Source organism: Polynucleobacter sp. JS-Polo-80-F4, assembly GCF_018881965.1.
In the GTDB taxonomy this organism is placed as follows: domain Bacteria; phylum Pseudomonadota; class Gammaproteobacteria; order Burkholderiales; family Burkholderiaceae; genus Polynucleobacter.
The window spans coordinates 1,678,439-1,790,143 of record NZ_JACVPI010000001.1; the positions used below are offsets into that span (position 1 = coordinate 1,678,439).

At 45.6% G+C, this 111,705-nt stretch carries 119 protein-coding genes, 5 tRNA genes and 1 riboswitch (2 of these 125 only partly in view); of the genes, 66 read left to right on the plus strand and 58 right to left on the minus strand.

The features are described 5' to 3' along the window. The 3 genes in view from ICN20_RS08585 to ICN20_RS08595 are tightly spaced (at most 50 nt apart) and all read left to right on the plus strand, a layout consistent with a single transcriptional unit that may run on beyond the window. A protein-coding gene (locus ICN20_RS08585) for a hypothetical protein (RefSeq protein WP_216239581.1) crosses the window boundary here: on the plus strand, positions 1–8 show its 3' portion. It extends 382 nt beyond the left edge of the window; the window shows 8 of its 390 coding nt (coding positions 383–390); the start codon falls outside the window, past its left edge; it ends in the stop codon at positions 6–8. A gap of 50 nt (positions 9–58) precedes the next feature. Next, positions 59–487, plus strand: a complete 429-nt coding sequence (locus ICN20_RS08590; protein ID WP_216239583.1) for a surface-adhesin E family protein — start codon at positions 59–61, stop codon at positions 485–487. 24 nt (positions 488–511) lie between these two features. Next, positions 512–1,420: a tetratricopeptide repeat protein gene (locus ICN20_RS08595; RefSeq protein WP_216239585.1), complete on the plus strand. Its 909-nt coding sequence runs from the start codon at positions 512–514 to the stop codon at positions 1,418–1,420. Positions 1,421–1,440: 20 nt separating this feature from the next. On the opposite strand, the gene ICN20_RS08600 is transcribed toward ICN20_RS08595, so the two are convergent. Beyond that, positions 1,441–2,193 carry a hypothetical protein gene (locus ICN20_RS08600; protein ID WP_216239586.1) on the minus strand — a complete coding sequence of 251 codons (753 nt, stop codon included), beginning with the start codon at positions 2,191–2,193 and terminating at the stop codon, positions 1,441–1,443. A gap of 1 nt (position 2,194) precedes the next feature. Beyond that, on the minus strand, positions 2,195–2,734 hold the full coding sequence (locus ICN20_RS08605) for a DUF350 domain-containing protein (protein WP_216239588.1): 540 nt from the start codon (positions 2,732–2,734) through the stop codon (positions 2,195–2,197). A 133-nt stretch (positions 2,735–2,867) separates the two neighbouring features. On the opposite strand from ICN20_RS08605, the gene ICN20_RS08610 reads away from it, so the two are divergent. From ICN20_RS08610 to ICN20_RS08670, 13 genes are all read left to right on the plus strand, one after another. After that, complete coding sequence (locus ICN20_RS08610; protein ID WP_216239590.1) at positions 2,868–6,506, plus strand: tetratricopeptide repeat protein; 3,639 nt, start codon at positions 2,868–2,870, stop codon at positions 6,504–6,506. Between the two features lie 72 nt (positions 6,507–6,578). Beyond that, positions 6,579–6,655, plus strand: a tRNA-Val gene (locus ICN20_RS08615). 131 nt (positions 6,656–6,786) lie between these two features. After that, positions 6,787–8,709, plus strand: a complete 1,923-nt coding sequence (gene thrS / locus ICN20_RS08620) for a threonine--tRNA ligase (protein ID WP_216239596.1) — start codon at positions 6,787–6,789, stop codon at positions 8,707–8,709. Positions 8,710–8,751: 42 nt separating this feature from the next. Further along, positions 8,752–9,276, plus strand: coding sequence for a translation initiation factor IF-3 (infC, locus tag ICN20_RS08625; protein WP_216153784.1), 525 nt, complete (start codon positions 8,752–8,754; stop codon positions 9,274–9,276). A gap of 127 nt (positions 9,277–9,403) precedes the next feature. Then, entirely contained in the window at positions 9,404–9,601 is a 198-nt protein-coding gene (gene rpmI, locus ICN20_RS08630; RefSeq protein WP_011902674.1) for a 50S ribosomal protein L35, read from the plus strand. Positions 9,602–9,626: 25 nt separating this feature from the next. Next, positions 9,627–9,992: a 50S ribosomal protein L20 gene (rplT, locus tag ICN20_RS08635; RefSeq protein ID WP_011902675.1), complete on the plus strand. Its 366-nt coding sequence runs from the start codon at positions 9,627–9,629 to the stop codon at positions 9,990–9,992. 23 nt (positions 9,993–10,015) lie between these two features. Further along, on the plus strand, positions 10,016–11,062 hold the full coding sequence (pheS, locus tag ICN20_RS08640; RefSeq protein WP_216239597.1) for a phenylalanine--tRNA ligase subunit alpha: 1,047 nt from the start codon (positions 10,016–10,018) through the stop codon (positions 11,060–11,062). Between the two features lie 30 nt (positions 11,063–11,092). Continuing rightward, the gene (pheT, locus tag ICN20_RS08645) at positions 11,093–13,549 is read left to right on the plus strand and encodes a phenylalanine--tRNA ligase subunit beta (protein WP_216239598.1); all 2,457 of its coding nucleotides are present in this window, start codon (positions 11,093–11,095) and stop codon (positions 13,547–13,549) included. A 53-nt stretch (positions 13,550–13,602) separates the two neighbouring features. Further along, positions 13,603–13,926 carry an integration host factor subunit alpha gene (locus ICN20_RS08650; RefSeq protein WP_215392528.1) on the plus strand — a complete coding sequence of 108 codons (324 nt, stop codon included), beginning with the start codon at positions 13,603–13,605 and terminating at the stop codon, positions 13,924–13,926. Further along, positions 13,904–14,254, plus strand: a complete 351-nt coding sequence (locus ICN20_RS08655; RefSeq protein WP_216190180.1) for a MerR family transcriptional regulator — start codon at positions 13,904–13,906, stop codon at positions 14,252–14,254. The genes ICN20_RS08650 and ICN20_RS08655 overlap by 23 nt, the downstream gene beginning before the upstream one ends. Before the next feature lie 25 nt (positions 14,255–14,279). Continuing rightward, positions 14,280–14,356 (plus strand) — tRNA-Pro (locus tag ICN20_RS08660). 37 nt (positions 14,357–14,393) lie between these two features. Next, positions 14,394–14,807: a PaaI family thioesterase gene (locus ICN20_RS08665; protein ID WP_216239599.1), complete on the plus strand. Its 414-nt coding sequence runs from the start codon at positions 14,394–14,396 to the stop codon at positions 14,805–14,807. 182 nt (positions 14,808–14,989) lie between these two features. Continuing rightward, positions 14,990–15,274 carry an H-NS family nucleoid-associated regulatory protein gene (locus ICN20_RS08670; RefSeq protein ID WP_216239600.1) on the plus strand — a complete coding sequence of 95 codons (285 nt, stop codon included), beginning with the start codon at positions 14,990–14,992 and terminating at the stop codon, positions 15,272–15,274. A 71-nt stretch (positions 15,275–15,345) separates the two neighbouring features. Here ICN20_RS08670 and ICN20_RS08675 read toward each other — a convergent pair whose 3' ends face one another. After that, the gene (locus ICN20_RS08675) at positions 15,346–16,044 is read right to left on the minus strand and encodes a helix-turn-helix domain-containing protein (RefSeq protein ID WP_216239601.1); all 699 of its coding nucleotides are present in this window, start codon (positions 16,042–16,044) and stop codon (positions 15,346–15,348) included. A gap of 299 nt (positions 16,045–16,343) precedes the next feature. Between ICN20_RS08675 and ICN20_RS08680 the strand changes: the two genes are divergently transcribed. The 9 genes from ICN20_RS08680 to bamC all read left to right on the plus strand — a co-directional run bounded on the left by ICN20_RS08680 (position 16,344) and on the right by bamC (position 27,791). After that, complete coding sequence (locus tag ICN20_RS08680) at positions 16,344–19,199, plus strand: 2-oxoglutarate dehydrogenase E1 component (protein WP_216239603.1); 2,856 nt, start codon at positions 16,344–16,346, stop codon at positions 19,197–19,199. A 48-nt stretch (positions 19,200–19,247) separates the two neighbouring features. Beyond that, entirely contained in the window at positions 19,248–20,462 is a 1,215-nt protein-coding gene (gene odhB, locus ICN20_RS08685; RefSeq protein ID WP_216239605.1) for a 2-oxoglutarate dehydrogenase complex dihydrolipoyllysine-residue succinyltransferase, read from the plus strand. A gap of 12 nt (positions 20,463–20,474) precedes the next feature. Then, entirely contained in the window at positions 20,475–21,911 is a 1,437-nt protein-coding gene (gene lpdA / locus ICN20_RS08690; RefSeq protein ID WP_216239607.1) for a dihydrolipoyl dehydrogenase, read from the plus strand. Further along, positions 21,912–23,015, plus strand: coding sequence for a cell division protein ZapE (gene zapE, locus ICN20_RS08695; protein ID WP_216239609.1), 1,104 nt, complete (start codon positions 21,912–21,914; stop codon positions 23,013–23,015). A gap of 9 nt (positions 23,016–23,024) precedes the next feature. Continuing rightward, positions 23,025–23,876 (plus strand): 3',5'-nucleoside bisphosphate phosphatase, encoded by an 852-nt coding sequence (locus tag ICN20_RS08700; RefSeq protein ID WP_216239611.1) that lies wholly within the window; start codon positions 23,025–23,027, stop codon positions 23,874–23,876. A 44-nt stretch (positions 23,877–23,920) separates the two neighbouring features. Continuing rightward, the gene (locus ICN20_RS08705) at positions 23,921–25,123 is read left to right on the plus strand and encodes a tryptophan--tRNA ligase (RefSeq protein WP_216239613.1); all 1,203 of its coding nucleotides are present in this window, start codon (positions 23,921–23,923) and stop codon (positions 25,121–25,123) included. A gap of 9 nt (positions 25,124–25,132) precedes the next feature. Beyond that, entirely contained in the window at positions 25,133–25,696 is a 564-nt protein-coding gene (locus ICN20_RS08710; RefSeq protein WP_255534697.1) for a bifunctional 2-polyprenyl-6-hydroxyphenol methylase/3-demethylubiquinol 3-O-methyltransferase UbiG, read from the plus strand. 77 nt (positions 25,697–25,773) lie between these two features. Further along, on the plus strand, positions 25,774–26,646 hold the full coding sequence (gene dapA / locus ICN20_RS08715; protein ID WP_215363856.1) for a 4-hydroxy-tetrahydrodipicolinate synthase: 873 nt from the start codon (positions 25,774–25,776) through the stop codon (positions 26,644–26,646). Continuing rightward, complete coding sequence (gene bamC, locus ICN20_RS08720; protein WP_216240392.1) at positions 26,646–27,791, plus strand: outer membrane protein assembly factor BamC; 1,146 nt, start codon at positions 26,646–26,648, stop codon at positions 27,789–27,791. Before dapA ends, bamC begins: the two co-directional genes overlap by 1 nt. 59 nt (positions 27,792–27,850) lie before the next feature. Here bamC and ICN20_RS08725 read toward each other — a convergent pair whose 3' ends face one another. Together ICN20_RS08725 and ICN20_RS08730 are read right to left on the minus strand one after the other, a co-directional pair. After that, positions 27,851–28,021, minus strand: a complete 171-nt coding sequence (locus tag ICN20_RS08725; protein ID WP_215392539.1) for a hypothetical protein — start codon at positions 28,019–28,021, stop codon at positions 27,851–27,853. A gap of 109 nt (positions 28,022–28,130) precedes the next feature. Beyond that, a complete protein-coding gene (locus tag ICN20_RS08730) occupies positions 28,131–29,363 on the minus strand; it encodes a cupin domain-containing protein (protein ID WP_216239615.1) in 1,233 nt (410 codons plus the stop codon). 61 nt (positions 29,364–29,424) lie between these two features. Between ICN20_RS08730 and ICN20_RS08735 the strand changes: the two genes are divergently transcribed. After that, positions 29,425–30,033 (plus strand): peptidylprolyl isomerase, encoded by a 609-nt coding sequence (locus ICN20_RS08735; protein ID WP_216240394.1) that lies wholly within the window; start codon positions 29,425–29,427, stop codon positions 30,031–30,033. Positions 30,034–30,110: 77 nt separating this feature from the next. On the opposite strand, the gene cysE is transcribed toward ICN20_RS08735, so the two are convergent. Next, positions 30,111–30,875, minus strand: a complete 765-nt coding sequence (gene cysE / locus ICN20_RS08740) for a serine O-acetyltransferase (protein ID WP_216239616.1) — start codon at positions 30,873–30,875, stop codon at positions 30,111–30,113. A gap of 23 nt (positions 30,876–30,898) precedes the next feature. Continuing rightward, positions 30,899–31,651: an RNA methyltransferase gene (locus ICN20_RS08745; RefSeq protein WP_216239618.1), complete on the minus strand. Its 753-nt coding sequence runs from the start codon at positions 31,649–31,651 to the stop codon at positions 30,899–30,901. Between the two features lie 153 nt (positions 31,652–31,804). Here ICN20_RS08745 and ICN20_RS08750 point away from each other — a divergent pair, with 153 nt between their 5' ends. Then, positions 31,805–32,593 (plus strand): inositol monophosphatase family protein, encoded by a 789-nt coding sequence (locus ICN20_RS08750; RefSeq protein WP_216239619.1) that lies wholly within the window; start codon positions 31,805–31,807, stop codon positions 32,591–32,593. Positions 32,594–32,622: 29 nt separating this feature from the next. On the opposite strand, the gene ICN20_RS08755 is transcribed toward ICN20_RS08750, so the two are convergent. The 3 genes from ICN20_RS08755 to ICN20_RS08765 are packed head-to-tail and all read right to left on the minus strand — an operon-like array spanning position 32,623 to position 34,792. Then, on the minus strand, positions 32,623–33,405 hold the full coding sequence (locus tag ICN20_RS08755; protein ID WP_216239621.1) for a UDP-2,3-diacylglucosamine diphosphatase: 783 nt from the start codon (positions 33,403–33,405) through the stop codon (positions 32,623–32,625). Next, complete coding sequence (locus ICN20_RS08760) at positions 33,402–33,905, minus strand: peptidylprolyl isomerase (RefSeq protein ID WP_216239623.1); 504 nt, start codon at positions 33,903–33,905, stop codon at positions 33,402–33,404. Before ICN20_RS08760 ends, ICN20_RS08755 begins: the two co-directional genes overlap by 4 nt. A gap of 23 nt (positions 33,906–33,928) precedes the next feature. Continuing rightward, the gene (locus tag ICN20_RS08765) at positions 33,929–34,792 is read right to left on the minus strand and encodes a M48 family metallopeptidase (RefSeq protein ID WP_216239625.1); all 864 of its coding nucleotides are present in this window, start codon (positions 34,790–34,792) and stop codon (positions 33,929–33,931) included. Between the two features lie 87 nt (positions 34,793–34,879). Between ICN20_RS08765 and cysS the strand changes: the two genes are divergently transcribed. The 7 genes from cysS (at position 34,880) to ICN20_RS08800 (ending at position 41,313) form a co-directional block, all read left to right on the plus strand. Then, positions 34,880–36,301 (plus strand): cysteine--tRNA ligase, encoded by a 1,422-nt coding sequence (gene cysS / locus ICN20_RS08770; protein ID WP_216239626.1) that lies wholly within the window; start codon positions 34,880–34,882, stop codon positions 36,299–36,301. Beyond that, positions 36,301–36,981, plus strand: coding sequence for a DNA-3-methyladenine glycosylase (locus tag ICN20_RS08775; protein WP_216239627.1), 681 nt, complete (start codon positions 36,301–36,303; stop codon positions 36,979–36,981). Before cysS ends, ICN20_RS08775 begins: the two co-directional genes overlap by 1 nt. A 9-nt stretch (positions 36,982–36,990) precedes the next feature. Then, positions 36,991–37,962: an acetyl-CoA carboxylase carboxyltransferase subunit alpha gene (locus tag ICN20_RS08780; RefSeq protein ID WP_216239635.1), complete on the plus strand. Its 972-nt coding sequence runs from the start codon at positions 36,991–36,993 to the stop codon at positions 37,960–37,962. Next, entirely contained in the window at positions 37,928–39,238 is a 1,311-nt protein-coding gene (gene tilS, locus ICN20_RS08785) for a tRNA lysidine(34) synthetase TilS (protein WP_216239636.1), read from the plus strand. The genes ICN20_RS08780 and tilS overlap by 35 nt, the downstream gene beginning before the upstream one ends. Before the next feature lie 61 nt (positions 39,239–39,299). Further along, positions 39,300–40,550, plus strand: a complete 1,251-nt coding sequence (locus ICN20_RS08790) for an aspartate kinase (RefSeq protein WP_216239638.1) — start codon at positions 39,300–39,302, stop codon at positions 40,548–40,550. Between the two features lie 72 nt (positions 40,551–40,622). Further along, positions 40,623–40,717: transfer RNA gene (locus ICN20_RS08795), tRNA-Ser, on the plus strand. 278 nt (positions 40,718–40,995) lie between these two features. Continuing rightward, positions 40,996–41,313: a hypothetical protein gene (locus tag ICN20_RS08800; protein ID WP_216239640.1), complete on the plus strand. Its 318-nt coding sequence runs from the start codon at positions 40,996–40,998 to the stop codon at positions 41,311–41,313. 4 nt (positions 41,314–41,317) lie between these two features. Here the strand turns inward: ICN20_RS08800 and ICN20_RS08805 are convergent, their stop codons facing one another. Then, on the minus strand, positions 41,318–41,485 hold the full coding sequence (locus ICN20_RS08805; RefSeq protein ID WP_216239642.1) for a hypothetical protein: 168 nt from the start codon (positions 41,483–41,485) through the stop codon (positions 41,318–41,320). A 130-nt stretch (positions 41,486–41,615) separates the two neighbouring features. Between ICN20_RS08805 and ICN20_RS08810 the strand changes: the two genes are divergently transcribed. Next, positions 41,616–42,050, plus strand: a complete 435-nt coding sequence (locus ICN20_RS08810) for a hypothetical protein (protein ID WP_216239644.1) — start codon at positions 41,616–41,618, stop codon at positions 42,048–42,050. 47 nt (positions 42,051–42,097) lie between these two features. Here ICN20_RS08810 and ICN20_RS08815 read toward each other — a convergent pair whose 3' ends face one another. Genes ICN20_RS08815 through ICN20_RS08845 form a run of 7 tightly spaced genes read right to left on the minus strand, consistent with a single transcriptional unit; the run spans position 42,098 to position 44,724 of the window. Beyond that, positions 42,098–42,598, minus strand: coding sequence for a macro domain-containing protein (locus ICN20_RS08815; protein WP_216239649.1), 501 nt, complete (start codon positions 42,596–42,598; stop codon positions 42,098–42,100). After that, positions 42,599–42,949 carry a hypothetical protein gene (locus ICN20_RS08820; protein ID WP_216239650.1) on the minus strand — a complete coding sequence of 117 codons (351 nt, stop codon included), beginning with the start codon at positions 42,947–42,949 and terminating at the stop codon, positions 42,599–42,601. It abuts the gene before it with no gap. Between the two features lie 31 nt (positions 42,950–42,980). Further along, positions 42,981–43,373 (minus strand): surface-adhesin E family protein, encoded by a 393-nt coding sequence (locus ICN20_RS08825; RefSeq protein WP_216239651.1) that lies wholly within the window; start codon positions 43,371–43,373, stop codon positions 42,981–42,983. Next, positions 43,373–43,675 carry a hypothetical protein gene (locus ICN20_RS08830; RefSeq protein ID WP_216239652.1) on the minus strand — a complete coding sequence of 101 codons (303 nt, stop codon included), beginning with the start codon at positions 43,673–43,675 and terminating at the stop codon, positions 43,373–43,375. The genes ICN20_RS08825 and ICN20_RS08830 overlap by 1 nt, the downstream gene beginning before the upstream one ends. After that, entirely contained in the window at positions 43,675–44,139 is a 465-nt protein-coding gene (locus ICN20_RS08835; RefSeq protein WP_216239653.1) for a hypothetical protein, read from the minus strand. Before ICN20_RS08835 ends, ICN20_RS08830 begins: the two co-directional genes overlap by 1 nt. Continuing rightward, positions 44,129–44,377: a hypothetical protein gene (locus tag ICN20_RS08840; protein WP_216239654.1), complete on the minus strand. Its 249-nt coding sequence runs from the start codon at positions 44,375–44,377 to the stop codon at positions 44,129–44,131. Before ICN20_RS08840 ends, ICN20_RS08835 begins: the two co-directional genes overlap by 11 nt. 14 nt (positions 44,378–44,391) lie before the next feature. Continuing rightward, positions 44,392–44,724, minus strand: coding sequence for a hypothetical protein (locus ICN20_RS08845; RefSeq protein ID WP_216239656.1), 333 nt, complete (start codon positions 44,722–44,724; stop codon positions 44,392–44,394). A gap of 53 nt (positions 44,725–44,777) precedes the next feature. Between ICN20_RS08845 and ICN20_RS08850 the strand changes: the two genes are divergently transcribed. Both ICN20_RS08850 and ICN20_RS08855 read left to right on the plus strand, forming a co-directional pair. Beyond that, positions 44,778–44,978 (plus strand): hypothetical protein, encoded by a 201-nt coding sequence (locus ICN20_RS08850; RefSeq protein ID WP_216239659.1) that lies wholly within the window; start codon positions 44,778–44,780, stop codon positions 44,976–44,978. Further along, positions 44,975–45,298, plus strand: coding sequence for a hypothetical protein (locus tag ICN20_RS08855; RefSeq protein ID WP_216239660.1), 324 nt, complete (start codon positions 44,975–44,977; stop codon positions 45,296–45,298). Before ICN20_RS08850 ends, ICN20_RS08855 begins: the two co-directional genes overlap by 4 nt. Positions 45,299–45,853: 555 nt before the next feature. Here the strand turns inward: ICN20_RS08855 and ICN20_RS08860 are convergent. The 4 genes from ICN20_RS08860 to ICN20_RS08875 form a co-directional block, all read right to left on the minus strand. Further along, entirely contained in the window at positions 45,854–46,219 is a 366-nt protein-coding gene (locus ICN20_RS08860; RefSeq protein ID WP_216239662.1) for a hypothetical protein, read from the minus strand. Between the two features lie 68 nt (positions 46,220–46,287). Further along, positions 46,288–46,506 (minus strand): AlpA family transcriptional regulator, encoded by a 219-nt coding sequence (locus ICN20_RS08865; protein ID WP_216239664.1) that lies wholly within the window; start codon positions 46,504–46,506, stop codon positions 46,288–46,290. A gap of 32 nt (positions 46,507–46,538) precedes the next feature. Further along, positions 46,539–47,030: a hypothetical protein gene (locus ICN20_RS08870; RefSeq protein ID WP_216239666.1), complete on the minus strand. Its 492-nt coding sequence runs from the start codon at positions 47,028–47,030 to the stop codon at positions 46,539–46,541. Continuing rightward, the gene (locus tag ICN20_RS08875) at positions 47,027–48,316 is read right to left on the minus strand and encodes a site-specific integrase (RefSeq protein ID WP_216239668.1); all 1,290 of its coding nucleotides are present in this window, start codon (positions 48,314–48,316) and stop codon (positions 47,027–47,029) included. The genes ICN20_RS08870 and ICN20_RS08875 overlap by 4 nt, the downstream gene beginning before the upstream one ends. A 332-nt stretch (positions 48,317–48,648) precedes the next feature. Between ICN20_RS08875 and ICN20_RS08880 the strand changes: the two genes are divergently transcribed. Continuing rightward, positions 48,649–50,337: an amidohydrolase gene (locus tag ICN20_RS08880; protein WP_216239670.1), complete on the plus strand. Its 1,689-nt coding sequence runs from the start codon at positions 48,649–48,651 to the stop codon at positions 50,335–50,337. Positions 50,338–50,411: 74 nt separating this feature from the next. Here the strand turns inward: ICN20_RS08880 and ICN20_RS08885 are convergent, their stop codons facing one another. From ICN20_RS08885 to ICN20_RS08910, 6 genes are all read right to left on the minus strand, one after another. Next, positions 50,412–50,957, minus strand: coding sequence for a hypothetical protein (locus ICN20_RS08885; protein ID WP_216239671.1), 546 nt, complete (start codon positions 50,955–50,957; stop codon positions 50,412–50,414). A gap of 63 nt (positions 50,958–51,020) precedes the next feature. Then, the gene (locus tag ICN20_RS08890; protein ID WP_216239672.1) at positions 51,021–51,845 is read right to left on the minus strand and encodes an SDR family NAD(P)-dependent oxidoreductase; all 825 of its coding nucleotides are present in this window, start codon (positions 51,843–51,845) and stop codon (positions 51,021–51,023) included. After that, entirely contained in the window at positions 51,846–52,586 is a 741-nt protein-coding gene (locus tag ICN20_RS08895; protein ID WP_216239673.1) for an SDR family NAD(P)-dependent oxidoreductase, read from the minus strand. Between the two features lie 9 nt (positions 52,587–52,595). After that, positions 52,596–53,375 (minus strand): citryl-CoA lyase, encoded by a 780-nt coding sequence (locus ICN20_RS08900; RefSeq protein WP_216239674.1) that lies wholly within the window; start codon positions 53,373–53,375, stop codon positions 52,596–52,598. Between the two features lie 23 nt (positions 53,376–53,398). Next, positions 53,399–54,907 (minus strand): class I adenylate-forming enzyme family protein, encoded by a 1,509-nt coding sequence (locus ICN20_RS08905; protein ID WP_216239675.1) that lies wholly within the window; start codon positions 54,905–54,907, stop codon positions 53,399–53,401. A 6-nt stretch (positions 54,908–54,913) separates the two neighbouring features. Beyond that, positions 54,914–55,906, minus strand: a complete 993-nt coding sequence (locus ICN20_RS08910) for a tripartite tricarboxylate transporter substrate binding protein (RefSeq protein WP_216239676.1) — start codon at positions 55,904–55,906, stop codon at positions 54,914–54,916. A 223-nt stretch (positions 55,907–56,129) separates the two neighbouring features. Here ICN20_RS08910 and ICN20_RS08915 point away from each other — a divergent pair, with 223 nt between their 5' ends. Genes ICN20_RS08915 through ICN20_RS08940 form a run of 6 tightly spaced genes read left to right on the plus strand, consistent with a single transcriptional unit; the run spans position 56,130 to position 58,138 of the window. After that, positions 56,130–56,309, plus strand: coding sequence for a hypothetical protein (locus tag ICN20_RS08915; RefSeq protein ID WP_216239678.1), 180 nt, complete (start codon positions 56,130–56,132; stop codon positions 56,307–56,309). Position 56,310: 1 nt separating this feature from the next. Next, positions 56,311–56,610: a hypothetical protein gene (locus tag ICN20_RS08920; RefSeq protein WP_216239680.1), complete on the plus strand. Its 300-nt coding sequence runs from the start codon at positions 56,311–56,313 to the stop codon at positions 56,608–56,610. A gap of 23 nt (positions 56,611–56,633) precedes the next feature. After that, positions 56,634–57,095 (plus strand): Smr/MutS family protein, encoded by a 462-nt coding sequence (locus ICN20_RS08925; protein ID WP_216239682.1) that lies wholly within the window; start codon positions 56,634–56,636, stop codon positions 57,093–57,095. A gap of 48 nt (positions 57,096–57,143) precedes the next feature. Next, positions 57,144–57,485, plus strand: a complete 342-nt coding sequence (locus ICN20_RS08930) for a YqjD family protein (protein WP_216239684.1) — start codon at positions 57,144–57,146, stop codon at positions 57,483–57,485. A 6-nt stretch (positions 57,486–57,491) separates the two neighbouring features. Beyond that, a complete protein-coding gene (locus ICN20_RS08935) occupies positions 57,492–57,860 on the plus strand; it encodes a phage holin family protein (protein WP_216239687.1) in 369 nt (122 codons plus the stop codon). After that, entirely contained in the window at positions 57,857–58,138 is a 282-nt protein-coding gene (locus ICN20_RS08940; RefSeq protein WP_216239688.1) for a YqjK-like family protein, read from the plus strand. Before ICN20_RS08935 ends, ICN20_RS08940 begins: the two co-directional genes overlap by 4 nt. Here ICN20_RS08940 and ICN20_RS08945 read toward each other — a convergent pair. Continuing rightward, positions 58,135–58,653 (minus strand): adenine phosphoribosyltransferase, encoded by a 519-nt coding sequence (locus ICN20_RS08945; protein WP_216239691.1) that lies wholly within the window; start codon positions 58,651–58,653, stop codon positions 58,135–58,137. The two genes, ICN20_RS08940 and ICN20_RS08945, sit on opposite strands and share 4 nt — an antisense overlap. 11 nt (positions 58,654–58,664) lie before the next feature. Here ICN20_RS08945 and ICN20_RS08950 point away from each other — a divergent pair, with 11 nt between their 5' ends. From ICN20_RS08950 to ICN20_RS08960, 3 genes are all read left to right on the plus strand, one after another. Next, positions 58,665–59,231, plus strand: a complete 567-nt coding sequence (locus ICN20_RS08950; RefSeq protein WP_216239693.1) for a 5'-methylthioadenosine nucleosidase — start codon at positions 58,665–58,667, stop codon at positions 59,229–59,231. 72 nt (positions 59,232–59,303) lie between these two features. Further along, positions 59,304–60,458: an alkane 1-monooxygenase gene (locus tag ICN20_RS08955; protein WP_216239694.1), complete on the plus strand. Its 1,155-nt coding sequence runs from the start codon at positions 59,304–59,306 to the stop codon at positions 60,456–60,458. Next, on the plus strand, positions 60,458–62,056 hold the full coding sequence (locus ICN20_RS08960; protein ID WP_216239695.1) for a GMC family oxidoreductase: 1,599 nt from the start codon (positions 60,458–60,460) through the stop codon (positions 62,054–62,056). Before ICN20_RS08955 ends, ICN20_RS08960 begins: the two co-directional genes overlap by 1 nt. Here ICN20_RS08960 and ICN20_RS08965 read toward each other — a convergent pair. Genes ICN20_RS08965 through ICN20_RS08995 form a run of 7 tightly spaced genes read right to left on the minus strand, consistent with a single transcriptional unit; the run spans position 62,053 to position 70,465 of the window. After that, positions 62,053–62,817, minus strand: coding sequence for an enoyl-CoA hydratase (locus tag ICN20_RS08965; RefSeq protein WP_216239696.1), 765 nt, complete (start codon positions 62,815–62,817; stop codon positions 62,053–62,055). The genes ICN20_RS08960 and ICN20_RS08965 overlap by 4 nt on opposite strands. 22 nt (positions 62,818–62,839) lie before the next feature. Beyond that, positions 62,840–63,817, minus strand: a complete 978-nt coding sequence (locus ICN20_RS08970; protein WP_216239697.1) for a nitronate monooxygenase family protein — start codon at positions 63,815–63,817, stop codon at positions 62,840–62,842. A 26-nt stretch (positions 63,818–63,843) separates the two neighbouring features. Further along, the gene (locus ICN20_RS08975; RefSeq protein WP_216239698.1) at positions 63,844–64,299 is read right to left on the minus strand and encodes a DUF2147 domain-containing protein; all 456 of its coding nucleotides are present in this window, start codon (positions 64,297–64,299) and stop codon (positions 63,844–63,846) included. Positions 64,300–64,330: 31 nt separating this feature from the next. Beyond that, a complete protein-coding gene (locus tag ICN20_RS08980) occupies positions 64,331–65,527 on the minus strand; it encodes an acetyl-CoA C-acyltransferase (RefSeq protein WP_216239700.1) in 1,197 nt (398 codons plus the stop codon). Between the two features lie 17 nt (positions 65,528–65,544). Then, positions 65,545–67,986 carry a 3-hydroxyacyl-CoA dehydrogenase/enoyl-CoA hydratase family protein gene (locus ICN20_RS08985; RefSeq protein ID WP_216239701.1) on the minus strand — a complete coding sequence of 814 codons (2,442 nt, stop codon included), beginning with the start codon at positions 67,984–67,986 and terminating at the stop codon, positions 65,545–65,547. Positions 67,987–67,996: 10 nt separating this feature from the next. Beyond that, a complete protein-coding gene (locus tag ICN20_RS08990; protein WP_216239702.1) occupies positions 67,997–69,784 on the minus strand; it encodes an acyl-CoA dehydrogenase C-terminal domain-containing protein in 1,788 nt (595 codons plus the stop codon). 45 nt (positions 69,785–69,829) lie between these two features. Continuing rightward, the gene (locus tag ICN20_RS08995) at positions 69,830–70,465 is read right to left on the minus strand and encodes a TetR/AcrR family transcriptional regulator (RefSeq protein ID WP_216239703.1); all 636 of its coding nucleotides are present in this window, start codon (positions 70,463–70,465) and stop codon (positions 69,830–69,832) included. A 238-nt stretch (positions 70,466–70,703) separates the two neighbouring features. Between ICN20_RS08995 and ICN20_RS09000 the strand changes: the two genes are divergently transcribed. The 3 genes from ICN20_RS09000 (at position 70,704) to ICN20_RS09010 (ending at position 74,046) form a co-directional block, all read left to right on the plus strand. Next, positions 70,704–71,411: an outer membrane protein gene (locus tag ICN20_RS09000; RefSeq protein WP_216239704.1), complete on the plus strand. Its 708-nt coding sequence runs from the start codon at positions 70,704–70,706 to the stop codon at positions 71,409–71,411. Between the two features lie 141 nt (positions 71,412–71,552). Continuing rightward, complete coding sequence (locus tag ICN20_RS09005) at positions 71,553–73,229, plus strand: long-chain-fatty-acid--CoA ligase (protein ID WP_216239705.1); 1,677 nt, start codon at positions 71,553–71,555, stop codon at positions 73,227–73,229. Between the two features lie 76 nt (positions 73,230–73,305). Further along, positions 73,306–74,046 (plus strand): lysophospholipid acyltransferase family protein, encoded by a 741-nt coding sequence (locus tag ICN20_RS09010; RefSeq protein WP_370624540.1) that lies wholly within the window; start codon positions 73,306–73,308, stop codon positions 74,044–74,046. Between the two features lie 4 nt (positions 74,047–74,050). Here the strand turns inward: ICN20_RS09010 and ICN20_RS09015 are convergent, their stop codons facing one another. From ICN20_RS09015 to ICN20_RS09035, 5 genes are all read right to left on the minus strand, one after another. After that, entirely contained in the window at positions 74,051–74,476 is a 426-nt protein-coding gene (locus ICN20_RS09015; protein ID WP_216239706.1) for a DUF4442 domain-containing protein, read from the minus strand. Positions 74,477–74,528: 52 nt separating this feature from the next. Continuing rightward, positions 74,529–76,271, minus strand: a complete 1,743-nt coding sequence (locus ICN20_RS09020; RefSeq protein ID WP_216239707.1) for an IlvD/Edd family dehydratase — start codon at positions 76,269–76,271, stop codon at positions 74,529–74,531. Between the two features lie 65 nt (positions 76,272–76,336). After that, entirely contained in the window at positions 76,337–77,200 is an 864-nt protein-coding gene (locus ICN20_RS09025) for a transporter (RefSeq protein ID WP_370624541.1), read from the minus strand. 18 nt (positions 77,201–77,218) lie between these two features. After that, positions 77,219–77,746: a hypothetical protein gene (locus ICN20_RS09030; protein ID WP_216239710.1), complete on the minus strand. Its 528-nt coding sequence runs from the start codon at positions 77,744–77,746 to the stop codon at positions 77,219–77,221. Positions 77,747–77,775: 29 nt separating this feature from the next. Beyond that, positions 77,776–79,089 carry a U32 family peptidase gene (locus tag ICN20_RS09035; protein ID WP_216239712.1) on the minus strand — a complete coding sequence of 438 codons (1,314 nt, stop codon included), beginning with the start codon at positions 79,087–79,089 and terminating at the stop codon, positions 77,776–77,778. A gap of 212 nt (positions 79,090–79,301) precedes the next feature. Here ICN20_RS09035 and ICN20_RS09040 point away from each other — a divergent pair, with 212 nt between their 5' ends. Beyond that, positions 79,302–79,886, plus strand: a complete 585-nt coding sequence (locus ICN20_RS09040) for a hypothetical protein (protein ID WP_216239713.1) — start codon at positions 79,302–79,304, stop codon at positions 79,884–79,886. 64 nt (positions 79,887–79,950) lie between these two features. Here the strand turns inward: ICN20_RS09040 and ICN20_RS09045 are convergent. After that, positions 79,951–80,026, minus strand: a tRNA-Asn gene (locus tag ICN20_RS09045). Positions 80,027–80,047: 21 nt separating this feature from the next. Between ICN20_RS09045 and thiD the strand changes: the two genes are divergently transcribed. Continuing rightward, positions 80,048–80,932 carry a bifunctional hydroxymethylpyrimidine kinase/phosphomethylpyrimidine kinase gene (gene thiD, locus ICN20_RS09050; RefSeq protein WP_216239716.1) on the plus strand — a complete coding sequence of 295 codons (885 nt, stop codon included), beginning with the start codon at positions 80,048–80,050 and terminating at the stop codon, positions 80,930–80,932. Between the two features lie 36 nt (positions 80,933–80,968). On the opposite strand, the gene thiE is transcribed toward thiD, so the two are convergent. The 7 genes from thiE to ICN20_RS09085 all read right to left on the minus strand — a co-directional run bounded on the left by thiE (position 80,969) and on the right by ICN20_RS09085 (position 87,949). Next, positions 80,969–81,895, minus strand: coding sequence for a thiamine phosphate synthase (thiE, locus tag ICN20_RS09055; RefSeq protein WP_216239719.1), 927 nt, complete (start codon positions 81,893–81,895; stop codon positions 80,969–80,971). Between the two features lie 35 nt (positions 81,896–81,930). Continuing rightward, entirely contained in the window at positions 81,931–82,749 is an 819-nt protein-coding gene (locus ICN20_RS09060) for a thiazole synthase (protein WP_370624542.1), read from the minus strand. 21 nt (positions 82,750–82,770) lie between these two features. Then, positions 82,771–82,968 (minus strand): sulfur carrier protein ThiS, encoded by a 198-nt coding sequence (gene thiS, locus ICN20_RS09065; RefSeq protein ID WP_216239721.1) that lies wholly within the window; start codon positions 82,966–82,968, stop codon positions 82,771–82,773. After that, the gene (locus tag ICN20_RS09070; RefSeq protein ID WP_216240400.1) at positions 82,959–84,107 is read right to left on the minus strand and encodes an FAD-dependent oxidoreductase; all 1,149 of its coding nucleotides are present in this window, start codon (positions 84,105–84,107) and stop codon (positions 82,959–82,961) included. The genes thiS and ICN20_RS09070 overlap by 10 nt, the downstream gene beginning before the upstream one ends. A 31-nt stretch (positions 84,108–84,138) precedes the next feature. Beyond that, the gene (gene thiC, locus ICN20_RS09075; protein ID WP_255534698.1) at positions 84,139–86,079 is read right to left on the minus strand and encodes a phosphomethylpyrimidine synthase ThiC; all 1,941 of its coding nucleotides are present in this window, start codon (positions 86,077–86,079) and stop codon (positions 84,139–84,141) included. Positions 86,080–86,116: 37 nt separating this feature from the next. Continuing rightward, a riboswitch (TPP riboswitch) is annotated at positions 86,117–86,225 on the minus strand. 85 nt (positions 86,226–86,310) lie between these two features. After that, positions 86,311–87,144, minus strand: coding sequence for an NUDIX hydrolase family protein (locus ICN20_RS09080; RefSeq protein ID WP_216239722.1), 834 nt, complete (start codon positions 87,142–87,144; stop codon positions 86,311–86,313). A 415-nt stretch (positions 87,145–87,559) separates the two neighbouring features. Further along, positions 87,560–87,949 carry a hypothetical protein gene (locus ICN20_RS09085; RefSeq protein WP_216239724.1) on the minus strand — a complete coding sequence of 130 codons (390 nt, stop codon included), beginning with the start codon at positions 87,947–87,949 and terminating at the stop codon, positions 87,560–87,562. A 129-nt stretch (positions 87,950–88,078) separates the two neighbouring features. Here ICN20_RS09085 and ICN20_RS09090 point away from each other — a divergent pair, with 129 nt between their 5' ends. Next, positions 88,079–88,861 carry a hypothetical protein gene (locus tag ICN20_RS09090; protein ID WP_216239726.1) on the plus strand — a complete coding sequence of 261 codons (783 nt, stop codon included), beginning with the start codon at positions 88,079–88,081 and terminating at the stop codon, positions 88,859–88,861. A 176-nt stretch (positions 88,862–89,037) separates the two neighbouring features. Here ICN20_RS09090 and ICN20_RS09095 read toward each other — a convergent pair whose 3' ends face one another. The 4 genes from ICN20_RS09095 to ICN20_RS09110 form a co-directional block, all read right to left on the minus strand. Then, a complete protein-coding gene (locus ICN20_RS09095) occupies positions 89,038–89,385 on the minus strand; it encodes a hypothetical protein (RefSeq protein ID WP_216239728.1) in 348 nt (115 codons plus the stop codon). Positions 89,386–89,600: 215 nt separating this feature from the next. Continuing rightward, a tRNA-Arg gene (locus tag ICN20_RS09100) sits at positions 89,601–89,675 on the minus strand. 192 nt (positions 89,676–89,867) lie between these two features. Further along, complete coding sequence (locus tag ICN20_RS09105) at positions 89,868–91,100, minus strand: MFS transporter (protein ID WP_216239730.1); 1,233 nt, start codon at positions 91,098–91,100, stop codon at positions 89,868–89,870. 4 nt (positions 91,101–91,104) lie between these two features. Next, entirely contained in the window at positions 91,105–92,325 is a 1,221-nt protein-coding gene (locus ICN20_RS09110) for a CaiB/BaiF CoA-transferase family protein (RefSeq protein WP_216239732.1), read from the minus strand. A gap of 79 nt (positions 92,326–92,404) precedes the next feature. Between ICN20_RS09110 and ICN20_RS09115 the strand changes: the two genes are divergently transcribed. Together ICN20_RS09115 and parC are read left to right on the plus strand one after the other, a co-directional pair. After that, positions 92,405–94,393: a DNA topoisomerase IV subunit B gene (locus ICN20_RS09115; protein WP_216239734.1), complete on the plus strand. Its 1,989-nt coding sequence runs from the start codon at positions 92,405–92,407 to the stop codon at positions 94,391–94,393. Positions 94,394–94,467: 74 nt separating this feature from the next. Beyond that, positions 94,468–96,843, plus strand: coding sequence for a DNA topoisomerase IV subunit A (gene parC / locus ICN20_RS09120; RefSeq protein WP_255534751.1), 2,376 nt, complete (start codon positions 94,468–94,470; stop codon positions 96,841–96,843). A 9-nt stretch (positions 96,844–96,852) separates the two neighbouring features. On the opposite strand, the gene ICN20_RS09125 is transcribed toward parC, so the two are convergent. Continuing rightward, positions 96,853–97,812: an XdhC family protein gene (locus ICN20_RS09125; RefSeq protein ID WP_216239736.1), complete on the minus strand. Its 960-nt coding sequence runs from the start codon at positions 97,810–97,812 to the stop codon at positions 96,853–96,855. A gap of 51 nt (positions 97,813–97,863) precedes the next feature. Here ICN20_RS09125 and ICN20_RS09130 point away from each other — a divergent pair, with 51 nt between their 5' ends. Beyond that, a complete protein-coding gene (locus ICN20_RS09130) occupies positions 97,864–98,514 on the plus strand; it encodes an NTP transferase domain-containing protein (RefSeq protein WP_216239738.1) in 651 nt (216 codons plus the stop codon). 10 nt (positions 98,515–98,524) lie between these two features. Here the strand turns inward: ICN20_RS09130 and ICN20_RS09135 are convergent, their stop codons facing one another. Genes ICN20_RS09135 through ICN20_RS09145 form a run of 3 tightly spaced genes read right to left on the minus strand, consistent with a single transcriptional unit; the run spans position 98,525 to position 101,116 of the window. After that, complete coding sequence (locus ICN20_RS09135) at positions 98,525–98,983, minus strand: RidA family protein (RefSeq protein WP_216239739.1); 459 nt, start codon at positions 98,981–98,983, stop codon at positions 98,525–98,527. A 55-nt stretch (positions 98,984–99,038) separates the two neighbouring features. Next, on the minus strand, positions 99,039–100,214 hold the full coding sequence (locus ICN20_RS09140; protein WP_216239741.1) for a VWA domain-containing protein: 1,176 nt from the start codon (positions 100,212–100,214) through the stop codon (positions 99,039–99,041). A 32-nt stretch (positions 100,215–100,246) separates the two neighbouring features. Then, positions 100,247–101,116 (minus strand): MoxR family ATPase, encoded by an 870-nt coding sequence (locus tag ICN20_RS09145; RefSeq protein WP_216239743.1) that lies wholly within the window; start codon positions 101,114–101,116, stop codon positions 100,247–100,249. A 161-nt stretch (positions 101,117–101,277) separates the two neighbouring features. Between ICN20_RS09145 and ICN20_RS09150 the strand changes: the two genes are divergently transcribed. Both ICN20_RS09150 and ICN20_RS09155 read left to right on the plus strand, forming a co-directional pair. Further along, positions 101,278–101,643, plus strand: coding sequence for a cytochrome c (locus tag ICN20_RS09150; protein ID WP_216239751.1), 366 nt, complete (start codon positions 101,278–101,280; stop codon positions 101,641–101,643). 31 nt (positions 101,644–101,674) lie between these two features. Further along, entirely contained in the window at positions 101,675–102,028 is a 354-nt protein-coding gene (locus ICN20_RS09155) for a c-type cytochrome (RefSeq protein ID WP_216239753.1), read from the plus strand. Between the two features lie 75 nt (positions 102,029–102,103). Here ICN20_RS09155 and ICN20_RS09160 read toward each other — a convergent pair whose 3' ends face one another. Further along, complete coding sequence (locus tag ICN20_RS09160; protein ID WP_216239755.1) at positions 102,104–102,742, minus strand: GntR family transcriptional regulator; 639 nt, start codon at positions 102,740–102,742, stop codon at positions 102,104–102,106. A 94-nt stretch (positions 102,743–102,836) separates the two neighbouring features. On the opposite strand from ICN20_RS09160, the gene scpA reads away from it, so the two are divergent. The 8 genes in view from scpA to ICN20_RS09200 are tightly spaced (at most 53 nt apart) and all read left to right on the plus strand, a layout consistent with a single transcriptional unit that may run on beyond the window. Continuing rightward, complete coding sequence (gene scpA, locus ICN20_RS09165; protein WP_216239757.1) at positions 102,837–105,011, plus strand: methylmalonyl-CoA mutase; 2,175 nt, start codon at positions 102,837–102,839, stop codon at positions 105,009–105,011. Positions 105,012–105,025: 14 nt separating this feature from the next. Beyond that, entirely contained in the window at positions 105,026–106,051 is a 1,026-nt protein-coding gene (gene meaB, locus ICN20_RS09170) for a methylmalonyl Co-A mutase-associated GTPase MeaB (protein WP_216239759.1), read from the plus strand. A 10-nt stretch (positions 106,052–106,061) separates the two neighbouring features. Further along, positions 106,062–107,594 carry an acyl-CoA carboxylase subunit beta gene (locus ICN20_RS09175; RefSeq protein WP_216239762.1) on the plus strand — a complete coding sequence of 511 codons (1,533 nt, stop codon included), beginning with the start codon at positions 106,062–106,064 and terminating at the stop codon, positions 107,592–107,594. A gap of 26 nt (positions 107,595–107,620) precedes the next feature. Beyond that, on the plus strand, positions 107,621–109,645 hold the full coding sequence (accC, locus tag ICN20_RS09180) for an acetyl-CoA carboxylase biotin carboxylase subunit (protein ID WP_216240405.1): 2,025 nt from the start codon (positions 107,621–107,623) through the stop codon (positions 109,643–109,645). Positions 109,646–109,672: 27 nt separating this feature from the next. Continuing rightward, complete coding sequence (locus tag ICN20_RS09185; protein ID WP_216239764.1) at positions 109,673–110,140, plus strand: VOC family protein; 468 nt, start codon at positions 109,673–109,675, stop codon at positions 110,138–110,140. A 53-nt stretch (positions 110,141–110,193) separates the two neighbouring features. Then, the gene (gene tsaB, locus ICN20_RS09190) at positions 110,194–110,898 is read left to right on the plus strand and encodes a tRNA (adenosine(37)-N6)-threonylcarbamoyltransferase complex dimerization subunit type 1 TsaB (RefSeq protein ID WP_370624544.1); all 705 of its coding nucleotides are present in this window, start codon (positions 110,194–110,196) and stop codon (positions 110,896–110,898) included. Then, a complete protein-coding gene (gene rimI, locus ICN20_RS09195; protein ID WP_216239765.1) occupies positions 110,898–111,428 on the plus strand; it encodes a ribosomal protein S18-alanine N-acetyltransferase in 531 nt (176 codons plus the stop codon). Before tsaB ends, rimI begins: the two co-directional genes overlap by 1 nt. After that, a protein-coding gene (locus ICN20_RS09200; protein WP_216239767.1) for a DNA polymerase III subunit psi crosses the window boundary here: on the plus strand, positions 111,425–111,705 show its 5' portion. 244 nt of this gene lie beyond the right edge of the window; 281 of the gene's 525 nt are visible here — the first part of the coding sequence; the start codon lies at positions 111,425–111,427; the stop codon falls past the right edge of the window. Before rimI ends, ICN20_RS09200 begins: the two co-directional genes overlap by 4 nt.

The window sequence follows — 111,705 nt, forward strand, 5'->3', positions numbered from 1 at the left end:
TTAAGTAGTTATTACTACCTTTATTTTCGTTAGCAGCACTCTTTTAAGATCGAATTTCATGTCAAATCGCTGGCTTCGCTTTGTTCTCGCATCATCGGCTGTATTCTTGTCTTCAAATGCTCTGGCTCAATGGGTTAAATACTCCGAGACTCCAGAAAATGTTAATTATTACCAGCCCTCTAAAGTTCAAATGCAGAATGGTTGGTTATATATATCCGCATTAAAGAACTATCAAAGCAATCAATCGATTACTGACAAGCAGGGCGTAAAGCAAAACTACCTTTCTGTAGCTATGACGGTCATTGTGAAATGTGCAAAGTCATCCTATGCAATATCTGACCTAGCCTACCATTCACAAGCCGATGGTCGTGGACAACTTGTGTATTGGGTTACTGAGAAGCCAGACAGTCTGCCTTGGAAAGAAAGTTCACCAACATCGGATATGGCGCCTCTTATTCAAGCAACTAAAAAACTCTGCATAAACTGATTAGTTTCTCGCTTTAAAAATACGATGTCATCCAGTGAGTCAGAGATCGATTCTGTCCTAGCCCAACATTATTACGACCTCAGCAATCAATTTCGTTTTGGGCGTGATGTCCAGCATGACCCCAAAAAGGTACTGGAATATCTAGAGCTTTCTTGTGAGGGTGCCAATCGCGATGCCCAATACGCCTTAGGCTTTTTGTATGAGATCGGACAATATGTCAGCGCTGATATTGACCGAGCTTTACATTTCTATGGGCTGAGCGCAGCACAGCAAAACCTAGATGCTATCTATGCATTGGGACGTTTACATTCAGCAGGCACTTTAGTTGAGCGAGATTTAGCTAAAGCCGCCCAGTATTTTTTGGTGGGCAGCCAGCTAGGCTCCGAAGAATGCTTAATTTCGATTGGTGATCTATTAGTTTCAGATAGAAATGCTCTGGGTTATCCCAGCAATCCTATTTGGTGGTACAAAAAAGCCGCTTACTTAGGTAGTAACTTTGCTCGAAATATACTGGGTGATCTCTATTTTGAGGGTGGGCTCGTTAGGCTTAACCTTAAAAGCGCATTTAGTTGGTATATGTTGGCGGCTAAGGATGCGAATTCGGATGGGCAATATATGGTTGGGCATTTATATCGCCATGGTATGGGCATTGAAAAAAACATGGAGCACGCAATTTATTGGCTGACACAGGCTGCCCATCAATTTGATGAGGAAGCCATGCTCGAGTTAAGTGATATTTATAGTGAAGGCAACATTCCTATCGATAAAGTGTTGTCGTATTGCTGGGCTGACATAGCGGGCAGTGAGTTTTATCGGGATGAGGTTAGACAAATAAAACGATCTCTTGCGGGAAATATGTCTAGAGTAGACATAAGGTTAGCTAAGCAGAAGAAAAGAGAGTTAATCTCTCAGTTCAATCGCCCGTATGACTAAAACCTGTTTTTGGTCTTAGTCTACCTTGGCTTGAATCTATCAAAAGCAGGGTCGTGATTGCCTATACCCACTAGCCAGCTTGATAAAGGACCTAGTCTCACACTAGAAAAAGAATATGGCACCTCATGCATGATGTCGTTTGGCCAAAGCTGATTAGCGCGCTCAGCATTTTGGTTGTATTGCAAAGAAAAAGTTGGATCGCTGTAAAGATCTATGGCGCCAAAGCAATGCAAGGTTTCATGTGCAATGGTTGAGGCAGTCTCGTAAGACCCTTCAAAAGTTTTGTAAACCAAAAATCCCTCAATATCTTTCGAGGAGGGTTCCGCATAGGATCGGCCAGATTTATTGGCATAGACGGCGACCAGTATCGAATCAAAGGCCACGTGATCTTGAGCCCATTTCTTAAACTGCCTATTGGATTTAAATCCGGATAGCTTGACGGCATCATTAACAATATTGCTGCTGTAGTTACCGTACCCTGGAATTTTTGCGACGATGACATCTCGACTGTTGATATTGCTTTCTTCAATGAAGGTAAGGGGCTTCCCAAGCTTTGCAGCGCGCTGAATAAGCCATTTATGGGCAAGCTCAGACTTTTTGAGCATGGACTTCTTCTCATTCATCTTCCAGGGGTTGCCAGGCTCCGCAATGAAAATGTTATAGACGAAAACGGTGCCAGTGAGGGTTCGGGCTGTCCCATAATCCCTCAATTGGGCATAGCAGCTACCTGCCCAAAGGCAAAGAAGCGCCGTCAAAAGAGAATACTTTTTCATGCTAATGAATTGTTAGGGGAACTATTGTGCTGGTAACCATTTCAATGCCGGGTGCAAGAAAGGTTGCGGTAGAGATAATGACTGCAGTAAATACCAGCGCTACTGCAATATTGCCATTCTCAATTTCGGCAATCTCATCTAGCTCTGCTGTAATTCTGGAATAAATTTCCAGTGAAATGATTAGACTCAAAATAGAGAGTACAAAAGAAACCAAAAACTGCAACCCAATTAAACCCATGGAAATGAGCACGTCAGCAAACTGTGGATCATCCGCATGAATAAAGGCTTGTAAATAAGTGATGCCCGATGACATGGAATTTTTCATCATGATCGTCATCGCCAAGATATATCCAACAAAGCAAATGGCGTTTGAAATGCTCCTGTTCTTAAGGCCATTGTTTAGATGAAATCTTTTGGAGCTAATGTTAGACATTACCCAACAGGTCATCATCAGTGCGGCTATGGAGACAATGAGGGATACGATGAGATAGACAGCTCCAGATGCTAATGCAAGGTAATCCATTGTTAAATCTCCATTCATAATTTGCGTGCCATCCAGTTTGGATGGGCTTAATAGTGAGCAGTGTATCCAAATCGTAAAGTTCCTGGAAGTAGAAAATCTTTATAAATTACCTATAGAATTCAGAAACAGTATTAAATACTAGGGTTTCCCCATGCAAAACCGCTCTATCCGCATCTTCTTATCTTCGACCTTTAGGGATTACGGGGAAGAGCGTGATTTATTGGTACGTAAAGTCTTTCCTAATTTGCGGGCTAAGCTTAAAGATCGCTTTGTCGAGTTGGTTGACGTTGATCTTCGCTGGGGCATTACAGTGCAGCAGGCAGAACGGGGTGAAGTGTTACCCATTTGTCTGGCGGAGATCGACAGGGCCAGACCTTTCTTTGTAGGGATGTTAGGTGATCGCTATGGCTGGATCCCTCCCAAAGATGCGTATGCTCCTGACTTGGTCGAGCGCCAACCTTGGTTAGATAGTCACCGTGGTGGCAAAAGTGTTACCGAACTCGAGATGCTCCATGGAGTTCTTAATAATCCCAAGATGGCTGGCAGGGCGCTGTTTTACTTCAGATCATCAAGCTATGCCAAGCAAAAGGGTGGGGTTTATTTACCTGAGTCGCCAGCAGATCACGAGCGCCAACAAAAGCTCAAAGCACGCATTAGTAAACACCGCTTCCCGGTAGTGCGCTATCAGAACCCAGAGGCCTTTGCCAAGCGCCTTGAAAAAGACCTCTGGAAACTATTGGATAAAGAGTTCCCTGCCAGCAGTGTTCCTGATGCCTATACCAGGGAAGGACTCAAGCATGAGTCATATGCTGCCCCCAGAAGAAGACTCTATCTTGGTGGCGAAAAATACCTCGCTGCACTTGGTAAAGCAGTTCAAAACAAAGAGAGCAAGATCCTCATTGTTGGCTCTTCAGGTGGCGGTAAGAGCGCGTTAATAGCCAACTGGCTGCAAAGCTACCGAGCTAAACACCCCAAACACCTGGTCTTTGAGTACTACTTAGGGGCTAGCACTGACTCAGCCGACCCAGCGGTATTAGTAAGACGCCTTATTGAGACCATTAAGCGCATTACTGGCAGTAATGAAGAAGTTGCAGGTGATCCCCAAAAACTGTATGACAGCTTGCCTGCTTGGCTGGCAGCAGCGAGCGCCTATGCTGGCAAGCGCAAGACGAGTTGGGTGATCGCACTGGACTCTTTAAATAGTCTGACGCAATTGCAGGATCTACGTTGGCTACCGCAACATCTACCGCCTCACATTACCTTGATGATCTCTACTCTTCCCGGGGAGGTGAATGCGGCATTGCTGACCAAGGTGGATAAAAAACAGCGTTGGCACACCATCCAAGTAAAGCCTCTAACAAGCGCCGAGCGTAAGAACCTTTTAGTTACTTACCTTGCTAAGTACAACAAAACCTTAGCCCCAGACTTGCTCAAACAAGCCTTAGCGCACCCCTTATCCAATAACCCACTGTTCATCCGAACCTTGGCTGAAGAGCTACGCTTGTTTGGAGTCCATGAAGAGTTGCAAAAGCGCTTAAAGCACTACCTCACCAGTAAAACCATTGATGATCTGTTCGAGCGGGTGCTCAAACGCGTTGAAGGTGATAGCGGCAAACAAGCAGTGCAACTTGCCATGCAATCGATCTGGGCTGCGCGAGCAGGTCTGACTGAAAAAGAAATCTTAGCCATCGTAGGACTCAAACCAGCAACCTGGGCTCCGATCCGCAATGCCCTAGATGAATGTCTTTTAGAGTCCAATGGCAAGATCACCTTTGCACATGACTACATGCGTATAGCAGTCAAAGACAGATTCCTCAAAACCAAGCAGCTCCAAAAACAAGCCCACATTGATTTAGCGAAGTACTTCCAAAAACAAATAGCAGACGCAAGAAGAGCAGAAGAAGAGCCCTACCAATGGCAGCGTGCAGAGGAGTGGGATAGTTTGAGGAAGTGTTTAGTTGATAAGGGCGTGTTCGATTACTTACTAAGGCGTAAAGATCGAAGTGAAATCTTGGCTTACTGGTTAGATGTCCAAAAGCAACTTGATTGCCGTATAGATGGTGAGATCAAAAAATTATTACGCAAATGGAAGCTGATCAAAGGTAGCGTAGATGATGCGAGGTTAATATATGGAGTGGCCGACTTTTTAAGGTATTCAAGTTTGCATGGAGTGGCCCTTCAATTTGGTGAGTTGGCACTCCAATTAATTCAGGAAACCCTGGGTGCCAAGCATCCGGAATACTTTAAGGCAGGTATATTAATTGGCGATCTCTTAATTGCAGAATCTCAGTACGACAAAGCACGGAAGTTCATTGAAAAACTTTTAAAGCAGGCTGAGAAAATATTTGGCAAAACAAGTCTGCAAGTAGCTGAGTTAACCAATTGCCTTAGCACTATGTATTACGGTGCAAGTGATTACATTAAAGCAAGTGCATTGACTAAGGCAACCATTGAAATGCGCAGCAAGCTATTGGGAAATTCTCATCCCGATACTGTAACGGCTAGAAATAATCTGGCCAACATACAAGAGGCTATGAGTGAGTTTGAGAGTGCCATAGCATTACATCAAGACTGTTTGGCGCGCTACCGTCAGATTTATGGTGCTCAGAGTTCTTGGTATGCATTAAGTTTGAATAATCTTGCTAGCGCTCTCGAGAAAGCAGGAAAACTTGATGAAGCGGTTCAGTATTTTAGGCAGTCCATTCAAATTTATGAGGATTTGCTAGGTCCATATTCTTCAGACATCTTGTTGCCTATTTCAAATCTTGGCTTATTACTGCCAAAGCTTGGCATGGAGAAGGAGGGTGTCGAGCTATGTCGCAGGGCATTGCAGATTTGCGAACGAGTTTTTGGTGAGAATAACGCAGAGACCGCGCGGCTACTCATCAATATTGCCTCACTTCTATATGATCCAGTTGAGAGAAAGCCGCTGATTTTACGCGCCTACCGTATATGTCAAGATATGCTGGGTGAGCATCGTATTACAGCAGTTTGCCTCTCCTTTTTAGCGTCAATCTATGATCAAGAGGATGATCTTGACCTAGCGGAAAAATATTACTTAGAGTCTCTTGAGATGGCGCAGCGGATCTACGGAGACGAGGGATATATTACCGCTGACTGTATGTTTAACGTCGGAAACTTCTACTCCAATAACTTTACGGATGTCACTGATACTGCCCTGAAATACTACAGGCGCGCTCTGGAAATTAAGCAAATTAGGGTGGGGGTCGATAGCCCTCATTTATGCCCCGTTATGTTTGCTATTGCCGATGCAGAAGAAAATTTAGAGCAATTCGAGCAAGCCAAAAAAATCTATCAGGAAATTTATAGAATCATTGAAAAGAACTTTGGTTTGGAGAGTATTCAGATCATTAATTGTCTAGCGCGTTTGGCTGACATTGATGAGAGAGATAAACAATATCAATCTGCCGAGGAGCTTTATTTAAGGGCTTATCGCTTATCTTCTTCGCACTATGGTGAGTCTGCTGATCTTACGGGAATTTTGAGTGAGCGACTTGGCAGGCTTTATCTAACTACACGCAGATTTGATCAATCTGAGAAATATCTCAACGAAGCCCTGAAAATTACCCAGAAATGCCATGGTAAGCATTCGGCTGAAAATATCAGCCCCCTGAAAAACCTGGCCAATCTCTTGATCATTCAAGGGAATGGCGTGGCGGCCCGACCGCTCCTGGATCAAGCCTTATTGCTAGCAAAAGCCAATGATTCGGACGATTTGCCTAAGCTTGAGAAGCTTGTTGAAAAATTAAACGCCTTAAACGGAAAATAGACGGTCTGAGTCTACGCTGCTAGTGATTATGAAAATCGCCAAATTTCATCAATAGGGTAAAATTCCGGCATTAGGCTCGTAGCTCAGCTGGTTAGAGCACCACCTTGACATGGTGGGGGTCGTTGGTTCGAGTCCAATCGAGCCTACCAACGAATAAGACCCAAAAGAAGCGCCGAGGTATTTATTCGGCTTTCAAAGAGGCGCGGATGCCCAAAAGCTACCGCGCTTTCTTTTTGGGGCGATGTATTAAGTGAAATGTAGTTAATAAGATGGAGTCGTCATGCTTGTAGTTACTCTGCCCGATGGATCAAAACGTGAGTTTGAGGCACCAGTTCGCGTAGCGGATGTTGCGCAAAGCATCGGTAGCGGTCTTGCGAAAGCCGCTTTAGGCGGCATAGTCGATGGCAAGATGGTCGATACCAGCTTTGTAATCGATAAAGATAGTCAACTCGCAATCATTACTGACAAGAGTCCAGAGGCGCTGGAGATTGTGCGTCACTCCACTGCTCACTTATTGGCTTACGCTGTAAAAGAATTATTTCCAGAAGCGCAAGTAACGATTGGCCCAGTGATCGAGAATGGTTTTTACTATGACTTCTCATATCACCGTCCATTTACTCCAGATGACTTAGTTGCTTTAGAAAAGAAAATGACTGAGCTCGCTAAAAAAGATGAGCCGGTAACCCGCACTGTGATGCCACGCGATGACGCGGTAGAGTTTTTCAAGAAGCAGGGCGAAAACTACAAAGCAGAATTGATTGCCAGTATTCCTCAGGATGAAGATGTGTCCTTATATGCAGAGGGCAAGTTCACTGATTTATGCCGTGGCCCACACGTGCCATCCACCGGCAAGCTCAAGGTATTCAAGCTGATGAAGCTTGCTGGGGCTTACTGGCGTGGCGATAGCAAGAATGAGATGTTACAGCGTATCTACGGTACTGCCTGGCTACGCAAAGAAGATCAAGACGCTTACTTGCATATGCTTGAAGAGTCTGAGAAGCGCGACCACCGTCGCCTTGGTAAGCAACTTGATTTATTCCATTTCCAGGAAGAGGCGCCAGGTTTAATTTTCTGGCATCCAAAGGGCTGGTCAATCTGGCAAGAGGTTGAACAATACATGCGTCGCGTGTATCAGCAAGAAGGCTATCAAGAAGTCAAGGCACCACAGATTTTGGATCGTGCGCTTTGGGAGAAGTCTGGCCACTGGGAAAACTACAAAGAGAATATGTTTACGACTGAGTCGGAGAATCGTGCTTATGCATTAAAGCCGATGAACTGCCCAGGACACGTACAAATTTATAACTCTGGTTTGCACAGTTATCGTGAGTTGCCATTACGTTTTGGTGAGTTTGGACAATGCCACCGCAATGAACCATCCGGTGCATTGCATGGTTTGATGCGTGTGCGCGGATTCACACAAGACGATGGTCATATTTTCTGTACAGAAGATCAAATTCAGTCTGAAGTCGCTAACTTTGATAAAGCAGTGCGTGCCGTTTATCAAGATTTTGGCTTTACCGAAGTGGCCGTCAAGCTGGCTTTGCGACCAGCCAAGCGCGTGGGCGATGATGCCATTTGGGATAAAGCAGAAGAAGCCCTTCGTGGCGCTTTAAAGGCATCCGGTCAGGAATGGGAAGAGTTACCAGGCGAAGGTGCTTTTTACGGTCCGAAGATCGAATACCACCTCAAGGACTCCATTGGGCGTACCTGGCAGTGCGGCACGATTCAGGTGGATTTCTCAATGCCTGCCCGTTTGGGTGCCGAATATGTGGCTGAAGACAATAGCCGTAAGACCCCGGTCATGCTCCATAGGGCAATTGTGGGCTCTTTAGAGCGTTTTATCGGTATTTTGATCGAAAATCATGCTGGAAACATGCCAGTTTGGCTGGCTCCAACCCAGGCTGTAGTGCTCAATATCTCCGGAAATTCTGCTGCATATGCACAACAAGTGCAGCAATTGCTGAAAAAACAAGGGTTTAGAGTCGAATCCGATTTGCGGAACGAGAAAATTACGTATAAAATACGCGAGCACGCATTACAGAAGATCCCATTTTTGCTAGTTGTAGGTGATAAAGAGTCTGAAAGTAATACGGTGGCCGTTCGTGCCCGTGGCGGAGTGGATTTAGGTGTAATGCCTCTTGATGCCTTCGTTGCCCGACTCCAGCAGGATATATCCCAAAAAGTCGGACCCGAGCCTAGCTAGGGTTAGAACGGTTTTTATTGTTTTTTTATAGGAATTAAGAAGATCGCTACTGAAAAATTGCAGCGCATTAACCGGGAAATTACTGCTCCTGAAGTGCGTTTGATTGGAATTGATGGAGAGCCCATCGGTGTAGTTAAGTTGAGTGAAGCCTTGGCTTTGGCAGAAGAGAAAGAAACCGACCTGGTTGAAATTGCTCCGACGGCTGTGCCACCTGTAGTCCGGATCATGGACTTCGGCAAATTCAAATACCAAGAAGCTAAGCGGATGCATGAAGCGAAGCTGAAGCAAAAAGTAATTCAGGTGAAGGAAGTAAAGTTCCGCCCTGGTACTGATGATGGTGACTACGGTGTGAAGTTACGCAATCTAATCCGCTTTTTAGAAGATGGCGATAAGACAAAGATTACGCTGCGGTTTCGGGGTCGTGAAATGGCTCACCAAGAAATCGGAGTCAGAATGTTGGAGCGTTTGAAGTTGGACCTCGTTGAGTTTGGTCAAGTCGAACAGTTTCCAAAGATGGAAGGCCGCCAGATGGTGATGGTATTGGCCCCCATCCGTAAGGCTAAGTAACTAGGTTCTACCTGGTTCTTATGTAGGGAGGCACTGAAAGGTGCCGGTAGTTTGAAGTGCTTCTAGGTACAGGAAGCGTAACCGTCGGTTACCACCTATGTTGCACAAGTAATTGAAGGGGTGCTTTATGCCCAAGATGAAGAGCAAGAGTAGCGCTAAAAAGCGCTTCACGGTTCGCGCAGGCGGAACGATTAAACGAGGACAGGCTTTCAAACGCCACATCCTCACTAAGAAGACCACAAAGAATAAGCGTCACCTCCGTGGTTCCACAGAAGTTGCGAAAGCTGACGTTAAGTCAATTCGCTCCATGCTTCCATACGCTTAACCTCAGACTAGATTAGGAGAATTAAATGCCAAGAGTCAAACGTGGGGTTACAGCAAGAGCCCGTCATAAGAAAATCACCGATGCCGCTACAGGTTACCGTGGCCGTCGTAAGAACGTATTCCGTATTGCTAAGCAAGCGGTTATGCGTGCTGGTCAATATGCATATCGTGACCGTCGCAATAAGAAACGTGTATTCCGCGCTTTGTGGATTGCTCGTATCAACGCGGCAGTACGTCAGCATGACATGACCTATAGCGTATTCATGAATGGTATGAAGAAAGCTGCGATCGAACTCGACCGCAAAGTGCTTTCTGATATGGCCATTGCTGACAAAGCGGCTTTTGCTGCTTTGGTTACTCGGATCAAATCCGTAGTAAACGCTGCAGCTTAATTAGTTTTCTAAACTAAGCTGCAATGGTTTCTCTCGACCACATTGTCGAGGATGCTAAACGTGATTTCCTCGGAGCTGCCGATGCGGCAGCTCTAGAGGACGCGAAAGCCAAGTATCTCGGTAAGTCAGGTGTTCTCACTGAGCGTTTAAAAGCGCTTGGTGGAATGTCGCCTGAGGAGCGCAAGAGTGCTGGCGCCCAAATTAATCAAATCAAAACTCAAGTAGAAGCTGCATTACAAGAGCGTCGCCAAGCTTTGGCTGATGCTGTGTTGATGCAACGTCTTGCGGCGGAGTCTATCGACGTTTCCTTGCCTGGCCGTGGCCAGATAGTAGGTAGTCTGCATCCTGTGATGCGCACCTGGGAGCGCGTAGAAGAGATCTTCCGCTCAATCGGTTTTGATGTAGCAGATGGCCCTGAAATTGAAACCGATTGGTTTAATTTCACCGCCTTAAACAGTCCTGAGAATCATCCCGCACGCTCAATGCAGGATACGTTTTATATCGATGGCAAAGATTCCAATGAGAAGCCTTTGCTATTACGTACGCATACCAGCCCGATTCAGGTTCGCTATGCGAGCGAGCATGTAAAGAAATATGCTGATGCCGATGTCATGCCGCCAATCAAAGTGATTGCGCCTGGCAGAACCTATCGTGTAGACAGCGATGCAACGCATTCGCCAATGTTCCATCAGGTTGAAGGTCTTTGGATTGCAGAAACAGTTTCTTTTGCTGATCTCAAAGGGGTCTACACCGATTTCTTGAGAACCTTCTTTGAAACGAATGAATTGCAAGTGCGTTTCCGTCCTTCCTATTTCCCATTCACTGAGCCATCAGCTGAGATTGATATGGCCTTTGGTAGCGGAAAGCTTGCTGGTCGTTGGTTAGAGATCTCTGGAGCAGGGCAGGTTCATCCAAATGTATTGCGTAACATGGGTATTGATCCAGAGCGCTACACCGGCTTTGCCTTTGGTTCTGGTTTAGAGCGTTTAACAATGTTGCGTTACGGTGTTGATGACTTACGCCTCTTCTTTGAAAACGATCTTCGTTTCTTAGCGCAGTTCCCTGCATAACATTATCAATACTTAATCTTAGATCGCGCTATGCAATTTTCTGAATCTTGGCTTCGTCAGTATGTAAACCCATCGCTTGATAGTGATGCGCTAGGTCATGCAATGACAATGGCCGGTTTAGAAGTTGAAGAGCAACATTCAGTGGCTCCAGCATTTACTAAGATAGTGATTGCGCAGATTCTTTCTGCTGAGCAACATCCCGACGCAGACCGTTTGCGTGTTTGCAAAGTAGATGCTGGTACAGGTCAAGAATTACAAATCGTTTGTGGTGCGCCTAATGCGCGTGCCGGCATTAAGATTCCTTGCGCCATGGTTGGGGCTGAGTTACCTCCTGCTGAAGCGGGCGGCAAGCCATTCATGATCAAGGTGGGCAAGCTGCGTGGCGTTGAAAGCCAAGGCATGTTGTGCTCAGGTCGCGAGCTAGGTCTCGGTGATGATCATGAAGGCATTCTCGAGCTACCTGCGGATGCCCCAGTTGGAAAAGATATTCGTGAATATCTAGATTTGGATGATCAAATCTTTGTTATTAAGTTAACGCCGAATAAAGCAGATTGCCTTTCATTAATGGGGATGGCAAGAGAAGTCTCTGCGATCACTGGGGCTGTACTCTGTGCTCCAAAGTGGACTCCACCAGCGGTAAGCATTCAAGATCAGCGCAAAGTGACTGTTGAAAGCAAAGAGCTTTGCGGTCGTTTCGCTGGTCGTGTGATTCGTGGCGTAAATCCACAAGCCAAAACGCCCGAATGGATCGTGCAACGTTTAAGTCGCGCAGGACAAAGAAGCATTTCCGCCTTGGTGGATCTTTCTAACTATGTGATGTTAGAGATGGGTCAACCTACCCACGTATTTGATATCGATAAGTTAAATGGCGATATCACCGTTCGCTGGGCTATATCAGGCGAAACGCTCGAATTATTAAATGGTCAGACTGTGACTTTGCAGGGTCCAGACTCTGCAGGCAAGATGCAAGATGCTGGTGTGGTTGCTGATCAAAATGGTCCAGTAGCACTTGCCGGCATCATGGGCGGAAATCACTGTGCTGTATCTGATGACACCAAGAATATCTATGTAGAGGCTGCTTATTGGTTGCCCTCCGCAATTCAGGGCCGTGCCCGTCGCTTTAACTTCAGCACAGATGCAGCGCATCGCTTTGAACGCGGCGTAGATCCACAAAATACGGTTAACTGCTTAGAGTATCTCAGCGCCTTAATTATTGAGATTTGCGGTGGTCAAGCAGGCCCAGTAGATGATCAGGTATTGAATGTTCCTGAGCGTAAGCCAGTCAAGATGCGCTTGGCTAGAGCGGAAAAAGTGATTGGTATTCCGCTCACAACCGAGATTGTTGGCGATGTTTTCAAGCGCCTTGGTTTTGAATTTAAGCAAGAGGGTGATACGTTTGTTGTTACGCCTCCAAGTTATCGCTTTGATATTGAAATTGAAGAAGATTTAATTGAAGAAGTCGCACGCATGTATGGCTTCGAGAATATTCCCGATCAACCGCCAGTAGCCTCACTCAAGATGAGCGCTAAAGCGGAAGCGAAGCGTGGCATTCATTTGCTACGTCAGCGCTTTGCTTTACAGGGTTATCAAGAAGCAGTGAACTTTGGCTTCACTGACCTCGAAAGTGAGCAGCGTCTCGCGGGCGCGCAAGAGCAGGACCTGATTAAGGTTCTGAACCCAATCGCAAATCAGTATGGCGTTATGCGCAGTACCTTATGGGGTGGCTTGCTAACTAACCTCAAGGCCAATTTGAACCGAGGTGCAGGGCGTGTGCGCCTGTTTGAGGCTGGTCGTGTATTCAAACGCGATACCCATGTCTTGGAAGAGGCTGGCAAAGTTGCTGGCTTTCATCAGCCCCAAAAAATTGGTGGTCTTGCTTATGGATCATTTGTGCCTGAGCAATGGGCTAATGCAACCCGTGCGGTAGATTTCTTTGATATCAAGGGTGATCTTGAGCGGGTGTTAGATCCACTACATTTTGTAACTGAAGCTGCACAGCATCCCGCGTTACATCCAGGCCGCTCAGCTCAAGTTTTATTAAAAGCTGGTAAGTCCAATATTGCAATTGGTTGGATTGGTGAATTGCATCCTGGTTTGCAACAAGCGTATGAGTTGCCACAAGCGCCAGTCCTATTTGAGTTGGATTTGGATCCGATTCGTGAGCTTGGCTTGCCTGTGCCTGAGGAATTGAGCAAATTCCCTGCGGTACAACGTGACTTAGCTTTAGTGGTGAAGCAAACCGTTTCTGCACAATCTTTATTGGATGCAATGGCTGCTAGCAAGCAAAATTTCGTGCGTAATATTGAACTCTTTGATGAGTTCAGGCCTAAAGCAGGTTCAAACAGTATGGCTGACGATGAGAAGAGTTTAGCTTTCCGAGTCACCCTCCTAAACCCTAATGAAACATTGCAGGATCCCCAAATTGACGCAGTAATGGCTGCTTTATTGGGCGCAGTTGAGAAAAAGTGCGCAGCCCGTTTGCGCTAGGTTTAATATTAGGCACAAATCAAATAATTAATTAGTTACCAAAGAGACAAGCAATGACTGAATTGATTTCTAACGACACCGTTACCAAGAATGAGCTATCCGAAGCTCTTTTTGATCAAGTCGGGCTTAATAAGCGCGAAGCAAAAGATATGATCGATGCATTCTTTGATCGTATTGGCCAATCTCTTGAGGCTGGTGTAGAAGTGAAGATCTCTGGTTTTGGTAATTTTCAATTGCGTAATAAATCGGCTCGTCCTGGCCGAAATCCAAAGACAGGTCAAATGATTCCGATTGCTGCTAGACGCGTAGTTACTTTTCACGCAAGTCAAAAGCTTAAAGATGTAGTGGAGTCACATGCTCGAGAAAACCGAGTTTGATGCCAGCTCGGCACTGCTGAGCTCTCAACTTCCCCCGATACCCGCTAAGCGTTATTTCACTATTGGTGAAGTTGCTGATCTTTGCGGCGTGCGTTCACACGTACTGCGTTATTGGGAGCAAGAGTTTTCACAACTCAGCCCACAAAAGCGTCGTGGTAACCGTCGTTATTACCAGCACCACGAAGTAGTCTTGATTAGAAAAATTCGCTCACTTCTTTATGAAGAGGGCTTTACGATCAGTGGTGCCCGCAATCGCCTTGAAGAGGCCCGTGGCGACCTACGTCTGCGTGAAGAATTGCAAGCCGTCCTGCAGATTCTCTCCAAATAGTTACTGATACAATTTTGTCTTTCGTCGGGGCGTAGCGCAGCCTGGTAGCGTACATGCATGGGGTGCATGTGGTCGGAGGTTCAAATCCTCTCGCCCCGACCATTCACTTTCATCCCATCCTCTCTAAAGCAATATCTCCATGACAAGCACTGATAAATCTATTGAATATTTTGGCCTCAAGATTCCTTTTCTGGCGCATTTGGGCGTCATTCCAGAGTACGCAAAAGATGGGAAGTCGCGCATTAGCCTAGAAATAAGGCCGGAGTATGAGAATAGCTTTGGCATCGCTCATGGCGGCGTCATCATGACATTATTGGACTTTGCGATGGGGGCAGCCGCCAGAAGTACCACAGACGTTCCTTTGGGTGCTATGACTATAGATATGACGGTGAGCTTCCTGCGACCTAGTATTGGCAAAATTGCTGTAGAAGGCAGCATCCTGAAGTCGGGAAAGACGATTAACTACTGCGAAGCAATTGTTTTGAATGAAGCGGGGGAGGTAACTGCTAAATCTAGTGGCACCTTTATGCTCAGAAAATCAAGCGCACCTTAATTAAGCATAATATTTATAAAGATTATCTCTTTTATTAACCTTAATGGATTTAGTACTAATAAATATAGGTTAATATCCTGACAATATATATTGCGAGTTTGATTAGTTTATATATAATCGAAACCTAATACAGTCAATATAGGCTGTATAAACTAACTTACTATTCGGAGATAGAAAACAATATGCCTTCTTATAAAGAGCTTCTAGCCCAACGTGAACAGTTGGATAAACAGATTAAAGAAGCAATTGCCCACGAAAAGGCAGATGGTATTGCCAAGGCAAAGGCCATTATTGAGCAATATGGATTAAGTGCATCAGACCTTTTCAGCCGTAAAGCGGGCGGTAAGAGTGCTGGTGGCAAGGTGGCTCCTAAATATCGCAATCCATCTACAGGTGAAACTTGGACTGGTCGCGGCAAGGCGCCAAAGTGGATCGAAGGCAGAGATCGTAGCAGCTATTTGATCTAAGTTACTGTTTTTATTGAATTCATTGCAAAGGCCGCTCTAAAGCGGCCTTTTGTTTAACCCCTTACCTTTTACTATGAGCACTTTCTAGCAAGCGCCTCTACAAAAAGAGGTTCTAATAGCCCGTGTCTGGATCCTTGAGTCCAGTTCCCCTCTGTCTCTGGGTTGGTGGCAGGATATCCAATTATGAGTGGGTTTAAATCAATTAGGCCATTTTCTAGTTCCTGCTTGATGCTTTCGCTAAAGGGATGTTTACCTCCAGAGTTTTCATCTGCTAGTGCAACTACGCCGGGGTGGAGCTTTATAAAACCCTCATCTACTAGGATAGGTATGCGCTGTGTGTCCTTGTTTTTACTAAGATAATGAATTAAATGAACCTGTTCAACCGGCGGTATAAGGGCATCTAAGAAGATAAGGTCTGGGGCAATCGAAACAGCCTTCATTAACCCCTCCAGGCTATCTACCGCCATTTCCATCTCTACCTTAAGTTGCCAATCTGCAATGGACTCCATTAATTCTTGACCATTTTCAGATCTTCTAAATATCCCCATGGCCACGCAATTTTGAGTGGTTTTTTGCCGCATAGCCCTTTTCCTGCGTTGCAATTGCTGATCTAAAGAACTTGCCAATATGCGTCTGTGTCCTCCACGGGTTTTCCAGGCGATGAGTTCGCCCAATTCCACCATTTTCTGAACAGTGCCCAGGGAAACCTGCAAAATCTTGGCGCTCTGGCGTGTGCTGAGGTATTCCGTTTCCGGGGTAATTGATTTCATATTTCCCTTGATTTCATTTAATTGTTTGAAGATTTAGAGAATAAAAATCAAAATCATTTGAATCTGTCGGCAAACCCTTAAAGCAAAGTAGGAAAGTTCTTATTAATTTCCATTAATAGGGAAATACCCCCAAATCCCTTGAAATCAGGGAAAGCCCTTTATGTATCTATGGCTATTCGTGTTAAATTACTGATGTAGCAACAGTATTCGCACAGATCAATTCGCCAAACGGTAGAGCCGTGTAACGAATGGTTTTAACCACAGTTTTTATTCGGGAAACCCGATGAAAGGTGAGCATCATGATGCAGGATCAAAGAGATAACTCCTATCTCTTCGGCGGAAACGCACCCTACGTAGAGGAACTCTACGAATCCTACTTGCACGATCCAGCTTCCGTAGCTGATCATTGGCGAGATTATTTCGATAACGTGAAACAAGTGCCCGCGGTTGATGGTTCATCTCGAACTGACATTGCCCATGCACCAATTGTTGCTTCATTTGCTGAGCGCGCTAAGCAGGGTCCTATCAGAACGATTTCTGATTCGGCTGACTCAGAGATGGGCCGCAAACGCGTTGCCGTCCAGCAACTAATCGCCGCGTATCGTAACGTTGGCAACCGCTGGGCAAATTTAGACCCATTGAAACGGACAGAGCGCCAGGATATTCCTGAGTTAGATCCCGCTTTCTATGGTTTCACTGACGGCGATATGGATATCGTCTTCAACACTAGCAATACATTCTTCGGTAGAAATGAAATGTCCTTGCGCGATTTGCTCCAAGCATTGCGCGAGACCTACTGCGGCACGATTGGTGTCGAGTTCATGTTTATTGCCGACCAGAAGATTAAGAAGTGGTGGCAAGAAAAGTTAGAGTCCATTCGCTCAACTCCACAATTTAATGTGGACGAGAAGCGTCATATCTTGGATCGTATTACTGCTTCTGAAGGATTGGAACGCTACCTTCAAGCTAAGTATGTTGGTCAAAAGCGCTTCTCTCTCGAGGGCGGTGAAAGCTTTATCGCCTGCATGGATGAGTTGATTCGTGACTCTGGTAACAAAGGTATTCAAGAGATTGTTATTGGTATGGCCCACCGTGGTCGTCTCAACGTATTGGTCAATACCTTGGGTAAGATGCCTAAAGACTTGTTTGCTGAGTTTGAGCATAAGGGCCCAGAAACACTACCTGCGGGTGACGTTAAATACCACCAAGGTTTCTCAAGTGATATTTCTACCCCTGGTGGTCCAGTCCACTTGTCATTGGCATTTAACCCATCCCATTTAGAAATCGTTAACCCAGTAGTTGAGGGCTCTGCACGTGCTCGTATGGAGCGTCGCGGCGATATGCTGGGTGAGCAGGTCATGCCCGTGCTGGTTCACGGTGATGCTGCGATCGCAGGTCAGGGCGTGATGCAAGAAACATTGGCGATGTCAGAGGTTCGTGGCTACTCCACTGGTGGCACGGTACACATTGTTATTAATAACCAAATCGGTTTCACAACGTCAGATCCACGCGATTTGCGCTCAAGCTTGTATTGCACGGACATCATGAAGATTGTGGATGCCCCTGTATTGCACGTAAACGGTGATGATCCTGAAGCGGTAGTGTTAGCAACTAAGCTGGCAGTTGAGTTCCGTATGAAGTTTCATAAAGATGTTGCGATCGACATCATTTGCTTCCGTAAGCTTGGCCATAACGAGCAAGATACGCCAGCAATGACTCAGCCATTGATGTACAAAATCATTGCTGCGCACCCAGGTACTCGTAAGTTATATGCTGATAAATTAGAAGCTCAAGGTGTATTACCTGCTGGCACAGGCGATCTGATGGTCAAAGAGTATCGCGCTGCCATGGATGAAGGTAAGCAAACTTCCGATCCGGTCTTGAGTAACTTCAAAGGTAAATTTGCGGTCGATTGGTCTCCATTCCTAAATAAGAAGTGGACGGATGAATCTGATACAGCGATTCCTTTAACTGAGTGGAAGCGCTTAGCTGAAAAGATTTCTACTATTCCAGAAGGTTTCAAGGCGCATCCATTAGTAGCTAAGGTATTTAATGACCGTGCTGCTATGGGTCGTGGTGAAATTAATGTCGACTGGGGTATGGGCGAGCACATGGCTTTCGCATCCTTGGTTGCCAGTGGTTACCCAGTACGTTTATCTGGTGAAGATAGCGGGCGAGGCACCTTTACTCACCGTCACGCGGTATTGCATGAGCAAAACCGTGAGAAATGGGATACCGGTACTTACATCGCGCTTCAGCATGTGACTAAAGATCAAGCGCCATTTGTGGTGATTGACTCCATTCTTTCTGAAGAGGCTGTACTTGGTTTTGAGTACGGTTATGCCGCAGCTGAACCAAACACCTTAACTATTTGGGAGGCTCAGTTTGGCGACTTTGCTAACGGTGCTCAAGTGGTTATTGATCAGTTCATCGCCTCCGGTGAAGTGAAGTGGGGTCGCGCTAACGGTTTGGTCATGATGTTGCCGCACGGTTACGAAGGTCAGGGCCCGGAGCATTCCTCTGCACGTCTTGAGCGTTTTATGCAGTTGTGCGCTGATACCAATATGCAGGTCATTCAGCCAACAACTGCAGCGCAAATCTTCCACGTGTTGCGTCGCCAGATGATTCGTCAGTTCCGTAAACCGCTGATCCTGATGACTCCAAAATCATTGTTGCGCAATAAAGAAGCAGCTTCCCCTTTGTCTGAGTTCACTAAAGGTGGTTTCCAAACCATTATTGGTGAGCGTGATGATTCAATCGACGCTAAACAAGTAACTCGTTTAGTAATGTGCTCTGGTAAGGTCTATTACGACCTAGTTAAACAACGTGCTGAGAAGAAGATTGGCGATGTTGCCATCATTCGCTTGGAGCAGTTGTATCCATTCCCGCACAAAGCATTGACTGCTGAGTTGAAGAAATATCCGAAATTGGAAGACATAGTCTGGTGTCAAGATGAGCCACAAAACCAAGGTGCCTGGTTCTTTGTACAGCACAACATCTTGGAAAACATGTCTGATGGCATGAAGTTGGGCTATGCAGGCCGCCCTGCATCAGCATCACCAGCTTGTGGTTATGCCCATCTCCACCAAGAACAGCAGAAGTCTTTATTGAATGCGGCGTTTGCCAAACTCAAAGGTTACGTGATCACGAAATAATCGTCTTCATAACTAAACATACACACATACATATAAACAGGATTAATCATGGCTATTTTCGAAGTTAAAGTTCCACAACTCTCAGAGTCAGTTGCCGAAGCAACTTTGTTGCAATGGAAAAAGAAGGTTGGCGATGCAGTAGGTCAAGACGAGATCTTGATTGAAATCGAAACCGATAAAGTGGTTCTCGAAGTTCCAGCGCCTTCAGCTGGCGTTTTGACAGAAATCATCGTTGCCGATGGTGGCACTGTCATTGCTGAACAGTTGATTGCAAAGATTGATAGCACTGCTGTTGCCGCTGCTGCTCCCGCTGCCGCCGCGCCTGCACCAGCTGCTGCGCCTGCAGCAGCTCCAGCCCCGGCTAAGGCAGCCGCTCCTGCTGCTAAAGCTGGCGCAGCCGCAGCACCTTCAGCTGCAAAAATTCTTGCTGAGAAAAATATCGATGCTGGTCAAGTTGCCGGCTCTGGTCGTGATGGCCGCATCACTAAAGGTGACGCATTGAATGCCTCTGCTGGTAGCGCTAAGTCAGCTGCATTGCCAAGTGCGCCTGTTCCAATGGGCGATCGCCCAGAAGAGCGCGTACCAATGAGTCGCTTACGTGCTCGTATTGCTGAGCGTTTACTTGAGTCTCAAGCTAATAACGCTATCTTGACTACATTTAACGAAGTCAACATGGCGCCAGTAATCGCTATGCGTAATAAGTACAAAGATCAGTTTGAAAAAGTACATGGTGTGAAGTTAGGCTTTATGTCTTTCTTCGTAAAAGCGGCTACTCATGCTTTGAAGAAGTTCCCACTCTTGAATGCTTCTGTTGATGGTAATGACATTGTTTACCACGGTTACTTTGATATCGGTATTGCCGTAAGTTCACCACGTGGTTTGGTAGTTCCAATTTTGCGTGATGTTGACCAAATGAATTTAGCGGACATCGAGAAGAAGATTGCTGAGTTTGGCGCTAAGGCTCGCGATGGCAAATTGTCTATTGAAGAATTGACTGGCGGCACATTCTCCATCTCTAACGGTGGTGTATTCGGCTCCATGCTCTCCACACCAATCATTAACCCACCACAATCTGCTATTTTGGGTATCCATGCAACTAAAGACCGCGCTGTAGTTGAAAATGGTCAAGTGGTTGTGCGCCCAATTAACTACTTAGCTTTGTCATACGATCACCGCATCATCGACGGTCGCGAGGCTGTGCTTGGTTTGGTTGCCATGAAGGATGCCTTAGAAGATCCTTCACGTCTTCTCCTTGATTTGTAAGAAGGGAAGATCATGAGCCAAGCTTTTGATGTAGTCGTAATTGGTGGTGGCCCTGGTGGCTATATTGCCGCAATTCGTGCAGCGCAACTTGGTTTTAAAGTTGCCTGTGCTGAATCTCAATCCTATGATGACCCAAAAGGTGAGCCCCGTTTGGGCGGTACTTGCTTAAACGTTGGTTGCATTCCTTCTAAGGCCTTGTTAGCTTCTTCTGAAGAGTTCGAGAAGATCAACCATCATGCCGCCGATCATGGCATTAAGGTGGGCGCTGTCAGCATCGACACCAACAAGATGATTGCTCGCAAAGATGACATCGTGACCAAGATGACTGGTGGTATTCAGTACTTGTTCCGCAAGAACAAAATCACTTTGCTAAAAGGTCATGCATCTTTTGAAGGCAAGGGTGCCGATGGTTATCAAGTCAAGATTGATGGCAAAGATAAAGAAACAGTTACTGCAAAGAATGTGATTATTGCTACTGGTTCTAAAGCCCGTCACCTCCCAGGTATTGCTGTAGACAATGTCTTAATCTGCGATAACGAAGGTGCGCTCAAGTTTGATTCCGCCCCTAAGAAATTAGGCGTAATCGGTGCTGGTGTCATCGGCTTAGAGTTGGGCTCTGTATGGCGCCGTCTCGGTGCCCAAGTGACTGTGCTTGAAGCAATGCCTTCATTCTTAGGCGCTTGCGACACCGGTATTGCTAAAGAAGCCCAAAAGCTTTTTGCTAAGCAAGGCCTAGATATTCATACTGGCGTGAAGATTGGTGATGTTAAGGCGGATAAAAAGGGTGTAGTGGTGAATTACACCGATAGCGCTGGTAAGGCGACTAAGCTGGAATGCGATCGCTTAATTGTTTCTGTTGGTCGCGTACCCAATACTGATAAATTAGGTTTAGACAAGATTGGCCTCAAAGTCGATGAGCGTGGCTTCATTCCAATCGATGATCACACTTGCGCAACTAGCGCGCCTGGCGTTTATGCCGTTGGTGACGTAGTACGTGGCCCAATGTTGGCACACAAAGCAGAGGACGAAGGTGTCTTAGTTGCTGAAGTGATTGCTGGCCAAAAACCACATATTGATTACAACTGCATTCCTTGGGTTATTTACACTGATCCTGAAATTGCATGGGTTGGCAAGACTGAACAAGCACTCAAAGAGGCTGGCATTGCTTATAAAGCGGGTCAGTTCCCATTTGCTGCTAATGGCCGTGCCTTAGGTATGGGTCGCGCTGATGGTTTTATCAAAGTGTTAGCGGATGCAAAGACTGATGAGGTTCTTGGCGTACATATTATCGGCGCCAATGCATCTGACTTAATTGCGGAAGCAGCGGTTGCAATGGAATTTAAAGCAGCAGCAGAAGATATTGCTCGTATCTGTCATGCACATCCAAGTTTGTCTGAAGTGATGCGCGAAGCAGCGTTGGCGACAGACTCACGTGCATTAAATATGTAATTGAAAACCATTGAGTTTTACCAGCAAGAGTTAAAGGCGCGCGGGTATCATAGCGATCCCGCGCAGCTTCGTGCTGTAGAGCGTCTTCAGGAATGCGAAGACGAATGGATTGCCTATAAAGAAATCCGTAGCAATTCCCTAAAGAAAAAGATATTTAAACCAACGTTGCCCCGTGGCATTTATCTGTGGGGCGGGGTGGGACGCGGTAAATCGTTCTTAATGGATTGCTTTTACGCTGCATCCCCATTAGAAAAGAAAATCCGCATTCATTTTCATGAGTTCATGCGGGAAGTGCACCGTGAATTGCATGAACTCTCAGGAATGTCAGATCCACTAGATGAGCTAGCAAAGCGGATTTCTAATCGCTATCGCCTCATATGCTTTGATGAGTTTCACATTAACGATATTGCTGATGCGATGATTTTGTATCGCCTGCTTGATGCGCTCTTTGTAGACCGTGTGCAATTTGTGATGACATCAAACTATCGCCCTGATCAACTCTATCCAAATGGCTTGCATCGCGATAGATTGGTTCCGGCTATCAAGTTATTGGAAGAGAAGCTCGATGTATTGAACGTAGACGCGGGCAATGATTATCGTCGTGTGCAGATGGCGCAAGTGGAAGCCTACCTCACTCCAGTGAATGCAGAAACACAAGCAACGCTTGGTCAAATGTTCCAAACGCTGATCGGCAATCAAAAAGAGACTCGCAATCCCGTCTTAAATATTGAGTCCCGCGAATTGCGTCCCTTGCATATGGCTGATGGTGTGGTGTGGTTTGACTTTAAGACCCTCTGTTGTGGTCCACGCTCTCAAAACGACTACCTGGAAATAGCCAACCAATTTCATACGGTGATTCTGTCGGGAGTGCCTTATATGCCCCCTAGAATGACCAATGAAGCCCGTCGCTTTATCTGGTTAATTGATGTCTTATACGACCATAAGATCAAGTTAATCATCTCTGCAGAGGTTCCGGCCCCGGATTTGTATACCGAGGGCCAAATTACAGCGGAATTCTCCAGAACCGTATCCCGTTTGATCGAGATGCAGTCTCGTGACTACCTAGATGCGCCGCGCCGGGTAATTGATACCAGCTTGACCTAAAATAGGGTCATGAGCAGCTTTTCACCCCTTAATGCCGATTTACATTGCCATTCAGTTATTTCTGATGGGACTTTGACGCCTGAGGAATTAGCTGAGCGCGCTAAAGCAAATGGTGTGCATTTGTGGGCGCTGACCGATCATGATGAGTTGGGCGGGCAAAAGCGTGCGCGAGAAGCAGCTAGCGCTTTAAATATAGATTATCTTGCTGGTGTAGAAATCTCTGTTACTTGGATGGGTGAGACGATTCATATCGTTGGTCTTGGTATTGATGCAGACCATATTGGGATTATTGAGGGTTTACGTCAAACGCGTGATGGTCGTGCAAATCGTGCGCAACTGATGGCAGAGCAATTGCTCAAAGTAGGTATTCCTGGAGCTTATGAGGGCGCATTGCATTTTGCCGGCAATCACGAGTTGATCTCCAGAACACATTTCGCTCGCTTCTTAGTGGAGCAGGGCGTGTGTCGCAATACAGAACATGTTTTTAAAAACTATTTGATTGAGGGAAAGCCAGGATATGTTCCTCATCAATGGGCCAGTCTGGATCACGCCGTTAGCTGGATTAAATCTGCAGGTGGCGTAGCGGTAATAGCTCACCCTGGTCGTTACAGCAGACTCAGTGCTATGCAAATGGATGAACTCTATAAGCACTTTAAGGATATTGGAGGCCTGGCAATTGAAGTGATTACTGGGAGTCATAGTCCAGACCAATACAAAACTTTTGCAAAGATTGCACAGCAGTATGGCTTTTTGGCTTCTCGTGGTTCGGACTTTCATGATCCGAACGAAAGCCATATTGATTTAGGGCATTTGCCTCACTTACCAGATCACCTCACTCCGGTGTGGTCTGCTTTTCATTAAGAGCCCAAGCTCACTACTAATTAACCACTAAGAAAAGAAAAAAGATGTTTGCTGAACGCGTTCTCTCTGGCATGCGACCAACCGGTAGTTTGCACCTCGGTCATTACCACGGTGTTTTAAAGAACTGGGTGCGCTTGCAGTCCGAATACCCTTGCTTCTTTTTTGTAGCAGATTGGCATGCTTTAACAACCCATTACGAGACTCCTGATGTGATCGAGCAATCCGTGTGGGATATGGTGATTGATTGGTTGGCAACTGGCGTAGATCCAAATCAGGCAACTTTGTTTATTCAAAGCAAAGTGCCTGAACATGCCGAACTCTTTTTATTGCTCTCTATGGGAACCCCGCTAGGCTGGCTGGAGAGGGTGCCTACTTATAAAGATCAAATCGAGAAGCTTAAGGAAAAGGACCTTCAAACCTATGGCTTCCTAGGCTATCCATTGCTACAAGCTGCAGATATTTTGATTTACCGTGCGCAATTTGTGCCGGTAGGTGAAGATCAGGTGCCGCACGTAGAGATGACTCGAGAGGTAGCACGTCGCTTTAATTATCTTTATGGCCGCGAGCCAGGCTTCGAAGAAAAAGCTTTAGAGGCAGTTAAGAAATTAGGTAGCAAGCGCGCCAAGATGTATGCCGAATTACGCGTAGCATTTCAGGAACGCGGAGACGATGAAGCGCTTGAGCAGGCTAAAGCCCTATTACAAGAGGCGCAAAGCCTATCGATGGCTGATCGTGAACGACTTTTTGGTTTCTTGGAAGGCTCTCGCAAAATTATTCTTCCCGAACCTCAAGCCTTACTAACAACTGCATCACGCATGCCTGGCATTGATGGGCAGAAGATGTCTAAGTCCTACGGCAACACGATTAGTATTCGTGAAAATCCGGAAGATGTGATTAAAAAGATTCGCACTATGCCAACTGATCCAGCCCGAGTTCGCAGAACGGATGCTGGAGATCCTGCGCGTTGTCCTGTATGGCAGTTGCATACCGTTTACTCAAATGAAGATACAAAACAATGGGTGGATAAGGGATGCAAATCAGCAGGCATTGGCTGTTTAGAGTGTAAGCAACCAGTGATTGATGCCATTTTGGCTGAGCAACAACCAATGTTTGAACGTGCTCAAAAGTATCTCGATGATCCGAGCCTTTTGCGCTCCATCATTGCTGATGGTTGCGATAAGGCACGCAAGGTCGCACAAGAAACGATGCGCGAGGTTCGTGAAGCGATGGGCCTGGCTTACGATTGAGGATTGATCTTGCCTAGTGCGCACGATGCGATTCTGAATGCTTCACCTTGGGTGAGGCGATTTGCACCACTGATTCCTCGGGGTGGGGTGGTTCTAGATCTAGCCTGTGGAGCAGGTCGACACTCTGAGTTGCTAGCCAACATGGGTTATCAGGTGATGGCAGTGGACCAGGATATTCAGGCCATTGAGATGTTAAACAACCCATCTATTACCCCTAAACGTCTTCACCTTGAAGAGGCCGAGTGGCCTTTAATAGGGGCTGAGTTCAGCGCTATTGTGGTGACAAACTACCTTTACCGTCCCCACCTCGATGAACTCCCCAAAATGCTCAGAAAAGAGGGCGTTTTGATCTATGAAACCTTCGCCCTGGGTAATGGCGATTTTGGCAAACCATCCAACCCCAATTTCCTTTTAAATCCAGGGGAATTGCTCGCTTTTGCCTCCCGCCATGACCTCAAAGTACTGGCTTATGAGGATATTTATGTGGATCAGCCCAAACCAGCCATGGTTCAGCGCCTATGTGCTGTAAAAGGTGAGCTAAAACAGCGCATTCCGTTACAATTTCAGGGTTAAGACAGCTAAAAATCGGTGCATATTCGGTGACAAATACAGCTCATTCCAAAGGCAGCAAAAAACCCATAGCCGGTAGCATGCCGGCTATTGTTACTCCGATGTTCGAGGACGGGAGTTTGGATTACGCTAGCTTGCGTTCTTTGCTGGATTGGCACGTGTCCGAAGGGACTGATGGCATTGTGATTGTTGGCACGAGTGGCGAATCTCCCACGGTTTCGGTTGAAGAGCATTGTGAGCTGATTCGCGTGACGGTAGAGCAGATTGCTGGTCGCATTCCAGTCATCGCAGGCACTGGTGGCAACTCCACAATTGAAGCGATTGAATTAACCAAATTTGCTAAGCAAGTTGGCGCTGATGCCAGCCTGCAAGTGGTTCCGTATTACAACAAGCCAACACAAGATGGCATGTTTGCCCACTTTAAAAAGATTGCAGAGTCCGTTGATCTGCCGGTCATTTTGTATAACGTTCCCGGTAGAACAGTAGCCGACTTGGCAGGTGATACTGTGGTTCGTTTAGCTGGTGTGCCAGGCATTATCGGTATAAAAGAAGCGACGGGTAGTTTAGAGCGCGGAACCTTATTGATTAATGACCTCAAGCGTGCTGGCCATCAAGACTTCTCAGTGTTTTCTGGTGATGATCTCACGGCAGCCATGTTGATGTTGATGGGTGGCAAGGGCAATATCTCTGTAACTGCGAATATTGCACCACGTTTAATGCATGAACTTTGTGTTGCAGCAATGTCAGATGATGTGAAGAGAACTCGTGAAATTCAATATCAATTGATTGCAGTTCATAAGGCGATGTTCACAGAGGCCAACCCAATCCCAGTGAAGTGGGCATTACACGAGATGGGCAAGATTACTGCTGGCATTCGTTTGCCATTAACACCTTTAAGCAATTCCTTGCGCGAGCCTTTGAAGGCAGCATTAAAACAGGCCAACTTATTATGATGAATTTGCTCCAATTATTGCGTCGATACTTATCGATATTTGCTCTGCTGTTAATGGCATCCGTTGCGCTAACAGCCTGTAAGTCAGTTACTAGTAACGATACCGTTGACTATAAGAGCTCTGGCGCTGTGCGCGGACCTAATTTGTCTTACCCTCCCGACCTTATTACTGCTCAAGCTGATCGCCGTTACATCGTTCAGGATGGAACAGCCACAATGTCTGAGTACAATGCCGCCGTTAAGAAATCAGTGCAAATGCGCAGTAATGTGATGACGGGCATTCCGGGTATGCGCATTGCGCGTGATGGCGAGCGTCGTTGGTTGGTGGTTGAAAAGCCAGCGCCTGAACTTTATCCACAAGTAAAAGATTTCTGGCAAGAGAATGGTTTTCTTTTGGTAGTGGATTCTCCATCTACTGGAATCATGGAAACAGACTGGGCAGAAAATCGTGCCAAGATTTCTCAAGATTGGATTCGATCAACTCTTGGTGGCGCTTTAGATACGCTGTATGACACAGGCGAGCGCGATAAATACAAGACGCGTTTAGAAGTTTCTAAGCCTGGTGAGACTGAGGTCTACATCACTCAACGTGGTGCCATTGAAAAGTGCACATCTGATTCCACTGGCAACTGTATCTCTACAGTCTGGACACCTCGTCCGAATGACCCCGAGTTAGAGGCGGTTTTCTTGGCGCGTTTGATGGAGCGCTTGGGTATGACTCAAGAGCAAGCCAAGGCGATGGTAGCGGTCCCGCTTGGCCCTAAAACCCCTAAGGCGAAGTTTGTTCAAGAGGGTACTAATCAAGCCTATATTCAGTTGAGCGCTGGTTTTGACCGCTCTTGGCGTGATGTTGGTCTAGCGCTTGATCGTTCAAACTTTACTGTTGAAGATCGCAATCGCTCTAATGGCGTTTACTACGTGCGTTACGTCAATCCAAAAGATTTGGGTGATACCAAAGGATTCTTCTCAAATCTCTTTAGTAGCAAAGATGATTCAAGCTTGAAGGCTAAGAAGTATCAAGTGGTTGTGAAGAGTACTGGTGAGAATTCTGCAAATGTGTATGTGCAGAATGCTGAGGGCAAGCCAGAAAATACGCCTGCTGGATTCCAGTTGTTGACCTTGTTAACGGATCAACTGTCTAAGTAAGTTTTTTACAGCCAATAAAAAAGCCGCTTTTCAGCGGCTTTTTTTCTTCATGAAGAAGATTACTTCTTAGCGTCAGCAGCTGGAGCAGCTGGAGCAGCAGCAGGAGCTTCAGCAGCTGGAGCAGCTGGAGCAGCAGCAGGAGCAGCTTCTACAGGTTTTGCTTCTTCTTTCTTACCGCAAGCGGCCAAGGCGATTGCTAACATAGCAGCGAATACGAGTGACTTCTTCATTTATAAATTCCTTTAAAAAATTAACAACAATTACCGGTAATTGTTTTCTGGATTTACCGAGGGATAATCCCTAAGTAGTTTCCAGTAATTATTATATCCATCTGGGAATTCAGGTCTGAAAAACCAGCCATCCAGCCAAATACGCCTCATAAAGACTGGATTTATCGAGATGCTTCGGCTTTTTACCCTTCAGGGCCTTCTGGGCGGAGAGGGTCTGCCAGGCGGAAATAATGTCTTGAGCTTGCCCCTTAGTCATAGTCTCCCCATTGCAATAAACCTGCTTTCCAAGGCTCAAAATACGGGTTTGGGGGTGGGGAACAAGGGGGGTCGCGCCCAATTGCTTTAAAAATTGCCCTGGGCTAAGAGGCTCTTCTGGACCGTCAAAAAAGGCTTGTTGTTTAGGCTCTGAAAGATAGGCAGTAATCCCTGGGAGAAAGCCATCAATTTGATCTAATTTCAACTCCTTCAATTTCGATCCAAGCTGTTTGATGAGTTCATCTGGTAACTGTTCGGCAAACTGAGTAGCGCTTTGTTTGGGGTCTGCAAACTTATCCTCTAGCCCAGGAATATCCTCCAAGGATTCGGCTAAGCGCCACAAACCTTCTTGTAGCAATTCTTTAAAGCTAGGCGAACGAAATCCTACAGACCATGTTTGACAGCCTGCATCAAGTGCGATTCCATCATGGGCTACATGTGGCGGTAAATACAGCATGTCACCTGGCTCCAATGTCCACTCTTGCTCAGACTTAAAGTTCTGCAGAATTTTTAGCGGGAGATTGGGGTTGAGGCTTAAATCATCTTGCTCAGAAATTCGCCACTGTCTTCGTCCGGACATTTGAATTAGGAAGACATCGTAAGAATCAAAGTGTGGGCCAACGCCGCCACCAATGCCAGCAATGCTGACCATCAAGTCATCAAGGCGAGCATCGGGGATAAAGCGAAACCAAGTCAGTATTTTGGCAGCTGCAGGATGATGCGCTTCCATTCCTTGGAGCAACAAAGTCCAATTGGGTTTATCAACTGAGGGAATTGCTTTTTTGGCAAATGGACCACTGCTAAAACTCCAGGGGTTAGATTTCACCAGGCGCGATTCAACCCCATCTTGCAGGGCAAATTTGAGTAATTCTTGCGTGGGAATAGGGCTATCAAGCTGCTCTCCAGAAAGTGCTGAGAGGGCAAATGCCGGTATTGCTCCACGGATAAGGAGAGGCTTTTTATGCCAGTAGCGTGCCATGAACTGATCTGGGCTAATACCCCCAAATAGGGCCCAGGGCTCGCCTAAGGGAAGTTTTGCTGGGGCCTGGGGAGGCTCATAGGGTTTGCTCAAGTAAAATGAGGTCATAAAGTAAAAGGTAAAAGCTTTTTTAGAAACTGATTAAAAACGAATGTTCGACAAATTCCGCATGAAGATTGAAAAAAATACCATCGTATCCCTTCGCTATAAGTTAACCGATGCGCAAAATAATGTCATCGAAGAACCAGATTCTCCGATGGTATACCTGCACGGTGGCTATGAAGGTACTTTTCCCAAAATTGAGACCCTGCTAGATGGCCAAGATATTGGTTATGAGGCCACGATTCAGCTTGAGCCAAATGAAGCCTTTGGTGAGTACGATCCTGAGCTATTGAAGATTGAGCCACGCACGCGTTTTCCTGAGCCCCTGGAAGTGGGTATGCAGTTTGAAGGCATCCCCGATACCGAAGAAGGCGCCAATACTGAGGATGTAGATGCTGATGATGAGCCTTTAATTTATACCGTTACCGATGTTGCCGACAATCAAGTGGTACTGGATGGCAATCATCCTTTGGCTGGCATGGCACTGCGTTTTTGGGTGCAAGTCGAAGATGTGCGAGTTGCTACTGATGATGAGATTGAAAATCGTCATCCAGAAGGTGGCGAGAGTTTTTCATTCGGCATGCCAAATGAAGAGAGTGATGATGACGGCGATGACGATGAATTTCCAGGCGGTGCTTTAGGTGGTGACAATGCTGGTCCACGCACACTGCATTAATTCAGAACTCCACTAAAGCAAAAAAGGAATAGCGCGCTATTCCTTTTTTACATCTATTGTGAGATCGTCCGAAGATCCTACTCTTTCAACCATTCCTTAATAGCATCTAGATCGCGCTTGGTATCGCTTGAGCCTTCTGCATTATGACCTGCAGGGGCGTTGCTTAATATAGCAAGTGCTTTCTCTAGCGCGGCAATTTTGGCTTCTTGCTCGATCGTCGCATCGATTAAACCCTTAAGAGCCATGGATACTGGATCATCTACATTCGGTGTAACGCCGTAAGCCGAAAAGTATTCTTTCGTTTTGCTATCTGGACTTTGCGGCAAGTCGGGATGCAAGATTCGCGCAGGTATACCAACAGCAGTAGCTCCCGCAGGAATCTCTTTAAGAACAACCGCATTAGAGCCAACACGTGCACCATCGCCTACGGTAAATCCGCCAAGTACTTTTGCACCAGCGCTAACCACTACGCCTTTACCAAGAGTAGGGTGACGTTTTACACCTTTATAAAGAGAAGTGCCGCCTAAAGTAACGCCTTGATAAATGGTGCAGTCATCGCCAATTTCAGTAGTCTCGCCAATCACAATACCAAGTCCATGATCTAGAAATACTCTGCGACCAATCTTTGCGCCAGGATGTATTTCAATACCCGTCAGAATGCGTGAAAACATGGAAAGCACTCGTGCAATCCATTTCAGCCCCAGATTCCATAAAAAATGGGAGACACGATGCAGCCAAACTGCATGTAAACCTTGGTAGCAAGTAATGACCTCGAGACGATTCCGGGCAGCTGGGTCTCTGGCAATGATGGAGTCGACTTGGTCGAAAAAAGGATTAGGCATGGGTTGATTTTAACGGGATGCGCTTATTTTCTCAGGAGCATCTGTTTTGCGATCCCCCGCAACAGGTCAATCTCTTCTTTATGTAGACGGCTGCGTGCAAATAGAGCCTGCAATCGGGGTATGAGCTTCTTGGGGTTGGCGGGATCTAAATAGCCAATTGCCTCAAGCCCTTCGCGCCAATGATCCAACATGGCAGCAACTGCAGCGGGATCGGCAAAATCAGCCATTTCTTCTCGATTTGCCAAAGAGTGAGGTTCTGCAGTATTCCGAATCAATGTTTCCCTAAGGGTATAGGCACACACCATTAACGCTTGGGCTAGGTTCAGCGAGGGATAAGCAGGATTGGCATCTAGCCAGACCCTGTGCGTACACAAGGCTAAATGATCATTATCCAATCCCGTTCTCTCTGGGCCAAAGAGGAGGGCAACCTTGCCACCGCTCAGAGTGGCATCTGCTATCAAGGAGCGGGCGCTTTCCCAGTCGAGGGCGGGAGGTCCAAACTCTCGATCTCGGCTAGTGAGACCCAAAACAAGCGAGCAACCTTCTACTGCAGACGCCAAGGAATCACTCTCCAAGGAGGTCTCCAGGATGTCTGCGGCACCGCTAGCTAGGGCGATAGCTTCAGTATTTGCCGCCACACCTTTGATCTTGGGATTAATGAGGCGCAAATCGCCAAATCCCATGGTTTTGAGGGCGCGAGCGGCTGAACCTACGTTTCCAGGGTGGCTAGTTTCAACTAAAACCCAGCGAAGGAGTTTGGATAAATCGATATTCATCAATGCGCTTTAGGGTAGTTTGAGAGGGGTTATTGGGGTGTTCTGGACGCTAATCGTTTAGAATCAATCTGTTAGCTTCGTATTGTCATGCAATTTACCCTAGTTGTAGACCTTACAAGGAGCTTGTTCTTATTTAATTTGTCCATCAATACTATGCATCCCATGTTAAATGTGGCCGTAAAGGCCGCCCGTCGCGCTGGAACAGTCATCAATCGTGCCTCCTTGAATTTGGAGCGACTACAAGTTGACCGTAAACAACATAACGATTTTGTAACCGAGGTGGACAAAGCCGCAGAAGCGGCCATCATTGAAACGCTGAGCGAAGCCTATCCAACCCACGGATTTTTGGCGGAAGAAACAGGCGAGCGCAATGCCGATGCAGAAAATGTGTGGATCATCGATCCTCTTGATGGCACAACCAATTTTATTCATGGCTTTCCGCAATATGCAGTGTCTATTGCACTTGCAGTGAATGGCGTAACTCAACAAGCCGTAGTCTATGACCCCACTCGTGATGAATTATTCACCGCGACACGAGGTGCTGGTGCCTACTTGGATCGTCGGCGTTTGCGCGTAGCTGCGCAAGATCGTCTGGCAAATTCTTTACTTGGTACGGGCTTTCCATATCGTGAAGACCAAGACTTAGAAAAATATTTAAAGATCTTCGCTGAGATGTCACGTCAATGCGCAGGATTGCGTCGTCCCGGCGCAGCATCATTAGATTTAGCTTATGTTGCAGCTGGTCGCTACGATGGTTTCTTTGAGAGCGATCTCAAGCCATGGGATATGGCAGCAGGCGCATTGCTCATTACTGAAGCGGGTGGATTGATAGGTAACTATCGTGGTGAAGAGGGCTTCCTGAAAAGTGGTGAATTGATGGCAGCAAACCCACGCATCTTCGCGCAGATGGTGCAATCGCTTTCTAAATATTCCGTTTCTTAATAGACATCACTCGACCTAATCAAGAGTACTTAACTCTTGATTAGGTCGAGATAGCGTGCTCCAGCATTATCGATAAACAAGGCGCTTGCCCTAGGAGGCAGGCTCTCCGGGTGATCAAGATCCCAATCCGATAACACCCATCGCTGCCAACTTTGAGTGCCCATAGATTCTTCATGATGGGCAGGCAAGTGGGTATGGCCATGAATTAATCTGTTTCCAGAATGATCCTTCATCACATCAGCGCAAGCTTGTTGTGTCACATCCATTTTGACTTGATGTGATGTTGAGCGTTGTTGAGTTTGATATTGATTATGGCTATTGCTGCGCAGATGTTGAGCTATACCCTTGCGCCAATTGAGCGGCAGTCCCAAGAATATTTTTTGAATCCAAGGCTTTCTGACCCAGCTGCGAAATGCTTGGTAAGCAATATCGGCAGTGCATAAAGCATCGCCATGGGCGAGCACCCATTTTTCTGAAGCAATCTGAACAGTGCAGGGGTCTGACAAAAGCGTCATCCCTGTTTTTTTAATAAAACTTTTACCGATTAGAAAATCTCGATTGCCATGCAAGTAATACGTTTTTACTTTGGTAGATAGATTGGCGATTGCGCGCTGAACTTCTTGTTGGAAGGGAGAGGATGCTGCTGCATCATCACCCACCCAGTATTCAAATAAGTCACCCAGAATAAAAACAGCTTCGACTTTTGGAGCTTCTTTTTCGCAGAAATCAAAAAAACGTTGCGCCGTCAAGGGCATTGACGGCGTCAGGTGTAGATCCGATATGAGCAGCGCGCTCGCGTATTGCGGAATCATTCCTCGAGAACGGTAGCCTTATCGATGACGACATCTTCTGATGGAACGTCTTGATGAAAACCAGAGCTTCCAGTCTTTACCTTGCGAATGGTGTCAACAACATCCATGCCGTCTGTGACTTTGCCAAATACGGCATAGCCCCAACCTTGAGCGTTAGGCGCTGTGTGATTCAGGAAGTCATTGTCGTTAACGTTGATAAAGAATTGAGCGGTAGCAGAATGTGGATCGCTAGTACGAGCCATAGCTACGGTGTAACGATCGTTCTTAAGGCCGTTATTCGCTTCGTTTTCAATTTCTGCGCCAGTTGACTTTTGCTTCATGCCAGCAGTCATACCGCCGCCTTGAACCATGAAGTTATCTATCACACGATGGAAAATCGTGCCATCGTAATGACCGCTTTTTACATACTGTAAAAAATTAGCAACGCTTTTAGGTGCCTTAACTGCATCAAGAGTCAGGGTGATATCACCCTGATTGGTTTTTAGGAGAACTTTCGCCATTATTAGATCTACTTTCTGGAAGGTTAGTTGGGTGGGTTGTTACTTGGCAGTGAATCCAAAGTGGGATTCACTGTAGGGTTGACTGTGGGATTGGGGGCACGACTTACGGGACGTTTCGCCGGAGGCTTCAAGATATCTAGGAGTGCTTTGGCACGATTAGAGTATTGGCGCTGATTCAATGTCGCATTCTTGCCAGCATCTTCATAAGCTTGGGCGCCAAGACGAATATAGATCTCACCTAAATTAGCAGAGGCAATGGCATAACTAGGGCGCAGTTTTAACGCAAGCTCTAAATAATCTCGCGCTTCAATCCATTGACCTTGGTTTGCTGCAATTGCGGCAAGATTGTTATACGGCTCGGGCAGCTCTGGGAACTGCTGAGTAATTTCAATCAAAGTCTTTTTAGCTTGATCAAATTGACGCATCTCGATTTGTAAGCGCGCCTTCACAAAACGCAACTGCACATTACGCGGAGTCTTTTTGAGATCCACATTAATCTGAGTGACCGCATCTTGATATTTACGCGCTTTAATGAGTTTCTCTACATCTGAAGGAACAGCATTCTTGGTGATAGGGTCTGGCTCAATAATCAAGAAGGACAAAAATGGAACACCAACGGTCTCAGAGAGTTCTGGGTTGAGAGGGTCATAGCCCATGTCTGCTGATAGTCTTGGCGGGTCAATGGGGCTATAGCCGCCTAAATAGGGTTGCGCTGGTGTTTGGGAGCCGCTTGCTCCTTGGGCATTCATTGCTGCTATTTCCGCATCAGCGCGCTGCTGGGCAGGGGTGCTGCAGCCTGATAAGAGTGCCAGGATTGCCAAAGCGGCAAAAGCTGGGGTAAAGACCTTATTGAGGACAGGACGTGGCGCTGGGGCGTTGTGGGGCATAGGGGAAGGGGTATGAAACGGGCTCATTCGATATACTCAGCGCTCAGTCTAACAAATTGGCGCTACTTGCCCCACCTTTATAGCCCTATGCTGCAAATCTATAACACCCTTAGCCGTTCAAAACAGGTCTTTAAGCCCATAGTCCCGGGTAAGGTGAAGATGTACGTCTGCGGGATGACGGTCTATGATTTTTGCCATATTGGTCATGCCAGAGTCATGATCGTCTTTGATATGGTGGTTCGTTGGCTCAGGGCTAGCGGCTATGAAGTGCTGTATGTCCGCAATATCACGGATATTGATGACAAGATTATCAAAAGGGCCATTGAAAATGGCGAGCCAATTTCTGCTTTAACGAATCGCTTTATTGATGCGATGCATGCCGACTCTGATGAGTTGGGTTTAATGCATCCTGATCAAGAACCGCGCGCTACGGATTACATCGCACAGATGCAAGGCATGATTGGCAAGCTGATTGAAAACGAATTGGCATACCAGGCCAATGATGGCGATGTCAATTTTGCTGTGCGCTTATTGCCGCGCTATGGTCAGCTATCGGGCAAGACATTAGATGAGTTAAATGCTGGTGAGCGTGTTGCAGTAGGTGACGGCAAGCGTGACCCTCTCGATTTTGTTTTATGGAAAAGCGCCAAAGCGGAAGAACCAGCAGATACCCGCTGGAAATCTCCTTGGGGTGAAGGCCGTCCAGGCTGGCACATTGAATGCTCAGCAATGTCATGTGATTTATTGGGCGAGCACTTTGACATTCATGGTGGTGGCGCAGACTTGCAGTTTCCGCACCACGAAAATGAAATCGCCCAAAGCGAAGGTGCCTTATACGGCAAAGATCGCAAAGAAGATGACACGCCATTTGTGAATTATTGGATGCATAACGGGCACATCCGTGTAAATGAAGAAAAGATGTCTAAGTCCTTGGGTAATTTCTTCTTAATCCGAGATGTCTTAAAAAGCTTTGATCCTGAGGTGCTGCGCTTCTTTATGTTGAAGGCCCATTACCGTAGTCCGATTAATTACAGTGATGCACAGCTTGAAGAGGCTCGTTCAGGGCTGGCGCGTTTATATACAGCCTTGGCGCATGGTCCTCAAGCCCAAGCAGTTGTGCTCGATGCACATAATCCATGGGCAAAGCGCTTTGCTGATGCCATGAATGATGACTTCAATACGCCTGAAGCAATTGCCGTGTTGTTTGATTTGGCAAGTGAAGTAAATCGCGCTCAAGGCCAAGAAAAGCAATTGCTCGCAAATACATTGAAAGCCCTTGGTGCTTCTTTGAATTTCCTGCAACGTGATCCAACTGCATTTTTGCAGGCAGGCTCTAAGGGTCAGGAAGGTTTAAGCGCTGATCAAATAGAAGAACAGATTACGGCACGGGTTGCAGCAAAACAAGCAAAAGACTTTGCTAAAGCAGACTTGATTCGTAAAACATTGCTAGAGCAAGGGATTGTTTTGGAAGACAAGCCTGGTGGCTTAACAGAATGGCGTAGGGCTTAATGACTGCAGTAAAAGCAAAAACAGATAAAGCAGAAAAAGTCGAATCAATCCTGGAAGAGGTGGCGCCTGATTATTGGGAGCAAGCTTGTAAAGAATTGATGAAGCAAGATCGTATTCTGAAAAAACTGATTCCTAAAATCGGGTCCGGATTTTTAGTGACACGTGGTGATTCATTTAATACTTTGGCAAGATCAATTGTTGGCCAGCAGATTTCAGTAGCTGCAGCACAATCCGTCTGGAACAAAGTAGTTGCTGCCAGTAAAAAGAAAGTTACCCCCAAAAATATCCTAGCCCTCTCCGTAGAAGAGTTGCGCGCTGCTGGTTTATCTGGACGCAAGGTCGAGTACATCCGAGATTTGGCAGATCACTTTGATTCTGGTCGGCTACATGCCAATCAGTGGAAAGACATGGATGATGAGAGCGTCATTAAGGAATTAAGCTCAATCCGGGGGATTGGTCGCTGGACAGCGGAAATGTTCTTGATTTTCAACATGATCCGCCCCGATATTCTGCCTTTGGACGATGTTGGCCTGATTAAGGCCATATCCCTCAATTACTTCAGCGGAGAGCCTGTCAGCCGTCATGAGGCCCGTGAGGTGGCGGCCAATTGGGCGCCGTGGCGTACGGTTGCGACCTGGTATATGTGGAGAAGTATCGACCCAATCCCAGTTGAATATTAAAATCAGGCTATGAAAACGACTTTCCTGGATTTTGAGCAGCAAATCGCCGAATTAGAGTCAAAGATTGAAGAGCTGCGTTTTGTGCAAGATGAGTCATCGGTAGATATCTCCGATGAGATCAAAACGCTTGCTGAAAAAAGTCAGCAGCTTACCAAAGACGTTTACGCTAATCTGACGCCTTGGCAGGTATCTCAAGTAGCGCGTCATCCGCAGCGTCCTTACACCTTAGATTATGTTGGCGCCTTATTTACCGACTTTCATGAGCTGCATGGTGATCGTACTTTTGCAGATGACCAATCGATCATCGGTGGTTTAGCCCGTTTTGAAAATCAACCTTGCGTGGTGATTGGCCATCAAAAGGGTCGTGATACCAAAGAGCGCGCACTAAGAAACTTTGGCATGAGTCGTCCCGAGGGTTATCGCAAAGCAATGCGCCTGATGCGCCTTGCAGAAAAGTTTGGTATTCCGGTATTTACCTTTGTTGATACGCCAGGTGCATTTCCTGGAATTGATGCAGAAGAGCGCAATCAGTCTGAGGCGATTGGTCGCAATTTATATGTTCAAGCAGAACTCGAAGTTCCAATCATCGCAACGATTATTGGCGAGGGTGGTTCCGGTGGTGCGCTAGCAATTGCTATGGGTGACGTAGTTCTGATGCTACAAAACTCCACTTACTCCGTAATCTCACCTGAAGGTTGCGCTTCCATTCTGTGGAAGACAGCTGATAAGGCTCCAGAAGCAGCTGAGCAGTTGGGCCTTACAGCACAGCGCTTAAAAGCATTGGGCCTCATTGACAAGATTGTGGCTGAGCCTATTGGTGGTGCCCATCGTGATTACGACAATATGATGAGCAATATGCGTAAAGCACTTGCTGAATCTTTAAAAACTTTTGATGGCATGAAGGTGGATGCATTACTTGAGCGTCGTCATGAGCGTTTGATGAGTTATGGCAAGTTCAAGGAAATCACAGCAAAGTCCTAATCCAGGAAAACGAATTGCGGTTGCCTTAAGTGGCGGCCTCGATTCGGTTGTGTTGCTCGACACTGTTTGCAAAGCTCAAGCTAAAGCAACAACACAAAACAAAAATCAAATCTATGCTTTTCATATTCATCATGGCTTACAAAAGCCTGCCGATGAATGGTTGATCTTTTGTGAGAAGCTGGCTAAAAAATACCAAATCCATTTTGATTTCAGGCTTCTTCATCTCAACACCGAAGAAGCTCAAGGCAACATCGAGGCTAGAGCAAGAGCGGGGCGTTATGAAGCACTTGTTGATCTATGCGAAGAATATGGCATTGAGGATTTGCTCCTAGCCCACCACCAAAATGATCAGGCGGAAACAGTTCTTCTTCAGCTCCTTCGAGGCTCGGGCGTGGCGGGCTTATCAGGCATGCCGGCAAGCAGGGGTGTCTCCTCCAAATCAAGCATCACGCTTTGGCGGCCACTCTTAAATCAAAGTAAACAAGAGCTTGAGGCTTATGCAAAAGAACATAAGCTCAAATGGATCGAAGATCCCAGCAATCAAGATACTAAATACCGTCGTAATGCGGTTCGCAAAAGAATCATTCCAGCGCTCGAAAAGATTCAGCCAGAGGCATTGGCCAATATGGCACGCAGTGCGCAGTTACTTGGAGAAGCGCAAACCTTACTGAATCGCTTGGCGCAACAGGATGGGAAAAGTATTCTGAGTAACGACCAGCTAAAAGTCATTCCCTTGCTAGCATTAGCTAAAGATGATCTACCAGCAGCCAATAATGTATTGCGTTTCTGGTTGCAAGCGCAACAATTAGCGATGCCATCTCAAGAGCGTTTACAAGCTTGGTGGCGCGACCTTGCCAAAGTCAAAGCAGATGCAAAACTGGAGTGGTTGCATGACGAGAGGAAAATCTACCTTTGGCGTGGAGCTCTCCAGGTTGCAAGCCCTGAAGAAGGGCAGTGGACTCTCAAAGTATTGCCAGCGAGCTCTAAACAGTTGGGATTTCCGGCTGACTGGGTAAAAACAGCCCAGGAGAATAATCAAATTACCCTTAGAGAGCGCCTAGGCTCCGAGAAGATTCAGATTAAGTCTAAGACACCCCGTAAAACCCTTAAAAACCTCTATCAGGAGGCCGATGTACCGCCCTGGGAGCGCCAGGCACCCTTGCTCTATATCAACGATGAATTGATCGCTGTAGCCGGAATTGGGTTGAGTTATCCGCATCTGACATCGACTGGCAGGCGAGTGATCCCGGAATGGGTGCAAAACCCTGTAAAATAAGCCCTTTTTAGACCTCCAAGGATTCATTTCCTTGTTACAGATAGTTAAATAGACGGTTTTTATGGCTCTTATCGTTCATAAGTATGGCGGCACCTCAATGGGCTCAACTGAGCGCATTGCCAACGTTGCTAAGCGCGTTGCCAAATGGATGCGTGCTGGTCACCAAGTGGTGGTTGTGCCTTCAGCTATGTCTGGCGAAACCAATCGTTTGCTCGGCCTTGCAAAAGAAATCAACCCCGAAGCAAGTCCACGCGAGTTAGATCAAATCGCATCTACTGGTGAACAGGTGAGTTCAGGTCTGTTGGCACTGGCACTCATGCGTGAAGGAATTGATGCGGTTAGCTATGCTGGTTGGCAAGTAACTGTACATACAGACTCCGCATTTACCAAAGCCCGTATTAAGAGCATTGAGAGCGACAAGATCCTCAATGATCTCAATGCTGGTCGTGCAGTTGTTGTTACTGGTTTTCAGGGCGTTGATCCTAACGGTAACATCACGACTCTAGGACGCGGCGGTTCTGATACTTCAGCAGTCGCGATGGCTGCAGCTTTAAAAGCCGACGAGTGCTTAATCTATACAGACGTTGATGGTGTTTATACAACCGACCCACGCGTTTGCGAAGATGCACGTCGCTTGGATAAGATTACTTTTGAAGAGATGCTAGAAATGGCAAGCTTAGGTTCAAAGGTATTACAGATTCGTTCAGTCGAGTTTGCAGGTAAGTACAAAGTTAAAACCCGGGTTCTGTCTTCTTTGACAGACCCATTGATGCCTTTAGACCAAGAGATGAAGTCGGGCACCTTGATTACATTTGAAGAGGACAGCACTATGGAAGCCGCAGTTATTTCCGGCATCGCCTTTGCGCGTGATGAAGCGAAGATTACCGTTCTTGGAGTTCCCGATCGTCCAGGCATCGCATATCAAATTCTTGGGCCGATTGCGGATGCCAATATTGATGTGGACATCATTATTCAGAATCAATCTGTGGAAGGTAAGACTGACTTCACATTTACAGTGCCACGCGCCGATTATCAAAAGGCCTTGGATATTCTGAAGAACACTGTGCAAGCGCACATCGAAGCAAAAGAAATTTCTGGCGATCCCAAAGTTTCTAAAGTTTCAGTTGTAGGCGTAGGCATGCGTTCACATGTTGGTATTGCCAGCAAGATGTTCCGCACTTTGTCAGAAGAGGGTATCAATATCTTGATGATCTCCACCAGTGAAATCAAGATCTCAGTGGTGATTGATGAGAAATACATGGAATTAGCTGTACGTGCCCTACACAAGGCATTTGAGCTAGACCAGAAGTAAGTCAAAAGCGTAATAAACCCCTCAGAAGCGGTTATCCGTTAAACTGTGGGGCGTTGTAATAGTAAGAAGTACGGAGACGTGGCCGAGCTGGTCGAAGGCACTCCCCTGCTAAGGGAGCATCGGGGCTAAAACTCTGATCGGAGGTTCGAATCCTCTCGTCTCCGCCAATAACTTTGGCAACCTACCTGCTTTTTACCTTATACAACAAAGACTTAGCCCCATAACTGGGGCTTTTTCTTTTTGAGGTAAATCAGTCTTGTACCATCCCATGTACCTTAAAGCAAAGCCCTAGATTCGGTCAAAAATTTTAGCCAGACCCTGGAGGGGCATTCAATCGGCAGGTGGGGTGCCTAATTTCTAAATAAGCTCCTTCATGAACAATTTATCTACTTAATTCAATAAATTAGAATTAGTATGAAAGTTAAATAAATGGAGTTGGTTAACGATGGTTAAAAAAGTACTTGCTGTCTATTTGGTGGCTTTATCTGCTGGCTGTGCGCAAAACATTACCTGGGATAAGCCTGGGGCAACGCAGCAACAATTTAATCAAGACAGTTACGCCTGTACTCAGGCATCACAACAATATCAAGCCCCAGTTTCAACGCCACAGCCCCAGGGTCAAATGGTTGGGAATCAATATGTTGCACCCGCTTGGTCACAACAACTTAATGCGGCTTTGGCTAACTCTCCAGGCGGTTATTCAACTAATAGAAATTTATATAACAGCTGCATGCAATCAAAGGGCTATGTGCCTAGAAGGTAATTATTTACCAGGAGATTGATATGAAAAAATTATTACTAACCTTATTGTTCTCTTTGGCAAGTTTTGCTGCTTCTGCTGCATGCACCTGCCAATGTGTAAATGGGCAGATGCAGCCAATTTGTAATAACTCCATGGATATGCCGCCAATGTGCCCACCTACGATGTGTCCCATGACACCTCCATCCGTCGCTCCAATATCTCCACCCACAATGCCTCCGCTAGGAACTTCGCAATGCTCAAATGAGCAAGTGCTTAATCAATACACTCGCCAATATGAGTGGAAGAGGATTTGTAGATAAAAAATGAAAAAATATTCCCTACTCTCAATCGCATTACTTTTTGTAAGTATTAATGGTTTTGCTCAATCAGGCACTGCACTAAATCTTATGTGCGTTGTTAATGGAGAAATTTCTTCTATGAGCGGAGGCGGAGTTACTAATGTGCCTATAAAAGACCTGCCCATGTCAGTTTTGGTTGAAAAAGGAGTAATTTCAATTAGCGACGGAAGTAATTATTTTTCAAATAAGATGGCTGCTTTAGTTGAAGAAAATAGAATTTTTGGTAGCGATACCTGGAAGCAGGGTGATAACGATGATAGAAAGCAGTACATAGAAATTAATAGAAATACTGGCATGGTTAAAGTTGTGAAAGATATTTCTTTTTCTAATCCAACCGTTATTTTGAAGGCCAGCGCCTCAGGGAACTGCGAAAAGCTAGCCAATAAGAAGAAGTTTTAGCCTGCGATTGGCACCCGCCAAATCTATCGTAAGCAAACATTTAACCTTTACGGACTGTCGTTAAGCCCCTTAAATACAGTCATAGCCTTTTCATCAATAAGAACCAATCTAACCAGCATTGGGCAAGGCTTTTCCCACGCCTTTAATCTGCTAATAATGATGCTAGCAGCCTCTTCAATTGGAAATCCATAAGAACCTGTTGAAATTGCTGGCAAAGCAATATCTTTGAACTGATGCTTATTTGCTAGCTCAAGAACTGAATCAATGGCTTTAGCCAAATTACCTCCAGGGTCAACATCATGGAAATATTTTGGTCCCAATACATGAATGACAGCAAAGTTAGGTAAGTTAAATCCTGGAGTGACAACTGCCTGACTTACCTCAATAGGGGCAAACTCTTCACAGGCTTTTTCAAGTTGGGGTCCAGCAGCCTTATGAATAGCTCCAGCAACACCTGCGCCTGGTAAAAGCATAGGATTAGCCGCATTCACAATTGCCCAGCAATCAACTTGCTTAGTTATATCGCCAATTACACATTCAATTTGCATTTAATATTCCGATGGCTTATTGATGTTTACTAATTGGCAAAATTCAAGCCATTCAGAGCCTTCCCTTTTGTCCTTGAATCTTGTACTTTGCCTAGCTGTTTCATTAATAAATTCAGAAATATCATCTTCAGTTGGAGTGTTATTAGTCAACTTCATTTTTATGGTCGCTTGAAGCTCTTGAGTATTTCGCCAAACGACATCAGGGAGTAGTTCTGAGCCAATCTTATTTTGGGTAACCAGAAGAACAAAAGCAGGGATGTGCCAATTCATAAAGCCAGAATACTGATTAGCCCCACCAAGTCTTCGGAACCAATCCTGCACATCATCTGCGCATCTGTATAGGCTGTTCATAGAGTTGAAATAAAGGTTGCCGATTGCATTACTACTTCCTTTTGCAGGCGTTTTTCATAATGAAGTGGTTGATAGTGGAGGGTGTAACAAAACTCCATTTTTCATTTGTTAAATCAATCTCTGAGAATTCACCTGAGCCTTTATTTCCTGAGTACAGTACCTGCTTTAATGTTTTTAACCTTTCATCCTTGCAGTCAAATTCCATGTACTCAATGTATGAATTGGCAGTGAAATAGCCATTTACTAATGGCTGCTTATAGTCAAACATTGTCCAAACCCTAGTATTGCCGCCTATTTTTTTAATTGAGTTCGTATCTATATAAGCAGTAGATTTATCCGTCTGTCCTATCAGTTGCCAGCTACTCTGAGCAAAGCAGCTAAGTGAGCTTAAAGCTATTGCGGAGAATATGATGAATTTTTTCATTACCAACCCTTCATTACAGGTGCTTGTGGAGCTTGTCTTGGGGTATTAATTGTTGTGTTCGGCTGCATCGGTGCTGGGGTGGCTGTATTGGTACCCTGGTACGCACCATTAGGGGAGTAGTAATTCGTCTGCCCATTATCAATTTGAGATGACCCAACACTTTGACCTTGAGAGTTGTAAGTTGTAGTTACACCGCTAGGTGATGTTTGGCTATAGCCCTTGTATTGACCATTAGCGTCATAGATGGCTTGAGCATAAATACCGACTGGTAAAAATATCAAAACTAAAAATAGTGTTTTCATTATTTACTCTTAAAACCTCGCCAAATCCATCGGCCTATAAAGAAAAGCAATAAGATTGCAACCAAAATAGCCCAGTAGCCGAAGATTATTGAAATGGCGTTATAAAGTCCACGAGTAGCCGTGTAATTACCCCACACCTCTTCATAGCTATTGCGGATATCCAGAATATCAACAAGCCCCGTTCGATTATTATTGACATGGTAGGCTCTCGCCTCGTTCCAAACTACAGCAAGGTCGGTGCATTTCTCAACACCCTTGCCTGACAGGCTTGTTATGTCAGGAGGATTTTTTGCAACAATAGCTTGGCATTCAGGAATATCCATTTGGCGAACGGCATTACTCATGACGCTGTAAAAATGAGTTTGGGTTGCATTACCATCACTAGCACCGTTGTAGTAGCCTACCAACCCCACAAAAATGGTTGAAACAATAAACAGACGAATTAGCCCTTTTTTAATGTTCATTTTTTTTCCACATCATTCTCTTCAAAGATACATACAACGCTAGAAGAATAAATAGCAAGACGCTAGCAGAGAAGCCAAATAACCCTGTCAGCCAACGCCAAACACCATTAATTACAGCGTCTTGGTCATATATGACTTCTAATGGTGGTGGGTAGTTCAGCAATTTAGATACCCATAAAGACAGCAAAATAAGCAAAAAAAGGCTTAAAGAGATTACAAAAGCTTTTTTAATATTCATGCTTATATGGCAATTTAGTTGCAAATCATCTGATTGCCAATTTGCTGGCAGCTTTTACCATTTGAGTAAATAGTCTGATTACCAATCTGTTGAGCAGAAACACCGTTGGAGTAGATGGTTTGATTCCCAATTTGCTGGGCAGAAGTGCCGTTTGAATAAATGGTTTGGTTACCTATTTGTTGAGCAGATGTGCCGTTTGAATAATAGGTCTGATTGCCAATCTGTTGTGAGGATGTGCCATTTTGGTAATACCTTTGATTACCAATCTGTTGATAGCTTTGTTGCCCATAAGCGAAGGTAGAAACTAGCAAAGCTATTGCAATAGATGAATTTTTAAGCAGTTTCATGGGTACACCCCTTTTATATTGAACTTCCTTTCTCTTATGATAGTCTGATATTTATGAAAATTATGAAGATATTGGCGATTGCTGGAATACTTATTTCTACGAGTGTTTTTGGACAGGCTGGGCCAGTCAAAATGAGCAAAACAGGTATCTGCCACGCTCCAAATACAACCTATTACAACCAAACAAAGCACTTCACCCAATACCCAACTTTAAAAGACTGCCTAAATGCTGGTGGAAGGATGCCTAAAAAATGAAGAAACTTATATTAATTTCAAGCCTTATATTTACCTCAACTGCCTTTGGTCAAGTTAATACCAAACTACTTAACTGTGTTGGCAAAACCTTCCCATTTACCGTCCAGTTTTCCGGCTCTTATGCAACCGCAACCTTCAAAGGTTACTCATATAAGATGCCTTATGATAGAACATGGGTAGGAAAGAATGGAGACACTTGGTTTGCATATACAAGTTCAGTACTTGAGGTAAGCATTACGCCTTACGATAACTATGTGGTCATGTGGAATTCACCAAGCAAACCCACTGGTGAAATGATTGCCAGCACCTTTTGCCAATAATTTACTCAAACCACAGATACTGTTTCTTGGTAGTTTGGTAGACCCTGTTACAGAAGGCTGCTTTAGATTCACCTTCCTGCCTAAAAAGACCTTCAGATTCACTCCATGTGCAATCCTTCCACCCCATATAGTAGATTTTGGTTGTTTCAGGCTTAAGCTTATTCGTTAGCTTTTGTAGGCGGCTTTTAAGGGTCATTTAGTACCCTCTAAATGGGCTAATTCGAGGTCTGTGAGCCGTCTTTCTATTTCGGTGACCTCGTATGCTTTAAGAATGTGAATGAGCATGTAGACGAGTTTTGTGCCGTTGCTGGGCAATATTTTGTTGCACCTCGTTTCTCGATAGACTTTAGCCATTTCCCTTCTTATATCTTCTGATGTTGCTAGATTGATACGAGGGGTAGGGTCATCAATAACTTCAGTATCTGTATGCATAGCTGGTCAATTTATTGTGCAGAGTGTTGTGCTAGATATGGTTGTGGGAAGGGATTAAAGCCTGCTACAGCCTTTTGCTAAAAACCATGACACGACCAAATCAAGCCAATGCCATTAACTCCTCTAATGCAATACAACGCTGTCGAATCCTGTCTTTAGAAGATAGTTGAGCCAACCTGCGTCTTGATAGGGTGCAATATGTATGTCGCCCTTAACCCAGTCCATCTTTCTATAGGCTTTGTTCAGCTCTCTTAATAGGTCATCCTTATTTAACTGGTCTTTACTACCGATAGCAAAGTGCAGGTGAGGGCGTTTTTCTGTTCCACCTATTTCCATGCAAAAAATGCCATTTAGCTTTGCACGGCCATATCGATATTGACGCTTAAATAAACCTTTGTTTACTAACGAAAGGTAGTGGCGTCCAGTCTGCTCAAATATTTGAGGAGTTATGTAGGTTTGGTAGTGAGGGTGGCGTTTTTTTAAGTTCATTGTTACTGCCCATTGAAATGGCCCTTGCCGCTGAAGAAAATTAACCCAATCCATAGCCGTTGAATTCATTAGTTAAGTCCATTCATCCATTGGTGAACTTCTTCAACTCTCCACGCTGTCATATTCGCACCGAGCTTTATTGGCTTGGGAAATGTACCTGCTTTTACCTTTCGCCAGAGCGTAGGTGCTGAAAATCCAAGAATACCCAAAAGCCGTTTTTGGCGAATAAATCCTTGATTTGAATCCACCTGAAATCTCCTGTTATTAAATGAGATTTCATTTGACATGGGACTAATTAAATTGTGAATTTAGTCCCAAGTTATTTTTGAATCTGTAGAAAATTTCTATGCTCTGCTTTGACTAATTCATTCCACTCATCATCTGATTTGCGGATATTTTTTACATATTTATAGGCGAATTCATCAGGTTTTTTCTTATAGATTTTCCTAAACTGGTCCTCGCTCTTTAAGATAAAGGTATTCCATAATGGCTCTTTCCCTAGCTCATGGATAGCTGCCTTGAGGGTTAATCCTCTAGCTCTTCTTGCATCTACTTCAACTTTAATCATCGCACCAAGTAAGCTGTTCCATTGCTGTTTCACACCTCTTTGGTGCTTACTTTTTAAAGTTTTGTGATATTTCTCAACTACACAAAATAGTAGCTCCCCAAGAGATGCTGTGCCAAACTCTATTACTAATTTTGAAAGAACATATTCTTCATATTCCTTTTGTTCCTGTATTTTTCTTCTGATTACATCCTTATTTCCACGGACATAGTCAGCTTGGGTGGGGGCTTCAGGTTTCTTAATCATGCTAATTTAGCCTTATTGATTAGCACTACATTCATGTCATTTGTCGTGACAGATACAAAAGGCCTATTCATGAAATTTGCCCAATCTTGCATAATGGCTCTGCGTCTCTCTAATCCGTCACTTCGTTGATAAGCCTTGTAAACGGAATCGCCAACCTCATGCATTAGACTTAATTCACCTAATTCTTGGCTGTAGTTTGTTTTTTCTAGTCGCCAAGTGCTAAAAGTTGACCTGAATCCATGCGGTACAGCTTTATCTGCAAATTCTTTATTTTTGTACATTTCACGCATCAATTTGCTGATAGTGCTATCGCTTAACTTTTTAAGGCCTGCTGATGGAAATACTAAATCAGTACCGTTGAAAGTTGGCATGCTTTTAAGTAGGGCAATAGCTTGTGTTAAAAGTGGAACTGTATGGTCACGCTTCTTGGTTTTAGTAAATATTTTAGGAACGGTCCAAACTTGTGCCTCAAAGTCTATTTGTTTCCATGTCGCTGACCGCACAGAATCAGAGCGTACTGAAGTCAAAATCAAAAACTCTAATGCTTTTGCACTGATTGAATTGTGTTTTCTTAATGCATTTAAAAACTCATAGAGTTTTGCATAGGGCAACGAATCCATATGCTCAACATCTTTTAACTTTTTAGGTGACTGGTATATCGAATCTAGAAAGCCATCCCAAATTGCTGGGTTTGCCTTTTCTCTATAGCCGCTAACAATGGCGTAATCAATAATTGATTTAATTCGACCTTGCACTCGTGATGCAGTTACTGTTTTAGATTTCCAAATTGGGTCTAGCACTGATTTAATATGAGCAATGCCAATATCTCCAACTAGCATTGAACCAATATGAGGATATGCATAAGTTTTTAATGTCGCTTCCCATTGTTTTCCGTGCTTTACATTACTAAAGGTGCGTGTTGCTAAAAACATTTTTGAGCAATCCTCAAAAGTCTTTGCCTTTGCTCGGTCTGCGATTAGGTTGCTTTTGATGGTTTTTTTGGCTTGAATGGGGTCAATTCCATTGCCGATTTCTGAATTTATCTGCCTTGCCTTTTCTATTGCTTGGGCTAGAGATACTGTTGGGTAGCCCCCCAAACCTATTTTTCTTCTCCCACCACCATAGGACACCCTAAATACCCAGCTTTTTGTTTCTGCCTTTGTAATGCTTAAGCATAGGCCTTTAACAGTACCCACAGCGTGAGAGCCAACCTTATTCAATCTTTTCACCTCTAGGGCTGAAAGTGGTTTTGCTATTTTTGGCATTTTGTACCAATCTTGTACCATAAAATTATGTAATTAGATGATACGGAATGATACGAAGTTAGTCAAAGACCTTAATAAATATATAGTTAAGATGGCAATTCATGAGTTTGGATGACATGGCTTGAAATATATATATGGCGGTTCTCGTCTCCGCCATATTATTAGGCAAAACAAGTGTTTGTAGAGATGCAATCTACTTGTTACCAAAAGTGTTACCAAAGCCATCCCTCGGGGTGGCTTTTTCGTTATTGGGTCAGGTGAGATCAAAAAGGGATATTGGCTTATTTTTGCTGCTTCGACTCTTCTATACTCTATAAAGAGTATCTCTTTCATTTGTTAAAAAGAAGCCCATTATGAAAATGTTTAAAAGCTATTTCACCGCATTTCTCTTTTTAACTTCAGCTCAAGTATTTGCCGATACTGCTACGGTGTATTTCAATGGCGATATCCTCACTATGGAGAGCGATAAACCTCAGTATGTTGAGGCAATTGTTATTAAGGACAAAAAAATTGCTTTTACTGGCAGCATGCGAGATGCTTTAACTCAGGCCGGCACCAATCCAGCGCTTCAGGATTTAAAAGGCAAAACTTTATTGCCCGGGTTTATAGATGGCTGGGGCCACTTTACTTTGATTGCCCAAAATACCCTGAGTGTCAATCTTGGTTATTTCTCAGATAAACCTCCTCATACAACTCAAGAGCTAATAGGCCGCTTGAAAACAGAGGCTCGACCATTTAATGGTTGGGTCATTGGCTCAGAGTATGCGGACGCTTTTCTGACTGATGGTCCTTTGACGATTGCGCAGTTAGACGAAGCATTTCCTAATCAGCCAGTATTTATCAATAATATTTCTACGCTAACTGGAATTGTTAACACGGCGGGCTTAAATAAGCTGGGTATTACTAAAGCTACTAAAGTTACGCAAGGAATGATTCCTGTTGATCCGAAAACCGGAAAACTCACCGGTGAATTGATTGGCAACCCAAATTTAGATGCAACAGCAAAAGTATTTGGTAAATATTCTCGCGACTTAATGATGGAAACTTATCGCAAGGCTGAAAAGATTTATGTATCCAATGGGTTTACTACAGCCCAAAGCTATGAAAGCACTATTCAAGATATCAGTAATATGCGCCAGGCAATAGATCGCAATGTGGTTAGCTTAGATCTGATAGCTTTGCCTACCTATGATGTAGTTGACCAGCTACTGATTACTAATCCAAAGTATCCATTTGGGATCTATACCAAGGGTGATGGAGGCTTTAAGGTTGCCGGAATATTGGTTTCAACGGATGGCGCACCGCAATTACGTTTGGCTTATTTCACTAAGCCTTATATTGACACCACAGGGTTCCCAAAGGATTGGCGCGGAATGGCTGTTGCCTCCCAGGATCTAGTGGATCGTTATGCAAAGTTAGCCTACGCAAAAAATATCCAATATTTCGGTTACTCAAATGGCGATGCTGGTATTGATATGACGCTTTCTGGGGTTGCAAAGGCAGTTCAAGAAACAGGGATTACGGAAGACCGTAGGACAGTTATTTCTCATTCATTTTTTATTCGTGATGATCAGATAGACCAATATAAGACTAATAAAATACTTGCCCAATTTATGCCTAACCACATCTGGATGTATGGCGATGTGTATAAGCAAATTCTAGGGGATGGAAGGGCTAGCAATATGGTGCCTCTAAATTTGGCCCAATCAAAAGGTCTTCAGTTCGGAATTCATAATGACACTCCATCCTCTGGCCCAAGCGCGCTATTTACGGTTTGGACTGCTGTAAATCGCAAGACGTACGGAGGGGATATCTTGGGCTCTGATCAACGAATCGATCCATACACAGCTCTGCGTAGCTTCACTTCAGTACCTGCTTATATGTATAAGGAAGAGGCAAATAAAGGCAGCATCACTCCTGGTAAGTTTGCCGATCTAGTGGTGCTCGATCGTAATCCATTGAAGGTAGACCCAATGGAAATTAAAGATATTCAAATCATGAAAACCATTAAGGACGGCAAGGTACTTTATGTTCGGCCATAGGTGACCCATGAGGTTCTTCCAGCTGTAAAAAAGGGGCTTACAGCCCCTTTGTTGATTTTAGATTCATCGATCGATCAATTAAATCCATTTACCGCCTGCATGTAACCTTGGATATATTGTGGCGGCACATAGAGTTCAGTCTTCATGCCATTCCTGGCGGATAGGGTGATGATGAAACCCTTCTTCATTTTGTCTTTGAGGAATGCTTCAGTCAATTGAATGGAAACGACTTCTCTAAAGATGCAGCCTCGATCGCCACAAGCACCAGCTTCTCTGCCAACTACTTTAAATGTTGTCGCAGGAGTGCCTTCCTGAGTTGCTGAATCGTAGTAGCGCCATTGAGCAAAATAGGTCAGTTGTGCGTTGAGCTCATAAGTCTTTGCACCTTGCTTAGTTTGCTCGGCTCTGAGGCTAAACATCTCATAAGTATTGGCTTCATCCATCGTATTGATAGGAGGGCCTTGATAGGTTTTTCCACCAGTTGCTGCATTAGGCGTAATGATGGTCGAGTGATAGACATCATTGATTTCCCAGCCACTAATTTTTTTATCATTCTGGTTGCAAGCAACTAGGCCGCTGATGGCTACTAATAGAAGAACTCGATAGATGATGCGGTGCATATAAAACTCCCTAAGAATCATCAAATCATACTATCCCTTGGGTTAGGGCTCTAAATCTCAGGTTTAGACGTATTTCCCGGTAAGCCCACCATCAACTACTAGTTCTGTGCCCGTAATGTAGGCAGCGGCATCGGAGACTAAAAAGGCGCAAGCATGGGCGATATCCCAGGCTGAACCTGAGTGACCCATCGGGACTTGGCGATCACGGGCAGCACGAGCTTCATCCAAGCCATTTTCAGAGAACATCTTTGCAACCGTATTGGCAATGCGAGGTGTATCGATTAATCCTGGTACTACAGTATTGGCACGTATGCCTTTATCCGCATATTGCTGGGCAATCATCCGAATAAATTGCGTATTGGCAGCCTTCGTCACGCTATAGGCTAGGTGAGGGTAGCCTAAGTAACGCATGCCCGCTACTGAAGAGATAGCAATAATATTGCCGGTACCGCGCGCCACCATTTCGGGTAAGACTTCTTGTGCTGCCAATAATAGGCTGCGCACATTTACCTTGTGAATGCGATCAAAGTCTTCAGCGCTAGTTTCCATTGGCCCACCAACTTTGCCAATCCCCACGTTGTGATGCAAAACATCAATGGGGCCAAACTGTATGCGAGCTTCACTAAAGAGTCTTTTAACTTCGTCTTCTTCAGAAACATCCCCAACAAAAGTGGCTGCAACACCACCTTCTTCCAAAATGAGCCTGGTGGTTTCTTCTGCGGAGACTTGGTCGCGATCGATCACACAGACTTTAGCGCCTAATCGGGCATAGGTCACACAAGAAGCTCGACCAATACTCCAACCGGGACCGGCCGATCCTCCGCCAGAAACAAAAATCACGCGATTAGTGAGATCAGTCGGTAAACCAGGAGGATACTTCCGTTCCATTTATTGACTCAGCCCAACCGTCATGCCGCCGCACACATAAATTGTCTGACCTGTAGTGAAGCCTGCGCGCTGATCTAGCAGCGAAGCAACGATATGTGCCACTTCCTCTGGTTGACCAATGCGACCTAGTGGAACACTATCTAAGATACGTTGTGTAGCTGGTGCACCAGGAGGATTGGCACTCTGAAAGAGTTCTGTAGCAATGGGGCCAGGCCCAATAGCATTAACCGTGATGCCATCGCTAGCGAGCTCTAAGGCCAAGGTGCGAGTTAAGCCTAGTAAGCCAGCTTTAGTAGTGGCATATACGATACGCTCTTCTTTGCCCAAGGCAGCGCGACTAGCAATATTGACGATACGTCCAAAATGAGCCGCTTTCATGCCGGGAAGGACAGCTTGCACGCAAATAATGGCCGCTGCAACATTCACGTTCATTACAGCCTGAAGATCGGCAATAGTAGTCTTTTCAATCGTTGCAGGGCGAACAATGCCTGCATTATTCACTAGGCGAGTAATTGAAAATGTCGAAGTCGCCTCCGCTAATGCGGCACGCAAAGTTTTTTCATTAGAGACATCTACTTCAAAAAAACTTTCATGTTCAGTTGCTTTGGCAGGAGACTCTTTATCAAAGTTGATGACATGCATACCATCAGCGATCAGTCTTTCTAAGATAGCCCGCCCAATGCCACGGCTAGCGCCAGTAACTAATACGGTTTCTCTAGTAGTTTTGATTTCAGAGCTCATGATTCACTTTTAGCCAATCTTATTGGCGCCATCCACAAACGGAATGGCATGTTCAATGGTGTCCCAAATAAAGCGACCGGATGGACTCTGTTGCTCTTCAACAATATGGGCTACTAAGCCAGCTGAGCGCGAGATCACGGCAAAGCCACGCATCACTGCAGTAGGAATACCGATTTCTCCAAGAAGGGCGGCAACAGCACCAGTAGCATTAATAGTAATGGGGCGGCCAGCAACTTCATCCACCGCCTTAGATAAAGTCTCAAGCGCGCGAATATGATCGCCTTTCAGTTCTTTCTCTGCGCGGCCCATTTCTAAGAGTTTGTAGGCTCTTGGATCTACCGGCTTATGCAAGTGGTGCCCAAAGCCAGGAACAGCGCCTTTAATGCTCTTGTAATGCTGCGCAATCGTAAGTGCTTCTGCATATTGATCTTTGGCAGCAATAATTCGGTCTAGCAAAGCTGAGCAGTTCTCCATCGTGCCAATAAAGGAGCTACCGACAGCGAGTAAGCCAGCTGATACGGCTCCTTGGAGGTTTTCTGGAGCGCTCATATAGATTAAGCGTGTAGCGATCGCGCTCGGCGTTAATCCATGCTCCATTAAAACAATGAGCACAACATCCGTAATGCGAATATCAACACCGCGAGGCTCTCTACCAAGAATTTGCATCAACATGACCTCAGTAAATGTCTTCTTGCCCATTAAGTCCTCCACTAAATCCGCATCACGGTAATGCAGGCTAGTGAGGGTGTGTGTACACAGGCTGGTAACGGGGGTCTTTTTGGTAGTCATAGTCTATGAATATTAAATATTGTCTAAGTAGGCGCTTGAAGTTTTTGAATGACGGCACTCTTGAGTAACTTGCCGACGTTAGAGCGAGGCAAGCTTTCATAAAAGTGAACGTGTTTTGGAGTTTGTACTGGACCTAGGAGGTTTCGTACAAAGGCAATAAGTTCCGCTTCATCAGCTTGCTTGCCTGGGTGTAATTGCACTGCAGCTTGAACAGTTTCACCCCATTTTTCATCGGGTAGACCGAATACAAGACATTCATGAACAGCGGGGTGCTGACTTAAGGCATTTTCAACATCAACTGGATAGACATTAAAGCCACCAGTAATCACGATGTCCTTGAGGCGATCCTTGAGATAGAGAAAGCCACGCTCATCAATCAACCCGCGGTCACCAGTGTGAAGCCAGCCATCAATAATCGTTTCAGCTGTTTTTTCAGGCATACGCCAATAGCCATTCATGAGCAGATCGCCGCGGGCAACCACTTCACCGATTTCACCAGTGGGCAATAGCTCTCCTTCGGGAGACATGATGGCCACGTCACTAAACCAAGTAGGTCTGCCAACCGCTGCCCAGTTATTATGATCTTCAAAATCCTCCGGGCGCATGACCGTTAGAATTTGTGGCGCTTCGGTTTGACCATATGTAGTGCCCAATACTGGACCAAAGAAGTCCCGTACCTTGCGTACTTGTTCTGGCGGCATTGGAGCACCGCCATAAATGAGTCTACGCAGTTTTGGATAATCATCTCTAGATGCATTAGGCAATGCCATCAACATGTATACAAGGGTTGGCGGCATGAAGCAAACAGTGCCGCGACGCTCACGAAAAGCAGTTCTCACCACTTCAGCGCCAGCGCCATCCAAAATGACATGACATCCACCTTGTGCCAAGATTGGAACGATATAAGTGGATGTGCCATGCGTAATTGGGGCTGCTACAACATAGCGCTCGTGCTCATCAAATCCCCAGACCTGAATTTGATTGCTGATATTAGCCATCCAAGCGCGATAAGGCTGCATTACACCCTTAGGGGCTCCAGTGGTGCCGCCAGTAAATTTAATCGCCTGAATTGCATCAAGGGGTAACTCAAAAGAAGGTTGTGGCGCATCCTCATGTAGATGAATTAATTCAGCCATGCTGCGGGCAGATACATCCGAATCAGTACCGGTATAAATCCAAGCGCCTGGCGCACCTTTGAGAAGCTCTTGATTAGCGGCATCTAAGATCACAATAGAAGGCTCGGTGACTTTGATAATGCGTTGAATCTCAGGATGTGTACTCTTGGGATTGAGTGGAATCCATACCTTGCCACAAGCCAAAATAGCTAGCAGGGCAGTGATGTGATCCGCGCTATTGCCTGCACAAATAGCAACGCGACTCTGCAGTGTTGGATCTAATGCAGTCAGACCAGCTGCCAGCGCTTTTACACGATGCGCTAAGGCTGCATAGTGAATAGGCCCTTGCGGTGTATCAATAGCAATACGATCAGGCCAGCGCTGTGCAGCCCGCCAAAAAAAATCAATTGGAAACATAAATAATTATTCAGCCTTTGCGCCAGAAGCTTTAACTACATCACGCCAGCGTTTGACTTCCGCAGCCTCAAATGCAACCATCTTTTCTGGGGTGCCAGGTTCAGGCGTTGCTGCTAACTCTTGCATACGCTGACGCACTTCAGGTGAGTTGAGTGCTTTATTCAGAGCGGCATTTAATTGCGAGATGATCGGTTTTGGAGTTCCGGCTGGCGCAACCAAAGCAAACCATGACTGGACGTCAAAACCTGGATAGCCTGATTCAGCAATAGTAGGTACGTCAGGTAAGAAAGGTGAGCGCTGAGCACTGGTCACTGCAATCGGGCGTAGTTTTCCAGCCTTAATATGCGGTAAGGCCGAAGGGGCGTTATCAAACATTGACTCTACTTGTCCGCCTAGCAAATCTGTTACGGCAGGTGCACTACCTTTGTAGGGGATATGCAGCATTTGGATTTTGGCCTGCATCTTAAACATTTCACCGGAGAGATGAATAGAAGAGCCGCTGCCTGAAGAGGCAAATGTAACGCCATCTTTTGAATCCTTAGCGTAGCGCACATAGTCGGCCACGGTCTTTACAGGAAGACTTGGATTAACAACCAAAATATTTGGAATCTTGGCAATCATGCCTATCGGTTCAAAATCTTTAATGGGGTCATAGCTCAGATTTGGATAGAGCGTAGCGTTGATCGTATTTGCAATTGAGAATGCATAGAGAGTGTAGCCATCAGCGGGAGAGCGAGCCACAATTTCAGCGCCGACGTTGCTATTGGCGCCAGGACGGTTTTCAACCACGATAGATTGGCCAAGCGTGTTACCCATGCTGACGGATACCAAGCGCGTCAGTACATCAGTAGCGCCACCAGCTGAATAGCCAACAACAATCTTAATTGGCTTAGTCGGCCATGCTGGTGATGATTGCGCTAAAGCGCTCAATGAAGTGCTCGCGAGCAAGGTTGCAACAACAGCCAACCAGCCTTTTTTAGACGTGAAATGTAAAGACATAGATCTTCTCCAATGTATAGGGTGCCTTAAGACAATCTTTAGAGGCCCCAATTTTTATTTATTCAGTATTTATAACACCAAAGTTCCCCAAACGCGTTCTTAGCTTCCGAGCCAGCCACTTCATTGCCAGGCTCTTTATTAGGGTATCTCACTAGTTAATTATTAAACTTCACAACTTCACAACTTCAGAAGTTGTGATATAGTACTGGAACTGGGAGATGAAATGAAGAGACAGATACCAAAAACACATCAAGCCTTGGAGTGGGTAGGGAAGGGCATGACTGCTGCTCAAGCAGCCAGAAAGATGCAGATTTCAGAATCCAGTGTGTATGCCGCCCTTAGAAAGACAAAGGCGAAAGAAGTGGGTTGTTGTCCAACATGTGGTCACAAAATAAGGAACTAAGATGAAAAAGACTCTATTAGCAGCTGTATCAATCTCCGTTGCTGCATTTGCGTATGCGAATACATCGCCGTCAGATTCTTCTGAGTTGATTAATCAGCAGTGCAAAATATCTGCTGAAGCGGTATCCACTTTGAAGGGCTTACGTTACGGCAACACTTCAATTCGCAAAGATGTAGCTACTCTAATCAACGCAAGCCTGAAGACCCCAGAGAATCGTGATCTGGCACAAAAGACGCTGAATCTGATGGTGGACGACAAAACCACTGATGTAAGAGGCTTAGAAGGAAAGTACTGCTCTTAAGGAGTTCAGTTTGAATTCATAAGTTGGCACATAACGCTGAATGTCCTGATTGTGGAAATGTGCGGGCATTGTTTAATCAATGTCCGCATTGTGGATCTGAACATTTGCCTATATTGAGCTCGGATACGATTGAGCTCAATATTAAGCAAGACGGTCCATATGTTGAAGAAGCCTTAGATCGGCTTACAGACTACCTTCGTAAATCGTTAGAGGTAGGCATTAAAGCCATCGTATTGATACATGGTTATGGCTCTAGCGGTGAGGGTGGTCGAATCAAATGGGCTATTCACGACGCACTAGAAAATAACCGCTACTCTGACCGTGTAGATGAATATCATTTTGGGGAAGATGTCGCCTACGGGAGCGTGGCCTATCATGCCTTGCTGAAGCGTCGGCCAGGACTAAAGCACTATCTCAAGCGTTTCAAGGAAGGCAATGCCGGCATGACGATTTTATTATTGGGATCTCAGGCTAGAAGTGCTTAGAATAGGGCTATTAGTTGTTTATGCCTTATCCAATAGGGGTACATTGATATGACCGCAAAGAAACTCGACCATTCAGCTTCACATGATGACAAGCAGACCGGAGCTGAAAGCCTCATAGGTGAATTCAAAGCCCTGATGGCTGATGCTGAGGCTTTGATTAAGGCAACGGAAGATCATCCAGGCGCTGCTGTTACATCCATTCGCAATAAAGCATTAGAAACACTTGCTGGTGCCAAAGAGAGCCTTTCAGGTGTTGAGGGCAAGCTGCTTGATAAAGCAAAGGTGGCAGCTGAAGGTGCGGATGATTTTGTTCATCGCAATCCTTGGGAGGCTGTAGGTGTTGCTGCTGGCTTAGGTTTGCTAATTGGTTTATTCATTGGACGTCGTTAAATCTATATGTCTCAAGAAAACCTACTTTCCTCTATCAAAGGCCTTGCTTCCACTGGAGCATCGATTGCTCAAACACGTTTAGAGCTTTTATCGCTGGATGTACAAATCGCTAGAGGAAAATTTATCAGCTTACTGGTGATGATCATTAGCGCTTTATTCTTTTTATTTTTCGGCTTAGTCATGTTGGCATTACTCATTGTGATCTATAGCTGGGAGACCGATCGAATCTTGGCCTTGGGTTTATTGACCGGAACCTTTTTGTCTATAGGCTTCATTCTGGCTTTTCTCATTACCCAGTCATTGCGCAAGATGCCTAGATTGTTTGAGGCGTCCATCACTGAGTTAGCAAAAGATCGTGAAGCTCTTTCAAAATGACTGAGCATTTAAAGGCTTTAGAGCGCCGTCAGCGCGAACTCATGATTCAGGCAAGTCTGGAGCGTGAGGAGTTTGCTGAACATTTTGAGGCTTGGGAGAAGCCGCTCTCCTGGGCTGATAAGGGGCTTGATGCTGTAAATTTCTTGAAGAGCAACCCGTTCTTATGGACAAGCGCATTTGCAGCGCTGGCGCATTACAAGCCTAAGCTCGCAAGCAAGGCCCTAGCTCTAGGTTGGGGCGCTATGAAAATAATGAAGAGCGCTAAAAAACTCGTCTAACTTTTCAATACCGACTGATGGCGAATGCCTGATTGATGTAAGAGCGCACCGCCATTTAAGAAAGTAATTTCTAGCAAGGTAATTGCACCACATACTTCAAATCCAGCGTCACGTATTAATGTATCGGCAGCAACCAAAGTGCCCCCGGTAGCTAGGACGTCATCTAAGAGCAGTACTCTGGCATCTTTGGGTAAAGTCGATTGCTGTATCTCTAATGAATCATTTCCATATTCCAGGCCATAAGCTTGGCGATGGCTAGCTAAGGGAAGTTTGTTGGGCTTTCTGGCTAGCGCCAGGCCCTTGTGTGCATGGTGGGCTAGGGCGGAGCCAAAGATAAAGCCGCGAGATTCAATGCCTAAAATGTGGGTGTAATCAAACTGCCGAGCAATTTCATCAAGTTGGCGGATAGCCTCTCTAAAAGCAGCTGGGTTGGCTAATAGTGGGGAGATGTCCCGAAAGAAAACACCGGGTTTTGGAAAGTCTGAAACTCCGGGTAGATAATCTAATAAATTCATCGCAAGCCAATATGAAAACAGAACTTCTTATTATTACCGCATTAGAGTCCGAGCTCAAGCGCGCATCTTTGCCAAGTGGTGTGGAGATTGTGTATTCAGGGATTGGCAAAATTAATGCCGCCATGACTAGCATCAAAGCGATTCACCAATACTCTCCCAAGAGAATATTGAACTTTGGTACCGCAGGAAAAATTAAGTCTGATCTGGAGGGTTTGCTCGAGATTGGCAAAGTTATTCAACGAGACATGGATGCCGAGCCATTGGCACCTCGCGGCAACACGCCTTTTTGCACAAGACCCCAAGAGTATCTATCTACCGGGCAATTTATCTGCGGCTCAGGCGATAGCTTTGTGACTGCAATTGACCCTTGGTTGAATAGTCAAAATGTCGATGTTGTCGATATGGAGTTATTTGCAATTGCTGCAATTGCACATGAACACCGCATTCCTTGGCAGTCTTTTAAATACATCACTGATGATGCTAATGAGAGCTCTGGTGAGGACTGGCAGGCAAAAGTCCATCATGGTCAAGACCTTTTCCTGGATCGCATCAAGGACTTATTACGTAATCCCATTTAATGGCATCATGATCCTTATGAATTCTTCAATCTAGCCAATATTTCTTGGTTAAAGTATTAGAAGGGGTAATAAATGAGCGTGGTATCGGCATCTGCTAATGAAGTATGGAGTGATAAGCGCTGGCTTTGGTTATTGAGCCCCTCAATACCATTTGCTTTTACGGCTTCAATCTTCGTTTTCTCTTTAACGGGGGAATGGCTCTATTTGCTTTTTGCTCCAGCCATTATTCATATCGCTATCCCAGTTTTAGATTTCACTTTTGGTGAAGACTTTAGTAATCCCCCAGAATCTGCTGTCGAAAGTCTAAACAAAGATTTTTTCTATCGCCTCATGGTTTGGCTTTATGTGCCGTTTCAGTTAATAGGTACAGTCTTTGGAACTTGGCTAGCGGTGACCCAATCATTGGACTGGTACGCCTATATCGCATTAGTATTTACCGTCGGATCTACCAATGGTATTGGTATTGGAACTGCCCATGAGCTTGGACATAAGCAAGAACCTCTAGACCGTTGGCTTTCTAAATTGGCTTTAGCTCCCAGCATGTATGGGCACTTCTTTGTAGAGCATAACCGTGGTCATCACAAGCGGGTAGCAACACCAGAAGATCCTGCTAGTGCTCGTATAGGAGAGGGATTCTGGTCTTTTCTGCTTCGTACAGTGTCAGGAAGTTTGATTTCTGCTTGGGACCTTGAGCGTGAGCGCTTAAGAAGAAAAGGTAAGGGCGTTTGGAGTGTTCATAATGAAAATCTCCAGGCATGGTCACTTAGCATTCTTTTGTACGGTGCATTGATCATCTGGTTGGGCTGGTCTGCTTTAATCTTCCTAGTACTGCAAGGCATCTATGCTGCCTCGATGTTAGAGGTTGTGAACTATGTTGAGCACTATGGGCTATTGCGTCAAAAAGAGAATGGCGAATACGTTCGCTGTGCTCCAGAGCATTCCTGGAATAGTAACCATATAGTAGGTAACATTCTGTTGTATCACCTACAACGCCATTCCGATCACCACGCTCATCCAACAAGGCGCTATCAAGCATTACGTCATTTTAGTGAGGCACCTCAATTGCCAGGTGGCTATGCATCCATGATTACCTTAGCGTATTGCCCGCCACTTTGGTTTGCCTTAATGGATCAGAAAGTAGTGCGTCATTACGCAGGAGATATGGGCAAAATGAATATACAACCCTCAGCAAGACAAAAGCTGATGAAGCGTTGGGAAAATTCATAATGCAGCCTCAGTACTTTGATTACATTGTTGTTGGTGGTGGGTCTGCTGGCAGTGTGATGGCCGGTCGACTCAGTGAGGATGCTGGCACAAGCGTTGCATTGCTTGAAGCAGGCGGTAAGGGTGACAGTTGGGTGGTTAACACCCCTGCAGCCGCAGTTGCTATGCTACCTACATCAATCAACAACTATGCATTCCAGACGGTACCTCAGAAGGGTTTACATGGTCGGCGAGGGTATCAGCCCAGAGGTAAGTGCTTGGGCGGCTCTTCGGCGATTAATGCCATGATTTACACCAGGGGCCATCGCTCTGATTACGATCACTGGGCTTCACTCGGTAATGCAGGCTGGTCATACGATGACCTGTTGCCGTACTTTAAAAAAAGTGAGAGCAACGCTACTTTCAAGAACCCATTCCACGGTAATGACGGCCCCTTATCTGTATCTAATCTACAGTCACATAATCCTTTTCAGCAAATCTATTTAAATGCTGCCAAAGAAACCGGCTTTCCAATTACCGATGACTTCAATGGAGCTGAACAAGAAGGCCTTGGAATTTACCAGGTCACACATAAAAACGGTGAGCGTTGGAGCGCTGCCCGCGGCTACTTAAATCCACACATGGGCAAGCGATCCAATCTGAATGTACAAACTGGTGTCCAGGTTGAGCGTATCTTGTTCGAGGGTAAGCGCGCCATTGGTGTGAGCTATATCCAAGGCGGGAAACAGCGCATTATTCGCGCCAATAAAGAAGTGATTTTATGTGCTGGCGCCTTCCACTCGCCACAATTGCTTATGGTTTCAGGGATTGGCCCTAAGGATCAATTAAGCCAGTTTGGAATACCGCAAATTCATGAGCTGCCAGGGGTTGGTCAAAACTTACAAGACCATCCAGACTTTATCTTTGGATACTCAGCAGATAGTCTTGATCTGATTGGGATATCTTTAGGCGGCACGGTTAAATTGACCAGTGAAATTATTAAGTACATCCGTTCACGCAAAGGGATGATCGCTACTAACTTTGCTGAAGCTGGCGGCTTTCTTAAAACAGATCCCAATCTTGAAGCTCCGGATGTGCAATTGCATTTTGTGGTGAGCCTAGTAGAGGATCATGCCCGTAAGTTGCATATGGCTCATGGCTATTCATGTCACGTTTGCGTACTGAGACCTAAGAGTCGAGGGCAAGTGACATTAGCCAGTGCCAGCATGAAGGATGCGCCATTAATCGATCCTGGCTTTTTAGAGGAAGATGAAGATCTAGAAACACTAGTTAAAGGGTATAAATTAACTAAAAAATTAATGGATGCCCCCACGTTTACGAAGATACGCAAGAAGGATGTATTTACACTCAACGTCAAGACAGATGACGACATACGGAACATCATTCGGGAGAGAGCCGATACCGTCTATCACCCCGTTGGCACCTGCAAAATGGGTAATGATCCAATGTCAGTAGTTGATGCAAACCTAAAAGTTCATGGTATTGAAGGGCTTAGAGTGGTTGATGGATCCATCATGCCGACTCTCATAGGCGGCAATACTAATGCCCCGATTATTGCCATTGCTGAAAAAGCGGTAGACCTTATCAAGGCCGGGCGTTAATCTAACCCCTCAAAATTGGGCGCACGCTTTTCTAAAAAGGAGGTCAAGGCCTCTTTGGCGGCTGGGCCATGGAGTCTATCGATGAAGAGCTTGCCTTCAATCTCAATTTGATTGAGTACAGCATTCTTCAGAGCGCCGTCTTTTAATAGGAATTTAGTTCTAATGACAGAGCCCGAGGATAGGGTGGTGAGTTTCTTAGCGCGTTGCTCTGCATAAGGCAATGCAGATGACTCTGAAATTACTTTATTTACGAATCCAAGTGTCTGAGCATCATCAGCGCTGATGGGTTCTCCGAACAGCAAGATCTCTGAAGCTCTTTGATGACCAACAAGCCTTGGCAGCAACAAGGAGGCTGCGCCCTCCGGAACCAATCCAAGCGAGACAAAAGGAAAGATGAAACGTGCATCCTTTTGGGCGTAAACCAAATCACAATGAAAAAGTAAGGTTGCACCGATGCCGACGGCAACCCCATCAACTGCTGCAATTAAGGGCTTGGTCAGCTGTGCAAGTGCCTTTAATAGATTAATGGGCGGGGCATCTTCATGAGTAATGGGGGATTTCATGAAATCTGCAATGTCATTACCTGCCGAAAAGGCATTACCAGCACCAGATATTAATATCACTTTCACTTCAGAGTTTTGATCGCCCTTAGACAATATCTGCGTAAGCTCCCGATACATTGCATTGGTAAATGCATTCTTTTTTTCAGGGCGGTTGAGCAATATCTTCAGAATGCCGTCTTCAATTTGACAATGGATCATATGGACTAAGTGGTTTCTTAAATTAGACCGTCTTTAATAAGTTGGCTTTAGTTTGATCGTATTCTGCTTTCAAACGACCCACCAATTGCGCAGTGGGAGTAACTGCCTTCACGGCCCCAATGCCTTGACCGCAGCCCCAGATATCTTTCCAGGCTTTTTGTGCTGCACCGCCAAAGTTCATTTTGCTTGGATCGCTTTCTGGAAGATTCTCGGGGTCTAATCCAGCATTGCGGATAGAAGGGGCTAAATAGTTGCCAGATACGCCGGTAAATAGGTTGCTTAAAACAATATCATCTGAGTTGCAGTCAACTACCGCTTGCTTGTAGGCATCACTTGCACGCGCCTCTTCTGTTGCAATGAACGCCGAGCCAATATAAGCATAATCAGCGCCCATAGCCTGAGCGGCCAATACAGCGCCACCAGTAGCAATCGAGCCACTCAGCACTAACGGACCTTTAAACCACTCCCGAATTTCTTGGATCAATGCAAAGGGACTCTTAATGCCCGCATGTCCGCCAGCGCCGGCTGCAACTGCGATTAAGCCATCAGCACCTTTTTCAATTGCTTTTTTGGCAAACGTATTATTGATGATGTCATGCAATACGATGCCACCATAACTATGTGCAGCGATATTGATTTCTTCTCGTGCGCCTAGAGAGGTAATGATGATGGGTACTTTATATTTGACGCATAAAGCCATGTCATGTTCAAGTCGATCATTGCTTTTATGTACTATTTGGTTAATAGCAAATGGGGCCGCTGGCTTATCGGGATGTTCTTGGTTGTATGCCTCTAAGGCAGTGGTAATTTCAATCAACCATTCTTCAAGTTGCTCAGCTGGCCTGGCATTGAGGGCTGGCATAGAGCCAATTACACCCGCTTTGCATTGGGCAATTACCAATTTAGGATTGCTAATAATGAAAAGAGGGGCCGCAATGACGGGTAAATTACCATCCGCCAAATGCTTGTGAAGAACTTCTGGAAGAGGTTGATTGCTCATATTATTTTTTTCAGTAGTAAAGATGTTTACTGTTCAGTCTTGTACCAAACTTGAGTGCGACCTAGTAGTGGGACGCCAATATAGCCACGAACATCCATTTTCTTACCATCTTCAGTCGTAATTTTGACTCGATAGATTTCACCTTCTTCAGGATCCAAGATTCTGCCATCTATCCAAACGCCTGGCTTATCGCGCTTTAGATCGGTCATGATCTTCATGCCGAGAATGGGCTTATCTTTTCGATCATCTTTGCATAGCGTGCAGTAGACCAAAGGCTTTTCATTGGGCTTTGGAAAGGTTTTAATGATGGTGCCTTCCAGTTTGCCGTTCACTTCATCAATCTTGATTAAAGAAGAGGGCTCATTGGTTTTGTCATCAATCGTCTTCCAAACTCCAATAGCTGGATCGGTAGCCTGAGCATAGGCATTGGCAGCAAGCAGACTAAGAAAGCAAGCCGATAGGATGAATTGTTTTTTTAACATTTTGTTGTCTCCTAATATTGTTTAAGGCGAATCAGCAACGCTCAAAAATTCCAGCAGCACCCATACCGGTGCCAACACACATTGTTACCATGGCGTGCTTGAGATTGCGTCTCTGTAATGCATGAATAGCTGTCGCAGCACGGATGGCGCCTGTTGCACCCAAGGGATGTCCTAGAGCAATAGCACTACCCAGAGGATTCACTTTGCTCTGATCCAATCCAAGGTCTCGAATAACTGCTAAAGACTGAGCGGCAAATGCCTCGTTCAATTCAATCCAATCTAAATCCTGCAAATGGAGTCCCGCCAATTTCAATGCAGCCGGAATGGCTTCTTTAGGACCAATACCCATAATTTCAGGCGGAACGCCTTTTACGGCAAAGCTTACAAAGCGTGCCAAAGGGGTGAGGCCGAAGGTCTTAATTGCTTTTTCGCTTGCCAAGATCAGTGCGCCAACGCCATCTGAGGTCTGGGAGCTATTGCCGGCAGTAACGCTACCTCCAGCGGCGAAAGGTGACTTGAGTCTTGCCAATCCCTCCAGTGATGTATCAATGCGCGGCCCTTCATCTTTTGAGAATTCACGCCACTGCACATCTACTTGTCCTTTTCCTAGATCCATAGAGCGTTGAGCGACTTTGACAGGGAAGATTTCAGAGTTAAATTCACCAGCTGCTTGCGCGGCCATGGCTTTTTGGTGAGATTGAAATGCAAAGGCATCTTGATCCTCGCGACTTATCTTCCATTGCTGTGCAACCTTCTCAGCCGTTAGTCCCATTCCATAAGCAATGCCAATATTTTCATCGCCCATAAAGATTTCTGGAGACATTGATGGGGAATTACCGCCCATGGGAACCATGCTCATCGATTCAACGCCACCAGCAATCATGACATCTGCTTCACCAACCCGAATACGGTCAGCTGCCATAGCAATAGCATTCAGTCCGGAAGAGCAAAAACGATTAACGGTAATGCCACCTACGGTATTAGGTAGGCCACCTAGGAGCAATCCTATGCGAGCCACATTTAAACCTTGCTGAGCTTCTGGCATGGCGCAGCCAATAATGGCATCCTCAATTGCTTTGGGGTCTAGGGTAGGGACTTGCGTCAGAACATGTTGCAAGGCATTGCCAAGCAAATCATCGGGTCGAGTATTTTTTAATGCACCCCGGCCAGACCTGCCAACAGCACTGCGTGTTGCAGCTACGATATAGGCGTCTTGAATATTTTTCATAGTGATATCTCGGTAAATTAGTTTCTAACAGGCTTGCCAGTTTGGAGAATCCCCATAATCCGTTCCATGGATTTAGGGTTACCAATGAGCTCAATAAAAGCTTGACGTTCGAGCTTGAGCAGCCATTCTTCGGTAACTAGTGTTCCAGCATCGACATCACCGCCAGTGATGATGTCGATAATCTTCTTGGCAATAAAGGCATCATGCTCAGAAATAAAGCCACCATCTCGCATATTGACTACTTGACCCATCACAGTTGCAGCAACAGAGCGGCCACCAACTGCAATTAAGGTTGGGATCGGTGGCCTATATCCGGCATAGCGCATCGCTTTGACTTGATTTTGTGCCTGCGCCAGTAATTCATAGACGTTAGCAACAATAATGTCACCTTTTTGTAGGTAAGCCATCTTCATCGCTTCTTGAGCGGATGAAGAAACTTTTGCCATTGCAGCATTCTCAAAAGACGCTTTAGTGAAATCCAAATAATTGGTATTACCAGCGAGTGCTACACCCTGAGCTGCACGAATGGCTGCCTCTTTGAGTCCACCACCAGCGGGTAATAAACCAACGCCAACTTCCACCAATCCTATGTAGCTCTCCATAGCAGCAACCCTGCGTGCAGACTGGAGAACTAATTCACAACCGCCGCCTAAGGCAATGCCGGAAACTGCGGCTACAACTGGCACTTGGGAGTATTTGATTTTCATCATCGTGTCTTGAAACTCTTTGACGAACGGCTCAACTCCAGCGGGGCCGCCTTTCATGACCATTGGCATCGCAGCTTCCAAGTTGGCGCCTGCAGAGAATGGTCCACCAGGTGTTCCTAGTTTTAATGAGGTTGGCTGCCAGATGACCAATCCCGCATAGCTTGCTTCTGCAATATCAACCGCTTTTTGTAGACCGCTTAATACGTCTGGACTAAAGGTATTCATCTTCGAGCGGAATGAAGCAATGAGGACCTCAGGTTGATTGGCGTCTACCCAGGCACGGAAGTCCGTATTTTCATAAATAGTGGTGCCTGCTGTTTTAGGATCCGGAGAGCCGTCTCCTAGTAGGGGTGCTCTAAATACTTGCTTTTGATAAACCGGCAAAGCAGAGCGGGGGATGTATTTGTTCTCAGAGGCAGACCATGACCCTTCAGGGGTATGGAAGGCTTGCTTATCAACAACCGGTCCGCTAAAGAGCCATGCAGGTAGAGGCTCTTTGCTTAATGTCTTACCAGCATCAATGTCTTCTTTAATCCAGTTAGCTACTTGAGTTACACCAGCAGCTTGCCAGTCCTCAAAGGGTCCCAAATTCCAACCATAACCCCAGCGCATTGCAAAATCAATCTCACGAGCGGATTGTGCAATGTCACCAAGGTGAATCGCGCAGTAATGGAAGATGTCGCGATAAATTGCCCACAAGAATTGCGCTTGAGGTTCATCGGTTTCGCGCAATAACTCAAGACGCTCAGCAATCGGCTTTTTCAGAATACGCTCAATCAGCGGTTCAATCGTTGCGGTAGAGGGCTTGTATTCACCAGTAGCAGCATCAAGCACCAGAACATTCTTACCCTCCTTGCGATAAAAGCCTGCTTTCGTTTTCTGACCTAAGGCGCCTTTTGCAATGAGCTGGCTAACCACCTCAGGGGTTTTAAACAGCGCAGAGAAAGAGTCGCCTTGCAATGCGTTTTCCATAGTCTTAATCACATGGGCCATGGTATCCAAGCCAACTACGTCACTGGTTCTGAAGGTGGCGGATTTAGCGCGACCTAACTTGCTGCCAGTAATGGCATCAACTTCATCAAAACCTAAGCCAAACTTTTGCGCTTCAGCAAACACGGCCAAAATTGAGAAAACACCCACGCGATTACCAATAAAGTTCGGCGTATCCTTAGCGCGCACAACCCCTTTACCCATCGTAGAAGTCATGAAGGTTTCTAGGGCATCCAAAACGACAGGATCAGTATCAGCTGCCGGAATGAGCTCTAGCAAATGCATATAACGCGGCGGATTGAAGAAGTGCACGCCGCAGAAGCGCTTCTTGAGATCACCAGAAAAACCTTTAGCTAGCTCTCCAATAGGAAGGCCAGAGGTATTCGTGGCAAACAGCGCATGTGCTGGAATATGTGGGGCCACTTTTTCATAAAGAGCATGCTTCCAGTCTAAACGCTCTGCAATGGCTTCAATGATGAGGTCGCAATCTGCTAAGAGACCAAGGTCATCCTCATAGTTCGCCGGAGTAATCAGGTTAGCTTCTGAAGACAAACCCAGTGGAGCAGGTTTTAGCTTCTTGAGGTTTTCAATTGCTTTCAGTGCGATCGCATTTTTACTAACGGGTTTGCCATCATCAGACTTGCTTGGTAAGTCAAATAAAACAACCGGTAGACCGACATTAATACATTGAGCAGCTATCTGAGCACCCATTACGCCAGCACCTAGGATGGCTACTTTTTTAATGATCTTGTTATCACTCATATTTTGTCTCTCAGAAAAAATCAGCAGGCATAGCCATTAAGGACTTAGAACCAGCGCGCGCTTGACGGATTAGCATGGCAGTCTCAGGAAGGAGTTTGTCAAAGTAGAAGCGGGCAGTAGCCAATTTCGCTTCATAAAAAGGATCTTTGCTAGCTTTATTGGCTAAAGCTATTTTTGCCATGCGAGCAAAGAGGTAGGAATAAATCAAGTGGCCCACAACACGCAAGTAAGGAACAGCGGCAGCGCCCACTTCTTCATGATTCATCATGGCTTTCATGCCAATTTCTTTGGTGAGCTTTTCAACCTTGACGGCGATATCCGAAAGCGGATCGATAAACCCCTGCATTTCTTTGCGAACACCTTCGTCTTCGATGAACTGCTCGATGATCTTGCCAAACTTGGTGAGCTTTTTACCCATGTCACCAAGCACTTTACGACCCAAGAGATCAAGGGATTGAATGGTGTTGGTGCCTTCATAAATCATATTGATACGGGCATCACGAACATATTGCTCCATACCCCATTCAGCAATGTAGCCGTGGCCACCAAATACTTGCATACCTTCATTCGTAGCAGTAAATGCGTTATCAGTTAAGAAGGCTTTAATAATGGGGGTGAGTAGGGCGACCATCTCGCCAGTTTCTTTGCGAACCTTTTCATCTGGATGATTAAGCTCTTTATCAATCATGAGTGCCACCCAGTAAGAGAAAGCTCTACCAGCTTCTGCATAGGCTCTTTGGGTTAGCAACATTCTACGAACATCTGGATGAACGATGATTGGATCAGCTGCCTTTTCTGGGGCCTTAGCGCCAGTTAAGCTACGCATCTGGAGACGCTCTTTGGCGTAAGCCGCAGAGTTTTGATAAGCCACTTCAGTTAAACCAAGACTTTGCATTCCTACGCCAAGACGGGCAGCATTCATCATCACAAACATCGCGTTCAGACCTTTGTGAGGCTCGCCAACGAGGGTGCCTATGGCACCATCAAAGTTCATGACACAAGTGGCGTTTCCATGAATACCCATCTTGTGCTCCAGCGATCCGCAAGACACGGCATTAGGTGCACCAATGGCACCATCAGCGCCAATCTTAAACTTCGGAACAGCAAATAAAGAGATCCCTTTGCTACCAACTGGCGAGTCAGGTAAACGCGCCAAGACAAGGTGCACAATATTTTCTGCAAGATCATGATCTCCACTAGAGATAAAAATCTTGGTTCCATTAATGGAGTAAGTGCCATCGGCTTGAGGCTCAGCTTTGGTTTTTAGTAAGCCAAGATCGGTTCCACAGTGGGGTTCAGTTAGACACATCGTGCCGGTCCATTGACCAGATACCAATTTCTCTAAGTATGTTTTTTTCTGTTCTTCAGTACCGTGCGCATGCAGACACTCATACGCGCCATGAGATAAACCTGGGTACATCGTCCAGGACTGATTGGCCGAGTTGAGGGTTTCATAAAGCACTGTGTTCAATAGCTGCGGTAATCCTTGCCCACCATACTCAGGGTCGCAAGATAGGGCAGGCCAACCTCCAGCAACATACTGCTCATACGCTTGCTTAAAGCCAGTAGGGGTCGTAACTGACCCATCCTCATGACGCTTACAACCTTCTTGATCGCCAATCTGATTCAAGGGGAAGGCGATCTCACTAGCAAACTTACCGGCCTCCTCAATAATCTGATTCATGGTGTCTTTATCAACATCCTGATATGCGGGAAGAGCAGCAAACTCTTTGCCGGCATCAAGCATTTCATGAATTACGAATTGAATATCACGTAGCGGTGGATTGTATTGAGGCATAGTTGTCTTCTATTAAGGTTATAGATAGGAATATTGGGCTGTTGATTAATTAGATTTATAGCTACTCAAAATTTCTTTAATTAACTTATTTGCATTCGCCAGGCATTTCGGATTATCTAAAAAACGGGAATCATGGTGTACGCCTAGAGCGATGCTATACAGCTGAAAGAGGAGGATCTCTACGTTCACGGATTTCTTAAGATGACCTGCTGCGATAGATTCCTGAATCCCACGGCGGATTGCAGAGCGCCAGTCTTCTACGCTGCGCACTAGTTCATCGCGCACAATACCCGGTTGATCATCAAACTCGACGGCGCCGGCAATAAAGAAGCAACTTGAGCTGTCATCACCAGTGCTCATCTTGATCCAAGATTGAATCATTTGATTTAAGCGTGGCAATCCTTTGGGCTTAAGAAGGGCTGGAGAAAAGATAAGGTCCTGAAAACGCTGGTAATACTCTCGCACTACAGCAACTTGGAGCTCTTCTCTAGAACCAAAGTGGGCAAAAACGCCACTCTTACTCATCTTGACTGCTTCTGCAATATTGCCAATGGTCAAGCCTTCAAGGCCAGATTTACTGGCGATTGTCAGAGCCGCTTCAATGATGGAGCGCTTTGTCTGAGCGCCTTTTTTAGGCTCAACAAGCTCTCTCTGTAAATCTCTAGATTCTTGTATGGACATTTAAATGCACGCAAAATGTTGTAAAAATAATACGATCGTTCGTTTATATTACAGCATTAATTAAATTCTGAAACTAGTTTCTAGGCCTCTGAAATACGGATTCCAATCCAAAGGCGTAATTAAATTGATGCAGCGCAAAATAAATAGAGGGAAAACCCGAGATACAAAAATCAAAGAAATTAAATAAGATTCATGTAGTTGTTACACACCATTAAAAAAAATTAACACAGGAAGACACATGAAAACAGTAAAGATTAGCGCTCTTGTTTTGGCAATGACAGGCGTATTGGCTGCAAACGCAAACGCACAGTCTACAAAAACGAATGCTTGGGAAGGTTTCTATGCAGAAGCTGCAGTAGGATATGCGGCATTCAGCCCAACTATTACTAGCGCAACATTAAAATCCGCACTAGGTACTTTGCCTGTTACAACGCAACAAAATGACGTCAACACTGCAACAAATAAAATTGGTATAGGTTACAACTATGGTATCAACGATAAGTACACTCTAGGCATTGCTGCAAGCTATGCTCTTGGAGCTTCATCTGCGGCAAGTGGGACTTTCACTGCTGCAGTTCCTGCTCAGTATGGCGGGCCTTCGACCAAGTGGTTTAACTATCAGCTGAAGAATATTTGGTCTGTAACTCTAAATCCTGGATATGCTATCGATAAAGATAGTTTAGTTTACGGAAAAGTAGGTGTAACAGGGACCACCATGGGTATCAATGGGCAAACCGCTAACTATCAAACCAGTAACCTCACTGGATATGTTCTTGGTTTGGGTTACAAGCAGATGGTAACTCAGTCGATATATGTGCTTGGAGAGGTGAACTATGCCGGTCTTAGTACCAAGACGGCAACCATTGCAACAAGCTCAGGCCCACTTACGGGTAACATAGGAGGCTCTGGCTATGACGTCCTCGTCGGCCTTGGGTATCGCTTCTAATTATTGCAAATATCAAAAGTCAAAGCCCTCTCATAGCAGAGGGCTTTTTCTTTAGATTTAGTGCCGTCATGTTTAGAATGATTCATGCAGATTTGATAATCTGACTACCAATAAAAATATATCGAGACTGGAAATAACTACATGGTTAATCCCGCAAAGCCCTGGCTAAAACACTATCCTGAGGGCGTTCCTCATGAAGTCGATATCACTGGCTATAACTCCTTGCTGGATATGTTTGAGGAAGCTTTTGAGCGCTATCCCAATCGCCGTGCTTGCGAGTACCTTGATAAGTTTTTAACTTACAGAGATCTTGATCAGCACTCAAAACATTTTGCTTCTTATTTGCAGAGTCTGGGTTTAGAACCAGGATCTCGCGTAGCAATTATGTTGCCTAACGTTTTACAGTTTCAGATTGCGATGATTGGCATTCTTCGTGCTGGTTTCGTAGTAGTCAACGTCAATCCACTTTATACCGCTCGTGAGTTAGAGCATCAATTAAAAGACAGCGGCGCTTCAGCACTAGTTATTCTAGAAAACTTTGCACATGTCTATCAGCATATCGCTGCTGAAGTGCCATTGAAGCAAACCATCGTCACTTCACTTGGCGAAATGATTGGTTTGAAAGGCTCGATAGTCAATTTCGTAGTTCGTAATGTTAAAAAACTCGTTCCTGCATGGGATATTCCTGGCCATATTACGTTCTTGGCAGCTCTAAGCGAGGGCAGTCTTCAACGGTGGAATAAACCTAATACTTCCTTGAGCGACATTGCATTCTTACAATACACCGGAGGTACTACTGGGTTATCTAAAGGCGCCATTCTTCTACATAGCAATATTCTGTCTAACGTCATTCAGACTGAGCTCTGGCTTGAGCCAGGATTAAAGCGCAAACAGGTTGATCAGCTGGTTTTTTTATGCGCTTTACCGATGTATCACATTTTTGCATTAACGGCCTGTGCGGTCTTGGGAATGCGTAAAGGTGGTCTATTGGTTTTGGTTCCCAATCCGCGGGATTTTGATGGATTCATAAAGTTGCTGAAGAAACACCCAAACATCAATATCTTCCCCGGAGTAAATACTTTATTTAATGCGCTGATGCATAAGCCCGAATTCGCCACAGTGAAGTTCCCGAATATTTTGGCAACGATTGGTGGCGGCATGGCAATGCAAAAGGTGGTGGCTGATCACTGGCAAGAAATGACTGGCGCTCCTATTGCTGAGGGATATGGGCTCTCTGAAACCTCTCCAGTCGCTTGTGTCAATTCTGCTTTGATTGAGAGTTTTACTGGGTATATTGGCTTCCCGGTACCAAGTACCGAGGTAGTGATCTTGGGTGATGATGGCATCGAGGTGCCTTTTGGCACTCCTGGTGAAATTTGTATTCGGGGTCCGCAGGTGATGGCTGGTTATTGGAATAAACCAGAAGAAACTAAAAATGTGATGACGGCAGACGGTTACTTTAAGTCGGGCGATATCGGCATCATGAATGCAGATGGCCTGACAAAAATCGTCGATCGTAAAAAGGATATGGTCCTAGTTTCAGGATTTAACGTTTATCCAAACGAAGTGGAGGAAGTCTTATCCTTAGTTCCTGGTGTTTTGGAGTGCGCAGTGATTGGTGTGCCTGATGAAGATTCTGGTGAGGCTGTTAAGGCATTCATTGTGAAACAGGATCCATCATTAACCGAGGAAACTATCTTGGCATTCTGCAAAGAAAATCTCACCAACTACAAGCGCCCCAAGCATATTGTTTTCCGTAAGGACTTACCTAAGACCAACGTTGGAAAAATCTTACGACGTGAATTAAGGGATTTATAAGCCATTCCAATACCCATCTTGTAAAGGCCAATCATTTAAAATACGTTTTTTAGCTCCTTATTTGTAAAATACTATCGTGATTCTTTGGCTTCGCTCCTTACTGTTCTATGCATTTGGTTTCACAACTGTCACCATTGTTGCAAGTGCAATTATTCTGGTCATCCCCTTTACCAGTCGAAGTACGCGTTACCAAATGGGGGTATTTTGGTGTCAATTAACTCAAAAAGCGCTCTTATTTTTTTGTGGAATTAACATCAAAATAAAAGGGTTCGAGAATATTCCTCAAGACCCTAAAAAATCACTGATCCTGTTGGGTAAGCATCAATCAGCATGGGAGACCTTTATCTACCCAGCCTTTTTTCCAAGACAACTTTGTTTTGTGTTTAAAAGAGAATTGTTATTTGTGCCGTTTTTTGGTTGGGCATTAGCTTCGCTAAAAATGATCCATATTAACCGTGGTGATCGCGAGAAGTCCCGTGCGGCAGTCAATGAACAGGGCAAGGTGGTATTGGCCCAGGGCAGTTGGATTGCTATTTACCCAGAAGGCACTCGCACCCCGCGGGGATTGTTTAAGCCCTACAGAAAAGGCGGTGTACGCCTTGCCATTAGTACTCATACAGACATACTCCCTGTAGCCCAGAACTCTGGAGCTATATGGCCCAGAAACACCTTCTTAAAGCGCCCAGGATTGATTACGCTCTCGATTGGGCCAGTGATTTCAATGCAAGGCAAGACCGAGGAACAGTTACAGCTAGAGGTGGAGGCTTGGATTGAGGGTGAGATGCGAAAACTGGATGCACCAGCGTATACCCAGTAATTCCTCAGTTTTTCTTTATCTTCTTGCGTATGTACAAGGTCTTAGTGATACGTGCCACAACATCACCTTCATGATCTTTGATATCGGCGACAAAGTCCCTTAGTATCTTATCTCCAGGTTCAGCAGCGCTGATGATTTCATCTAGTTGCTCTTGGGTAATTTCAAAGTTGGCGTGAACTTTACCTTTACCAGGCTTTAGAAATTCGATCTTGGCAGCTTGGTCCCAAACAATATAACTTTTGCCAATATTCTGCGACACCATCATCATGAAGAAGGGGTCGGTCATCGCAAAAAGACTACCGCCAAAATGTACCCCCACAATATTGCGGTTCAGTAGGCCATGCTTTAGGCGCACCTTGGCTTGACGAAAATCTTTAGCAATGTATTCAACAGTAATCCCAGCACCCAAGAACGGGGGCCATATATTCATGCCCCTTCGCAGTAGGTTTGCATTTATCACTGGTTAGATTTCTGCTGAGTTTCTATTTGGACTTCGGAGTCTTGCCAATCATCTTCGCTGCTCTCAAGAAATCAAAGTCGACGCCTTGATCTGCTTGAGTCACGGTATCCAAGAAAAGCTTCTTGTAGCCGCGTTCAGCAGTAGGTGAAGTAATGGGGTTATCTTTCATGCGCTTGGCGAGTTCTTCATCTGAAATCAGTAGGCTAATTTCACGATTCTTTACGCTCAAACGAATGCGATCACCATTCCGTACTTGCGCTAAGGGTCCACCAATAGCGGATTCAGGAGTGACGTGCAACACAATCGTGCCAAAGGCTGTACCGCTCATACGTCCATCAGAGATACGGACGATGTCTTTCACGCCAGCACGAGCTAATTTCATTGGGATGGGGATGTATCCAGCCTCTGGCATGCCAGGTGCGCCTTTAGGTCCAATATTTTTGAGTACCAAAATATCTTCAGCAGTGACATCTAAATCTGGACTGTCAATGCAGTTAGCTAAATCAGCAGCATCTTCAAACACAACTGCGCGACCTTCATGCTCCATGAGCTTTTCATTGGCGGCGGATTGCTTAATGATGGCGCCACCAGGGGCTAGATTGCCATGCAAGACAGCAATACTGCCACGTGGATAAATCGGTTTATCAAATGGGCGAACAACATCTTGTTTGAAGCTTGGAGGGGCAGCATCAATTTCTTCACCAAGGGTTCGGCCTGAAACGGTCATTGCATCGAGCTTCAATAGGGGCTTGAGCTCACGAAGCAGGGTGGTCATACCACCGGCATCATGGAAGTTCTCCATATAGTGATCACCTGAGGGTTTGAGATCAACCAGAACCGGAGTCTCATCGCCCATCTTATCAAGTGCATCTAAATCAATCTCTAGGCCCATACGGCCAGCGATGGCAGCTAAGTGAACAATGCCATTGGTTGATCCGCCAATAGCCAATAAAACACGCATCGCATTTTCAAATGCATCAGCAGTGAGAACTTTATCGATGGTCAAACCTTCTTTAGCCATCTTCACAGCGCACGTACCTGTTTCTTCTGCTACGCGGATGCGATCCGCAGTAACCGCTGGAGGAGTTGCGCCACCAGGAACTGTCATACCCAGCGCCTCAGAGATACAGGCCATGGTGCTTGCAGTGCCCATGACTGAACACGTACCTACGCTAGCCACCAGTTGATCATTCACCTCATCTTTTTCGACTTCATCAATTTCACCGGCGCGGAACTTGCCCCAGTAACGGCGACAGTCTGTACAAGCACCAACGCGTTCACTGCGATGTGAGCCAGTAAGCATGGAGCCGGTTATCAGTTGAATAGCTGGAATGCCAGCAGAAGCAGCGCCCATCATTTGGGCAGGAACGGTTTTATCGCAACCACCAATCATGACCACTGCATCCATTGGTTGCGCGCGCACCATCTCTTCAGTGTCCATAGACATTAAGTTGCGCAAGTACATGCTAGTAGGTGCTGCAAAACTTTCATGAATGGAAATCGTTGGAAATTCCATTGGCAAGCCACCAGCTAACATCACGCCGCGCTTCACTGCCTCAAGCAGTTGGGGCATATTGCCGTGGCAAGGGTTATAGGCACTTCCAGTATTAATAATGCCAATCACGGGGCGATCTAACGCGCTATTGGTATATCCAGCGCCCTTAATAAAGGCTTTGCGTAAAAATAATGAGAAGCCTTTGTCGCCATAGCTAGTTAAGCCTTTGCGTAAACCGCTCTCTGCAGGATCTTTTGGTTTATTGCTCATGAATGTCTCGAATCTCTTATAAGTGTTCTTTTGACCTTATTGTAGCGATGGAATAGCCAATTTACCTACAGACCACCACCCCAGCGGTACTGCCAAGAGATCCCCATTGCAGTGTAGTCAGTATTGGTGTTGGAATAAACGCCTTTGCTGCCAGTGAGGCGGATCGAATTGTGCTTATTGATAGGGTAAGAAAAAGTGCTGCCAAAGCGCCAATTTTCTTGTGAACCACTGATTGCGGTGCCGTTGACATATTTCTGGCCGCCCATAAAGTAGGTCGCGTCCGCAGAAATATAGGCCGTATTCTCAAAGTAATAGATCGCATGGGCTTCCGAAGAGTAGATCGGGTTTTGTGAGAGCGTATTACTTCCCAGAAAACTTGTATTGCTGGTGTAGATCGTGGCCATGCCTGCCAGCTCAAAACGCCATGGTCCGATGGCTTGAGATGCTCCGATAGCGGGCTGAATAAGAGAGCGATTAGCGCCTACGTTGAGCATTTGCTCGTTGTTGTACTTACCCCATGGAATAGATGCAGCAAGACTTGCGCCAATAATTAAGTCCTGCTGGTAATGCTTAAATTCCTCCAGTGAGAGTGCTGGTGCGCCGTACAGATTGGCAGAGATTTTTACAACGGGATCCGATAAACCTTCTGCGGAGGCATTCATATATTGAGCACCAACACTGCCGGTACCTGAAAGTTGAGCATAAGGGACTAAGAGGCTAATCCTGCCAGACTGTCCGAAGACGTCGATGATGCGGGTCAGGTTTGCCGCTTCAGTAGTGAGGGTGTAGGAACCGCTTTTGGCTTGTGCGATACCGCCAGTAATAAAGTTAATGCCAATGGGCGCATTGGAATAAGCGCGCGCTTCGATTTCTTGGGCATAAGCCTGTTGGCAAAAAAATCCCAACAGGCAAAGCCAAAAAACTCTCACGTAATACAAGTAAAGCAATTATTTTTTGGAGCCAAATAGGACTGCCAGAGTTTCGGTATTCCCCACAACCTTATTGAACCCGACAAAAATCAAGTACGGCCAAACAATTAGCCAATACACAATTGACATGGCCAATACTCTTAGTGGATCACCGCCTCCAAAAGCGGTCATAGAGGTAATAAATTCTTTTCCATGGATCAGGCCATCCACTCCTGCTTCAAGATAGTTCAGAGCAATCACAACAATAATATAAACAATAGACTCAATAAGCAGAGAGCCAACAATTCCATTTTTTTTATCTACCTTAATGGGATAAGCGGCCTGCGCAATCAGCATGAATTTCGCTGACAAACCCGCTTTGATTAATGCAAAACCAAATAAGGCTAGGGGAATGGGGCGCTCTTCGAGTGCGGTTGCAGCCATAAAGGTAATAGCGCAGAACCAAATGCCGAAATAAATCGATAAAGAAATTGCCTTCTTCATTTCCTCTTCGAGTTTGATTTTCAAGCCAGGTTTATTGGTGAGGTTCTTAGTGCTATTAGTCATGAAAATCTTTAGTGAGAGGAATCGGAGCGTTAGTCACCGCATGTAGAGCAAGAGCTAGAGGCGGCTACCTCAGCTGGTGCTGGCTCTTGTGTGTAACGTGCAATAAAGGCATGTTTTGTAGTCATCGGGATGTTGAGCCAAACAAAGTGACCAGAGCCAGGGGCTACGTCTATCGATTCGCCCTTCATATTCCACATTTCTGACAAAACAATATCTGTGTTTCCGTTTGGTTCGATGATCTCGATTTTGTCGCCAATAGAAAAGCGATTCTTGACATCTACCTTGACGCGGCCGGTTGCAGCATCGGTCTCCAGCGTTTCACCTACATACAAGCTACGTCCTGATAAGGAGTGGCCACGCATATAGAGTTGGTATTCTTTATCGTGGTGACGCTCATAAAACCCGTCGGTGTAACCACGATTAGCTAGGCCCTCTAATTGACCCAATAGAGCTGTGTTAAATGGTTTACCTGCAACAGCATCATTAATTGCGGCTCTGTAAGACTGCACAGTACGTGAAACGTAGTAGGGTGATTTGGTGCGACCTTCGATCTTGAAGGAGTCCACACCCATCTTAGTTAGGCGCTCAATATGCTCAACGGCTCGCAGATCCTTTGAGTTCATGATGTAAGTACCATGCTCATCTTCTTCCATCGGCATCAAATCATCAGGGCGACGGGCTTCCTGTAAAAGTACAACATCACCACTGGTGTTCTGTTGGCCAGGTTTGACCTTGTAATCCCAGCGGCAGGCATTGGTACATGCGCCTTGATTGGAGTCTCGATGAGACATATAGCCAGATAGTAAACAGCGGCCTGAGTAGGCGATACAGAGCGCGCCATGAACAAATACTTCAAGCTCCATCTCTGGGCAGTCTTGACGCACTTCTTCAATTTCATCAAAGGAGAGTTCACGAGACAAAATCACGCGACTAATACCAACCGAGCGCCAGAATTTAGCTGAAGCGCCATTCACGGTGTTGGCCTGAACAGATAAATGAATTGGCATATCTGGCCAAGCTTCACGAGCCATCATGATGAGGCCTGGATCAGACATGATTAAAGCATCTGGCTTTAATGCAATCACTGGATCCATATCTTTAATATAAGTACGTGTCTTACCGCCATGAGGCAATAAGTTGGAAACCAAATAAAACTTCTTACCCATTTCGTGGGCGGTATCGATGCCTTGCTTAAGGACTTCAATCTTGCCAAAGTCGTTATTGCGCACCCTCAGGGAGTAACGTGGCTGCCCCGCATAAATGGCATCGGCGCCAAAATCAAAGGCAGTACGCAGCATAGAGAGGCTGCCGGCTGGAGCGAGAAGTTCAGGAATCTTAGTCATGGGCTCTATTTTAGTGAATGCAGCCGATCTTGCTTGATTCTCTGCATTCCCTAGCCTTGGAGCAGGCTAAAAGCGTGTTTACAAAGGCCCGTCAAGTAAACCATGGGCCACAAGAGTATCCTGTCGGGTCTGTGGAGAGTATTGTAAGAATGAACGGGGAGCCTTCCCTTTGACTTTTCACCTTAAACCGAAGGCGCTTATTAAAGAATGCAATGTCAAAACTAACATCGAAACCCATCCTAAAAAAAGCCAGCGGTATTTTGGCCCAAGAGTTTGCAATACCTAAAGATATTGCCTGGGCATGGGTTACTTTATTGCTCTCGCAAGAGGAGCAGAAGCGCGATAGCGAAGAAAAGCGTTATAGCCGCATTGCAGAATTCGAAACCTGGATTGTGGAGCTAAATTTACCAACTGACCCAAAAAATCCTGTAGGCGGTGCAGTGAGTCCCGAAGCAGTAAAAAATTCCGCAAGAAATGTCTTTGAGTGGCCCCATGAATATATCTTTGAAGAGCCGGTAGCGCCAAATCATATGGATGCTAAGGTGACCTATAGCGATACGATCACCAAACCCATTTTGGATGCAGTGAAAGATGCGGGCGGATCAGATGATCGCCCAGCATTGATTGCCATATTAGAGGGTTACGCAAAAGAGGGTAAAGAGCCTTTTGCTAATGTCACGTCAGAAGGTATTGAGTGGAAAGGTAGCGCTTGGAAGGAAGGCGATAAATACAATCTTCTCACTATCAAGACTCTGAATAATCGCCTGGCTAATCTGCGAAAGAAGGGCTTGATCTAGTAGGTCAATTTACCTAGCCCTCAAAAGAAAAAGCCCCTAGATTTCTCTAGGGGCTTTACTTATTTGGCTCCTCGACCTGGGCTCGAACCAGGGACCTACGGATTAACAGTCCGGCGCTCTACCGACTGAGCTATCGAGGAATAAGCCGATATTATAGCAAGATGAAATCACTTCTTCCTACTTCTGTACAGATCCCCAAAGTACTGACCATTGCTGGGTCCGATAGTGGCGGCGGGGCGGGGCTGCAGGCCGATCTCAAGGTGATCACAGCTTTAGGCGGCTACGGGATGTCTGTCATCACAGCAATAACTGCCCAAAATACCCTGGGTGTCACGCGTATTCAGGATATAGATCTTGAAGTAGTTGAAGCCCAGATTGATGCTGTTTTAGTGGATATTGGTGCTGATATTGTCAAAATCGGCATGCTAGCAAGCCCAGAAATAGTCCGCACAGTTGCTAAATCTTTACGCAAGCACGGTGTGAAGCGCATCGTCCTAGACCCTGTTTTGCGCGCCACTTCTGGCGCAAGCTTAGGTGGTGACGACACCGCCCAAGCGATGATGGCTGAATTATTTCCCATCGCATCACTTATTACGCCCAACATGGATGAAGTTTCTTTGTTGCTAGGTCGCGATATTGGCGGCCCCAACGATTTCAAATTGGCTGCAGAAGAATTACTCGAGATGGGTCCACAAGCGGTGCTCATTAAAGGTGGGCACTTAGATAGCACGCATACGCAAATTACCGATTACTTAATGTGGCGCACTCTCGAAGATGGACTTGAAGTTATTCAAACAAAAGAATTCAAACACTATCGAGTAAATACGGTAAATACGCATGGCACTGGATGTTCTTTGGCATCTGCAATTGCTACATACCTTGCTGATGGTCATGACCTGGCTCATGCAGTTGCTAAGGCAATTGCCTATGTAGAATCAGGCTTAGAGGCGGGGCGCTTCTTAAGCATTGGTGAAGGCCCGGGCCCTTTGTGGCACATGCATGATTTTTATCCAACAGCATTACTGGATGAGAAAGATCAGAATTAAAGCTGGTACTGAAGAGGGAAAGAAGCAAAGAAGGTTCTAAGCCCGCATTAATTCTTGCAGATGCTTAACTGCTGCCTTGGGATCCTTGGCTTGTGTAATGGCCCTCACTACGGCCACTGAGCCAACACCACTCTTGCTAACCGCATGAATACTATCTTGATCAATGCCACCAATAGCAACTAGCGGGTAGTTACTCATTAGCTTGGCGTACTGATATAAGCGACCCAGGCCTTGTGGTGCAGTTGGCATCTTCTTTAAGTTCGTCGGAAAGACTGCGCCCATTGCAATGTAGCTTGGGCAAAAGCGATCTGCATGAGCAAGCTCAGCATAACCATGGGTGCTCAAGCCCAACCTTAATCCTGCTGAGCGTATTTCTTCAAGATTGGCATCTACCAGATCCTCTTGACCAAGATGCACGCCATAGGCACCGGCATCAATTGCTTCTTGCCAATAATCATTAATGAAGAGCAAGGTCTTGCTGTCTTTAACCGCTGCAACAGATTCTTTAATCTGTTTTCTGATCTTAGACTTTTCATCTGACTTAAAGCGCAGCTGTACAGTTGGTAATTGGGCATCCACCATGCGCTTGACCCAGTCAGCATCTGGCATGACGCCATATAAGCCCAAGCGCTTAGGACACTCTTTAAAGGCGTTGGGATTCATATTGCGAGTCCAGGGCAGTAAATCAAAATGCTCTGGTCTGTTGGGCCATTTAAAAGGATTAAAACCGCCATCTTGCAAAGTCATGCGTGACCAAGCCTTACCTAATACTTTTGCATCTGACTCGATAAACCCCATCTCAATACTGGCTAGAGCGCCTGCTAATTCGTAATGATCAACAGCAGCTTCGTTATCAATGAGCGGAGGAGGCGAGTTAAGACTAAAGGCCGGAATCGCAATGCATAAATCCTCATTGCGATGCGCGGCAACGATTTGGTCAGCAAGGTCTCGAATCAGGCTCATGAGTTCAGTGTACTTAACTTGGTTTAACTAAGTAGCTACGATTGGTGCCAAAATGGCGTGCCCACTAGAGGCGTGCTTGCTTGGGCTGATTCTTGGGGCTTCATGGCGCCTGATAAATAGGCTGCACGACCAGCATCAACAGCCATAGCAAAGGCTTTAGCCATCACTACTGGATCATCTGCCAAGGCTACTGCGGTATTGAGTAGTACGCCATCAAATCCCCATTCCATCACGCTACAGGCATGTGAAGGGAGGCCTAGACCGGCATCCACCAAAAGCGGCACCTTGAGACGATCGCGCAAGAGTTTCATGGCATACGGATTTAAAGGGCCTTGTCCCGTTCCAATAGGTGCAGCCCAAGGCATTACGGCTTGGCAACCCACATCAACCAAACGTTGGCACAAAATTAGATCTTCAGTGCAATACGGTAGTACCTTAAAACCATCTTTGATGAGTGTCTCTGCTGTCTGTACTAAACGCAAAACATCAGGTTGAAGTGTGTAGTCATCACCAATGAGTTCTAGCTTGATCCAATCCGTTTCAAAAACTTCACGTGCCATTTGCGCGGTGGTGATTGCTTCTTGTGGGCTATGACATCCAGCTGTATTTGGCAGAACCGGAACAGCCATCTTTTTTAGTAAATCCCAAAAGCCACTATGCGCTTCAGTAGTAGACGTACCCTGACGACGCAGACTCACGGTAATCATTGCAGGATTAGATGCCTGCACTGCGTTCTCTAAAACCTGTGGAGAAGGGTAGCGTGAGGTGCCCAATAGCAAGCGACTCGCAAAACTCTCGCCATATAGGACAAGGGTGTCAGCGCTATTCAGGTTGTTAGGCAAAGGTGCATTCATATCAAAATAGTTTGTTATTGATCAACCGCCAGTAACGGGGGCGATAACCTCAATTTGATCATTCTCGTTCAAGACAAAGTCAGCATGCTTGGTCTTCGGTACAAAATTCAGATTTACTGCAACAGCATAGGGCGGCTTGGCATTAATTAAAGCCAATGCATCACTCACCATGCTCTTGCTTGGTAGCTCGTAAATCACCTGATTAACGATTACGCGCATACCACCTCTACATGATTGCTCTCGTGAGTAAGGCTCAAGCCTAACTCCAATGCAGTTTTACTTGCCCCAGACCCCAAAAGCTCTAAGGCGCAATCCAGTACTGCTGGTGAAATCATAAAACCATGGCGATATAAGCCATTGATCAAGATCAAATCAGCAAGCCCTTTATCTTTTTGGGATCTAATTTCTGGAAGATTATTTTTTAAGGTCGGGCGACACTGTGTAGCCATTTCCAAAATACGAGCCTCTGCAAAACCACTATGCACGGTATAAACAGCGCTAAGCAACTCCATAGCGGAGCGCACACTCATTTCTGACAAGTCATCGGATTCAATTTCCGTTGCACCGACCACATAGATATCGTTTTCTTTTGGGGCAATGTAGATTGGATAGCGCGGATGTATTAAGCGTGTAGGGCGACGCAGCTTTACTTCTGGAGCATAGAGGCGAATCACTTCACCACGCACGCCACGCAAGCTATTGGGTGATTCACCAGAAGACCACGATTCCTTGGCGCCCGTACCGCGGCAATCAATTACCACCTTATAGCTTGTCTGTTTGCGCAGTTCCGATGGGTTAATCTCGGTATGCCAATGGCAATTTACCGTCGACAGCTTTAGCTCGCTAGCGAGAGCATCTAATAATTGGCGATTATCTAATTGACCTTCGTTGGGTAAATAAAGGCCTTGATTAAATCGATCAGCAACGCCAGGCTCAATTTCACGCAAAGCTTCGTTATCGAGTTTTTGCGGTGCACTTAGACCGGAATTAGAGCGACAGTTTTTCTCCAGATGCGCAGCAAAGCGCTCTGCATCACTGGCATCTTGGCGATGCCACAAAATCAAGGTACCTTCTTGCTGAAAATAAACCGGAGCAGTCAAACTAGCGATGATTTCTTTCCAGCGAGGCAGGCTATACAAGCCCATGCGAACAACGGAATCTTCGGTAATGGCAGATTCAGCTAAAGGAGCCAGCATTGCAGCTGCAATACGCGCAGCAGCATGCGCCCCATCAGGACCACCCTTATCAAACAGATCGACTTGAGCGCCACCTTTAGCAAGTGCAAGCGCTAGCAGGCGACCCATCAGGCCCCCGCCAACAATCGCGTACTTGCTATTAGAGAAGCTCGCGCTAGTCATCATTACCAACTCGACTTATTGTTTAAATAACTTACTGATAAATTTCACTACCGCGCTTACGGAACTCAGCAGACATTTCTTCCATGCCTTTAGAAGCATCAGTTACTTCAGTAATTGGAATCACTTTTGCTTTAGGGTTGCCATCGGCATCTAATGTTGCAGCGTAGTCACGAACTTCTTGAGTGATCTTCATGGAGCAGAACTTCGGACCACACATAGAACAGAAGTGCGCAATCTTGGCGCCTTCAGCAGGTAGTGTTGCATCGTGATATTCACGTGCGCGCTCAGGATCTAGACCAAGATTAAATTGGTCTTCCCAGCGGAACTCGAAACGCGCCTTAGATAGGGCGTTATCGCGTACTTGTGCACCAGGTAAACCTTTGGCCAAGTCAGCGCCATGGGCAGCAATCTTGTAAGTAATGATGCCTTCGCGCACATCCTCTTTATCCGGCAAGCCTAAGTGTTCTTTTGGCGTGACATAACAAAGCATTGCTGTGCCATACCAACCAATTTGCGCTGCACCAATACCGCTGGTGATGTGGTCATAGCCAGGGGCGATGTCAGTAATCAATGGTCCGAGGGTATAGAAAGGAGCTTCTAAGCAATGCTTTAACTCTTCAGTCATATTCTCTTCAATACGCTGCATTGGCACGTGACCAGGACCTTCAATCATGACTTGCACATCATGTTTCCAGGCCTTGGCAGTTAATTCACCAAGGGTATGGAGTTCGCCAAACTGAGCGGCATCATTGGAGTCAGCAATACAACCAGGACGCAAGCCATCGCCTAAGCTAAATGACACGTCATAGGCTTTCATGATCTCGCAGATCTCATCAAACTTCGTGTAGAGGAAGTTTTCTTTGTGATGAGCTAAGCACCATTTAGCCATAATCGAACCACCACGAGAAACAATGCCAGTAATACGATCAGCGGTTAAGGGTACATAGCGCAGTAACACACCCGCATGAATAGTGAAGTAATCAACACCTTGCTCGGCTTGTTCAATCAAAGTATCGCGAAACATTTCCCAGGTGAGGTCTTCTGCAATACCACCGGTTTTATCTAGTGCTTGATAGATTGGAACGGTGCCAATCGGAACTGGAGAGTTACGAATAATCCATTCACGTGTCTCATGAATATGCTTACCAGTAGACAGATCCATGATGGTGTCTGCACCCCAACGAATAGACCACACCATCTTTTCTACTTCTTCATTAATGGATGAGGTAACCGCAGAGTTGCCTAGGTTTCCGTTAATCTTCACGCGGAAGTTACGGCCAATAATCATCGGCTCCAATTCAGGGTGATTGATGTTCGCCGGAATAATTGCACGGCCCGCAGCAATTTCAGAGCGCACAAATTCACCAGTGATGATTTCGGGTAAGTTGGCACCATAGCCCTTACCAGGATGTTGCTTTAACAGCTGTTTATAAGCTGGATCTTTGCGAAGCTGCTCAAGGCCCATGGATTCACGCAAGGCGATGTATTCCATTTCAGGAGTAATGATTCCTTGACGGGCGTAATACATTTGACTTACGTTATGGCCGGATTTGGCTACGCGTGGCGCGCTGATGTGGGAAAAACGTAAATTTTGTGTCGCTTCGTCGTGTGAGCGAGCAACACCGTACTCGGAGCTAGGGCCTGCTAGTTGAATGGTGTCATTGCGTTCTGCAATCCAAGCATCACGCAGTCTGGGCAAACCTTTTTCAAGATTGATCACAACATCTGGATCACTATATGGGCCCGAAGTGTCATAGACCGGCACTGGTGGATTGGCAATCATCTCTTCGCCAACACGAGTAGGTAGCTGCTCAATCATGCGGATTGGCGCTTTAATATCGGGTCTAGAACCTTGGAGATACGTTTTTGTCGAGGCTGGATAGGCAAACTTTTGCCCGAAGTCGCGCTCCAAACTTTTTAAACTTGGAATCTCGTGTTTAGCGTTTTTAGTTGAGGTCTTACCTGTACTCATGTCCATCTCCTAGCTGTTTTAGATGGACGAAACCGGGTGTCGGTCTGATGTAACTCCCCACGCCAGCATTACCTGGATCGGGTTCTAGGGTCTTTCTCAGCGCCTTCAAGCTAAATCCGCTTTAAAGGGCACCCCTGTTTCATCCTTAATAAGGATTTAACCACGAATTGGCTGATTGGGGCATGACTTCAGTCAAACTGTTTCGAAAGGGCTCATTAAGCCCAAAGGACTCTATTTATTGCGACGCAATATAAAGTCAGCGGTAACAAAAGCAGCGTCGGAGGTAAATTCATCCGCAAGGATACGTGCGGCAGCCTCCGGCAAGGAAATCTCAATAAAACCGCTCACTTCACCATCGTGATTCGTTGGTACAAAGTTATCCGCTAGCTCTAAGTCATAAACATAGAGCTGTTCGTCATGAAAGCCTCGTCCGATGGATGGGCGGCGCATATGAATACGACCAACAGGCTCAATTTGATCTGCAATTTGTTCGGGCACACCAGCTTCTTCCCAAAGTTCGCGACGCGCGCTGACCCAAGGTGTCTCATCAGCTGTAATGCCGCCGGCAGCTAAGTTATCTAACTTGCCTGGATCGGTAGGCTTAGTTTCACTGCGCCTACCTAACCAAATCGTATTGCCTTGCGTATAGCCATTGATATGCGTTGCCATACTGCGAAAGCCAAAGGTGCGAAACGCAGCACGTTCCATACGAAAGTACTTGTGACCATTTTGATCTACCCAAGCAAAGTCTTCGTTACGCCAGCCTGGAATAAATCCACCCAACCTCATACGGTTGGCTAACTGATACAGGCTGTTTGATAAATCTCTAGGTTTGCCTAGCTGAATGGAGAGTTTGTCATGCCCCATTGAAATCATCGGGATGGATTCCTTTTGCAACGACTCTTGCAAGTAGGAGGTGAAATCTGGATTCAGGTGGCCAATGAGTTGTTCGCCCATTGCACCGCGGGATAAATAAATCGGTAAGTAATCCCCAGGGGCAGAACGCGCCGTGTTTTGGAGCATTTCTTCAAGGGCTGCCAGCGTACTGGTTGATAGGCTATTCATGACCCAAGTGTAAGGGAACTTGGCGTTCTTTGCCCTTATTGCTCAATGGCCTTAACACAAAATCTTATAGGAACTAGATTAAATATTCATAAGCAAACACGCAAAATAGGGCAAACCATTTTGCACACAAATTAAGCAAGCTAGGTCACCCTATACAAATCTGTGACTTACGAAAACTTTTGAGGATTTATCCACAAGGCCTGTGGATAAGTATGAAGAATTTATGGTCCCGCCGACAGGTAAACCTAGGAAAAATAGCGGCCTGGAACCCTTTGTGTTGTTGGGATCTTAAAATTTATATTAAATAAATCCGTATTCTTTTCGTACCTTTTGTGCTACATGATTGCCGTCAAGAATCCCCGCTAACTACTTATCAAGACTTTTATCTTTACTAAAGCAATATTTTACAAAGCGGCTATTTGCTGCCTTCACTAGGCGTAGCAGGAATATTTCCTGGAGTTAATTTAGCGTTGTCACCCCCACCATTTTGGTTGCTGGTTTGCTCAGCGTAGCTTTGGTTTAAGGAGCTATCTCGCCTAATAAACTTTGGATCCTCTTCGGGATGTCGCTGGTAATAGGTTCGGGCTAGTTCAGCTTGCTCCTGTTGCATTTCGTAGACCTCCTGCTGTCTTTGTCTATGTTCCTTTGAAACAAAGAGATCAAGGACAAACCCAAAGTCCACAAATGACAGTGCGAATATACAGACAATACCAACCACTAAGCCAGAGAGGATGCCTCTTAGCCAATGTGTTGAAGTTGATACGCCAACCCACAGACCGGATGCAATTTTTACAAAAATTCTCATGATTTCAGTTTAAATAGATTTTTAAAATTAATAGAATTAAAGTCAATAGGCGTTGACGCTAATACACTCAAGAGGAAGGTGAGAATAAATTTACCATCTGCTGCAAATCATATTAGAGGGTGTCACATAATGCAATTAATTGATTTTTGGATGCGGTTTGATCCCAATGCTTATCCCTATGTGCATCCATCAGATTCAAGTGTTATTGGCGATATTACGAAATCTAAGCATTTCAAGCTTTCGCCAATAAATTATGACAGTTATCTCGTTAGTGATAATTTTGGCTCACATTCAGATAGTCGTATGGACTTATCCTTATTGCCCATTCCATATGCTGGTGACATAAGTAACTCAAAAATTGTCATCCTGCTGCTGAACCCCGGGTTAAGTTATACCGATTATTACGGTGAATTTCTTAGGTCAGAATATCGTGAGAGGCTGATTAATAACTTACAACAAGATTTTTCTCAGACTGAATTTCCTTTTATGTGGCTTGATCCAAATCTGGCTTGGCATGGAGGATTTCAGTGGTGGGAGAAAAAATTAAGAGGTGTTATTTCAGAGGTAGCACGAGTCAAATTTGCAGGCTCTTACTATGAGGCTCTGAAGCACACATCTAAGAATATTTCTCAGATAGAGTTAATTCCATATCACTCCATAAATTTTAAATCTTCAGGAATAGTTAATAGGTTGGCATCAGCTCAAGAGGCTTTAAATTTTGTTAAAAATGTATTGGAGCCACAGACTATTTCTGGTGAAAAAAGCATTATCGTTACAAGGAAGGCAAGGGAGTGGGGGGTGGCTGAATCCGGAAATATTTGTGTTTATGATCGCAATCAAGCTCGCGGCGCAAGCTTGGGATTGGATCTAAAGGGCGGACAATTAATTCTTTCCAGACTTCTAGAGAATTAAGGGATGCATTAGAAAATAGATTGGTGCGCGGTTCGATTTACGGCAAATCAAAGTTGAGCTTATGCTCAGAGGTGTGCAGCTTTCAAATGTTTATATGGCAGTTTTAAATCTAAAGAAGAAAAGCCCCAGACATCTTCATAGGTGGGTGAGATGCCTAGAGCCTTACAGTTGACAATTTAATTTGGGCGAATTTCAGCACAGAATGACCCGTCGCTGTTTTCTATCCAATCTATTTCATAATCTACGCTGTAATCATCATCGTCTTCATGTTCAGCCGGATCTCCGAAGCAATTGTTTGAAGCTACTGCACAGGCATAGATGGCGCCATCATAAATTGAATAATCATCACCATCCATCTCACCGGATAAAAAGTTTTTAATCACCGATCTTAGTTGCTCAGAAGAAACATCATTACCAGTTTCTTCGGTTGCGGCTGCCAAGAGCGTATCTTCATCGATAAAGATTTTATTTTTTTGGTCGGCCTTGTAATCATCAATGATTTTGTCAATTAATTCTGCGAACATTATTTGAATCCTTTTTTCAAAAAGTTAAGAAGCTACCGCGTAAAGCAAATAATTAGTCTTTATAAGCCTATTTGATTGCCATATCAATAAATTTTTACTATTGACATTAATTCCAAAAACCGGTCCCAGAGAAGTTCTTTTTGGGTAGGATTGCTTAAGACACAAAAGTGACTGGCGAGTTTAATTGACCGACTTAGGGTCTAAAGAGTGGTGGTTGGTCCCGCCGACAGGAATCGAACCTGTATCCCACGCTTAGGAGGCATGTGCACTATCCATTGTGCTACGGCGAGTCGGATGTAAATCTAAAAATATGTTAGGGGGATTCTAATGAATTGCCTGCCAAGAGCTACCAACCACAAAGAGCCCACACTTGATTGGTAACAGCCACCATCATATCGGGTGCGAAGTACATCGAAAAAATAAATAGCAAAACAAGCAAAGCAAATCCATAGGAAACGATGCTCCATGGGAATGACCTTTTCTTAAGCATTAGCCACTCGATGAACTGCTCGTTCTTTTACAGGAAGGTTGACCAAGCAAGCAAAGACACCTAATCCAATTGCAATTTCCCAAACAATTAAATACGAACCTGTTTGATCAAACAAATAACCGCCGAGGAAAGCTCCACAGAAACTTCCTAGCTGATGCGAGAAAAAGATCAGACCTGAAAGCATTGTCAAATACTTCACGCCAAAAATTTGCGCAACGATGCCGTTAGTTAGTGGAATAGTGGACAGCCATAAGAATCCCATAATGGCTGCAAAGATGTAAGTGCTCATCGGTGTTGGTGGTAATAATAAAAATGCCGTAATGGCAATAGAGCGACCAATGTAGATTGCAGAGAGCAAATATCGCTTAGGAAAGCGTTGGCCCAGGATGCCCGAGCTATAGGTGCCAAAGATATTAAAGAGCCCAATCAAGGCCAGGGCAGTAGTGGCGACAACTGGAGCGCCAACGGCCGGATAGTTCGAAGAGAGGTCTTTCAGGTATGGAGCTAGATGAACCGCAATAAACACCACCTGAAAGCCGCAAACAAAATAACCTAAGGTGAGATAGCGAAAGCTGGGGTTGCCAATAGCTTCTTTTAAAGCCTGCTTGATAGTTTGATCGCCTAAATTATGGTTGTGTGTGAAATTCTTCTCACGCAACATAAAGGCAGTTGGAATCATCAAACTAGCCATCAATGCCAGCATGAGAAGTGCATCTTGTGTGCCAAGCATACTGAGCAAACCCTGCTCTGCTGGAATCATGAGGAACTGTCCAAATGAGCCAGCAGCTGCAGTAATACCCATTGCCCAAACCCGTTTTTCCGCTGATACGTTGCGACCCAAGATTCCATAGACTACGCTGTAGGTAGTTGCGGTTTGTGCCAAGCCAATGAGTAAGCCACCAGCTAGAGTGAAGTTCATGACGTCTGTGGAGACTGCCATGCCCGCTAAGCCTAAGGCATATAAAACTCCACCAGCCACCATGATTTTGAAAGCGCCATAACGATCAGCTAGTGCCCCAGTGACGGGCTGAACAGCGCCCCAGATGAGATTTTGCAGGGCGATAGTTAGTGCAAACGTTTCACGACCCCAGCCATTGGCTGAAGTGATGGGTAAATTAAAGAGTCCAAAGCCATGACGAATGCCCATGGATAAGGTGACCATGAGTCCGCCATAGATGAGGACTTCCTTCATCGAAAGTCCCGCTTTGGAGGTTTGCGTAGTCATAACTTTAGATGATTCCCTTGGTGCGCAGTGCTTCTATCGCTTGATCATCGAGCTGGAGACGCTCATGCAAGATCTCTTGGGTATGCTGACCAAGCGTTGGTGGGGCCATCCGAACTTCCGTCGGGGTTTTTGATAGACGCATCGGGCTGGCAACCAATTTCATGTTGCCGACTGTGGGGTGCGGAACATCAATCTGCACGCCACGATGAATGACTTGCTCGTTTTCAAAAACTTCCTTGAAGTTATTGATGGGGCCGCAAGGAACATTGGCTTTCTCAAGCAAGGTAATCCATTCGCCCTTGGTCATTTTGCGAGTCATCTTCTCTAGAAGGGGGATGAGATGCTTGCGATGCTCAACGCGCAAAGGGTTGGTGACATAGAGCGGGTTATCCGCTAAATGGGCTTCGCCACCAGCGGTTACAAAATGTCGGAATTGACCATCATTACCAGCGCCCACAATCATCCAGCCGTCAGATGTAGGGAAGGTTTGATAGGGAACAATGATCGGAGAGGCGTTACCCCAGCGCTTTGGGACCTCACCTGAAGTCAGATAAGCGCTTGATACATTGGCCATTACGGCTACTTGCGTATCTAGCAAGGACATATCAATATATTGACCCTCGCCGGTATGGTCACGATGGACTATGGCAGCCAAGATGGCAGTGCTGGCATACATGCCGGTAAAGATATCTGCAATGGCAACACCCGATTTTTGTGGGCTAGCACCTTCAAAGTCGTGTGCTTCTCCGGTCACACTCATGAAGCCGCCCATACCTTGAATAATGAAATCGTAACCAGGGCGGTGGGCATAAGGACCAGTTTGACCAAATCCAGTAATGGAGCAGTAGATCAAATTCTCTTTGACCTTCTTGAGACTTTCATAATCAAGACCGTATTTGGCGAGGTCGCCAACCTTATAGTTTTCAATGACGACATCGGACTCGGCGGCAAGCTTGCGGATGAGCTCTTGACCTTCAGGTTTGGCGATATCCACCGTAATGGAGCGTTTATTGCGATTAATGCAAATAAAATAGGCAGATTCATCGGTTTCCTTGCCATTTGCGTCTTTGGCAAAGGGAGGACCCCAATGGCGGGTATCGTCTCCAACCCCAGGCCTTTCGACTTTGATGACATCCGCACCCAAATCGGCAAGATTTTGAGCACACCAAGGACCAGCCAAGACTCGGCTAAGGTCTAAAACGCGAATATGACTTAAGGCTCCCATCCCTCGATTTTGGCATGGATGACAGGGCTATTCCTGAAAAATTCGGTCTAGACCTCAGACATGACTACAATTTGCGCGCATGGCTACCCGTAAAACTTCCGAATACAGCGAATCGTCGATTCAGGTCCTAAAAGGACTAGAACCAGTCCGTCAACGGCCTGGAATGTACACCCGTACTGACAATCCACTCCACATCATTCAAGAGGTGCTAGATAACGCATCCGATGAGGCTTTGGGTGGGTTTGGCAAGCAAATCATCGTCACTATGCATACCGATGGCAGCGTGAGCGTCGAAGATGATGGTCGTGGCATTCCAGTGGGCATGCATCCTACTGAAAAATTACCGGTAGTTGAGATCGTTTTTACCCAGCTACATGCTGGGGGTAAGTTTGAAAAAGGCACTGGTGGTGCATATGCCTTCTCTGGTGGTTTGCACGGAGTAGGTGTTTCTGTAACCAACGCCTTATCAAAAAGATTGGAAGTAACCGTTTGGCGTGATGGCCAAATGTCCACATTAACCTTTGCTGATGGCAAGGTGATTGAAAAGCTCAAAACAATAGCTTCTTCAAAAGAAGACAAGTCTCACGGTACTCGCGTACGTGCTTGGCCAGACGGCAAGTATTTTGATAGCTCGGTAATACCAATGCCTGAGCTTATTCGTCTATTGCGTTCCAAGGCAGTGTTATTGCCTGGCGTGAAGGTTACGCTGATTCAAGAAAAATCAGGCGATACCCAGACTTGGCAATATGCACAAGGCTTGCGCGGCTATCTGAATGAAGCAATTGCACAAGCCGGCCATGGCGCTGAAGTCATCCCCCCGTTCGAAGGCGAGCAATACGCTACCGGCACAGGCGAGGATGATTCTTTTGCTGAAGGCGAGGGCGCGGCTTGGGTTGTTTGCTGGACTGAAGATGGCGCGCCAGTACGTGAGAGTTATGTGAACTTGATTCCAACTCCTGCTGGTGGTACCCATGAAAGCGGTTTGCGTGAAGGCTTATTTAATGCCGTAAAAGGCTTTATTGAGATGCACGCATTGCAACCAAAGGGCGTGAAACTCATGCCCGAAGACGTGTTTGCACGCGCCTCATTTATTTTGTCTGCAAAGGTTTTGGATCCACAGTTCCAGGGGCAAATTAAAGAGCGCCTCAATTCACGTGATGCCGTACGTTTAGTTTCTGGTTACGTTAAATCCGCTTTAGAGCTCTGGCTCAATCAGCACGTTGACTACGGTCGTAAGTTAGCTGATTTGGTAATTAAGCAGGCACAAGCGAGAACGCGTGCTGGCCAAAAGGTTGAGAAGAAAAAATCCTCAGGCGTAGCGGTACTTCCTGGAAAGCTTACCGATTGTGAGAGTGAAGATATCGGCATGAACGAAATCTTCCTGGTAGAGGGTGATTCCGCTGGCGGTTCAGCCAAGATGGGTCGTAATAAAGAATATCAAGCCATCCTGCCATTGCGTGGCAAGGTATTAAATACCTGGGAAGCTGAGCGTGATCGCTTGTTTGCTAACAATGAAGTGCATGACATCGCAGTAGCAATTGGTGTTGATCCGCATGGTGCAAATGACAGTCCAGATCTATCTAATCTGCGCTACGGTAAGGTTTGCATTCTTTCTGATGCGGACGTCGATGGTGCCCATATTCAGGTATTGCTTTTAACCCTGTTCTATAAGCATTTCCCTAAACTCATTGAGTTAGGGCATATACATATTTCGAGACCACCTCTATTTAGGGTTGATGCCCCAGCACGCGGCAAGAAGCCAGCGCAAAAGATTTATGCCTTAGATGCTAATGAGCTCCAAGCGATCGAAGATAAGTTGCGTAAAGATGGTGTAAAAGAAACTGCCTGGCAGATCTCACGCTTTAAGGGCTTAGGAGAAATGAGTGCAGAACAGCTTTGGGACACCACTTTGAATCCAGATACCCGCCGTTTACTACCCGTAACGCTAGGCGCATGGACTGAAGACGAAACATTTAAAACAATGGATATGTTGATGGGTAAATCCGAATCTGGCGCACGTCGTGACTGGTTGGAAGAGCGCGGCAATGAAGTGGAGGCGGATATCTAATGGCAACTAAAAAGACTCCTGGAAAAAATGATCCAGCTGAACAAGCGGATTTGTTTTCTATTCCCTCTGTAGAGATGGAGGTAGTTGAGGTTGATGAGGCTCCAGCTGTAGCAACCGCTTCCGGTGGCGGAGCGGGCAACCATGATCCCAAAACCATTGACCTGAATGAAGATGGTAAAGATAGCTTAACCCTTGCAGTATATGCAGAGCGCGCCTATTTGGATTACGCCATTAGCGTTGTTAAGGGTCGCGCACTACCTGATGTATCTGATGGTCAGAAGCCTGTGCAGCGACGCATTCTGTTCTCCATGAGCGAAATGGGTTTGCGTGCTGATGCCAAGCCAGTGAAGAGTGCCCGCGTGGTTGGTGATGTGCTCGGTAAGTTTCATCCTCATGGTGACCAATCCGCATACGATGCTTTGGTTCGTTTGGCGCAAAGTTTCTCATTACGCTATCCATTAATTGATGGTCAAGGAAACTTCGGTTCACGTGATGGTGATGGCGCAGCAGCTATGCGTTACACCGAAGCGCGTTTAACCAAGATTGCAGGCTTGCTTTTAAGTGAGATTGATGAAGGTACGGTAGATTTTGCACCGAACTATGACGGCTCATTCCAAGAGCCTAAATTATTACCAGCACGCCTGCCATTCGTATTGCTCAATGGCGCTTCAGGTATTGCCGTTGGTATGGCAACTGAGATTCCTTCGCATAATTTACGTGAAGTCGCTACTGCTGCTGTTGCCCTAATGAAGTCTCCAAAAATGAGTACTTCAGAGTTGTTAGAAATCATGCCTGGCCCCGACTATCCAGGCGGCGGCCAAATTATTTCTTCTGCAGCAGAAATTGCGCAGATTTATGAAGCAGGGCGCGGCAGTATCAAGGTGCGCGCACGTTGGTCTGTTGAAGAATTGGCTCGTGGTCAATGGCAAATTGTTGTCAATGAGCTGCCGCCGGCTACTTCCTCGCAGCGCGTCTTACAGGAAATTGAAGAGATCACCAATCCAAAGGTCAAGGTTGGCAAGAAGACCCTCACTCCTGAGCAAAATAATCTCAAATCAACCATTCTGAATGTGCTTGATGGCGTGCGCGATGAATCTAGTAAAGATGCCGCAGTACGATTGGTATTTGAGCCTAAGAGCAAGAATATTGATGTCAATGAGTTCGTTAATCTCTTGCTAGCGCATACCTCACTAGAGTCCAATGCGCCAATGAATTTGGTGATGATCGGCAATGATGGTCGCCCACGTCAAAAAGGCTTAAAAGAAATTCTCTCAGAGTGGGTTGCATTTAGGGTTGCTACGGTGACTCGTAGAACGCAGCATCGCTTAGGCAAAGTCAAAGACCGCATGCATATTTTAGAAGGACGCTTAACCGTTCTTCTGAATATTGATAAGGTCATCAAGATTATTCGCAATAGCGATGAGCCTAAAGCGGATCTGATTAAAGAATTCAAGCTTAGCGATCGTCAGGCTGAAGATATTCTCGATATCCGTTTGCGTCAGTTGGCTCGCTTGGAAGGCATCAAGATTGAGCAAGAACTTAAAGAACTCAAAGCAGAACGTGATGACCTAGAAGGTCTATTGCAAAGCGATACCGTATTGCGAAAGCGCATCATCAAAGAAATCGAATCTGATATGAAGGATTTTGGCGATGACCGTCGCACCCTCATTCAGGAAGACAAACGCGCTGTAGCGGAGACCAAAATCATTGATGAGCCGGTCACGGTAATCGTCTCTCAAAAAGGTTGGGTACGTGTTCGCCAAGGCCATGAGCATGATGCAACTCAGTTTGCCTTCAAGGCGGGCGATGCTTTATATGCGACCTTCGAAGTGAGAACTGTTGATGTCATTCAGGGCTTCGGCAGTGATGGACGTGTGTACACAGTACCCGTCAGCGAATTACCAGGTGCTCGCGGCGATGGCTCACCATTGACCAGCTTTGTGAACTTGGCTGCTGGCTCACAGATGGTTGCGTATTACGCTGGCCAATCTGATGATTTGGTATTGCTCTCTACAAAAGCGGGCTTTGGTTTCTTAGCCAACGTTGCTGATATGACTACGCGTAACAAGGCGGGTAAATCATTCTTAAGTATGGATGCCAAGGTTCCTGGCGATGCACCTTTGGGTGCGGCCAAGGTTAAGGTCGGTATGAAGCAAGTCGCTTGTTTATCTGAAGCATCTAAATTATTGGTGTTCCCATTGGATGAGCTCAAACGTTTGCCAACAGGTGGCAAGGGCGTAATCCTGATGGGCTTAGATGATAAGGAGCACTTGGCTTCAGCCATTGCGGTTGGACCGGATGGCGCTACTTATTCAGGCGCAGGACGTGCTGGCAAGCCTACTGAACTGAGTTTGGATGCGAAAACCTTGAAGTCATTTGCAGGTAACCGTGCACGCAAGGGTCACTTTGTTGAACCGCGCTTAAAAGACGGCAAGTTAACAGCAAACTAAGTAAGGTATTTAGGTTTTCTTCGGAATACTGACGCCATATTTAACGGCAATCACTTCCGCCAGAATCGAAACAGCGATCTCTGGTGGGGTGAGAGCGCCAATATAGAGTCCAACAGGGCCATGTAACTTTTCAACTTGTTCTTGGCTGACATCAAACTCTAGTAAACGCTCTTTGCGTTTCTGGGTATTTTTACGACTTCCTAAAGCGCCAACATAAAAGGCGGGCGACTTCAGGGCCTCCATCAGTGCCATGTCGTCTAATTTGGGGTCATGAGTAAGCGCAACAACAGCCGTATGCGAATCAACGCCAATCTCTAGCAATACATCATCTGGCATGCCCTTTGAGAAAGTAATGTCTGAGCGATTAAGGCCCTCAGCATATTCTTCACGTGGATCGATCACAATCACTTCAAAGTCAGAGGCCAGAGCAAAATCTGCGGTGTATAAGGAAAGCTGACCAGCGCCAATAATGACCATACGCCAACGTGGGCCGTAAGTCGTTTGCATTGCTTGCTCGGAGCAGGCAAATTCATCACTGCGGTCACCTTGGCTGAGAGTGGATTTCCCAGTAGCTAAATTTACAGAGCGGCGGGTAATTTGATGAGAAGAAATATTTGCAAGTAATTTTTCCAGTACCGCTAATTCCGGCCTAGGCTCAACCAATAATCGTAAAGTCCCGCCACAAGGAAGACCAAAACGTGCGGCCTCCTGTTGGGTAACGCCATAAACAACCATTTCGGGGGCTTCGCGAGTGAGAATTTCAGTTTGGACTCGGCGTATAAGATCATCCTCAACGCAGCCTCCAGAAACGGACCCGGCGACTTGCCCGTCAGCCCGAATCGCAAGCCAAGAGCCTATTGGACGTGGTGCCGAGCCCCATGTCTGTACAACGGTCGCAATAGCAACGGATTGACCTGATTGGAGCCATTCAACGGCGGATTTGAGGACGCTTAAATCAGTGCTGTTCATGCGTTTTCTTCTTTTACGTGCTTTTATTAATAACTATTTATTATCACTCTAATGACCGTTTCTAGTGAACCTTCCAAAAACTCAACATTGCGCCTAGCCATCATCATATTGGCTGCGGGCCAGGGAAGTCGTTTGGGCGGATATCCCAAAGCCTTGTTAAAAAGGGGTGGGGACACTTTATTAACCCGCTTCATTCAAGCGGCACAAAGTTGTGATCCTCTCGAGACTTTGGTGGTCACTGGCGTTTACTCGGACAAAATTGAAGCGGAAATCAATTCATTAAAACCGACTATCCACAGTTCAATCACTCTAGTGAAAAATCCCAATCCAGATTTAGGTCAATCTTCTTCTGTGCGACTTGGTCTTGAGTCACTAAAGTCTGACTATGATGTTTTGTTAGTCGCGCTATGTGATCAGCCTAATATCGCTAGTGCTGAGATCGAGGCATTGCTAGAGCAATTTCATCGCAGAACCGAAAACCAGGAAATTGTGTTGCCGATGATTAACAATCAACGCGGCAATCCAGTCTTGTTTTCAAAGGGGGTAATTGAGAAAATCTTAGCAATCCCCGGCATGGTCTGTAGGCCCTATATGGATCAGCATCCAGAGCTAGTTAGATTATTTGTTACCGAAAACCAAGCCTACTTAATGGATGTCGATACGCCGGCTGATATCCAGAAACTAGGACTTGATCCTATTTAATTCGATTAAATTAAATCTCTGCGATTAATTCAATTTCTACGCAAGCCCCCAGCGGAATCTGTGCAACACCAAATGCGCTACGTGCATGTTTGCCAGCATCACCAAACACTTCGAACAGTAACTCTGAGCAGCCATTGATAACCAGGTGTTGCTCTGTATAGCTGTCAGTGGAGTTGACTAAGCCCATCACTTTAACGATGCGCTTTACTTTATCTAAAGAGCCTAAATGATTTTGTAAGGTGGCAATCAAATCAATTGCAATCGTACGCGCCGCCGCTTTGCCAGTCTCGGTGTCCATATCTTTGCCTAATTTTCCAACCCAAGGTTTGCCATCGCGTTTAGCAATATGACCAGAGAGAAAAACGGTGTTGCCAGTTGTAGCTGCCATGACATAGGCAGCAGCAGGGGGTCCTGGTGGAGGTAAATCAATGCCGAGGGTTTTAAGGCGTTCGCTGATGTTTGTAGTCATATTGAATATCGATTATTTAAATTGAAAAAGAGGGTTAAATTTGATTGGTTAAATCTTACTTGGAAAGTTGACGCATGGCACTTTCAAGGCCATTTAAGGTGACAGGGTACATACGATCTCTCATGAGGTTTTGCATAATATCGATCGATTGACGATATTGCCAAATGGATTCAGGTTCTGGATTGAGCCAGGCAAAGTGGGGGAAGTGATCGATAAGTCGATTAATCCAAACAGCGCCCGCCTCTTTGTTGTTGTATTCAACGGAGCCATTGGGGCTCAGTATTTCATAAGGAGACATGGTCGCATCTCCAACAAAGATCAATTTGTAGTCTGGCCCATATTTGTTAATGATGTCTTGCGTGGGTGTAGCTTGATCTCGCCGCCGGCGATTGCTCTGCCAGAGATTTTCATAGACACAGTTATGAAAGTAGTAATGCTCTAAATGCTTAAATTCAGCCTTGGCAGCAGAGAATAGCTCCGCAATACGCTGAATGTGATCATCCATCGAGCCACCAACATCCATGAGTAGCAACACTTTGACTTGATTGTGCCGCTCAGGCCGCATCTGAATATCAAGCATGCCAGCATTTGCAGCGGTTGAATGAATGGTCTTATCTAAATCAAGCTCCATCGTAGAGCCTTCTCGAGCAAAACGCCGCAAGCGTCGCAATGCCACTTTGATATTGCGGGTGCCTAAAGCTAAATCGCTGTCATAGTCTTTAAATTCACGGGCCTCCCAAACTTTGATAGCCGTTCTGTTCCCGGCACTTTCACCACCAATGCGAATGCCTTCCGGATGGTAGCCGCTATGCCCAAAAGGCGATGAGCCACCAGCGCCAATCCACTTGTTGCCACCCCCATGCCATTCTTTTTGTTCTTTTAAGAGCTCTTCGAGGCGCTTCTTCAAGGCATCTGGGCCACCCAACTTTTGGAGCGCCGCTTTTTCTTCTTCAGTCAGAACGCGTTGCAGTTTTTTTTCAAGCCAATCTAGCGGAATGTCTGGTGAGAGAGCAATGATTTGCTCAACACCATTAAAGTAAGCTCCAAAAACTTGGTCAAAGCGATCAAAGTGCTGCTCGTCTTTAACCAGCGTCATGCGCGAGAGTTGATAAAACTCATCAATTGATGGGTTAATAACACCTGATTTCAAAGCCTCCAAGAGAGTTAAAAATTCTCGGACTGAAACAGGTACCTTGGCCTCTTTCAGATTAAGGAAGAATTGAATCAACATGAAAATTCTATGCGCTAATAAATTGCTTTGTACTAACGATGATTGCGATTCATCATGACTAAACGTTCAAACAGGTGAATATCTTGTTCGTTCTTTAGAAGTGCACCATGTAACGGCGGAACCACTATCTTTTCATCGCTGCTATGAAGTGCTTCTGGTGGAATGTCTTCGGCCAGTAAAAGCTTGAGCCAGTCAATTAGCTCTGAGGTCGAAGGCTTCTTTTTAAGTCCTGGCAAAGAGCGTATTTGGTAAAAGGCCTTAAGGGCTGCATCCAGCAGATCTTGCTTAATATGGGGGTGATGGACATCCACGATGCTTTGCATGGTTTGCGCATCAGGAAAGGTGATGTAATGAAAGAAACAGCGACGTAAGAAAGCATCGGGCAATTCTTTTTCATTATTGGAGGTAATGATGACGAGCGGACGATGTTTTGCTTTAATTAATTCACGAGTTTCATAAACATAAAACTCCATACGATCAATTTCGCGTAACAAGTCATTCGGAAACTCAATATCGGCTTTATCGATTTCATCGATCAGTAACACTGTAGGCTCATCCGCTTCAAAGGCTTGCCACAGTACGCCCTTAACAATGTAGTTGCGAATGTCTTTTACTTTTTCATCCCCCAATTGCGAGTCGCGCAAGCGGCTGACAGCGTCATATTCATAAAGGCCTTGTTGTGCCTTTGTTGTTGACTTGATATGCCATTGCAGGAGCGGCATGTTCAGAGCGGCTGCCACTTCCTCGGCAAGCATGGTTTTGCCAGTGCCTGGCTCGCCCTTAATTAAGAGGGGTCGCTGGAGTGCAATGGCCGCATTCACTGCTAGCTTGAGATCATCAGTGGCAACATAGTTTTGGCTGCCGTCGAAGCGGTTTTGGGGTGAAGGAGGGTGTTTGCTCATCTTGTCGTCTAAAAAGTACTGTGTTAAGCGTTCCAGTATAGGTAAATGAGGCAAATTTTTCAGTATTTCTACTGTTTTTGGCCTCTGAAATGACGAGAAGGGCGTCTGTCCGCTATACTCTTGCCAATTGATCTAAATCAAACTCATTAATAATGATTTCTATGAAAAAACTCTCAATTCTTCCTCATTTGGCTGTTGTCGCAACCTTAGCTTTTGCTGGTTCTGTTGCTCAGGCTGATGAAGTAAAAGGTAACGCCGCTGCTGGTAATGCCAAGGTATGGCTATGTGTTGGCTGCCATTCCATCCCGGATTACCGTGCTGATTACCCCTTGGTATACAAAGTGCCTATGTTGGGTGGTCAGAATGGCGCTTACATTGCTAGCGCATTGGCTGCATACAAAAAGGGCGAAAGAAAGCATCCAACGATGCGCTCTGTTGCTGCAAGCTTGTCTGACCAAGATATGGCTGATATTGGTGAGTACTATGCTGCGCAAACTGCCAGCTCACCTAACAACCCATTGAAGTGATTCATTGATAAAGATACATAGAGATACTTTTATGAAATTCGCACTAATTACAGCAGTTTTGCTTTCAAGCATTGGTTTGGTAAACGTTGCAAATGCTGCTAACGTAGATAAAGGCATGGCTTTGGTTGAGAAGGCTAATTGCGCTTCTTGTCATGGCGCAGGACTAAATGCCCCAATTCTGCCTGTTTATCCAAAGTTGGCTGGCCAGTATGCTGATTACGTTTATTACGCACTGAAGGCATACAAGGTTGGTAACGGCAATCCACAGTTTGGACGCAACAACGCCATCATGGGTTCACAGGTTCAAAACTTTACCGATACTGATCTGCAAGATATTGCAGCTTATGTTGCTTCACTACCTGGTAACTTAGTCGTTAAAAAGTAAACCCAGCTTAGGCTACATATATTAAAGGCTTAGAATAATCTTCTAAGCCTTTATTTTTTATAGGTATTTCATAGTTTAACGAAGTGCCTCAAGGCCTTGTGCCAGGTGCTTGCGCATCGCTAATTCGGCTGCCTGTTCATCTCTCTTCAAGAGAGCCCTGAGTATTTCTCGATGCTCAACTAAGGAGTTCTGGAGCCTTCCAGTACTTGTTAGCGATTCTCTGCGATGTAATTTAAGGACTTTACGTAAGTCAGCTATCACGCCATTCATCCAGCGATTACCAGCAATTTCTTGTATTAATTCATGAAATTTGCCATTTACTTCAAAAAACTGCTCAATATCACGATCTGCAGCCGCTTTTTCTAGGCGGTGGTGCAAGTGGTCCAGCATGTTTAGCTCAGCTTCAGTGGCTTTAATGGCTGTTTCCTTAGCTGCCTGGCCCTCTAAAAGCGAGAGAATGGTAAAGATTTGCTCTAAATCTTTCCTGGCAACCTCAGTTACATAGGCGCCACGACGCATCTTGATGGTGACAAGGCCTTCAGAAGCCAAAACCTTAATTGCTTCTCGCATTGGTGTGCGGCTAATGCCAAATTGATCGGCCAATGATTGTTCGTCCAGCCAGCTTCCAGGCGCTAGCTGTTTGCTAAATATCTGCTCCCGAAGTCTATCGGCGACATCCTCATATAGGGGTCTATTATTCAGTTTTGTATTCATAATTATGAATACATTATGTAGACAAATGAATAATTGTCAAGCAGAATATAAGGACATTACGATGCAACGCAGCAAAAATTAATCAGGAGTTTTTGTGAGTTCTAAAGAAAACAATTCATGGCCATCATTTCCAGAAACCAATGTGGAGGCTTGGAAAAAGTCAGCGCAAAAATCTGCGCCTAACGGTGATGTTGATTCATTGGGCTGGCAAACACCAGATGGAATTCATTTAAAAGCGTTGTATACATCCTCAGATGTTGAAGGTCTTAATTACACAAATACTTTGCCAGGCTTCGAACCGTTTGTTCGCGGACCACAGGCCACTATGTATTCAGTCCGTCCATGGACTATTCGTCAGTACGCTGGTTTTTCCACCGCAGAAGAATCCAATGCTTTTTATCGCAAAGCATTAGATGCTGGCGGTCAAGGCGTGTCCGTTGCATTTGACTTAGCTACTCACCGTGGTTACGACTCAGATCATCCACGTGTTACAGGCGATGTTGGTAAGGCTGGTGTTGCAATCGATTCGGTAGAAGACATGAAGATTTTGTTTGATGGTATTCCATTGGACAAGGTATCTGTATCGATGACGATGAACGGCGCTGTATTGCCCGTGCTGGCTGGTTATATTGTTGCTGGTGAAGAGCAAGGTGTAAAGCAAGAGCAATTATCGGGAACGATTCAGAATGACATTCTGAAAGAGTTTATGGTGCGTAATACCTATATTTACCCGCCGGAGCCTTCTATTCGCATCATTGGCGACATTATTGAGTACACCGCCAAACATATGCCTAAGTTCAACTCGATTTCTATTTCGGGTTATCACATGCAAGAGGCTGGTGCCAATCAAGTATTGGAATTGGCTTTCACATTGGCTGACGGTAAAGAGTATGTAAAAACGGCGCTTGCAAAAGGACTCGACGTCGATGGCTTTGCAGGCCGTTTATCTTTCTTCTTTGCTATTGGCATGAACTTCTATCTTGAAGTTGCAAAGTTACGTGCCGCACGTTTGTTGTGGTGGCGCATTATGAAATCCTTCGAGCCCAAGAATCCAAAATCTCTGATGTTGCGAACACACTGCCAAACATCCGGCTGGTCTTTGACTGAGCAAGACCCATACAACAACGTGGTGAGAACAACCGTAGAAGCCATGGCAGCTGTATTTGGCGGTACACAATCATTGCATACCAATTCATTGGATGAGGCGATTGCTTTGCCATCCGAGTTCTCAAGCCGTATTGCTCGTAATACGCAATTGATTTTGCAGGAAGAGACTCATATTCCTAGTGTGATCGATCCATGGGCAGGCTCTTACATGATGGAGAGTCTTACTCAAGAGATGGCCGACAAAGCTTGGGAAATCATCCAAGAGGTAGAGGCGATGGGTGGCATGACGAAAGCAGTTGAAAGCGGCTGGGCTAAGCTCAAAATTGAAGCTGCAGCAGCTGAAAAGCAAGCCAAGATTGACTCAGGCTCCGATGTAATCGTAGGTGTAAATAAATACAAGCTCGGTAAAGAAGACCTGGTTGACGTATTAATGATCGATAACGATAAGGTTCGCGAAGGTCAGGTTGCACGTCTTAAAGATATTAAAGCTAAGCGTGATTCCAAAAAAGTAGAGGCTGCGTTAGAGGCATTAACCAAGGCTGCAGAAGATAACTCCGGTAACTTATTGGAGCTGTCTGTAAACGCAATTCGTTTGCGTGCAACTGTAGGTGAAGTTTCCGACGCTTTAGAAAAAGTTTACGGGCGCCATCGCGCCGATACTCAAAAGGTGACCGGTGTGTATGCAGCTGCTTATGATTCAGCCGAAGGCTGGGCAAAACTCCAAACAGAGATTGCCGACTTTGCGAAAGACTTTGGACGTCGTCCACGGGTAATGATTGCGAAGCTTGGTCAAGATGGTCATGACCGCGGTGCAAAAGTGGTTGCTACTGCTTTTGCCGACTTAGGGTTTGACGTGGATATCGGACCTTTATTCCAAACCCCTGAAGAGTGTGCTCGTCAAGCGATTGAGAACGACGTTCACGCATTGGGCGTTTCAACATTGGCAGCTGGTCATAAAACATTGGTACCGGCAATCATTGCTGAATTAAAGAAACAGGGCTCAGACGACATCATCGTGTTCGTTGGCGGTGTTATTCCTAGGCAGGATTATGAATTCCTTTACGAAGCCGGTGTAAAAGGTATTTACGGTCCGGGCACGCCAATTCCGGCTTCGGCCAAGGATGTGCTTGAGCAAATCCGCAAGTCTGTGAAACCAGCTTAATACGGATCATAGGCATGCTCGAAGCTGCTGATCAGGTTCTGGTGAATGATCTCACCGGTGCGCCTTCGCTTAAACAGCGACGCGCATTAGCAAAGATCATTACCTTGCTTGAATCGACTCGACTAGATCATCGCCATCGTGCAGATGATGTGCTCAACACTTTATTGCCTAAAACAGGCAAATCATTTCGTTTAGGAATCTCAGGAGTGCCTGGGGTTGGTAAATCAACTTTGATTGAAACTCTAGGCCTTTATTTAATCGAAAAAGGTCATCGAGTTGCTGTATTGGCGATTGATCCTTCTTCAAGCATCTCTGGTGGCTCCATTCTGGGTGATAAGACCCGTATGGAGCGCTTATCTGTTCTAGAAAATGCCTTTATTCGTCCAAGTCCATCGTCATGCACGCTGGGTGGCGTAGCAGAGAAGACACGAGAAGCCATGTTGGTTGCAGAGGCTGCTGGCTTTGACGTCATTATTGTTGAGACGGTCGGCGTAGGGCAAAGTGAAATCGCAGTTGCCGGTATGACAGATATGTTCCTGTTGTTGCAGCTGCCAAATGCTGGCGATGATCTGCAGGCCATTAAAAAGGGCGTGATGGAAATTGCTGATTTAATTGTGATTAATAAAGCAGATATTGATCCTGATGCCGCTATGCGTGCTCAATTATTCATTACGAGCTCATTACGTCTATTGGGCTTTCAGGGTAACCCTGATCATGCCACCCACATTAAAGAGGTATGGCATCCCCAAGTGATGAGCTTAAGCGCTTTAGAGGGCAAAGGTGTCCCAGAGATGTGGGATAAGGTTTCTCATTTCGCATCACTTCAGAAAGAAAATGGGAGATTTGATTCTCGTCGCAAAGAACAAGCTGGGGCATGGATGTGGGATCGCATCGATGCCGGATTAAAAAACGCATTTCGTAGCAATGTGGCAGTGCAAGAACTTCTACCAAGTTTAAGCGCCCAAGTAAACCAAGGAACTATGGCAGCTTCAGTAGCAGCAAGACGACTACTGGAAGCCATGGGGCATGAATTTTTCTAAGGAGTAGTAAATGAAGGACATCATTCAGCAACTGGAAGCCAAGCGTGAGCTCGCCCGATTGGGTGGCGGGCAAAAACGTATTCAAGCTCAGCATGCTAAGGGCAAATTAACTGCTCGTGAGCGGATTGAGCTCTTACTGGATGCTGGGACCTTCGAAGAGTGGGATATGTTTGTTGAGCATCGTTGTCATGACTTTGGCATGGCTGACCAAACTGTTCCTGGCGATGGCGTTGTTACCGGCTACGGCATGATTAACGGCCGCTTAGTGTTTGTTTTCTCACAAGATTTCACTGTTTTGGGCGGATCCTTGTCGGAAGCCCATGCTGAAAAGATTTGCAAGATCATGGACCAAGCGCTCAAAGTGGGTGCTCCTGTAATTGGTCTAAATGACTCTGGCGGCGCACGTATTCAAGAGGGCGTTGCATCTCTTGGTGGTTATGCAGAGATATTCCAACGCAATGTCACGGCATCAGGCGTAATTCCCCAAATTTCATTGATCATGGGGCCTTCAGCTGGTGGTGCGGTTTACTCCCCAGCATTGACCGATTTCATTTTTATGGTCAAAGACAGTTCTTATATGTTTGTTACAGGCCCTGAAGTTGTTAAGACCGTAACTCATGAGGATGTCACTGCCGAAGAATTGGGCGGTGCAGTGACTCACTCAACCGTATCCGGTGTTTGTGACCTGGCTTTTGATAATGATGTTGATGCCATCATGATGCTGCGTCGTTTCTTTAACTACTTACCCCTATCAAACCGTGAAAAACCACCTTTGATCAAGGGTGCGAATCGTACTGAAGAGCCGGATTTTTCTTTGGATACACTCGTTCCATCAAATCCAAATCAACCTTACGATATGAAAGAGTTGATTGAGAAGATCGTAGATGACGGCGAGTTCTTCGAATTGCAGCCTGACTACGCAAAGAATATTGTGATTGGCTTTGCTCGTATCGAAGGCCGCTCTATTGGTATTGTTGCTAATCAACCTTTAATTCTGGCTGGCTGTTTGGATATCAAGGCATCCATTAAAGCTGCACGTTTTGTGCGCTTCTGTGATGCCTTCAATATTCCTGTAGTGACTTTGGTTGACGTTCCTGGGTTTATGCCAGGTACTGCTCAGGAATACGGCGGCATCATTAAGCATGGAGCCAAGTTGCTTTATGCATACGCAGATTGCACTGTGCCTAAAGTGACCTTGATTACTCGCAAAGCTTATGGTGGCGCTTATGACGTGATGGCTTCCAAGCATTTACGAGGCGATGTGAACTTTGCATGGCCTTCAGCAGAAATTGCCGTAATGGGTCCTAAAGGCGCTGTAGAAATTATCTTCCGTGAAGAGAAATCAGATCCAGCAAAAATTGCTGCACGTGAAGCCGAATATAAATCCAAGTTCGCCAACCCCTTTGTTGCAGGGCGTCGCGGCTATATTGATGATGTCATTTTGCCGCACGAAACCCGTAAGCGTATTGCTCGATCACTAGCAATGCTTAAAGATAAAGACCTGAAGAATCCTGCACGTAAACACGGCAACATTCCTCTGTAAGGCGCTGACAAATGATGACTACGAAAATGTTTAAGAAAATTCTGATTGCTAACCGCGGTGAGATTGCTTGCCGTGTAATGATGACCGCCAAGAAAATGGGCATCAAAACTGTAGCTGTATATTCTGAAGCCGATAAAGAGGCGCGTCACGTGCAGCTAGCTGATGAGGCAGTTTGCATAGGACCAGCACCTTCACGCGAATCCTATTTAGTGATGGATCGAATTATTCAAGCCTGTAAGGAAACTGGTGCGGAAGCAGTTCACCCTGGATATGGCTTTCTATCTGAGAACGAGCAGTTTGCTAAACGCTGTGAGGAAGAGGGCATTGTTTTTATTGGCCCTAAGCATCAGTCTATCGCCGCAATGGGAGACAAGATTGCCTCTAAGAAGCTTGCTTTAGAAGCCAAGGTCAACACCATTCCGGGTTATAACGAGGCGATTGATACTACTGAAGAGGCGGTCAAGATTGCCCAGGGTATTGGTTACCCCGTCATGATTAAGGCCTCTGCAGGCGGTGGCGGCAAAGGTTTACGCGTTGCATTTAATGACAAAGAAGCGGCAGAAGGCTTTGCGGCTTGCAAAACCGAGGCAATGAATAGCTTTGGCGATGATCGAATCTTTATTGAGAAGTTCGTTGAAGGCCCACGCCATATTGAGATTCAGGTATTGGGCGATTCGCATGGCAATGTAGTTTATCTAAACGAGCGTGATTGCTCGATTCAGCGTCGTCATCAAAAAGTGATTGAAGAAGCGCCATCACCATTTATCGATCCCGCAACCCGAAAAGCTATGGGCGAACAAGCAGTTGCTTTGGCTAAGGCTGTGAACTATCAATCTGCTGGTACGGTTGAGTTTGTTGTTGGAAAAGATAAGTCTTTCTACTTCTTGGAAATGAATACCCGCTTACAGGTAGAGCATCCAGTAACAGAAAGCATTACCGGTCTCGACTTAGTTGAGCAAATGATTCGTGTTGCTGCTGGTGAAAAACTGGCATTTAAACAAGAAGATGTGAAGTTGGATGGTTGGTCAATGGAATGTCGTATTAATGCGGACGACCCATTTAGAAACTTCCTGCCTTCAACCGGCCGCCTTGTGAAATACCGTCCCCCAGAGGCTATCAACGGCGTACGTGTAGATACCGGCGTGTATGAGGGTGGCGAGATCCCAATGTATTACGACTCAATGATTGCCAAGTTGATCGTGCATGGCAAGGATCGTACAGAAGCGATAGAAAAAATGCGTGCTGCCTTAAATGATTTTGTGATTCGCGGTATTCATTCGAATATCCCATTTCAGGCGGCCTTATTGCAGCATCCACGCTTTGTAAATGGTGACTTTACTACCGGCTTTATTGCTGAGGAGTATCCAGAGGGTTTCAAAAAGGATTCTGTACAACCGGCGGATCCTAAGCGTTTGGCAGCCTTAGCTGCATTTATGCGCTATCGCTACCTTCAACATATTCAAATGATTGATGGTCAATTAGCCGGCCATGAAATGATTATTGGCAAGAATTTTGTTGTCGTGACTGGCAAAAAAACTGGCTCGATGGAAGATCCATATGAAGTGCCTATTCGGGTTGAACTTAAAGACGGTATTTATTCTGTCTATATTGATGAAACGGATGGCGTAAGTCGTTATGACATCGTCAGCGATTGGCGTCCGGGGCAAATTTGTCTATATGCCACCATCAATGGCACCCATAAAATCACTGCGCAAGTTGAGCGTCGAGGCGTGAGATACGGCCTGATTCTAGATGGCGTGCATTTTGAGTGTATGGTTCTAAGCCCATTAGGTGCTGAGCTCCAGCGACGTATGCCGGTCAAGCTACCGCCAGATACTTCTAAATTAGTCATGTCTCCAATGCCCGGTCTTTTGACGAAGATTGCCGTTAAAGTTGGAGAAGCAGTCACCGCTGGTCAAAAACTAGCCTCGATTGAGGCGATGAAAATGGAAAATACACTATCCGCAATGCAAGATGGTGTCGTTGCTGAAATCTGCGCGAAAGAGGGTGATAGTTTGGCGGTTGACCAATTGATCATTCGCTTTGAGTAACCTGGTTGTAAAAAGGGATTGATAACTATGAGCACAAAGCCATTTAAGGTTTTAGGTATTCAGCAAATTGCCATTGGTGGAGAAAATAAAGATCGACTCAAAAAGTTATGGGTTGATATGCTGGGATTTGAATACAAAAGTACTTTTGTCTCAGAGCGCGAAAACGTTGATGAGGATATTTGCGCTATTGGTTCTGGTGCGCACGAGATTGAAGTTGATTTGATGCAGCCTTTTGACATCGAAAAGAAGCCAGCTGTTCACCAGACACCACTCAACCATATCGGTCTATGGGTGGACGACTTACCAAAAGCTGTCGAATGGCTTTCCGCAAATGGACTGCGTTTTGCTCCTGGGGGCATCCGTAAGGGCGCTGCTGGCTATGACATTACCTTCGTTCACCCTAAGGGAAATGATGAGTTCCCGGTCAGTGGTGAGGGGGTTTTGATTGAGCTGGTTCAAGCTCCACCAGAAGTCATTGCTGGATTAAGTTCATAATTTGCTTTATTGATTAGTCAATTTACTAAGAAAATAACCAAATAAGGCATATCGTGGCAAATCTATTGGCCATCGACACCTCCTCAGCCTGGTGTTCGGTGGCTTTATCTTTAGGTGATCAAGCACCAGAGCTAAGACATGAAGCTATCTCAGCAGGTGCTAGCCAACTCCTTTTACCTTGGATTGAGACACTGTTAAGCAAGTCAAATATTTCTTTACAAGATCTGGATGCCATCGCGGTCGGAATTGGGCCCGGCGCTTTTACAGGCGTGAGGCTAGGCGTAGCAGCAGTCCAAGGCTTAGCTATATCAAATAATCTGCCAGTAATCTCTGTATCTAGTCTAGACGCAATAGCAGCTCAACTGATTAATACAAGTACTTTCAAAAAAACCAATCCACAGTATTTCATCATTGCTATTGATGCACGGATGGAAGAGATCTACTGGGCTAAATACGAAACCCAGTCAAATCTTTTGCCTAAACGCATTAGTGATATCCAGCTCACTAAGCCTGAGAATATTGATCTGGTGGATATCGGGCTCTTAGCTGGCAGTGCTATTAATGCTTATAGCGAGCGTTTACCAGTCTTTCAGGGTATCTTGGATTCGGAGATTTCCATATCCGCTATAGGAATCTTGGATTGTGCAAAGCAAGCATTTGCAAAGGGGTTGCAGCACGATGTTCGGCAACTGGAGCCTATGTATGTACGAAACAAAGTCGCATTAACTACTGCTGAACGTGAAGAGGCATTGAAGTAATGTCAGAGCATTCATCAGCTGGAGAAGAAGCAGAACTCTCTTTCATGCCAATGCAGGCTGCAGATCTTGATGAGGTTTTAAAGATTGAATCTGTCTCGCACATTCATCCTTGGACTAAAGGCAATTTTTCAGATTCTTTAGCTGCTGGGCATTGGGCTTATTGCATTCGCCCACAAGTTGATCAAATGGTGAAGGGATCGTATCTAGATCCAACTATCCTTTGGGCGTATTGCATTCTTTTTCCTGCAGTCGATGAGTTGCATCTACTCAACATTACGGTATCACCCCATTTACGTAAACTTGGCCTTGGAAAAAGAATGATGGCTGCAATTGAGGGGGTTGCTGCCCAGCAGAAAATGCCACGAATCATATTGGAAGTAAGACCCACAAATGCTGCAGCCTTGGCCCTTTATGAACAATTGGGATACGAGCAAATCGGTGTGCGCAAGAATTACTATCCAGCAAGTCCAGAGTCCGGTTCACGAGAAGACGCACTTGTTATGGCTAAATCCATTAAGCTAGAGTCATGACCAATAATCATTCAGCCTTTTTAAAAGAAATGGGCATTACAGAGTGGGCCTCACGCGACGCTGTCCAGGCTTCCACGGCTGTTTCGATTGCTAGTAGTGCACAGGCATCCACTACAGCGGGTGAAGCAACCCAGCGAGCTTCATATGGCGCTTGGTGGTTTTTCGGTAATGAGCCACAGGGCGATGCAAAAATCTTGCTTCAAAACATCATTCGCGTTTTGGGTTTGGCTAAGAATGAATGGTCTTGGAGAAAATCTACTGAGAATTTAAGCCAGTT

What these genes read in the sequence shown, in the direction of transcription:
- ICN20_RS08590 (WP_216239583.1), top strand. Translation starts at nt 59, where the DNA reads ATGTCAAATCGCTGGCTTCGCTTTGTTCTCGCATCATCGGCTGTATTC.
- ICN20_RS08595 (WP_216239585.1), top strand. Translation starts at nt 512, where the DNA reads ATGTCATCCAGTGAGTCAGAGATCGATTCTGTCCTAGCCCAACATTAT.
- ICN20_RS08600 (WP_216239586.1), bottom strand. Translation starts at nt 2,193, where the DNA reads ATGAAAAAGTATTCTCTTTTGACGGCGCTTCTTTGCCTTTGGGCAGGT.
- ICN20_RS08605 (WP_216239588.1), bottom strand. Translation starts at nt 2,734, where the DNA reads ATGAATGGAGATTTAACAATGGATTACCTTGCATTAGCATCTGGAGCT.
- ICN20_RS08610 (WP_216239590.1), top strand. Translation starts at nt 2,868, where the DNA reads ATGCAAAACCGCTCTATCCGCATCTTCTTATCTTCGACCTTTAGGGAT.
- thrS (WP_216239596.1), top strand. Translation starts at nt 6,787, where the DNA reads ATGCTTGTAGTTACTCTGCCCGATGGATCAAAACGTGAGTTTGAGGCA.
- rpmI (WP_011902674.1), top strand. Translation starts at nt 9,404, where the DNA reads ATGCCCAAGATGAAGAGCAAGAGTAGCGCTAAAAAGCGCTTCACGGTT.
- rplT (WP_011902675.1), top strand. Translation starts at nt 9,627, where the DNA reads ATGCCAAGAGTCAAACGTGGGGTTACAGCAAGAGCCCGTCATAAGAAA.
- pheS (WP_216239597.1), top strand. Translation starts at nt 10,016, where the DNA reads ATGGTTTCTCTCGACCACATTGTCGAGGATGCTAAACGTGATTTCCTC.
- pheT (WP_216239598.1), top strand. Translation starts at nt 11,093, where the DNA reads ATGCAATTTTCTGAATCTTGGCTTCGTCAGTATGTAAACCCATCGCTT.
- ICN20_RS08650 (WP_215392528.1), top strand. Translation starts at nt 13,603, where the DNA reads ATGACTGAATTGATTTCTAACGACACCGTTACCAAGAATGAGCTATCC.
- ICN20_RS08655 (WP_216190180.1), top strand. Translation starts at nt 13,904, where the DNA reads ATGCTCGAGAAAACCGAGTTTGATGCCAGCTCGGCACTGCTGAGCTCT.
- ICN20_RS08665 (WP_216239599.1), top strand. Translation starts at nt 14,394, where the DNA reads ATGACAAGCACTGATAAATCTATTGAATATTTTGGCCTCAAGATTCCT.
- ICN20_RS08670 (WP_216239600.1), top strand. Translation starts at nt 14,990, where the DNA reads ATGCCTTCTTATAAAGAGCTTCTAGCCCAACGTGAACAGTTGGATAAA.
- ICN20_RS08675 (WP_216239601.1), bottom strand. Translation starts at nt 16,044, where the DNA reads ATGAAATCAATTACCCCGGAAACGGAATACCTCAGCACACGCCAGAGC.
- ICN20_RS08680 (WP_216239603.1), top strand. Translation starts at nt 16,344, where the DNA reads ATGATGCAGGATCAAAGAGATAACTCCTATCTCTTCGGCGGAAACGCA.
- odhB (WP_216239605.1), top strand. Translation starts at nt 19,248, where the DNA reads ATGGCTATTTTCGAAGTTAAAGTTCCACAACTCTCAGAGTCAGTTGCC.
- lpdA (WP_216239607.1), top strand. Translation starts at nt 20,475, where the DNA reads ATGAGCCAAGCTTTTGATGTAGTCGTAATTGGTGGTGGCCCTGGTGGC.
- ICN20_RS08700 (WP_216239611.1), top strand. Translation starts at nt 23,025, where the DNA reads ATGAGCAGCTTTTCACCCCTTAATGCCGATTTACATTGCCATTCAGTT.
- ICN20_RS08705 (WP_216239613.1), top strand. Translation starts at nt 23,921, where the DNA reads ATGTTTGCTGAACGCGTTCTCTCTGGCATGCGACCAACCGGTAGTTTG.
- dapA (WP_215363856.1), top strand. Translation starts at nt 25,774, where the DNA reads ATGCCGGCTATTGTTACTCCGATGTTCGAGGACGGGAGTTTGGATTAC.
- bamC (WP_216240392.1), top strand. Translation starts at nt 26,646, where the DNA reads ATGAATTTGCTCCAATTATTGCGTCGATACTTATCGATATTTGCTCTG.
- ICN20_RS08725 (WP_215392539.1), bottom strand. Translation starts at nt 28,021, where the DNA reads ATGAAGAAGTCACTCGTATTCGCTGCTATGTTAGCAATCGCCTTGGCC.
- ICN20_RS08730 (WP_216239615.1), bottom strand. Translation starts at nt 29,363, where the DNA reads ATGACCTCATTTTACTTGAGCAAACCCTATGAGCCTCCCCAGGCCCCA.
- ICN20_RS08735 (WP_216240394.1), top strand. Translation starts at nt 29,425, where the DNA reads ATGAAGATTGAAAAAAATACCATCGTATCCCTTCGCTATAAGTTAACC.
- cysE (WP_216239616.1), bottom strand. Translation starts at nt 30,875, where the DNA reads ATGCCTAATCCTTTTTTCGACCAAGTCGACTCCATCATTGCCAGAGAC.
- ICN20_RS08745 (WP_216239618.1), bottom strand. Translation starts at nt 31,651, where the DNA reads ATGAATATCGATTTATCCAAACTCCTTCGCTGGGTTTTAGTTGAAACT.
- ICN20_RS08750 (WP_216239619.1), top strand. Translation starts at nt 31,805, where the DNA reads ATGCATCCCATGTTAAATGTGGCCGTAAAGGCCGCCCGTCGCGCTGGA.
- ICN20_RS08755 (WP_216239621.1), bottom strand. Translation starts at nt 33,405, where the DNA reads ATGATTCCGCAATACGCGAGCGCGCTGCTCATATCGGATCTACACCTG.
- ICN20_RS08760 (WP_216239623.1), bottom strand. Translation starts at nt 33,905, where the DNA reads ATGGCGAAAGTTCTCCTAAAAACCAATCAGGGTGATATCACCCTGACT.
- ICN20_RS08765 (WP_216239625.1), bottom strand. Translation starts at nt 34,792, where the DNA reads ATGCCCCACAACGCCCCAGCGCCACGTCCTGTCCTCAATAAGGTCTTT.
- cysS (WP_216239626.1), top strand. Translation starts at nt 34,880, where the DNA reads ATGCTGCAAATCTATAACACCCTTAGCCGTTCAAAACAGGTCTTTAAG.
- ICN20_RS08775 (WP_216239627.1), top strand. Translation starts at nt 36,301, where the DNA reads ATGACTGCAGTAAAAGCAAAAACAGATAAAGCAGAAAAAGTCGAATCA.
- ICN20_RS08780 (WP_216239635.1), top strand. Translation starts at nt 36,991, where the DNA reads ATGAAAACGACTTTCCTGGATTTTGAGCAGCAAATCGCCGAATTAGAG.
- tilS (WP_216239636.1), top strand. Translation starts at nt 37,928, where the DNA reads ATGGCAAGTTCAAGGAAATCACAGCAAAGTCCTAATCCAGGAAAACGA.
- ICN20_RS08790 (WP_216239638.1), top strand. Translation starts at nt 39,300, where the DNA reads ATGGCTCTTATCGTTCATAAGTATGGCGGCACCTCAATGGGCTCAACT.
- ICN20_RS08800 (WP_216239640.1), top strand. Translation starts at nt 40,996, where the DNA reads ATGGTTAAAAAAGTACTTGCTGTCTATTTGGTGGCTTTATCTGCTGGC.
- ICN20_RS08805 (WP_216239642.1), bottom strand. Translation starts at nt 41,485, where the DNA reads ATGGGACACATCGTAGGTGGGCACATTGGCGGCATATCCATGGAGTTA.
- ICN20_RS08810 (WP_216239644.1), top strand. Translation starts at nt 41,616, where the DNA reads ATGAAAAAATATTCCCTACTCTCAATCGCATTACTTTTTGTAAGTATT.
- ICN20_RS08815 (WP_216239649.1), bottom strand. Translation starts at nt 42,598, where the DNA reads ATGCAAATTGAATGTGTAATTGGCGATATAACTAAGCAAGTTGATTGC.
- ICN20_RS08820 (WP_216239650.1), bottom strand. Translation starts at nt 42,949, where the DNA reads ATGAACAGCCTATACAGATGCGCAGATGATGTGCAGGATTGGTTCCGA.
- ICN20_RS08825 (WP_216239651.1), bottom strand. Translation starts at nt 43,373, where the DNA reads ATGAAAAAATTCATCATATTCTCCGCAATAGCTTTAAGCTCACTTAGC.
- ICN20_RS08830 (WP_216239652.1), bottom strand. Translation starts at nt 43,675, where the DNA reads ATGAAAACACTATTTTTAGTTTTGATATTTTTACCAGTCGGTATTTAT.
- ICN20_RS08835 (WP_216239653.1), bottom strand. Translation starts at nt 44,139, where the DNA reads ATGAACATTAAAAAAGGGCTAATTCGTCTGTTTATTGTTTCAACCATT.
- ICN20_RS08840 (WP_216239654.1), bottom strand. Translation starts at nt 44,377, where the DNA reads ATGAATATTAAAAAAGCTTTTGTAATCTCTTTAAGCCTTTTTTTGCTT.
- ICN20_RS08845 (WP_216239656.1), bottom strand. Translation starts at nt 44,724, where the DNA reads ATGAAACTGCTTAAAAATTCATCTATTGCAATAGCTTTGCTAGTTTCT.
- ICN20_RS08850 (WP_216239659.1), top strand. Translation starts at nt 44,778, where the DNA reads ATGAAAATTATGAAGATATTGGCGATTGCTGGAATACTTATTTCTACG.
- ICN20_RS08855 (WP_216239660.1), top strand. Translation starts at nt 44,975, where the DNA reads ATGAAGAAACTTATATTAATTTCAAGCCTTATATTTACCTCAACTGCC.
- ICN20_RS08860 (WP_216239662.1), bottom strand. Translation starts at nt 46,219, where the DNA reads ATGAACTTAAAAAAACGCCACCCTCACTACCAAACCTACATAACTCCT.
- ICN20_RS08865 (WP_216239664.1), bottom strand. Translation starts at nt 46,506, where the DNA reads ATGTCAAATGAAATCTCATTTAATAACAGGAGATTTCAGGTGGATTCA.
- ICN20_RS08870 (WP_216239666.1), bottom strand. Translation starts at nt 47,030, where the DNA reads ATGATTAAGAAACCTGAAGCCCCCACCCAAGCTGACTATGTCCGTGGA.
- ICN20_RS08875 (WP_216239668.1), bottom strand. Translation starts at nt 48,316, where the DNA reads ATGGTACAAGATTGGTACAAAATGCCAAAAATAGCAAAACCACTTTCA.
- ICN20_RS08880 (WP_216239670.1), top strand. Translation starts at nt 48,649, where the DNA reads ATGAAAATGTTTAAAAGCTATTTCACCGCATTTCTCTTTTTAACTTCA.
- ICN20_RS08885 (WP_216239671.1), bottom strand. Translation starts at nt 50,957, where the DNA reads ATGCACCGCATCATCTATCGAGTTCTTCTATTAGTAGCCATCAGCGGC.
- ICN20_RS08890 (WP_216239672.1), bottom strand. Translation starts at nt 51,845, where the DNA reads ATGGAACGGAAGTATCCTCCTGGTTTACCGACTGATCTCACTAATCGC.
- ICN20_RS08895 (WP_216239673.1), bottom strand. Translation starts at nt 52,586, where the DNA reads ATGAGCTCTGAAATCAAAACTACTAGAGAAACCGTATTAGTTACTGGC.
- ICN20_RS08900 (WP_216239674.1), bottom strand. Translation starts at nt 53,375, where the DNA reads ATGACTACCAAAAAGACCCCCGTTACCAGCCTGTGTACACACACCCTC.
- ICN20_RS08905 (WP_216239675.1), bottom strand. Translation starts at nt 54,907, where the DNA reads ATGTTTCCAATTGATTTTTTTTGGCGGGCTGCACAGCGCTGGCCTGAT.
- ICN20_RS08910 (WP_216239676.1), bottom strand. Translation starts at nt 55,906, where the DNA reads ATGTCTTTACATTTCACGTCTAAAAAAGGCTGGTTGGCTGTTGTTGCA.
- ICN20_RS08915 (WP_216239678.1), top strand. Translation starts at nt 56,130, where the DNA reads ATGAAGAGACAGATACCAAAAACACATCAAGCCTTGGAGTGGGTAGGG.
- ICN20_RS08920 (WP_216239680.1), top strand. Translation starts at nt 56,311, where the DNA reads ATGAAAAAGACTCTATTAGCAGCTGTATCAATCTCCGTTGCTGCATTT.
- ICN20_RS08930 (WP_216239684.1), top strand. Translation starts at nt 57,144, where the DNA reads ATGACCGCAAAGAAACTCGACCATTCAGCTTCACATGATGACAAGCAG.
- ICN20_RS08935 (WP_216239687.1), top strand. Translation starts at nt 57,492, where the DNA reads ATGTCTCAAGAAAACCTACTTTCCTCTATCAAAGGCCTTGCTTCCACT.
- ICN20_RS08940 (WP_216239688.1), top strand. Translation starts at nt 57,857, where the DNA reads ATGACTGAGCATTTAAAGGCTTTAGAGCGCCGTCAGCGCGAACTCATG.
- ICN20_RS08945 (WP_216239691.1), bottom strand. Translation starts at nt 58,653, where the DNA reads ATGAATTTATTAGATTATCTACCCGGAGTTTCAGACTTTCCAAAACCC.
- ICN20_RS08950 (WP_216239693.1), top strand. Translation starts at nt 58,665, where the DNA reads ATGAAAACAGAACTTCTTATTATTACCGCATTAGAGTCCGAGCTCAAG.
- ICN20_RS08955 (WP_216239694.1), top strand. Translation starts at nt 59,304, where the DNA reads ATGAGCGTGGTATCGGCATCTGCTAATGAAGTATGGAGTGATAAGCGC.
- ICN20_RS08960 (WP_216239695.1), top strand. Translation starts at nt 60,458, where the DNA reads ATGCAGCCTCAGTACTTTGATTACATTGTTGTTGGTGGTGGGTCTGCT.
- ICN20_RS08965 (WP_216239696.1), bottom strand. Translation starts at nt 62,817, where the DNA reads ATGATCCATTGTCAAATTGAAGACGGCATTCTGAAGATATTGCTCAAC.
- ICN20_RS08970 (WP_216239697.1), bottom strand. Translation starts at nt 63,817, where the DNA reads ATGAGCAATCAACCTCTTCCAGAAGTTCTTCACAAGCATTTGGCGGAT.
- ICN20_RS08975 (WP_216239698.1), bottom strand. Translation starts at nt 64,299, where the DNA reads ATGTTAAAAAAACAATTCATCCTATCGGCTTGCTTTCTTAGTCTGCTT.
- ICN20_RS08980 (WP_216239700.1), bottom strand. Translation starts at nt 65,527, where the DNA reads ATGAAAAATATTCAAGACGCCTATATCGTAGCTGCAACACGCAGTGCT.
- ICN20_RS08985 (WP_216239701.1), bottom strand. Translation starts at nt 67,986, where the DNA reads ATGAGTGATAACAAGATCATTAAAAAAGTAGCCATCCTAGGTGCTGGC.
- ICN20_RS08990 (WP_216239702.1), bottom strand. Translation starts at nt 69,784, where the DNA reads ATGCCTCAATACAATCCACCGCTACGTGATATTCAATTCGTAATTCAT.
- ICN20_RS08995 (WP_216239703.1), bottom strand. Translation starts at nt 70,465, where the DNA reads ATGTCCATACAAGAATCTAGAGATTTACAGAGAGAGCTTGTTGAGCCT.
- ICN20_RS09000 (WP_216239704.1), top strand. Translation starts at nt 70,704, where the DNA reads ATGAAAACAGTAAAGATTAGCGCTCTTGTTTTGGCAATGACAGGCGTA.
- ICN20_RS09005 (WP_216239705.1), top strand. Translation starts at nt 71,553, where the DNA reads ATGGTTAATCCCGCAAAGCCCTGGCTAAAACACTATCCTGAGGGCGTT.
- ICN20_RS09015 (WP_216239706.1), bottom strand. Translation starts at nt 74,476, where the DNA reads ATGAATATATGGCCCCCGTTCTTGGGTGCTGGGATTACTGTTGAATAC.
- ICN20_RS09020 (WP_216239707.1), bottom strand. Translation starts at nt 76,271, where the DNA reads ATGAGCAATAAACCAAAAGATCCTGCAGAGAGCGGTTTACGCAAAGGC.
- ICN20_RS09030 (WP_216239710.1), bottom strand. Translation starts at nt 77,746, where the DNA reads ATGACTAATAGCACTAAGAACCTCACCAATAAACCTGGCTTGAAAATC.
- ICN20_RS09035 (WP_216239712.1), bottom strand. Translation starts at nt 79,089, where the DNA reads ATGACTAAGATTCCTGAACTTCTCGCTCCAGCCGGCAGCCTCTCTATG.
- ICN20_RS09040 (WP_216239713.1), top strand. Translation starts at nt 79,302, where the DNA reads ATGTCAAAACTAACATCGAAACCCATCCTAAAAAAAGCCAGCGGTATT.
- thiD (WP_216239716.1), top strand. Translation starts at nt 80,048, where the DNA reads ATGAAATCACTTCTTCCTACTTCTGTACAGATCCCCAAAGTACTGACC.
- thiE (WP_216239719.1), bottom strand. Translation starts at nt 81,895, where the DNA reads ATGAGCCTGATTCGAGACCTTGCTGACCAAATCGTTGCCGCGCATCGC.
- ICN20_RS09060 (WP_370624542.1), bottom strand. Translation starts at nt 82,749, where the DNA reads ATGAATGCACCTTTGCCTAACAACCTGAATAGCGCTGACACCCTTGTC.
- thiS (WP_216239721.1), bottom strand. Translation starts at nt 82,968, where the DNA reads ATGCGCGTAATCGTTAATCAGGTGATTTACGAGCTACCAAGCAAGAGC.
- ICN20_RS09070 (WP_216240400.1), bottom strand. Translation starts at nt 84,107, where the DNA reads ATGACTAGCGCGAGCTTCTCTAATAGCAAGTACGCGATTGTTGGCGGG.
- thiC (WP_255534698.1), bottom strand. Translation starts at nt 86,079, where the DNA reads ATGAGTACAGGTAAGACCTCAACTAAAAACGCTAAACACGAGATTCCA.
- ICN20_RS09080 (WP_216239722.1), bottom strand. Translation starts at nt 87,144, where the DNA reads ATGAATAGCCTATCAACCAGTACGCTGGCAGCCCTTGAAGAAATGCTC.
- ICN20_RS09085 (WP_216239724.1), bottom strand. Translation starts at nt 87,949, where the DNA reads ATGAGAATTTTTGTAAAAATTGCATCCGGTCTGTGGGTTGGCGTATCA.
- ICN20_RS09090 (WP_216239726.1), top strand. Translation starts at nt 88,079, where the DNA reads ATGCAATTAATTGATTTTTGGATGCGGTTTGATCCCAATGCTTATCCC.
- ICN20_RS09095 (WP_216239728.1), bottom strand. Translation starts at nt 89,385, where the DNA reads ATGTTCGCAGAATTAATTGACAAAATCATTGATGATTACAAGGCCGAC.
- ICN20_RS09105 (WP_216239730.1), bottom strand. Translation starts at nt 91,100, where the DNA reads ATGACTACGCAAACCTCCAAAGCGGGACTTTCGATGAAGGAAGTCCTC.
- ICN20_RS09110 (WP_216239732.1), bottom strand. Translation starts at nt 92,325, where the DNA reads ATGGGAGCCTTAAGTCATATTCGCGTTTTAGACCTTAGCCGAGTCTTG.
- ICN20_RS09115 (WP_216239734.1), top strand. Translation starts at nt 92,405, where the DNA reads ATGGCTACCCGTAAAACTTCCGAATACAGCGAATCGTCGATTCAGGTC.
- parC (WP_255534751.1), top strand. Translation starts at nt 94,468, where the DNA reads ATGGAGGTAGTTGAGGTTGATGAGGCTCCAGCTGTAGCAACCGCTTCC.
- ICN20_RS09125 (WP_216239736.1), bottom strand. Translation starts at nt 97,812, where the DNA reads ATGAACAGCACTGATTTAAGCGTCCTCAAATCCGCCGTTGAATGGCTC.
- ICN20_RS09130 (WP_216239738.1), top strand. Translation starts at nt 97,864, where the DNA reads ATGACCGTTTCTAGTGAACCTTCCAAAAACTCAACATTGCGCCTAGCC.
- ICN20_RS09135 (WP_216239739.1), bottom strand. Translation starts at nt 98,983, where the DNA reads ATGACTACAAACATCAGCGAACGCCTTAAAACCCTCGGCATTGATTTA.
- ICN20_RS09140 (WP_216239741.1), bottom strand. Translation starts at nt 100,214, where the DNA reads ATGTTGATTCAATTCTTCCTTAATCTGAAAGAGGCCAAGGTACCTGTT.
- ICN20_RS09145 (WP_216239743.1), bottom strand. Translation starts at nt 101,116, where the DNA reads ATGAGCAAACACCCTCCTTCACCCCAAAACCGCTTCGACGGCAGCCAA.
- ICN20_RS09150 (WP_216239751.1), top strand. Translation starts at nt 101,278, where the DNA reads ATGAAAAAACTCTCAATTCTTCCTCATTTGGCTGTTGTCGCAACCTTA.
- ICN20_RS09155 (WP_216239753.1), top strand. Translation starts at nt 101,675, where the DNA reads ATGAAATTCGCACTAATTACAGCAGTTTTGCTTTCAAGCATTGGTTTG.
- ICN20_RS09160 (WP_216239755.1), bottom strand. Translation starts at nt 102,742, where the DNA reads ATGAATACAAAACTGAATAATAGACCCCTATATGAGGATGTCGCCGAT.
- meaB (WP_216239759.1), top strand. Translation starts at nt 105,026, where the DNA reads ATGCTCGAAGCTGCTGATCAGGTTCTGGTGAATGATCTCACCGGTGCG.
- ICN20_RS09175 (WP_216239762.1), top strand. Translation starts at nt 106,062, where the DNA reads ATGAAGGACATCATTCAGCAACTGGAAGCCAAGCGTGAGCTCGCCCGA.
- accC (WP_216240405.1), top strand. Translation starts at nt 107,621, where the DNA reads ATGTTTAAGAAAATTCTGATTGCTAACCGCGGTGAGATTGCTTGCCGT.
- ICN20_RS09185 (WP_216239764.1), top strand. Translation starts at nt 109,673, where the DNA reads ATGAGCACAAAGCCATTTAAGGTTTTAGGTATTCAGCAAATTGCCATT.
- rimI (WP_216239765.1), top strand. Translation starts at nt 110,898, where the DNA reads ATGTCAGAGCATTCATCAGCTGGAGAAGAAGCAGAACTCTCTTTCATG.